Annotated in this window: 111 protein-coding genes (1 of these 111 running past the window's edge); 56 read left to right on the top strand and 55 right to left on the bottom strand. The window is 71.6% G+C overall.

Features of this window, described 5'->3' with window-relative positions; genetic code table 11:
* Positions 1 to 123 precede the first annotated feature (123 nt).
* On the bottom strand, positions 124 to 540 hold the full coding sequence (locus tag IEY87_RS35305) for a recombinase family protein (RefSeq protein ID WP_189143182.1): 417 nt from the start codon (positions 538 to 540) through the stop codon (positions 124 to 126).
* Positions 541 to 822: 282 nt separating this feature from the next.
* Between IEY87_RS35305 and IEY87_RS35310 the strand changes: the two genes are divergently transcribed.
* The gene (locus IEY87_RS35310) at positions 823 to 1,164 is read left to right on the top strand and encodes a zinc-binding dehydrogenase (RefSeq protein ID WP_189143183.1); all 342 of its coding nucleotides are present in this window, start codon (positions 823 to 825) and stop codon (positions 1,162 to 1,164) included.
* A gap of 85 nt (positions 1,165 to 1,249) precedes the next feature.
* On the opposite strand, the gene IEY87_RS35315 is transcribed toward IEY87_RS35310, so the two are convergent.
* On the bottom strand, positions 1,250 to 2,161 hold the full coding sequence (locus IEY87_RS35315; RefSeq protein ID WP_225277982.1) for a TIGR03621 family F420-dependent LLM class oxidoreductase: 912 nt from the start codon (positions 2,159 to 2,161) through the stop codon (positions 1,250 to 1,252).
* An 81-nt stretch (positions 2,162 to 2,242) separates the two neighbouring features.
* On the opposite strand from IEY87_RS35315, the gene IEY87_RS35320 reads away from it, so the two are divergent.
* From IEY87_RS35320 to IEY87_RS35330, 3 genes are read left to right on the top strand one after another with little or no spacing between them, the layout of a single operon-like run.
* Positions 2,243 to 3,010, top strand: a complete 768-nt coding sequence (locus tag IEY87_RS35320) for a phytanoyl-CoA dioxygenase family protein (protein ID WP_189143184.1) — start codon at positions 2,243 to 2,245, stop codon at positions 3,008 to 3,010.
* Positions 2,995 to 3,951, top strand: a complete 957-nt coding sequence (locus IEY87_RS35325) for a phosphotriesterase family protein (RefSeq protein WP_225277981.1) — start codon at positions 2,995 to 2,997, stop codon at positions 3,949 to 3,951. Before IEY87_RS35320 ends, IEY87_RS35325 begins: the two co-directional genes overlap by 16 nt.
* The gene (locus tag IEY87_RS35330) at positions 3,948 to 5,138 is read left to right on the top strand and encodes a cytochrome P450 (RefSeq protein WP_189143185.1); all 1,191 of its coding nucleotides are present in this window, start codon (positions 3,948 to 3,950) and stop codon (positions 5,136 to 5,138) included. The genes IEY87_RS35325 and IEY87_RS35330 overlap by 4 nt, the downstream gene beginning before the upstream one ends.
* 73 nt (positions 5,139 to 5,211) lie before the next feature.
* Here IEY87_RS35330 and IEY87_RS35335 read toward each other — a convergent pair whose 3' ends face one another.
* Entirely contained in the window at positions 5,212 to 6,438 is a 1,227-nt protein-coding gene (locus IEY87_RS35335) for an MFS transporter (RefSeq protein WP_189143186.1), read from the bottom strand.
* 176 nt (positions 6,439 to 6,614) lie between these two features.
* Between IEY87_RS35335 and IEY87_RS35340 the strand changes: the two genes are divergently transcribed.
* From IEY87_RS35340 to IEY87_RS35360, 5 genes are all read left to right on the top strand, one after another.
* Entirely contained in the window at positions 6,615 to 7,478 is an 864-nt protein-coding gene (locus tag IEY87_RS35340; protein WP_189143187.1) for a Gfo/Idh/MocA family protein, read from the top strand.
* 199 nt (positions 7,479 to 7,677) lie between these two features.
* A complete protein-coding gene (locus tag IEY87_RS35345) occupies positions 7,678 to 8,634 on the top strand; it encodes an ABC transporter substrate-binding protein (protein WP_189143188.1) in 957 nt (318 codons plus the stop codon).
* 80 nt (positions 8,635 to 8,714) lie between these two features.
* On the top strand, positions 8,715 to 9,674 hold the full coding sequence (locus IEY87_RS35350; protein WP_189143380.1) for a FecCD family ABC transporter permease: 960 nt from the start codon (positions 8,715 to 8,717) through the stop codon (positions 9,672 to 9,674).
* Complete coding sequence (locus tag IEY87_RS35355) at positions 9,671 to 10,444, top strand: ABC transporter ATP-binding protein (protein WP_189143189.1); 774 nt, start codon at positions 9,671 to 9,673, stop codon at positions 10,442 to 10,444. The genes IEY87_RS35350 and IEY87_RS35355 overlap by 4 nt, the downstream gene beginning before the upstream one ends.
* Positions 10,441 to 11,091 (top strand): adenosylcobinamide amidohydrolase, encoded by a 651-nt coding sequence (locus IEY87_RS35360; RefSeq protein WP_189143190.1) that lies wholly within the window; start codon positions 10,441 to 10,443, stop codon positions 11,089 to 11,091. Before IEY87_RS35355 ends, IEY87_RS35360 begins: the two co-directional genes overlap by 4 nt.
* A 415-nt stretch (positions 11,092 to 11,506) precedes the next feature.
* Here the strand turns inward: IEY87_RS35360 and IEY87_RS35370 are convergent, their stop codons facing one another.
* Together IEY87_RS35370 and IEY87_RS35375 are read right to left on the bottom strand one after the other, a co-directional pair.
* Entirely contained in the window at positions 11,507 to 13,234 is a 1,728-nt protein-coding gene (locus IEY87_RS35370) for a hydantoinase B/oxoprolinase family protein (RefSeq protein WP_189143191.1), read from the bottom strand.
* On the bottom strand, positions 13,231 to 15,324 hold the full coding sequence (locus IEY87_RS35375) for a hydantoinase/oxoprolinase family protein (protein ID WP_189143192.1): 2,094 nt from the start codon (positions 15,322 to 15,324) through the stop codon (positions 13,231 to 13,233). The genes IEY87_RS35370 and IEY87_RS35375 overlap by 4 nt, the downstream gene beginning before the upstream one ends.
* A gap of 105 nt (positions 15,325 to 15,429) precedes the next feature.
* On the opposite strand from IEY87_RS35375, the gene IEY87_RS35380 reads away from it, so the two are divergent.
* The 6 genes from IEY87_RS35380 (at position 15,430) to IEY87_RS35405 (ending at position 23,154) form a co-directional block, all read left to right on the top strand.
* Positions 15,430 to 16,923: a zinc ribbon domain-containing protein gene (locus IEY87_RS35380; protein WP_189143193.1), complete on the top strand. Its 1,494-nt coding sequence runs from the start codon at positions 15,430 to 15,432 to the stop codon at positions 16,921 to 16,923.
* Positions 16,923 to 18,482, top strand: coding sequence for a serine/threonine protein kinase (locus IEY87_RS35385; protein WP_189143194.1), 1,560 nt, complete (start codon positions 16,923 to 16,925; stop codon positions 18,480 to 18,482). Before IEY87_RS35380 ends, IEY87_RS35385 begins: the two co-directional genes overlap by 1 nt.
* Before the next feature lie 112 nt (positions 18,483 to 18,594).
* Positions 18,595 to 19,254, top strand: coding sequence for a response regulator (locus tag IEY87_RS35390; protein WP_189143195.1), 660 nt, complete (start codon positions 18,595 to 18,597; stop codon positions 19,252 to 19,254).
* Between the two features lie 92 nt (positions 19,255 to 19,346).
* Entirely contained in the window at positions 19,347 to 21,473 is a 2,127-nt protein-coding gene (locus tag IEY87_RS35395; RefSeq protein WP_189143196.1) for a DUF6421 family protein, read from the top strand.
* The gene (locus tag IEY87_RS35400) at positions 21,470 to 22,099 is read left to right on the top strand and encodes an SDR family oxidoreductase (RefSeq protein WP_189143197.1); all 630 of its coding nucleotides are present in this window, start codon (positions 21,470 to 21,472) and stop codon (positions 22,097 to 22,099) included. The genes IEY87_RS35395 and IEY87_RS35400 overlap by 4 nt, the downstream gene beginning before the upstream one ends.
* Positions 22,096 to 23,154, top strand: coding sequence for a threonine aldolase family protein (locus tag IEY87_RS35405; RefSeq protein WP_189143198.1), 1,059 nt, complete (start codon positions 22,096 to 22,098; stop codon positions 23,152 to 23,154). Before IEY87_RS35400 ends, IEY87_RS35405 begins: the two co-directional genes overlap by 4 nt.
* Here the strand turns inward: IEY87_RS35405 and IEY87_RS35410 are convergent.
* Together IEY87_RS35410 and IEY87_RS35415 are read right to left on the bottom strand one after the other, a co-directional pair.
* A complete protein-coding gene (locus tag IEY87_RS35410) occupies positions 23,142 to 24,587 on the bottom strand; it encodes a phytoene desaturase family protein (RefSeq protein WP_189143199.1) in 1,446 nt (481 codons plus the stop codon). The genes IEY87_RS35405 and IEY87_RS35410 overlap by 13 nt on opposite strands.
* A 44-nt stretch (positions 24,588 to 24,631) precedes the next feature.
* Positions 24,632 to 25,258 (bottom strand): DUF305 domain-containing protein, encoded by a 627-nt coding sequence (locus IEY87_RS35415; RefSeq protein WP_189143200.1) that lies wholly within the window; start codon positions 25,256 to 25,258, stop codon positions 24,632 to 24,634.
* A gap of 121 nt (positions 25,259 to 25,379) precedes the next feature.
* Between IEY87_RS35415 and IEY87_RS35420 the strand changes: the two genes are divergently transcribed.
* Positions 25,380 to 26,084, top strand: a complete 705-nt coding sequence (locus IEY87_RS35420) for a thioredoxin-like domain-containing protein (RefSeq protein WP_189143201.1) — start codon at positions 25,380 to 25,382, stop codon at positions 26,082 to 26,084.
* Positions 26,085 to 26,139: 55 nt separating this feature from the next.
* A complete protein-coding gene (locus IEY87_RS35425) occupies positions 26,140 to 26,595 on the top strand; it encodes an SRPBCC family protein (protein ID WP_189143202.1) in 456 nt (151 codons plus the stop codon).
* Positions 26,596 to 26,641: 46 nt separating this feature from the next.
* Here the strand turns inward: IEY87_RS35425 and ald are convergent, their stop codons facing one another.
* A complete protein-coding gene (gene ald / locus IEY87_RS35430) occupies positions 26,642 to 27,757 on the bottom strand; it encodes an alanine dehydrogenase (protein WP_189143203.1) in 1,116 nt (371 codons plus the stop codon).
* A 161-nt stretch (positions 27,758 to 27,918) separates the two neighbouring features.
* Between ald and IEY87_RS35435 the strand changes: the two genes are divergently transcribed.
* Positions 27,919 to 28,812 (top strand): excalibur calcium-binding domain-containing protein, encoded by an 894-nt coding sequence (locus IEY87_RS35435; RefSeq protein ID WP_189143204.1) that lies wholly within the window; start codon positions 27,919 to 27,921, stop codon positions 28,810 to 28,812.
* On the opposite strand, the gene IEY87_RS35440 is transcribed toward IEY87_RS35435, so the two are convergent.
* Genes IEY87_RS35440 through IEY87_RS35450 form a run of 3 tightly spaced genes read right to left on the bottom strand, consistent with a single transcriptional unit; the run spans position 28,809 to position 32,654 of the window.
* Positions 28,809 to 30,188 (bottom strand): NCS2 family permease, encoded by a 1,380-nt coding sequence (locus tag IEY87_RS35440; RefSeq protein WP_189143205.1) that lies wholly within the window; start codon positions 30,186 to 30,188, stop codon positions 28,809 to 28,811. The two genes, IEY87_RS35435 and IEY87_RS35440, sit on opposite strands and share 4 nt — an antisense overlap.
* A gap of 59 nt (positions 30,189 to 30,247) precedes the next feature.
* Complete coding sequence (locus tag IEY87_RS35445) at positions 30,248 to 30,481, bottom strand: EF-hand domain-containing protein (RefSeq protein WP_189143206.1); 234 nt, start codon at positions 30,479 to 30,481, stop codon at positions 30,248 to 30,250.
* The gene (locus tag IEY87_RS35450) at positions 30,465 to 32,654 is read right to left on the bottom strand and encodes a molybdopterin cofactor-binding domain-containing protein (RefSeq protein WP_189143207.1); all 2,190 of its coding nucleotides are present in this window, start codon (positions 32,652 to 32,654) and stop codon (positions 30,465 to 30,467) included. Before IEY87_RS35450 ends, IEY87_RS35445 begins: the two co-directional genes overlap by 17 nt.
* Positions 32,655 to 32,762: 108 nt before the next feature.
* Between IEY87_RS35450 and IEY87_RS35455 the strand changes: the two genes are divergently transcribed.
* Positions 32,763 to 34,364, top strand: coding sequence for a PucR family transcriptional regulator (locus IEY87_RS35455; protein ID WP_189143208.1), 1,602 nt, complete (start codon positions 32,763 to 32,765; stop codon positions 34,362 to 34,364).
* Between the two features lie 291 nt (positions 34,365 to 34,655).
* Here the strand turns inward: IEY87_RS35455 and IEY87_RS35460 are convergent, their stop codons facing one another.
* A complete protein-coding gene (locus IEY87_RS35460) occupies positions 34,656 to 34,799 on the bottom strand; it encodes a hypothetical protein (protein ID WP_189143400.1) in 144 nt (47 codons plus the stop codon).
* A gap of 63 nt (positions 34,800 to 34,862) precedes the next feature.
* Between IEY87_RS35460 and IEY87_RS35465 the strand changes: the two genes are divergently transcribed.
* The 6 genes from IEY87_RS35465 (at position 34,863) to IEY87_RS35490 (ending at position 40,915) form a co-directional block, all read left to right on the top strand.
* Positions 34,863 to 36,146, top strand: coding sequence for a helix-turn-helix domain-containing protein (locus IEY87_RS35465; protein WP_225277980.1), 1,284 nt, complete (start codon positions 34,863 to 34,865; stop codon positions 36,144 to 36,146).
* Positions 36,147 to 36,220: 74 nt separating this feature from the next.
* A complete protein-coding gene (locus tag IEY87_RS35470) occupies positions 36,221 to 36,802 on the top strand; it encodes a copper resistance CopC family protein (protein WP_189143210.1) in 582 nt (193 codons plus the stop codon).
* Positions 36,799 to 38,775, top strand: a complete 1,977-nt coding sequence (locus IEY87_RS35475) for a bifunctional copper resistance protein CopD/cytochrome c oxidase assembly protein (RefSeq protein WP_189143211.1) — start codon at positions 36,799 to 36,801, stop codon at positions 38,773 to 38,775. Before IEY87_RS35470 ends, IEY87_RS35475 begins: the two co-directional genes overlap by 4 nt.
* Before the next feature lie 102 nt (positions 38,776 to 38,877).
* On the top strand, positions 38,878 to 39,591 hold the full coding sequence (locus tag IEY87_RS35480; protein WP_189143212.1) for an ABC transporter ATP-binding protein: 714 nt from the start codon (positions 38,878 to 38,880) through the stop codon (positions 39,589 to 39,591).
* A complete protein-coding gene (locus IEY87_RS35485; protein ID WP_189143213.1) occupies positions 39,588 to 40,319 on the top strand; it encodes an ABC transporter permease subunit in 732 nt (243 codons plus the stop codon). The genes IEY87_RS35480 and IEY87_RS35485 overlap by 4 nt, the downstream gene beginning before the upstream one ends.
* A gap of 188 nt (positions 40,320 to 40,507) precedes the next feature.
* Entirely contained in the window at positions 40,508 to 40,915 is a 408-nt protein-coding gene (locus IEY87_RS35490; protein ID WP_189143214.1) for a sensor histidine kinase, read from the top strand.
* On the opposite strand, the gene map is transcribed toward IEY87_RS35490, so the two are convergent.
* Positions 40,902 to 41,750, bottom strand: coding sequence for a type I methionyl aminopeptidase (map, locus tag IEY87_RS35495; protein WP_189143215.1), 849 nt, complete (start codon positions 41,748 to 41,750; stop codon positions 40,902 to 40,904). The two genes, IEY87_RS35490 and map, sit on opposite strands and share 14 nt — an antisense overlap.
* A 32-nt stretch (positions 41,751 to 41,782) precedes the next feature.
* On the opposite strand from map, the gene IEY87_RS35500 reads away from it, so the two are divergent.
* The gene (locus IEY87_RS35500; RefSeq protein ID WP_189143216.1) at positions 41,783 to 41,959 is read left to right on the top strand and encodes a hypothetical protein; all 177 of its coding nucleotides are present in this window, start codon (positions 41,783 to 41,785) and stop codon (positions 41,957 to 41,959) included.
* Positions 41,960 to 42,053: 94 nt separating this feature from the next.
* Here the strand turns inward: IEY87_RS35500 and IEY87_RS35505 are convergent, their stop codons facing one another.
* Positions 42,054 to 42,698 carry a cyclase family protein gene (locus IEY87_RS35505; RefSeq protein WP_189143217.1) on the bottom strand — a complete coding sequence of 215 codons (645 nt, stop codon included), beginning with the start codon at positions 42,696 to 42,698 and terminating at the stop codon, positions 42,054 to 42,056.
* 96 nt (positions 42,699 to 42,794) lie between these two features.
* Between IEY87_RS35505 and IEY87_RS35510 the strand changes: the two genes are divergently transcribed.
* Positions 42,795 to 43,748 carry a LysR family transcriptional regulator gene (locus IEY87_RS35510; protein ID WP_189143218.1) on the top strand — a complete coding sequence of 318 codons (954 nt, stop codon included), beginning with the start codon at positions 42,795 to 42,797 and terminating at the stop codon, positions 43,746 to 43,748.
* A gap of 44 nt (positions 43,749 to 43,792) precedes the next feature.
* Here the strand turns inward: IEY87_RS35510 and IEY87_RS35515 are convergent, their stop codons facing one another.
* Entirely contained in the window at positions 43,793 to 44,371 is a 579-nt protein-coding gene (locus IEY87_RS35515) for a hypothetical protein (RefSeq protein WP_189143219.1), read from the bottom strand.
* Between the two features lie 185 nt (positions 44,372 to 44,556).
* Here IEY87_RS35515 and IEY87_RS35520 point away from each other — a divergent pair, with 185 nt between their 5' ends.
* Positions 44,557 to 45,699: a lipase family protein gene (locus tag IEY87_RS35520; RefSeq protein WP_189143220.1), complete on the top strand. Its 1,143-nt coding sequence runs from the start codon at positions 44,557 to 44,559 to the stop codon at positions 45,697 to 45,699.
* 74 nt (positions 45,700 to 45,773) lie between these two features.
* Positions 45,774 to 46,427 carry an NADPH-dependent F420 reductase gene (gene npdG / locus IEY87_RS35525; protein WP_189143221.1) on the top strand — a complete coding sequence of 218 codons (654 nt, stop codon included), beginning with the start codon at positions 45,774 to 45,776 and terminating at the stop codon, positions 46,425 to 46,427.
* Between the two features lie 11 nt (positions 46,428 to 46,438).
* Here the strand turns inward: npdG and IEY87_RS35530 are convergent, their stop codons facing one another.
* The 6 genes from IEY87_RS35530 to IEY87_RS35555 all read right to left on the bottom strand — a co-directional run bounded on the left by IEY87_RS35530 (position 46,439) and on the right by IEY87_RS35555 (position 52,099).
* Complete coding sequence (locus tag IEY87_RS35530; RefSeq protein ID WP_189143222.1) at positions 46,439 to 47,044, bottom strand: response regulator transcription factor; 606 nt, start codon at positions 47,042 to 47,044, stop codon at positions 46,439 to 46,441.
* Positions 47,045 to 47,120: 76 nt separating this feature from the next.
* Positions 47,121 to 48,203: a sensor histidine kinase gene (locus IEY87_RS35535; protein WP_189143223.1), complete on the bottom strand. Its 1,083-nt coding sequence runs from the start codon at positions 48,201 to 48,203 to the stop codon at positions 47,121 to 47,123.
* Positions 48,204 to 48,210: 7 nt separating this feature from the next.
* Positions 48,211 to 48,930, bottom strand: coding sequence for an ABC transporter permease (locus tag IEY87_RS35540; RefSeq protein ID WP_189143224.1), 720 nt, complete (start codon positions 48,928 to 48,930; stop codon positions 48,211 to 48,213).
* A complete protein-coding gene (locus IEY87_RS35545) occupies positions 48,927 to 49,814 on the bottom strand; it encodes an ABC transporter ATP-binding protein (protein WP_189143225.1) in 888 nt (295 codons plus the stop codon). Before IEY87_RS35545 ends, IEY87_RS35540 begins: the two co-directional genes overlap by 4 nt.
* A gap of 45 nt (positions 49,815 to 49,859) precedes the next feature.
* Positions 49,860 to 50,543 (bottom strand): alpha/beta hydrolase family protein, encoded by a 684-nt coding sequence (locus tag IEY87_RS35550; RefSeq protein WP_189143226.1) that lies wholly within the window; start codon positions 50,541 to 50,543, stop codon positions 49,860 to 49,862.
* A gap of 119 nt (positions 50,544 to 50,662) precedes the next feature.
* The gene (locus IEY87_RS35555) at positions 50,663 to 52,099 is read right to left on the bottom strand and encodes an aminotransferase-like domain-containing protein (RefSeq protein WP_189143227.1); all 1,437 of its coding nucleotides are present in this window, start codon (positions 52,097 to 52,099) and stop codon (positions 50,663 to 50,665) included.
* A gap of 60 nt (positions 52,100 to 52,159) precedes the next feature.
* On the opposite strand from IEY87_RS35555, the gene IEY87_RS35560 reads away from it, so the two are divergent.
* Entirely contained in the window at positions 52,160 to 53,332 is a 1,173-nt protein-coding gene (locus IEY87_RS35560; RefSeq protein ID WP_189143228.1) for a trans-sulfuration enzyme family protein, read from the top strand.
* Positions 53,333 to 53,374: 42 nt separating this feature from the next.
* Positions 53,375 to 54,325, top strand: a complete 951-nt coding sequence (locus IEY87_RS35565) for a threonine/serine dehydratase (RefSeq protein WP_189143381.1) — start codon at positions 53,375 to 53,377, stop codon at positions 54,323 to 54,325.
* Between the two features lie 43 nt (positions 54,326 to 54,368).
* Here the strand turns inward: IEY87_RS35565 and panB are convergent, their stop codons facing one another.
* The gene (gene panB / locus IEY87_RS35570) at positions 54,369 to 55,214 is read right to left on the bottom strand and encodes a 3-methyl-2-oxobutanoate hydroxymethyltransferase (protein ID WP_189143229.1); all 846 of its coding nucleotides are present in this window, start codon (positions 55,212 to 55,214) and stop codon (positions 54,369 to 54,371) included.
* A gap of 135 nt (positions 55,215 to 55,349) precedes the next feature.
* Between panB and IEY87_RS35575 the strand changes: the two genes are divergently transcribed.
* From IEY87_RS35575 to IEY87_RS35585, 3 genes are all read left to right on the top strand, one after another.
* The gene (locus IEY87_RS35575; protein WP_189143230.1) at positions 55,350 to 56,573 is read left to right on the top strand and encodes an MFS transporter; all 1,224 of its coding nucleotides are present in this window, start codon (positions 55,350 to 55,352) and stop codon (positions 56,571 to 56,573) included.
* A gap of 102 nt (positions 56,574 to 56,675) precedes the next feature.
* Positions 56,676 to 58,226, top strand: coding sequence for an MFS transporter (locus tag IEY87_RS35580; RefSeq protein WP_189143231.1), 1,551 nt, complete (start codon positions 56,676 to 56,678; stop codon positions 58,224 to 58,226).
* A gap of 7 nt (positions 58,227 to 58,233) precedes the next feature.
* The gene (locus IEY87_RS35585; protein WP_189143232.1) at positions 58,234 to 58,839 is read left to right on the top strand and encodes a TetR/AcrR family transcriptional regulator; all 606 of its coding nucleotides are present in this window, start codon (positions 58,234 to 58,236) and stop codon (positions 58,837 to 58,839) included.
* Between the two features lie 103 nt (positions 58,840 to 58,942).
* On the opposite strand, the gene IEY87_RS35590 is transcribed toward IEY87_RS35585, so the two are convergent.
* Positions 58,943 to 59,422, bottom strand: coding sequence for an NUDIX domain-containing protein (locus IEY87_RS35590; protein ID WP_225277979.1), 480 nt, complete (start codon positions 59,420 to 59,422; stop codon positions 58,943 to 58,945).
* Positions 59,423 to 59,578: 156 nt separating this feature from the next.
* Between IEY87_RS35590 and IEY87_RS35595 the strand changes: the two genes are divergently transcribed.
* Together IEY87_RS35595 and IEY87_RS35600 are read left to right on the top strand one after the other, a co-directional pair.
* Positions 59,579 to 59,866: a type II toxin-antitoxin system VapB family antitoxin gene (locus IEY87_RS35595; protein WP_225277978.1), complete on the top strand. Its 288-nt coding sequence runs from the start codon at positions 59,579 to 59,581 to the stop codon at positions 59,864 to 59,866.
* Complete coding sequence (locus tag IEY87_RS35600; RefSeq protein ID WP_189143233.1) at positions 59,863 to 60,264, top strand: type II toxin-antitoxin system VapC family toxin; 402 nt, start codon at positions 59,863 to 59,865, stop codon at positions 60,262 to 60,264. The genes IEY87_RS35595 and IEY87_RS35600 overlap by 4 nt, the downstream gene beginning before the upstream one ends.
* A gap of 22 nt (positions 60,265 to 60,286) precedes the next feature.
* Here the strand turns inward: IEY87_RS35600 and IEY87_RS35605 are convergent, their stop codons facing one another.
* The 3 genes from IEY87_RS35605 to IEY87_RS35615 form a co-directional block, all read right to left on the bottom strand.
* Positions 60,287 to 62,059, bottom strand: a complete 1,773-nt coding sequence (locus tag IEY87_RS35605) for an NAD+ synthase (protein ID WP_189143234.1) — start codon at positions 62,057 to 62,059, stop codon at positions 60,287 to 60,289.
* A 54-nt stretch (positions 62,060 to 62,113) separates the two neighbouring features.
* A complete protein-coding gene (locus IEY87_RS35610; RefSeq protein WP_189143235.1) occupies positions 62,114 to 63,598 on the bottom strand; it encodes a BTAD domain-containing putative transcriptional regulator in 1,485 nt (494 codons plus the stop codon).
* A 130-nt stretch (positions 63,599 to 63,728) separates the two neighbouring features.
* Complete coding sequence (locus IEY87_RS35615) at positions 63,729 to 64,922, bottom strand: MDR family MFS transporter (protein WP_189143236.1); 1,194 nt, start codon at positions 64,920 to 64,922, stop codon at positions 63,729 to 63,731.
* 59 nt (positions 64,923 to 64,981) lie between these two features.
* On the opposite strand from IEY87_RS35615, the gene IEY87_RS35620 reads away from it, so the two are divergent.
* Positions 64,982 to 65,953, top strand: a complete 972-nt coding sequence (locus tag IEY87_RS35620) for an ArsR/SmtB family transcription factor (protein WP_189143237.1) — start codon at positions 64,982 to 64,984, stop codon at positions 65,951 to 65,953.
* Here IEY87_RS35620 and IEY87_RS35625 read toward each other — a convergent pair.
* The gene (locus IEY87_RS35625) at positions 65,944 to 66,912 is read right to left on the bottom strand and encodes a terpene synthase family protein (RefSeq protein ID WP_225277977.1); all 969 of its coding nucleotides are present in this window, start codon (positions 66,910 to 66,912) and stop codon (positions 65,944 to 65,946) included. The genes IEY87_RS35620 and IEY87_RS35625 overlap by 10 nt on opposite strands.
* A gap of 20 nt (positions 66,913 to 66,932) precedes the next feature.
* Positions 66,933 to 67,478: an EF-hand domain-containing protein gene (locus IEY87_RS35630; RefSeq protein ID WP_189143238.1), complete on the bottom strand. Its 546-nt coding sequence runs from the start codon at positions 67,476 to 67,478 to the stop codon at positions 66,933 to 66,935.
* A gap of 152 nt (positions 67,479 to 67,630) precedes the next feature.
* On the opposite strand from IEY87_RS35630, the gene glnA (IEY87_RS35635) reads away from it, so the two are divergent.
* On the top strand, positions 67,631 to 68,992 hold the full coding sequence (gene glnA, locus IEY87_RS35635) for a type I glutamate--ammonia ligase (RefSeq protein WP_189143385.1): 1,362 nt from the start codon (positions 67,631 to 67,633) through the stop codon (positions 68,990 to 68,992).
* A 45-nt stretch (positions 68,993 to 69,037) separates the two neighbouring features.
* Here glnA (IEY87_RS35635) and IEY87_RS35640 read toward each other — a convergent pair whose 3' ends face one another.
* On the bottom strand, positions 69,038 to 69,835 hold the full coding sequence (locus IEY87_RS35640; RefSeq protein WP_189143239.1) for a hypothetical protein: 798 nt from the start codon (positions 69,833 to 69,835) through the stop codon (positions 69,038 to 69,040).
* 131 nt (positions 69,836 to 69,966) lie between these two features.
* Positions 69,967 to 71,112, bottom strand: a complete 1,146-nt coding sequence (locus IEY87_RS35645) for an FAD-dependent oxidoreductase (protein ID WP_189143240.1) — start codon at positions 71,110 to 71,112, stop codon at positions 69,967 to 69,969.
* A gap of 173 nt (positions 71,113 to 71,285) precedes the next feature.
* Here IEY87_RS35645 and IEY87_RS35650 point away from each other — a divergent pair, with 173 nt between their 5' ends.
* On the top strand, positions 71,286 to 71,903 hold the full coding sequence (locus IEY87_RS35650; protein ID WP_189143241.1) for a TetR/AcrR family transcriptional regulator: 618 nt from the start codon (positions 71,286 to 71,288) through the stop codon (positions 71,901 to 71,903).
* Between the two features lie 65 nt (positions 71,904 to 71,968).
* Here the strand turns inward: IEY87_RS35650 and ctaD are convergent, their stop codons facing one another.
* Together ctaD and fdxA are read right to left on the bottom strand one after the other, a co-directional pair.
* Complete coding sequence (gene ctaD / locus IEY87_RS35655; RefSeq protein ID WP_189143242.1) at positions 71,969 to 73,627, bottom strand: aa3-type cytochrome oxidase subunit I; 1,659 nt, start codon at positions 73,625 to 73,627, stop codon at positions 71,969 to 71,971.
* Positions 73,628 to 73,728: 101 nt separating this feature from the next.
* Positions 73,729 to 74,070, bottom strand: coding sequence for a ferredoxin (gene fdxA, locus IEY87_RS35660; RefSeq protein ID WP_189143243.1), 342 nt, complete (start codon positions 74,068 to 74,070; stop codon positions 73,729 to 73,731).
* Between the two features lie 75 nt (positions 74,071 to 74,145).
* Between fdxA and IEY87_RS35665 the strand changes: the two genes are divergently transcribed.
* The 6 genes from IEY87_RS35665 (at position 74,146) to IEY87_RS35690 (ending at position 81,270) form a co-directional block, all read left to right on the top strand.
* Complete coding sequence (locus IEY87_RS35665) at positions 74,146 to 74,847, top strand: helix-turn-helix transcriptional regulator (protein WP_189143244.1); 702 nt, start codon at positions 74,146 to 74,148, stop codon at positions 74,845 to 74,847.
* A gap of 274 nt (positions 74,848 to 75,121) precedes the next feature.
* Complete coding sequence (locus tag IEY87_RS35670) at positions 75,122 to 75,838, top strand: hotdog fold domain-containing protein (RefSeq protein WP_189143245.1); 717 nt, start codon at positions 75,122 to 75,124, stop codon at positions 75,836 to 75,838.
* Positions 75,839 to 75,861: 23 nt separating this feature from the next.
* The gene (locus IEY87_RS35675; RefSeq protein ID WP_189143246.1) at positions 75,862 to 76,602 is read left to right on the top strand and encodes a type 1 glutamine amidotransferase; all 741 of its coding nucleotides are present in this window, start codon (positions 75,862 to 75,864) and stop codon (positions 76,600 to 76,602) included.
* Positions 76,603 to 76,643: 41 nt separating this feature from the next.
* Complete coding sequence (locus IEY87_RS35680) at positions 76,644 to 79,583, top strand: bifunctional [glutamine synthetase] adenylyltransferase/[glutamine synthetase]-adenylyl-L-tyrosine phosphorylase (RefSeq protein ID WP_189143247.1); 2,940 nt, start codon at positions 76,644 to 76,646, stop codon at positions 79,581 to 79,583.
* A gap of 72 nt (positions 79,584 to 79,655) precedes the next feature.
* A complete protein-coding gene (locus tag IEY87_RS35685; RefSeq protein ID WP_189143248.1) occupies positions 79,656 to 80,687 on the top strand; it encodes a hypothetical protein in 1,032 nt (343 codons plus the stop codon).
* 34 nt (positions 80,688 to 80,721) lie between these two features.
* Positions 80,722 to 81,270, top strand: a complete 549-nt coding sequence (locus IEY87_RS35690) for a GNAT family N-acetyltransferase (protein WP_189143249.1) — start codon at positions 80,722 to 80,724, stop codon at positions 81,268 to 81,270.
* On the opposite strand, the gene IEY87_RS35695 is transcribed toward IEY87_RS35690, so the two are convergent.
* From IEY87_RS35695 to IEY87_RS35705, 3 genes are all read right to left on the bottom strand, one after another.
* On the bottom strand, positions 81,228 to 82,136 hold the full coding sequence (locus IEY87_RS35695; protein WP_189143250.1) for a hypothetical protein: 909 nt from the start codon (positions 82,134 to 82,136) through the stop codon (positions 81,228 to 81,230). The genes IEY87_RS35690 and IEY87_RS35695 overlap by 43 nt on opposite strands.
* 180 nt (positions 82,137 to 82,316) lie before the next feature.
* Complete coding sequence (locus tag IEY87_RS35700; protein ID WP_189143251.1) at positions 82,317 to 82,616, bottom strand: hypothetical protein; 300 nt, start codon at positions 82,614 to 82,616, stop codon at positions 82,317 to 82,319.
* Between the two features lie 100 nt (positions 82,617 to 82,716).
* Positions 82,717 to 82,872, bottom strand: coding sequence for a hypothetical protein (locus IEY87_RS35705; RefSeq protein ID WP_189143252.1), 156 nt, complete (start codon positions 82,870 to 82,872; stop codon positions 82,717 to 82,719).
* Between the two features lie 104 nt (positions 82,873 to 82,976).
* On the opposite strand from IEY87_RS35705, the gene IEY87_RS35710 reads away from it, so the two are divergent.
* Both IEY87_RS35710 and IEY87_RS35715 read left to right on the top strand, forming a co-directional pair.
* Positions 82,977 to 84,200 (top strand): helix-turn-helix domain-containing protein, encoded by a 1,224-nt coding sequence (locus IEY87_RS35710; protein ID WP_189143253.1) that lies wholly within the window; start codon positions 82,977 to 82,979, stop codon positions 84,198 to 84,200.
* A gap of 112 nt (positions 84,201 to 84,312) precedes the next feature.
* Entirely contained in the window at positions 84,313 to 85,194 is an 882-nt protein-coding gene (locus IEY87_RS35715) for a hypothetical protein (RefSeq protein ID WP_189143254.1), read from the top strand.
* 67 nt (positions 85,195 to 85,261) lie between these two features.
* Here the strand turns inward: IEY87_RS35715 and IEY87_RS35720 are convergent, their stop codons facing one another.
* Positions 85,262 to 86,434: a serine hydrolase domain-containing protein gene (locus IEY87_RS35720; protein WP_189143255.1), complete on the bottom strand. Its 1,173-nt coding sequence runs from the start codon at positions 86,432 to 86,434 to the stop codon at positions 85,262 to 85,264.
* 326 nt (positions 86,435 to 86,760) lie between these two features.
* On the opposite strand from IEY87_RS35720, the gene IEY87_RS35725 reads away from it, so the two are divergent.
* Positions 86,761 to 87,126: a hypothetical protein gene (locus IEY87_RS35725; RefSeq protein WP_189143256.1), complete on the top strand. Its 366-nt coding sequence runs from the start codon at positions 86,761 to 86,763 to the stop codon at positions 87,124 to 87,126.
* A gap of 289 nt (positions 87,127 to 87,415) precedes the next feature.
* Here IEY87_RS35725 and glnA (IEY87_RS35730) read toward each other — a convergent pair whose 3' ends face one another.
* Together glnA (IEY87_RS35730) and IEY87_RS35735 are read right to left on the bottom strand one after the other, a co-directional pair.
* Positions 87,416 to 88,840: a type I glutamate--ammonia ligase gene (gene glnA, locus IEY87_RS35730; RefSeq protein ID WP_189143257.1), complete on the bottom strand. Its 1,425-nt coding sequence runs from the start codon at positions 88,838 to 88,840 to the stop codon at positions 87,416 to 87,418.
* A 95-nt stretch (positions 88,841 to 88,935) separates the two neighbouring features.
* The gene (locus tag IEY87_RS35735) at positions 88,936 to 89,274 is read right to left on the bottom strand and encodes a hypothetical protein (RefSeq protein ID WP_189143258.1); all 339 of its coding nucleotides are present in this window, start codon (positions 89,272 to 89,274) and stop codon (positions 88,936 to 88,938) included.
* A 37-nt stretch (positions 89,275 to 89,311) separates the two neighbouring features.
* Here IEY87_RS35735 and IEY87_RS35740 point away from each other — a divergent pair, with 37 nt between their 5' ends.
* From IEY87_RS35740 to IEY87_RS35750, 3 genes are read left to right on the top strand one after another with little or no spacing between them, the layout of a single operon-like run.
* Complete coding sequence (locus IEY87_RS35740) at positions 89,312 to 89,773, top strand: RDD family protein (protein ID WP_189143259.1); 462 nt, start codon at positions 89,312 to 89,314, stop codon at positions 89,771 to 89,773.
* Positions 89,774 to 89,832: 59 nt separating this feature from the next.
* Positions 89,833 to 90,552, top strand: coding sequence for a TetR/AcrR family transcriptional regulator (locus tag IEY87_RS35745; RefSeq protein WP_225277976.1), 720 nt, complete (start codon positions 89,833 to 89,835; stop codon positions 90,550 to 90,552).
* Positions 90,549 to 91,490: a glycoside hydrolase family 113 protein gene (locus tag IEY87_RS35750; protein ID WP_225277975.1), complete on the top strand. Its 942-nt coding sequence runs from the start codon at positions 90,549 to 90,551 to the stop codon at positions 91,488 to 91,490. The genes IEY87_RS35745 and IEY87_RS35750 overlap by 4 nt, the downstream gene beginning before the upstream one ends.
* Here the strand turns inward: IEY87_RS35750 and IEY87_RS35755 are convergent.
* The 13 genes from IEY87_RS35755 to IEY87_RS35815 form a co-directional block, all read right to left on the bottom strand.
* Positions 91,471 to 92,235, bottom strand: a complete 765-nt coding sequence (locus IEY87_RS35755; protein WP_225277974.1) for a class I SAM-dependent methyltransferase — start codon at positions 92,233 to 92,235, stop codon at positions 91,471 to 91,473. The two genes, IEY87_RS35750 and IEY87_RS35755, sit on opposite strands and share 20 nt — an antisense overlap.
* An 11-nt stretch (positions 92,236 to 92,246) precedes the next feature.
* Positions 92,247 to 92,927 (bottom strand): DUF4191 domain-containing protein, encoded by a 681-nt coding sequence (locus tag IEY87_RS35760; RefSeq protein WP_189143261.1) that lies wholly within the window; start codon positions 92,925 to 92,927, stop codon positions 92,247 to 92,249.
* Between the two features lie 221 nt (positions 92,928 to 93,148).
* Positions 93,149 to 94,003: an alpha/beta fold hydrolase gene (locus tag IEY87_RS35765; RefSeq protein ID WP_225277973.1), complete on the bottom strand. Its 855-nt coding sequence runs from the start codon at positions 94,001 to 94,003 to the stop codon at positions 93,149 to 93,151.
* Positions 94,004 to 94,070: 67 nt separating this feature from the next.
* Positions 94,071 to 94,457: a VOC family protein gene (locus tag IEY87_RS35770; protein WP_189143263.1), complete on the bottom strand. Its 387-nt coding sequence runs from the start codon at positions 94,455 to 94,457 to the stop codon at positions 94,071 to 94,073.
* A gap of 202 nt (positions 94,458 to 94,659) precedes the next feature.
* On the bottom strand, positions 94,660 to 95,616 hold the full coding sequence (locus IEY87_RS35775; RefSeq protein WP_189143264.1) for an AraC-like ligand-binding domain-containing protein: 957 nt from the start codon (positions 95,614 to 95,616) through the stop codon (positions 94,660 to 94,662).
* Positions 95,617 to 95,676: 60 nt separating this feature from the next.
* The gene (gene lipA / locus IEY87_RS35780) at positions 95,677 to 96,606 is read right to left on the bottom strand and encodes a lipoyl synthase (protein WP_189143265.1); all 930 of its coding nucleotides are present in this window, start codon (positions 96,604 to 96,606) and stop codon (positions 95,677 to 95,679) included.
* A 46-nt stretch (positions 96,607 to 96,652) separates the two neighbouring features.
* Positions 96,653 to 97,630, bottom strand: a complete 978-nt coding sequence (locus IEY87_RS35785) for a M48 family metalloprotease (RefSeq protein ID WP_189143266.1) — start codon at positions 97,628 to 97,630, stop codon at positions 96,653 to 96,655.
* A 48-nt stretch (positions 97,631 to 97,678) separates the two neighbouring features.
* Positions 97,679 to 98,371, bottom strand: coding sequence for a lipoyl(octanoyl) transferase LipB (gene lipB / locus IEY87_RS35790; protein ID WP_189143267.1), 693 nt, complete (start codon positions 98,369 to 98,371; stop codon positions 97,679 to 97,681).
* 38 nt (positions 98,372 to 98,409) lie between these two features.
* Positions 98,410 to 99,147, bottom strand: coding sequence for a Type 1 glutamine amidotransferase-like domain-containing protein (locus IEY87_RS35795; RefSeq protein WP_189143268.1), 738 nt, complete (start codon positions 99,145 to 99,147; stop codon positions 98,410 to 98,412).
* Positions 99,148 to 99,193: 46 nt separating this feature from the next.
* Positions 99,194 to 100,084 (bottom strand): TIGR01777 family oxidoreductase, encoded by an 891-nt coding sequence (locus IEY87_RS35800; RefSeq protein WP_189143269.1) that lies wholly within the window; start codon positions 100,082 to 100,084, stop codon positions 99,194 to 99,196.
* A 100-nt stretch (positions 100,085 to 100,184) separates the two neighbouring features.
* Entirely contained in the window at positions 100,185 to 101,621 is a 1,437-nt protein-coding gene (gene sucB, locus IEY87_RS35805) for a 2-oxoglutarate dehydrogenase, E2 component, dihydrolipoamide succinyltransferase (RefSeq protein WP_189143270.1), read from the bottom strand.
* A gap of 37 nt (positions 101,622 to 101,658) precedes the next feature.
* Entirely contained in the window at positions 101,659 to 103,023 is a 1,365-nt protein-coding gene (gene lpdA, locus IEY87_RS35810) for a dihydrolipoyl dehydrogenase (RefSeq protein WP_189143271.1), read from the bottom strand.
* A 51-nt stretch (positions 103,024 to 103,074) separates the two neighbouring features.
* On the bottom strand, positions 103,075 to 104,550 hold the full coding sequence (locus IEY87_RS35815; protein WP_189143272.1) for a leucyl aminopeptidase: 1,476 nt from the start codon (positions 104,548 to 104,550) through the stop codon (positions 103,075 to 103,077).
* Between the two features lie 105 nt (positions 104,551 to 104,655).
* Here IEY87_RS35815 and IEY87_RS35820 point away from each other — a divergent pair, with 105 nt between their 5' ends.
* The 3 genes from IEY87_RS35820 to IEY87_RS35830 are packed head-to-tail and all read left to right on the top strand — an operon-like array spanning position 104,656 to position 106,864.
* Positions 104,656 to 105,003, top strand: a complete 348-nt coding sequence (locus IEY87_RS35820) for a GntR family transcriptional regulator (RefSeq protein WP_189143273.1) — start codon at positions 104,656 to 104,658, stop codon at positions 105,001 to 105,003.
* The gene (locus IEY87_RS35825) at positions 105,000 to 105,983 is read left to right on the top strand and encodes a DUF1648 domain-containing protein (RefSeq protein ID WP_189143274.1); all 984 of its coding nucleotides are present in this window, start codon (positions 105,000 to 105,002) and stop codon (positions 105,981 to 105,983) included. The genes IEY87_RS35820 and IEY87_RS35825 overlap by 4 nt, the downstream gene beginning before the upstream one ends.
* Positions 105,980 to 106,864, top strand: a complete 885-nt coding sequence (locus IEY87_RS35830) for a CPBP family intramembrane glutamic endopeptidase (RefSeq protein ID WP_189143275.1) — start codon at positions 105,980 to 105,982, stop codon at positions 106,862 to 106,864. The genes IEY87_RS35825 and IEY87_RS35830 overlap by 4 nt, the downstream gene beginning before the upstream one ends.
* A 68-nt stretch (positions 106,865 to 106,932) precedes the next feature.
* Here IEY87_RS35830 and IEY87_RS35835 read toward each other — a convergent pair whose 3' ends face one another.
* Together IEY87_RS35835 and IEY87_RS35840 are read right to left on the bottom strand one after the other, a co-directional pair.
* Complete coding sequence (locus IEY87_RS35835) at positions 106,933 to 107,766, bottom strand: adenosylcobinamide-GDP ribazoletransferase (protein WP_189143276.1); 834 nt, start codon at positions 107,764 to 107,766, stop codon at positions 106,933 to 106,935.
* A gap of 49 nt (positions 107,767 to 107,815) precedes the next feature.
* Positions 107,816 to 108,535: an aminoglycoside 3'-phosphotransferase gene (locus IEY87_RS35840; RefSeq protein ID WP_189143277.1), complete on the bottom strand. Its 720-nt coding sequence runs from the start codon at positions 108,533 to 108,535 to the stop codon at positions 107,816 to 107,818.
* 66 nt (positions 108,536 to 108,601) lie between these two features.
* On the opposite strand from IEY87_RS35840, the gene IEY87_RS35845 reads away from it, so the two are divergent.
* Positions 108,602 to 109,402 (top strand): ABC transporter ATP-binding protein, encoded by an 801-nt coding sequence (locus IEY87_RS35845; protein ID WP_189143278.1) that lies wholly within the window; start codon positions 108,602 to 108,604, stop codon positions 109,400 to 109,402.
* 126 nt (positions 109,403 to 109,528) lie between these two features.
* Here IEY87_RS35845 and IEY87_RS35850 read toward each other — a convergent pair whose 3' ends face one another.
* A complete protein-coding gene (locus IEY87_RS35850) occupies positions 109,529 to 110,533 on the bottom strand; it encodes a bifunctional adenosylcobinamide kinase/adenosylcobinamide-phosphate guanylyltransferase (RefSeq protein WP_189143279.1) in 1,005 nt (334 codons plus the stop codon).
* 188 nt (positions 110,534 to 110,721) lie between these two features.
* Between IEY87_RS35850 and IEY87_RS35855 the strand changes: the two genes are divergently transcribed.
* Positions 110,722 to 110,928: a hypothetical protein gene (locus tag IEY87_RS35855; RefSeq protein ID WP_189143280.1), complete on the top strand. Its 207-nt coding sequence runs from the start codon at positions 110,722 to 110,724 to the stop codon at positions 110,926 to 110,928.
* A 58-nt stretch (positions 110,929 to 110,986) separates the two neighbouring features.
* Here the strand turns inward: IEY87_RS35855 and IEY87_RS35860 are convergent, their stop codons facing one another.
* Positions 110,987 to 111,374: the final stretch of an aldo/keto reductase family protein gene (locus IEY87_RS35860; protein ID WP_189143281.1), read on the bottom strand. Its footprint extends 614 nt past the window's final position; 388 of the gene's 1,002 nt are visible here — the last part of the coding sequence; its start codon lies off the right edge, out of view; it ends in the stop codon at positions 110,987 to 110,989.

Here is a 111,374-nt window from a genome sequence, read left to right on the forward strand (position 1 = left end):
GCCAGTGTCTGGGTGAGCGTGGTCAGCCAGCCCACCCGCGCCGCCAACGCCTCTGTGGGCACGACCACGCCGGTCTTCTCCACGATCGCCCGGTAGGCGGTACACGTCGCCGTCGCGGTCTGCTTACCCACCGGCACTCCCGCAGGTGGCGAGCGGCATCGTGAGCCAGCCGACCCCGAACCGAGCTGGCCGATCCTCGTGGGTGAGGCGGACCACGGTGAACTTCCCAGCGGCGGCATCCTCGCGCAGCTTCGCCCACCCGGGCCGACTCTTCCGCAACCCACCAGCCCTATCCGCATACACGCAAATGATCCCCGACGCGCTGGTCCGTGCGAGTTCCTCGGCTCGGGCCGTCAGTGACGACTCGTGTCCCGATGACCCCGACACCTGCACGTACGCGACCTCGACCCGATCCCGCTCCGACGGCAACACCCCGGCGAACGCGTCCAGGTCCCGCTCGTCGAACCGGCGCTCCGGCTGCTGATCGCCCACCACCCGAAACCGAACACGCCCCTCGATCGCCCACCGGCGCAACGTCATCGGATGAACCCCCAGACGCTGCGCCGCCGGAGACAACCCCTCAACAGAGCCATACAGAGATCGTAACGCTAAGTAGCTCATTGGCTACCCAAAACAAGCAACAGTTCTTACCCTTCTGCACAGGGGCGTGCCCGTCGGGCCGCACCCGGTGCCCGGCCTGCCGGTGATCCTCGGCGGCGAGGTGGCGGGGGGTGATCGAATCCGCCGGTGCGGGCGTGGGCCCCGCCCTGGTGGGGCGGCGGGTGGTAGCCGCCGACCTGACCTCGGGCGGCGGTCGGTGAGGTGAGCCTGGTCTTCGACGGGGTCGGCGGCCGGCTCGGCCGCGAGGCGTTCGAACTGATCGGCAAGGGCGGCCGCCAGGTCGTGTTCGGGCAGGCGGCGGGGGAGTGGTTCCATCCGGCCGAGGAGGAGCTGGCGGCCCGGGAGGTGACCTCCCATGACGGCATCGGGCACCTGCTGAGCCGGCCGGGCGGCATGGCGGAGCTGCGTGCCCAAGCCCTGGAGGCGGTGGCGGCCGGCCGCCTGACGCCCGCCGTCCAGTCCTTCCCGCTGCGCGACGCGGCCGCCGCCCACGCCGCCCTGGAGAGCCGGAACACGATCGGCAAGGTCGTCCTCACGACATAGCGCCCTTTCCACGGACACCGGCAAAGTCATCCTCGCGACATAGCGCCCTTCCAGGGACATCGGCACCGCCCTCGCGCCGAACCCCTCACGACGCGGCGAGTTCTTCCACGATGGGGATGAAGGCGTCGAGGTCGCGCTCGTGGTGCACCACGAAGTAGGAGACGTCGTGCTCGTCGCGCCAGTGGCGGAGCTGGTCGACGATGTCGCGGCGGGTCCCGAGCAGCACCTGGGGCGTGCCCTCCAGGCTCGGCCGGTCGGCCGCGCTCCAGGCCTGCGCCGGTCCGCGCTCGCCCACCTCGACGACGCTCGTGCCGAGCTCCAGCCGGTCGTAGCGGTTGCCGGCGGCCTCCCGTACGGACTGGAGCTTGGCCAGGAAAGCCCCGGCGCCGCCGTCGCGCGGGTCGGGGCCCCGGCCGTCGGCCCGTACCCGCATCGCCAGGTTCACCGAGTCGGCCTGCCTGGCCGCCAGCCGTACCATCCGCGGCCCGCCCGCACCGAGCAGCAGCGGGGGGTGCGGGCGCTGCACGGGCCGGGGCCGCAACCGCATGTCCCGCAGCGTGTGGTGAGCGCCCGAGAAGCTGAACTCCTCCCCGCTCCACAGCCCCTTCAGGACGGCGATGGCCTCCTCCAGCCGGTCCACCCGGACCCCCGGCGGCCGCAGCGCCAGCCCGGCCGCCTCGTAGTCGGCGGCCATCCAGCCGGTGCCGAGCCCGATCTCCAGCCGCCCCCCGGAGAGCACGTCCAGCGTGGCCAGCTCCTTGGCCAGGACGGCCGGCTGTCGGAAGTCGTTGGCCAGCACCAGCGTGCCCACCCGCAGCCGGCTGGTCGCGCAGGCGGCCGCGGTCAGCGCCGGCAGCGGCGCGAACCGGTCGCCGACGAGATGATCGGGCACCAGCAGCACGTCGAACCCGGCCCCCTCGACCCGCCGGGCCAGGTCCGCCCACTCCCTGCCCGACCCCGCCTCCCGCACCACAGCCCCGAACCTGAACCGCCGCACGAGAACCTCCCTGACCGCATCGGCACGTCGCAGGCATCCTAGGACTTACCAAGCGCTTGCTCTAGTGCCAGACTGGGCGGCATGGACGTCCCGGCGCGTCGCGCGAGCGACGACGAGGTGAGCTTCTTCGACGAGCACGGCTGGGTACGGCTGCCGCGGCTGGTCGCTCCGGAGACGGCGGACCGGCTGCGCGAGCGGGCCGTGGACCGGCTCCGGAGCCGGGACAGGCGGCGCACCACGCTCGTCGACGAGGCCTTCGGGCAGTCCAGGGACATCGCCGCCGCCGACGAGCTGTTCGGCGCGCTGGCCCTGAGCCCCGCCATGGGCCGCAACGCCGCCCGGATGCTGCGCGACGTCCGGGCGGTGCGCGTCCAGGTGACGAACCTGCTGGTCAAGGAGCCGGGCGAGCACGGCGCCACCCAGTTCCACCAGGACTTCCCGTGGATGCCGATGGACCGCTCGGCCATGCTGACCGTCTGGCTGGCGTTGGCCGACGTCCCCGCCGACATGGGGTCGCTGCGCTTCTACAGCGGCTCGCACCGGCACGGGCTGCTCGGGCGCAGCTTCACCCGGCCGGGCGACGACCAGCTCAGCCGCCACCCCTGGCTCAAGGAGCTGGAGCTGTCGCCGCCGCTCGACCTCAAGGCGGGCGACGCGACCGCGCACCACGCGCTGACCGTGCACGGCGCGCCCGCCAACCGCCGCGACCGCCCCCGGCTGTCGTTCACCGTCACCTACTTCGACGCCGACGCCCGCTACACCGGCGCGCCGTACCAGCAGACCGACGGGCTGGGGCTGGTCGTGAACGAGCCGTTCGAGCATCCGAGGTTCCCGTGCCCGAGACCGTGAGGGGGCCGGTCGCCGAGCTGGGCGTCACGCTCATGCACGAGCACGTCTTCGGCCTCAGCCCGGAGATCCTGTGGAACTGGCCGGACATCCCGGAAGGATGGGACCTGGAGGCACGGGCCGGGCAGGCGGCGGCCAAGCTGGAGGCGCTGCGGGCCGCGGGCGTCGACACCATCGTGGACCTGACCGTGGTCGGGCTCGGCCGCTACGTCCCGGCCGTGCGGCGGGTGGCCGAGCGGACCGGGGTGAACATCGTGGCCGCCACCGGCCTCTACACCTATGACGCGCTGCCGCCGTACTTCGCCAACCGCGGCCCCGGCACGCTGTTCGGCGGGCCCGACCGGCTCAGCGAGTTCTTCGTACGGGACCTCACCGAGGGCATCGGCGGGACGGGCGTCAAGGCGGCCATCCTCAAGTGCGCCTCCGACCACCTCGGCATGACCGCGGGCTGCGCCCGGGTGTTCCGGGCCGTCGCCGAGGCGCACCTGGAGACCGGCGCGCCCATCAGCACGCACTCCCACAGCCCGTCCCGAGGCGGCCTGGAGCAGCAGCGGCTGCTCGCCTCACTCGGCGTCGACCTCGGCCGGGTGGTGATCGGGCACGCCGGGGACTCCACGGACCTGGCCTACCTGGAGGAGCTCATCGCGGGCGGCTCGTATCTGGGCATGGACCGCTTCGGCATCGACACCATCAGCCCGTTCGAGGACCGGGTGGCGACCGTGGCGGCGCTGTGCGCGCGCGGGCACGCCGGCCGGCTGGTGCTCGGGCACGACTCCTACTGCTTCAACGACCGCTTTGACGAGGACGTGGTACGGCGGCGGCACCCGAACTACCACCTGCTGCACATCTCCCGCGACGTGCTGCCCGAGCTGCGCGGGCGCGGCGTCACCGAGGACCAGATCCATCAGATGCTCGTCGACAACCCGCGGAGGATCTTCGGATGATCGAGGACTTCGACGTCAGCTCCGACTGGCACGTGGCCGCGCCGTACGACTTCCTGGCGAGGCTGCGCCGCGAGCGGCCGGTGTTCCCCAGCGAGCACCTCGGCGCGTACGTGCTCACCAGGTACGCCGACGTGCGGGCGGCCTACGGCGATCCGCGGCGGTTCTCCTCCGAGGGGTCGCTGACCATCTCGCGCAGCCTCACCCAGCGGACGCGGGACAGGCTGGGCGAGCACGGCTCGTTCCTGTCCAGTTTCGTGGCCAACGTCGATCCGCCCGACCACACCCGGCTGCGGCGGTCGGTGTCGCGGGCGTTCACGCCGCGCGCGGTGGCCGCGCTGGAGCGGCGCTTCCGGCAGCTGAACGAGGACCTGCTGGACCGGGTCGAGCCGCGGGGGAGCGCCGACTTCGTGACCGACCTAGGGCACGAGCCGTCGATCAAGTTGACCGCCCGGTTCATCGGGGTGCCGGAGGCGGACGAGGACTTCGTCCAGGCGCACGTCAAGGACTGGTTCCAGCTCTTCCTGTCCCCGCAGTCGCCGGAGCGGCAGCTCGACCTGGCCGACAGCTTCCTGACCTACCTGGACTACGTGGATCGGCTGGTCGCGGCCAGGGCCAAGGAGCCGCGCGACGACTTCACCTCGCTGATGACCGCGCTGATCGGCGACGAGCTGAGCCACCGGGAGGTGGTGGAGCTGATCTCCACCATCCTGCTCGGCGGCAACGACACCGTGCCCAACCAGCTCGGCAACACCGTCCTGCGGCTGCTGCGCGAAGACTGCTGGCCGGTGCCGCCCGCGCTGATCCCGAACGCGGCCGAGGAGTGCATGCGCATCGACGGCGCCTCGCTCGGCTCGTTCCGCTACGCCCGGACCGACATTCCGCTGCACGGGAGGGTGATCCCGGCGGGGTCGCTGGTGCTGCTGTCCACCGACTCGGCCGCCCACGACGAGACCGTCTTCCCCGATCCGGACCGCTTCCTGATCGACCGGCCCAACGCCGACGCGCACCTGGTCTTCGGCTACGGCATCCACTTCTGCGTCGGCGCCGCACTGGCCCGCCTGCAACTCCGCACCGCCCTCACCACCCTGACCCACCGCCTACCAGCCCTGCGCCTGGTTCCTGGGCCGATCACTTACCGCAAGTCGCTCGTGGGCCGAGGACTGACGACCCTGCCCGTGGAGTGGTGAAGGCTTCCCGTCCGCCGAAGGGCTTCCCGCTCGTCGAGAGGTTCCCGCGTCTGTCAGGAGGCTTCCGCGTCTGTCAGGAGGTTCCCGCGTCGGAAGGGGGCCCGGCCTCGGCCGGGTGGCTCAGCCGACGCAACCGGAACATCGGCACGGCGCACGCGAGCACCGCCGCCGTGGCCAGTACCACGACCGGCCAGCCGCCCGCGTCACCCGGCCCCTGCTGCCCCAGCAGCGACTCCGCGAGCACTTCCAGCAACGACCCGGCCACCTCCGCCACCACCAGCGCGATGATCAGCGTCGCGCCGGACCGGCCCAGCAACCGGCTCGGCGTGATCGCCTGGCGGTGGCTGAGCAGGGTCACCGCGGCCACGGCCGCCCCGGCCCAGGGCACCAGCCGGCCGAGGACGTACCAGATCGGACCCCAGTCCATCCCGGCCAGCACGAGCAGCGCGAACGGCTGACTCACCAGGACGGCCGCCCACGCCAGCCGGAACGTTCCGACCCGCCGGTACAGCAGCATGGCGAGGACGGCGCCGATGGGCGTCGCCAAGGACACCGACCATGACAGGCCGGCCTCCGGCCGGGTGACCTCCCCACCCTCCTCCGCCAGGAGCGGAGTGACGGCGAACTCTTCGATGGGCCCCTGCATCGCGGTCAGCCCGAACAGGCACACGACGATCGCCCGCAGCACCGGATGGGTCAGCGTGAACCGCACCCCCTCCACGGCCTCCCGCCATACCCCGGTTCTGGGCGGCGCGGGCTCCTCGGGCGCGTGGACGAGGCCGAACAGCCACGCGGAAGCGGCGAACCCCAGGGCCGCGACGCCGGCGGCCACAGCGATCGCTCTGGGGGAGCCGTAGAACTGGATGACGATGCCGAAGGAGCTGAGACCGCCCACGACCAACAGCACGGCGTTGACCGGGACGAACCGGTCCCGCCCGACGGCCGCGGGCAGATAGGCGTCCTGGGCGAGCTCGCCCGAGAGGCGCAGCATTCCCACACCCGTCGCCACCAGCACGACGTGCGGCAGGGTGACCGCGTCCAGCCAGACGGCCATTGCGAGCGAGGTGAGCAGGCCCGCCGCGAGCCATCCGATCACCGTCAGCGCCGTCCCGCGCCGCACCCGGTCCACGAGGACGCCCAGGGGGAGGACGAACAGGATCGGCAGCAGGTACGCGGCCAGGTGCGCGAGGCCGAACTCGGCGGAGGCCGACCCCAGCACCGTCAACATGGTCATCACCAGCAGGCTCGCCTCGGCGACGATGGCGAGCTGCCGGGTCACGCCGCCCGCCAGGAAGAGCACAACGGGCGGAACCCGGCATCCTGCACGCCCATACGTACGTGGCCGAGCGGACGGAACCTGGCATCCCGCCTTCCGTACGGTCTCGGGTGAGCGGGTTGACCGCGCGGCCGGATATACCTGGTGAGCGGGTTGATCTCGTGAGAAAGTCGTACAAAGAGCGATTTAGGGGGATTTGTATGGAGCCGGTGGCTGTCGGGTTGATCGGGGCGGGGCCGTGGGCCAAGATGGCGCACGTGCCGATGCTGACGAAGAGCCCGCACACCCGGCTCGCCGGCGTCTGGGCCCGGCGGCCCGAGGTGGCGGCGCGGCTCGGGGCGCCCGTGTTCGAGCGGGTCGAGGAGCTGTTCGACGTCTGTGCGGCCGTCGCCTTCTGCGTGCCGCCCGCCGTACAGGCCGAGCTGGGGGTGCGCGCCGCGCGGGCCGGCAAGGCGCTGCTGCTGGAGAAGCCGCTCGCCGACTCGCTGGACGGCGCGCGGCGGCTGGCCGACGCGGTGGCCGAGACGGGCGTGCCGACCCAGATGGTGCTCACCCTGAGGTACGCCGCCCGTACCAGGGAGTTCCTGGCCCGGTGCGCCGAGATCGAGCCGTTCGGCGGGCACGCCGCCAACATCTCCGCCTCCCTGATGGGCGACCACCCGTTCGCCACCCCGTGGCGGCTGGAGCGCGGCGCGCTGCTGGACGTGGGGCCGCACATGATCGACCTGCTCGACGCCGCGCTCGGCCCGGTGACCGGGGTGCGCGCGCACGGGCACCCGCTGCGCTGGGCCGGGCTGCTGCTGGAGCATGAGAGCGGCGCGGTCAGCGAGGCGTCGCTGTGCCAGGCGGGCGTCGGCGAGATGCCCCCGGCCAGCATCGCGGTCTACGGCGCCAAGGGCAGCGCCGTCCTGCAGCGAGGCGGCGACGACGACCCGCTGGCCAAGGTCGCCGAGGAGTTCGCCCACACCGTCCGGCAGGGCGGCGGGCATCCGCTCGACGCCGCCCACGGGCTCAGGCTGCAGCACATCATCGCCGAGGCGGAGAAGCAACTCCTGACCCCTTGACTCAAGGTGCCATCTGGAGCATTGATAGCGTTTGTCCGACGCGCAGTGCTGCAGCGAAGTCCGGTGTGAGTCCGGCGCTGTCCCGCAACTGTCATAGCCAGGTCGCCTGCCTCTGCGTGACGTCATCAACCCTCGTGGAAAAGGGTGATCCGTCGCTCTTCGCGGGTCTCTCGGTTCCGACAGTGTGAAAGGACATCTCGTGAGGCCCGTACGCACGGTCTTCGCGGGCGCGCTGCTGGGAACGTTGGTGCTGGCCGGATGCGGTCAGACCAGCACAACAGCCACCCCCGCCGCCAGCCCCGCCGCTTCCTCCTCCTCAGCCGCCCCGGGCGCCGCCTTCCCCGTCACGGTCGAGGCCGCCAACGGCACGATCACCATCCCCAAGCGGCCGGAGCGGATCATCTCGCTCTCCGCCACCCACACCGAGACGCTGTTCGCCATCGGCGCCGGCCCCCAGGTGATCGCGGTCGACGACCGCTCCAACCACCCGGCCGAGGCGCCCAAGACCGACCTGTCGGGCTTCAAGCCGAACGTCGAGGCCATCATCGCCCACAAGCCCGACCTGGTCGTCGTCTCCGATGACATCGACCAGATCATCACCGAGCTGGGCAAGGTGAACGTCCCCGTCCTGTGGGAGCCCGCCGCCACCAAGCTCGACGAGGCCTACGACGAGATCGCCGACCTGGGCGCCGCCACAGGCAACCAGGCCAAGGCCGACGAGGTCGTGAGCGGCATGAAGACCTCCCTGGAGAAACTGGCCGCCGAGGCGCCCCAGGCCAAGAACCTCACCTACTACCACGAGCTCGACCAGACGCCCTACGCCGCCACGTCCAAGACGTTCATCGGACAGCTCTACGGCCTGTTCGGCGTCACCAACATCGCCGACAAGGCCCCCGACGCGGCGGGCGGCTACCCCAAGCTGTCGGCCGAGTTCGTCGCCCAGGCCGACCCCGACCTGATCTTCCTGGCCGACGTGAAGTGCTGCCAGCAGAACAAGGCCGCCCTGGCCAAGCGGCCAGGCTGGCAGAGCCTGTCCGCGATCAAGAACGACCAGGTGGTCGAGCTCGACGACGACATCGCCTCCCGCTGGGGGCCCCGCGTCGTCGACCTCGCCCAGAGCATCGGCGCGGCGGTCACGAAGGCGGCCGCGCGCTAGTGGCGCTGACCGCCGAGGTCACCCCATCACGCGCCCGGCCGCTCTGGCTGGCCGGCGCGCTGGTGGTCCTGGCCGCGTCCATGGTCGCGGGCCTGCTGGGCGGCGCCGCCGACATCTCACCCTGGCAGGTGATCCTCCAGATGGCGGACTGGCTGCCGTTCCTGACCGTCGACTCCGGGCTGGCGCCCATCGAGCAGGGACTGCTGTACGAGCTGCGCCTGCCCAGGGTGCTCGTCGCGGCCGTGGTCGGCGGTCTGCTGGCCATGGCGGGGGCCGGCTACCAGGGCGTGTTCAGGAACCCGCTCGCCGACCCGTACCTGCTCGGCGCCGCCGCCGGAGCCGGGCTGATGGCGACCGTGACCATCGTGCTGCTGCCGGCGCTCGCCGCCTACATCCCGGCGGCGGCCTTCGCCGGAGCCGTCGGCGGCGTGTTCCTCGCCTACGCGCTCGGCAACACCGCCGGCCGCTCCGGCGGCACCGCCACCCTGGTGCTCGCCGGGGTGGCCGTCACCTCCTTCCTCACCGCCATCCAGACGTTCATCCAGCAGTTCAAGGTCGAGGAGTTGCAGCGCATCTACTCCTGGATCCTCGGCGACGTCGGCGGCGGATGGGACCAGTTCTGGCTCGTGCTGCCGTACGCCGTCGTCTCGGCCGTGCTGCTGCTCCTGCACGGCCGGATGCTGGACGTGCTGTCGGTGGGGGAGGAGGAGGCGACCAGCCTGGGCCTGCGGGCGTCCCGGGTGCGTCTGTTCGTCCTGCTGGCCGCCAGTCTGGCCACCGCGGCGGCGGTGGCGGTCAGCGGGCTCATCGGCTTTGTCGGCATCGTCGTCCCGCACGTCGTACGGCGGCTCGCGGGCGGCTCCTACCGCAGCGTGCTGCCCCTGTCGCTGCTCGGCGGAGCCGCCTTCCTGGTGCTCGCCGACCTCGCCGCGCGCACCGTGATCGCCCCCGCCGAGCTGCCCATCGGCGTCGTCACCATGTTCGTCGGCGCGCCGTTCTTCGTGGCCGTCCTGCGCATGACGCGGCGGACCGCCACATGATCGCCGTCAAGGGTCTGTCGGTACGGCTCGGCGAGCGCGAGGTGCTCACCGACGTGGACCTCCAGGTACGGCGCGGCGCCTGGCTGGCGGTCATCGGCCCGAACGGCGCGGGCAAGTCGACCCTGCTGAAGGCCGTCATGGGCCTGCTCGCCCACCGCGGCGAGGTGACCCTCGACGGCAGGCCGTCCGGCACCCTCAGCCCCAGGGACCGGGCCCGCCTGGTCGCCTACGCCCCCCAGACGCCCGCGCTGCCACCCGACATGACCGTCTTCGACTACGCCCTGCTCGGCCGTACCCCGTACATCCCCTATCTCGGCCGGGAGAGCCGCACCGACCGGGACGTCACCGGGTCCGTGCTGGACCGGCTCAACCTGACCCCGTTCGCCGCCCGCAGGCTCGGCGAGCTGTCCGGCGGCGAGCGGCAGCGTGTCGTGCTCGCCCGGGCGCTCGTCCAGCAGGCCCCCGTGCTGCTGCTCGACGAGCCCACCACCGCCCTCGACCTCGGGCACCAGCAGCAGGTGCTCGAACTCGTCGACCGGCTCAGGCTCGCCGACGAGCTCACCGTGGTCACCACGCTGCACGACCTGACCGTCGCCGGCCAGTACGCCGACCACCTCCTGCTGCTGGCCGAAGGCCGCGCCGTCGCCTGCGGCGAACCCGCCCAGGTGCTCACCGTGCCGCTCGTCAGCGGCCACTTCGACGCCCGTGTCATGATCGAGCAGGGCCCCGGCGGGCGGCCCGTCGTCCACCTCGTCAGAGGAGAACCGTGAAGCTCACCACGAGGACCGAGGAGGGCGTCGAGCTCGGCGCGCTGCTCTGGGAGTTCGGGCCGGGCTGGCGGATGATCTCCTCGGCCATGCTCGGCGGCGGCATCGGCCCCCGCGAGTGGATCCTCAACGCCCAGGTCGTCGCCGGCTACTCCCGCATGGACCCGGTCGAGCACCTGGCTGAGCTGGGCCCCGGCGGCGACGGCGTCGGCATGATGACCGCCGCCTCCGTCGACCGCAACGTCCATGCCGAGGACGGCGGCGTCGAAGCCGTCGCCACGGTCGGCTTACGCGTCCCCACCTGGGCCGCCGCCCCCGAAGGCGCCGCCGACCCCGAACTCGCTCCCATGCTGGGCGCTCCACGGGTGGGCACGATCAACATCGTCGCCGTGCTGCCGGTCGCCATGACCGACGCCGCCCTGGTCAACGCCGTGATGACGATGACCGAGGCCAAGACGCAGGCGCTGCTGGAGGCGGGCTTCCCGTGTACCGGCACCGCCTCCGACGCCCTCTGCCTGGCCGTCCCGGACACCGGGCCGCAGGAGCTGTTCGGCGGGCCGCGGTCGCCGTGGGGAGCGCGGCTGGCGCGCGCGGTCCACACGTCGGTACGGCGCGGCGCCGAAGCGTGGCGACCTTGGGGCGGAGAGTAATCGACTTCGGGTAAGTAGCATGTGCGAAAGGGCTCGATTCCCGATACTGAGTGGGTGACCACGATGGCGACCGAACCGACGACCGCACGGACGGTTCTGCCGGGCGTGCCTCCGTTCACTGTCGATGACCTGCTCAAGTTTCCCGATGACGGGAACCGATATGAGCTCTTCAACGGAAGCCTTCTGGTGAGCCCTGCCCCGACTCCGCTGCATCAGCGCGTCATCTTTCGCCTCCAGCGCATTCTGGACGATGTGGCACCACCAAGAGTGAGGCCTATGCCGCCGCAGGCATCTCCACCTATTGGCGGATCGAGCTTGATGAAGGCCCGACCGTCTACGTCTACGAACTCGACGGAGATTCCTACGGGGCTCCTTCCGCCTACAAGGCCGGGACCGTTGCCACCTTGGCGATGCCCTACTCGGTCAGCTTCGATCCCGGCGATTTGATCTGAGCGTGCGGCGCGGGCAGACCGTAGTCCTCGGCCGCGCCCCGGGAGGTGACGCGGCCCGCCTCCAGGTCGGCTTCGATCAGCGCGGGATCCCGCTCCTGTGGTGGGCCGATGCCGCCTCCGCCCGTCGTCTCCACGATGAAGGCCTCGCCCGCGGCGAACCGGACGTTGTTCACCTTTGACGCCAGGCGCTCGATCGACCCGTCCAGCCGGCGTTTGAAGAAGCCGCCCAGCCTGCCGGGCAGCCCGCCGTCACGCCCCGGTGGGGCCAGGCGCAGCCGGTCGCCCCGGGTCGTCACGTGGCAGTCGGCCAGGAACCGGTAGACGGTACGCGAGCCCAGCCCGCCACGGTGCCGCCCCGGGCCGCCCGAGTCCGGGATGGTCTCGATCGACTCGACCACCAGCGGGCAGCGGCCCTCCACCGGCTCCACCTGCGGCACCGAGTTGCGGCCCACCCCGAAGTGCACGCCCGTCGCGTCCGGCCCGTCCAGCCCCGGCCGCGCGCCGACGCCGCCGAAGTCGTACGCGAGATGGATCCAGTACGGCGCGGCCACGGAAGCGATCGAGAACGGCTGCAGGATCCCGCTCGCCGCGATGGCCCGCTCGGGCACCGCGTCGGACAGCGCCTGGAAGACGGCCTCGATGGCGGCGTAGATGGGGACGTACCGGCCGCCGCAGGGGTAGGGGGAGCGGGCGTCGAGCAGCGAGCCCGGCGGCAGGCGTACGTCGATCGCGCGCAGGCAGCCGTCGTTCATCGGGATCGTCGGGTCCAGGAAGCACCGCACGGCGAACACGGCCGCCGCCAGCGACTGCGACGCCGACGCGTTGATCGCCGCCGGCACCTGCGGGTCCGTCCCCGCGAAGTCCACCACCACCCGCCCCGCGCCCGCCGGCCCGCCCTGCCCGGTGTCGAGGGTGATCGATACGCGGATGTGGTGGGGCTTGTCGGGGTTCATGCCGTCGTCGTCTATGGGGTAGGACGCCTGGTGGCGGCCTGGGGGGAGGGTGGCCAGTGCGGCTCGGGTCCTGGTCTCGGTGTAGTCGAGGTAGGCGTCGATCCCGGCCTTCAGGCCCGTCTCGCCGTACTCGCGGACAAGGGCGTCGATGCGGGTGGCGGCGACGGCGGTGCCCGCGATGAGGGCGCGTACGTCGCCCATCACCTTGTCGGGGGTACGGCTGTTGGCCCGCAGGATCGCCTCCACGGCGGGCTCCAGGCCGTCGGCGGTGGCCAGGCGGACGGGCGGGAGTTGCAGGCCCTCCAGGTAGACGTCCGTGGCCAAAGGGGCCATGCCGCCCGCGGACAGGCCGCCCAGGTCCGAGACGTGGATCATGGTGGCGGCGAAGTAGGCGGGGGTGCCCATCGTGAAGACCGGCCGGTAGACCAGGAGGTCGTTGGTGTGGACGCCGCCTCGGTAGGCGTCGTTGAGCACGTACACGGCGCCGGGGCGCATCGTCGCGAGGGGGATGTCCTTGACGAGCTCCGGGAGCGCGACCTTCAGGGCCATGCTGTTCATCAGCGTGGTGGCCATGGAGTGGGCGATCAGCCGCCCGCCGGCGTCCAGGATGGCGGCCGAGGCGTCCGAGCCCTCGACGATGAAGGTCGAGTACGCGGACCGCACCACGACGATGCCGGCCTCTTCGGCGGCGACGACCAGGGCGTTCCTGAGCACTTCGGCGGTCAGGGCGTCGTTCATGGGGCGGACTCGCGGATCAGGTGTACGGCGCGTGCTTCGTCGAGGGTCGCGGTCCAGCTGGGCGGGACGACGATCGTGGACTCGGGGTCCTCGATGACGGCCGGGCCGTGCAGCCTTTCCAGGGTGTCTCTGGTGTGTACGGGAACCTCTACGTAGGCGCCGCCGAAGTACGCGGCACGGGTGGTCGTCGATGTCTCCTTGGCCGTGGGCGTGACGCCGGTCCTCGCCTCCTTGGCCGCGGGCGTGACGCCGGTCCTCGCCGTACGAGTTGCGCCGACCTCCGCCGTACCTCTTCTCGCCGCACCGGCGCTGGGTGAGGGGAGGGTGAGGCTGGGTGGGGGGAGGGTGAGGCGGAGGCGGTAGGCGACTACTTCGATGGTGGACTGTTGCGTTATGCCGTACACCTGGGTGTATTTCGTGGAAAAACGCGACGCCAGCTCCTCCCGTACGGGGCTCCACGGGACCGTCAGGTCGTGGGACTGGCCGTGGAAGCGGACGTCGGCCGAGCGGGTGAGTTCGAGGCCGGGGGTCGTCAGCGGGAGGCCGAGGTCGGCGGCGGCGGTGCGGGCCAGCTCGTCGAAGAGCGCGTCGGGGTCCGCCGCGTCCAGGCGGGAGATGACGCGTTCGGTGGACAGGGCGCCGGTGAGGAGGCCGGCCGCCGAGGCGACGCCGGAGTGGGCGGGGACGAGCACCCGGGAGATGCCGAAGCGCTCCGCGACCCGGGCCGCGTGCATGGGGCCGGCGCCGCCGAACGCCACCAGGGTGAAGCCGCGCGGGTCGATGCCCCGCTGCACGGTCACCACGTGGACGGCCGAGGCCATCGAGGCGCTGACGATCTCGTGGACGGCGTGCGCGGCCTCGGCCGGGGTGACGCCCAGCGGGCCCGCCAGGCGGTCGAGGGCCCGCGCGGCGAGGGACGGTGACAGCGGGATGGTGGCCGAGGACAGGTAGCCGAGCACCAGGTTCGCGTCCGTCACGGTGGGCTCGCGGCCGCCGAGCGCGTAGCAGGCGGGGCCGGGGGAGGAGCCGGCCGAGCGGGGGCCGACACGCAGCGCGCCGGCGGCGTCCAGCCAGGCGATGCTGCCGCCGCCCGCGCCGATCTCGGCCAGGTCGATGGCGGGCGTCTTGATGGGGACCCCGGTGCCGGCCCGGCGGCCGCCGAAGCTGCCCTTGCCGCCCACGTGGAACTCGCGGGTGATCTCCGGGCGGCCGTCGCGGACCACGCAGACCTTGGCCGTGGTGCCGCCCATGTCGAAGGAGATGACGTCACCGGCCCCGGTGCCCGCCGCCGCCAGGACGCCGGCCGCGGGCCCCGACTCGATGGTCGACACCGCCCGCCTGGCCGCCAGCTCGGCGGAGATCACGCCGCCGCTGGACTCCATGACGTGGATCGGCGCGCGGACGCCCAGCTCGGCCAGGCGGGCGCTCAGGCGGGAGAGGTAGGAGGCCATGAGCGGCCCGACATAGGCGGACATGATGGTGGTGGTGGCGCGTTCGTACTCGCGGATCTCCGGCCAGATCTCCGATGAGATGACCACGTTCGGGATCGACTCGCGCAGGATGGCGGCGACCTGCCGTTCGTGCTCCGGGCAGGCGTAGGAGTGCAGCAGGCAGACGGCGGCGGAGGTGATGCCGCGCGCGGTGATGCGCGCCGCGACGCGCCGTACGGAGTCCGGATCCAGGGGTGTGAGCACGGTGCCGCGCGCGGAGACGCGCTCGACCACCTCGAAGCAGTCGGCGGCGGCCACCGGCGGCGGTGGCGGGGTGAAACGCAGGTCATAGCGGTCCTCCTCGACCCGGGCGTAGCGGCCGAGCGGGATGACCGAGCGGAAGCCGAGGGTGGTCACGAACGCCACCCGCGCGCCCTTGCGTTCGAGCACCGCGTTGGTGGCCAGGGTGGTCGCGTGCACGACCCTGCTGACCTGGGCCGGGTCCACACCGGCGAGCACGCGCGTAACGCCGGAGGCGATCCCCGCGATGGGGTCGTCGTGGGTGCTCAAACATTTGGCGGCTGTCAGTGTGCCGGTGGGGGTGCGCAGGACGACGTCGGTGAAGGTGCCGCCGACGTCGACGCCGATCGCGTAACCCATCTGCGCAAGGAAAGCACACAAGCAAGCGCTTGTCTACATGGCGGCGTCTTGACTTACGGCAGGTGATTGAGACCCTGGTCATAACGATTCTTCAGGGAGCGGTGAATGGGGCGTCTCGCAGCTCTGGCAGGCGGTCTCGCGGTGACGACCGCTCTGTTGATCATGCCCGCGACGGCACACGAGCATCCCAGCGGCATCACCGATCTGGTGACCCCCGCGGTGGTCCGGGTGGAGGCCGTCTCCCACGTCGAGATCACGCTGCTCGACCACCTGGGTGAGCTCAAGCATGTGGAGCGTTCCTACGACATCCCCCTCGGCCAGGGCACCGGCACCGTGGTCAACCCCGAGGGCGCGATCGTCACGCTCACCCGCGTCGTCAAGACCGACAACGAGGACGTGGCCATCCTGGCGGCCAACCGGATCTTCGCCGCGCACCACAAGGTCAAGATCCCGCAGGACGCCAAACGGCACAAGGTCAAGGACCCGCGGCTCAACCACCACCTCGAAGAGTGCTACCCGCCGAAGCGGTCCACCGCGACCTGCATCATCGACGTGACCACCGACATCACGATCTTCCCGAACGTGTCCCCGGCCGACTCCGACGGCTTCAAGGCCGAGCTGGTCAGAGCCGGGTCCAGGCCCGACAGCCCCGCCGTGCTGATGCCCTCGGGCCGGGCCGTCGGCAGCGTCGGCATGCCCACCGCCCCGCTCGCCGACAAGGTGCCCGACCAGGTCGGCTCGCCCACCAGCGTCGCCGGCTTCCTCGGCCGGCCGGGCCCCGACGTGCGCGACACCGTCGAGATCGCCCACCTCACCAAAGGCGGCGGCGCGGGTGACAAGGGCAGGCCGTTCGCGGATCCGGAGGGCAAGACCGACGAGCCCGCCAAGCTCGGCGGCCTGGCCGATCGCGGCATGGTCGGCGCGCCGGTCATCGGCGACAAGGACGGGCACGTCATCGGCATGCTCATCGGCGGCGGCAAGAACGCCAAGATGATCGGCGTACGGGAGATCACCGCGATCCTGACCAAGGCGGGGATCGCGCCGCGCAGAGGGGCGATCGACTCGGCCTTCGAGGGCGCGCTGACCCGCTACCACACCAAGTACTACACCGAGGCGGCCCCGGGCTTCCAGCGCGTCCTGGAGCTCTATCCCGGCAACACGGTGGCCGCCGAGCTGCTGAAGATCTCGCTGGCCAAGCGGGGCGGTCCCGAGGACGAGGGCACCAAGCAGGCGGCCGTGCCGGTGGCCGCGGCCACGCCGCTGTGGCCGTTCATCGTGGCGGCCGGGGTGCTGTTCGTCGCCGCCGCGACCGGAGCGTTCGTGCTGTGGCGCCGCCGCCGCGAGCCGGCCGACCAACTGGAGCCGCCCGAGCCGCTACCACCGCCGCCACCGCCGTCGGCGGTCATCGCGGAGCCTCTCGACGAGGGGGCCAGCCAGACGGTCGTGGTGCGCAGATCGGTGGCTTTCGGGGCGATCCCCCAGCAGAAACAGGTGCTGACCACGAAAGATCCGTCGATCAAGTACTGTACGGCCTGCGGCATGAAGCTGGGGCTAGGGCACCGGTTCTGCGGCTACTGCGGTCACCCCAGCGAGACGTGATGCAATTGAACGAGCGAGGACTCATCGGCCAGGAGGTGGCCGGCTACTACATCGAGGACATCGTCGGCAAGGGCGGCATGGCCGTCGTCTACCTGGCGCTGGACCCTCGGTTGAGCCGCCGCGTGGCCCTGAAGATCCTCAACCCGGTGCTGAGTGTCGACGACCGGTTCAGGCAGCGGTTCATCCTGGAGTCCAGGACCGTCGCCAGCATCGAGCACCCCAACATCGTCCCCATCTACGAGGCCAACGCCGACGACGACGGCGTGCTCTACATCGCCATGCGCTATGTCGACGGCCTCGACCTGCGCCGCCTGATCTACGACCGGGGGCCGCTGCCGCTCGGGCAGGCCAACCGGATCTTCGCCCAGGTGGCCGCCGCCCTGGACGCGGCGCACGCGCACGACCTGGTCCACCGGGACGTGAAACCGGCCAACATCCTGCTCGCCGGCGACCACGTCTACCTCACCGACTTCGGCATCACCAAGCACCGCACGTCGATCTCCGGGCTGACGCAGACCGACCAGTTCATCGGCACGCCGCGTTACATGTCCCCCGAGCAGATCAACAAGGAGCACATCGACGGCCGGGCCGACCAGTACGCGCTGGCCTGCGTGGCCTACGAGGCGCTGTCGGGGCGGCTGCCGTTCCAGCGGGACAACGACATCGCGCTGCTCTGGGCGCACCTCGCCGAGCAGCCGACACCGCTGTCACAGCTGCGCGCGGAGCTGCCGGCGGAGGTCGACGTGGTGATGATGCGGGCGCTGAGCAAGGCGCCCGAGCAGCGCTACGGGTCGTGCGCGGAGTTCGTCTCCGCGCTGCGCGAGGCGATCAGCGGCGTCGCGTCGCTGACGCCCGGCGGGGTGGGCCCGATCACCGCGCCGGGGGCCGCGCCGTCGACCGGCCCGTCCTCGCTGCCCCCGCAGCTCAACCAGGCAGGCCGCCGCCCCGCCGCCCGGCCGGGCAGGCTGCCGATCGTGGCGGCCACGCTGACCGCCGCCCTGGCCGCGCTGGCGCTGGTCGTCATGATCATCATCAACCAGCGGGGCGACGCGTGGGTCCGCTACCAGGACACCACCGCCGCTCCGGTGACGTTCGAGTATCCGGCCGCCTGGACCGCGCGCACGCACGCCGATCTGTTCTCGCTGGCCTCGCCGCGCGCCGCGGAGTTCGAGGCGATGTTCGTCTCCGGCGCGAGCGCCAACTGGTCGCGGATCAACCCGATCATCACCGGCGACCCGGAGGAGGCGGTCGGGGTGTACGTCCAGGTCTCCGACACGCTCGACGCGGGCGCCGGCCGCGAGCAGATGAAGGCCATGCTGGAGGGTCTGCTGCCCGGCGAGATCCAGGTGACCGCCCCCGTCCCCGACCGGGCGGGCAACAGCGACGCCACCCGCTACGACGGCTCGCTGCGCGACCGCAACACCGGCAACGGGCTCGGCTTCGTCGGCTACGTCATCGACCACCGGCCCAAGCCGATCCTGGTGCTGTACTTCTGCGCCCAGAACCGCTGCGACGACAGCGTCCAGGTCCGGGTGCGGCAGAGCGTGTTCGTGTCCTGAGCGGCGAGCGGCTTGTAACTGAGGCGCGCGGCTTGTAACTGACTTGTATGCGGCTTGACCAGGCTGTTCAAGCCTGTTCAAGGCGCCGGACGGCGTCTACTCTCTCGACCTTGTGGGCATTCGAATCGTCATTGTGGACGACCAGGCGATGGTCCGTGCGGGGCTGCGCATGGTCGTGGAGAGCGAACCCGGCATGGAGGTCGTCGGCGAGGCCGCCGACGGGCGCGACGCCATCGCCGTGGCCAGGCGCACCCGGCCGGACATCGTGCTGATGGACATCTCCATGCCGCGGCTCGACGGCCTGAGCGCGGCCAGGGAGCTGCTCGACACCCCGTCCCCGCCCAAGGTCATCACGCTGACCACGTTCGACACCGACGAGAACCTCTGGGCCGCGCTGCGCGCCGGGACCAGCGGCTTCCTGCTGAAGGTGTCGCCGCCGGAGCAGCTCATCGAGGCCATCCGCATCGTGCACGCCGGGGACGCGCTGCTCGACCCGGCCGTCACCAGCCGGGTGATCGCCTCCTTCGCGGGCCGCGCCGAGCCGGTGCCCTCGCCCCGGCTGGAGGATCTGACGCCGCGCGAACTGGAGGTGCTGCGGCTGCTCGCCCGCGGCCTGACCAACGCCGAGATCGCCCGCGAGCTGTTCGTGGGGGAGGCCACGGTCAAGACGCATGTGGCGCGGGTGCTGATGAAGCTGGGCCTGCGGGACCGGGCCCAGGCGGTGGTCTTCGCGTACGAGTCCGGCGTGGTGCGGCCAGGGGACACGGACTGACCGCATCTCAGCATGCGGGACCCGTTTTACGAGTCCAGGGGATGTTATGTGTATATTTTTCGTCATAAGGCGGTATTGACAGGAGATATTGCATGCACGCGTTCCCCAGAGTGCTGTTCGACGAGGCCCACAGCGAGTCGTGGACCATCCGGCGCGAGGTGGCCGAGGCCATCAGCCCCGCGCACCCCGACGACAACAGCTACGCGCGCGCCGCCGGGCTGCTGCGCCATCTCGGGCACACCGTGACGGCGCACACCGAAGGCCCGCTCGACGCGGGAACGCTCCAGGAACAGGACCTGCTCGTCATCGCGCACCCCTCCGGTGAGCGGTGGGAGCGCACCACCGGGCAGGGCAGCCCGGTCTTCGCCCCGGCCGAGCTGGACGCCGTCGAGGCGTTCGTCGCCGGCGGCGGCGGGCTGGTCGTGCTGGCCGAGGAGGAGCAGGACAAGTACGGCAACAACCTGGCCGACCTGCTGGCCCGCTTCGGCGTGAGCGTCGAGCACACCACCGTGCGCGACCCCCGGCACGCGCACCGGGGCGTCGCCACCTGGGTCCTCGCCGATCCCGCCACCTCGGACGGCCTGCTGGCGGGCGTCCGCACCGCCTGCTTCTACCGCAGCGGGGTGCTGACCGCGCGGGACTCCGCCACCGTCCTGTTCACCACCTCGCCGGACGCCGCCCCCGCGAGCGCGCCGCTGGCGGTCTCGCTCCGGTACGGCCAGGGGCGCGTGGTGGTGTTCGCCGATTCGGACCTGTTCGGCGACGACTCGATCGAGGACCACGACCATCTCCGGCTGTGGGGCAACGTGACCACCTGGGCCGCCAGGATGCCCGGCCGCAAGCCCGCCGTGGAACAGGCGGGCCCGGCGGCGGTGACCCAGGCGGGGGCAGACCTCAAGGCCGAGCCCTGGACCGCGCCGGTCACCGAGCCCAAGGCCGCGCTGTTCGGCGAGCTCAAGGCCATGGTCGAAGAGCTGCGGCCGATGCAGGCCAAGGACGGGTCGGTGCCCGAGGGCAAGGCGCGCGGTAAGGAGCTGGTCGCCGCGATCGCCGCCAAGGTGGGCGAGCTCTCGCTGTCCTTCCCCCAGGACGCCGCCTATCTCCAGGCCGTCCAGGACGACCTCGCCGCGTGGTCCCGGCAGGACCTCGGCGTCCCCGACTTCCTCGACTCGCTGAACCTCTTCCACCCCGACACCCAGCGCGTCGACGGCCTCGAACACCTCGTGCTCTTCCCGATGTACACCCAGAACGGCAACCCCGGCCGCAACCTGGAAGCCGTCTGGATCCGTACGATCTGGCCGGGCTGGCTGGCCGCGCTCGAGTCGGGCGGCTACGACAACCCGATGTTCGTGCCGATCGCGTTCGAGGACTTCACCTCCGGCTACGACACCCACTCGGCCGTGCTCTTCCCCGAGACGGTCGCGGTCCGCCAGACGCCCGAGCGCTTCACCTGGGGCGGCATCTTCGCCGACCGGGAGGCCGCGCGGTTCAGGCGGGTGTCCAAGGCCGCCACCGAGACGCTCAGGCTGGAGCTGCCGCCGGACGCGGCCAGGCTGCTGGAGTCCCAGCGGCTCGCCGAGGACACCTTCGTGCTCTGGGACCTGGTCCACGACCGTACGCACAGCCACGGCGACCTGCCGTTCGACCCGTTCATGATCAAGCAGCGGATGCCGTACTGGCTCTACTCCCTGGAGGAGCTGCGCTGCGACCTGACCGCGTTCGGCGAGGCGGTGAAGCTGGAGCGCGAGGGTGTGCCGTACGCCCGGTACGTGCAGCACGCGATCCTGTTCGACCGGCTGTTCAGGTTCCCGATCACCGGGGCCCGGGTGCGCAACTACGACGGGCTCGGCGGCCAGCTCCTGTTCGCCTACCTGCACCGCAACGACATCGTCAGGTGGACCGACAACCGGCTCTCGATCGACTGGGACCGGGTCGCCGACGGCGTGGCCGACCTGCGGGGCGAGGTGGAGAAGCTCTACCGCGACAGCATCGACCGCTCGAAGCTGGCGCACTGGCTGGCGGCGCACGAGCTGGTCGGCGCCTACGTGGAGCCGCACCCGGCCTCCGTCTGGGCTCGGGGCGTTCAGGCGCTGCCCGAGGAGCAGAAGGCCAAGGTGGACGCGGTGCTGCCGGACGAGTTCCCCCTGAGCATGTTCTACGAGGCGCTGCGCCGTAAGCTGACGGACGTGGTCGAATCGACGAAGGGGATCCGCGCGTGATCATCGTGGTGACGGGCGCGGGCGGCCCCACAGGCACGGCCGTGTCCGAATATTTCCGTAAAAACGGGCACACCGTGATCGGGGTGGGCCGAGACCAGGTCGACCTGCTCGACCGCGCCGCCGTGCAGGCGTTCGCCGGCCGGGTCGAGGCCGAGCACGGCCACGTCGACGGGGTGATCCACTTGGTCGGCGGCTGGCGCGGGTCCGCCACGTTCGCCGAGACCGACCTCGGCGACTGGGACGCCCTGCACGACCTGCTGATCCGCACCCTTCAGCACGTCTCGCTGGCCTTCGAGCCGCTGCTGCGCAAGACCGCCAACGGCCGCTTCGTGATCGTCTCGGCCCGGGCCGCCCAGCATCCGGAGGCCGGCGGCGCCGCCTACGCCGCCGCCAAGGCCGCCGCGGAGGCCTGGACGCTCTCCCTGGCCGACGCGCTCCAGGGCACCGGCAGCGCGGCGACCATCCTCGTCGTCAAGGCCCTGGTCAACGACGCCATGCGCGCCGCCAGACCGGACGCCCGCTTCCCCGGCTTCACCGACGTACGCGACCTCGCCGAGGCGATCGGCGGGCTCTACGACCGGCCCGCCGCGCAGGTCAACGCGACCCGATTGGACCTCACCACGTGACTCCCCGGCACGACCCCCGGCTCAAGGGCTTCGCCAGCGACAACTACGCCGGCGTGCACCCGGAGATCCTCCAGGCCATCGCCGAGGCCAACGGCGGCCACCAGATCTCCTACGGCGACGACGTCTACACCGAGGCCCTGCAGGACGTCTTCCGGCGCCACTTCGGCGACCAGGCGCGGGCCTGGCCGGTCTTCAACGGCACCGCCGCGAACGTCATCTCCCTGCGCGCCATGACCGCCCACTGGGAAGCGGTCATCTGTCCCGAGACCGCGCACATCAACACCGACGAGGGCGGCGCGCCCGAGGTGGCCGGCGGCATCAAGCTCCTGACCGTCCCCACCCCCGACGGCAAACTCACCCCCGAGCTCATCGACCGCCAGGCGTGGGGCTTCGGCGACGTGCACCGCGCCCAGCCGAAGGTCGTGTCCCTCTCCAACACCACCGAGCTCGGCACCGTCTACACCCCCGACGAGATCGCCGCGATCTGCGCGCACGCGCACGAGCGCGGCCTGCTCGTCCACCTCGACGGCTCCCGCCTCACCAACGCCGCCGCCGCCCTCGACGTGCCCCTGCGAGCGCTGACCACCGACGCGGGCGTGGACGTCCTCTCCTTCGGCGGCACGAAGATCGGCCTGCTGTACGGCGAAGCGGTCGTGGTGCTCAACCCGGAGGCGGCCGCCGGCATCGACTACATCCGCAAGACGTTCATGCAGTTGTCGTCCAAGATGCGGTTCGTGTCCGCGCAGTTCGAGGCGCTGCTCTCCGGTGACCTGTGGCTGCGCAACGCCCGGCAGGCCAACGCCATGGGCAGGCGGCTGGCCGAGGCCGTGCGCGACCTGCCCGGCGTCGAGGTGCCGCGCGCCGTCGAGGCCAACGCGGTCTTCGCCGTCCTGCCCGCCGACGTCACCCAGCGCCTGCAGAAGCGCTTCCGCTTCTACACCTGGAACGAGGCGACGGGCGAGGTCCGCTGGATGTGCGCCTGGGACACCACCGAGGCCGACGTGGACGCCTTCGCCGCCGCGGTGGCCGAGGAACTGGGCGTTCAGACTCCCTGACCGCGATCCGGGCGCCAGGCCGGCATCGAGCGCTTGAGTGCCAGGCGGGCGGCCTGGTGGCCGCCCATGCCGTGCACCCCGGGGCCCGGTGGGGTCGAGGCCGAGCAGAGGAAGACGCCCGGCAGCGGGGTGCGCCACGGGGCCGGTGACCAGACCGGTCGCTTCACGAACTGCCCCAGGCTGGCCAGCCCGCCGCCGATGTCGCCGCCCAGCAGGTTGGCGTTGGCCGCCTCCAGCGCGGCCGGTCCCATCACGTGCCGGGCCAGCACCCGCTCCCGGAACCCCGGCGCGAACCGTTCGATCTGCGCCTCGATCGCGCCCGTCATGTCCACCGCCGACCCGTTGGGGACATGGCAGTAGGCCCACAGCGTGTGCCCGCCCCGGCTCGGGTCGGCCGCGTACGGCTGCACCAGCAGCACGTACGGGCGCGGCGAGTGCCGTCCGGCGGCCGTCTCGGCCTCGCTGAGCGTGATCTCCTCCAGCGTGCCGCCCAGGTGCACGGTGCCCGCCTCCGCCACCGCCGGATCGCGCCACGGCACCGGCCCGTCGAGCGCCCAGTCCAGCTTGAACACCCCCGGCCCGCGCCGGAACCGGGCCAGCCGCCGCCGGTAGGGCGCGGGCAGCTCGGCCATCCGCAGGAACTGCTCCGGTGACACGTCGAGCACCACCGTCTCCGCGTCAAGCTCGGCCAGCCGGTGCACCCGGTGGCCGCTCACCGCCTGGCCGCCCAGCTTGCGCAGCAGGGCGACCAGGGCGTCGGCCAGCACCTGGGAACCGCCCTTGACCAGCGGCCAGCCCACCAGGTGGGCCAGCGCGCCGAGGGTCAGGCCGTACCCGCCGGTCAGCGGCGCGCGCAGGTCGAGCATCGAGTGCGCGGCCAAGCCCGCCAGCAGCGCGCGCCCCTCCAGGGTCCTGAACGCGTGCCGCCCGAGCGTCGTGGCGGGCAGCGCGGCGGGCACCCCGAACCGCGCGCCGGCGGCCAGCGTGGCGGGTCGCAACTGCCGCGCCCCCCACGGGCCCAGCGGCTTCAGCAGCAGGTCGGTGAGCGGGAACCCGGCCCGCGCCACCACCCCCGCCGTCGCCCGCCACACCGCCGCGTCCCGTCCCAGCCCTTCGCAGGTACGGCGTACGTCGCGGTGCACGAGCACGGCGGGGCGGTCGTCCAGCGGATGCGCGGCGGCCACCGGAGGATGGACGAACTCGACCCCCGCCAGATCCAGCTCCCGCATCGCAGGGGAGGCCAGGGCCATCGCCATCACGGTCGCGCCCAGGTCGTGCACCCGGCCGGGCAGCGTCAGCTCCGCCGAGCGAAGCCCGCCGCCGAACCGGTCGGCCGCCTCCAGCAGCAGCACCTCGCGCCCGGCCAGGGCGAGCGTCACGGCCGCCACGAGCCCGTTCGGCCCCGACCCCACCACGACCGCGTCCGCGCTCATCTGTATCCGCTCATCCGTCCGCGCTCATCCGTCCGGGGCCCATCTCAGGACGACAGGGAGGCGCCCCTGCGGGCGAGCAGGTCCGTCATGAGCACGATCTCGGCCTGCTGGCCGTCGACGATCTTGCGTGCCATCCTGACCACCTCCGTCCGGTCCGACAGCTTGAGCAGGCCCTCGGCCATCTCCACGCCGCCCTGGTGGTGGCGGATCATGAGCTGCAGGAACAGCACCTCGGCCTCGACGCCCGTCAGCTTCTCCAGCTCGGCCAGCTCCTGCGCGGAAGCCATGCCGGGCATGGTCTCCGCCGACGCGGACGCCGACACCTGGGTGTGGCCGTGGCCGCCGCTCATCCATCGCATCGGCCGCAGGTCCGTCGACTGGGTGAGCTCCCACTGCTCCAGCCAGCCCAGGAACATGCCCCGCTGGTTGGCCTGGGTGTTGATGATGTCGAAGGCGAGGTTCTTGATCTCCCCGGACTCGCTCTTGTCCCTGATCGTGAACGACATGGCGACGGCCTGCGCGTGGTGCGTGGCCATGTCGCGGGCGAACCCTGCCTCGGGCGAGGCGTCACCGGGCGCGCCCCGGCCACCGAACACGAGGAACAACGCGGCGGCGGCGACGACCAGGACGGCGAGGGCGACGTAGAGGGATCTTCCTGCGGGTTTCTCCATGGCGTGTAACAGCCTACCCAGCCCCTGGTCCAGTTGTGATCGCATGCTTATCTGGGCCTTATTCTCCGCATACGTCCCAGTGGCATAGGGTGACCCGAGTTGGTACGCCGATGGAGGAACGATGACGAAGGAGAAAGCGCAGGCGCGGCGCGAGCATCTGCAGAAGATGCGCGTCCAGCAGCAGCGCAAAGAGCGTCGCACCGCATTGCTGATGTGGGGGTCGGGCGGTCTCGTCGTCGTGCTGCTCGTCGGCCTGGTCGGCTACTACCTGATCGAGCAGTCACGGGTGTCCTCGCTCGACGGCGTGACCAGCGTCGCCTACGACGGCGGGAAGCACGTGGCCAGCACGGTCGCCTACAAGGAGACCCCGCCGGTCGGTGGCGAGCACAACGGCTACTGGCAGGCCTGCGCCGTCTACGACAAGCCGATCCACAACGAGCACGGCGTCCACTCCCTGGAGCACGGTGCCCTCTGGATCACCTACCGCCCTGACCTGCCCCAGGCCCAGGTGGACAAGCTCAAGGAAGTGGCGGGCTCGACGGGTCAGCAGGAGTACATGCTGGTCAGCCCGTTCCCCAATCTGCCCTCGCCGATCGTGGCCTCGTCCTGGGGACACCAGCTCAAGCTGGACAACCCTGACGACCCGAAGCTGACCGCGTTCATCAAGCGCTACCAGAACGGCAAGGACACCCCTGAGCCCGGCGCCGTGTGCGGCGGCCCGCAGGCCATCACCACCACCGCCGACGAGGCCCCGCTCCCGCAGCCGGAGCAGCCCCAGCAGACCCAGGCCCCGGCCAGCCCGATGCCGTCGCAGTCGCAGAAGTAAGGCGCAGGTCCCCTGGGCGTGGAGAGACCGCCCAGGGGATCGTACGCTCAGGGCCGTGACACGCTTCGAGGTCATCACCCACATCCTCGCGCCCCCTGAGCGGATCTTCGCGGAGTCGCTGTCGGTGGAGGCGCACACCGCCTCCATGAGCGCCTCAGGTGAGCGGGCCGTGGCCGGAATCACGTCCGGCCGGCTCGCCCTGGGCGACCAGGTCACCTGGCGGGCCCGGCACTTCGCCGTCACCTGGCACCTGACCTCGGCCATCACCGCGTGCGACCCGCCCGTGTCGTTCGTCGACGAGCAGGTGGCGGGGCCCTTCCGGCACTGGTGGCACGAGCACCGCTTCGAGGCCGACGGCGACGGCGGCACCCTCATGCGGGACGTGATCGACTTCGCCGCCCCCGCCGGACCGCTGGGGCGGATCGCCGAGGCGCTGGTGCTGCGCCGGCACATGACCCGGCTGATCCTGCGGCGTAACCACCACCTCAAGACGGTCACCGAGCGACGGTGACGAGGGTCAGGGCGGGGCCGACCCCATCCTTTTCAGGCACCCCGGCTCAGTCGAGCACCTCTTCGGCCGGTACCCAGTCCAGGCCGTGCGCCTGGGCCACCGGTTCGCTGGTGAGGCGGCCCTCGTGGGTGCTCAGGCCGAGGGCCAGGGCCTTATCGCGGCGCATCGCCGCCGCCCAGCCGTGGTCCGCGATCGCCAGCGCGTACGGGAGCGTGACGTTGGTGAGCGCGAAGGTGGAGGTGTGCGGGACCGCGCCCGGCATGTTGGCCACGCAGTAGAAGATCGAGTCGTGTACCGGGTAGATCGGCTCGGCGTGCGTGGTGGGGCGGGAGTTCGCGAAGCAGCCGCCCTGGTCGATGGAGATGTCCACCAGCACCGAGCCGGGCTTCATCCGGCTGACCAGCTCGTCGGTCACCAGCCTGGGCGCCTTGGCGCCGGGGATCAGGACCGCCCCGATGACGAGGTCGGCCTCCAGGACGGCCCGTTCGATCTCCAGGATGTTGGAGGCGACTGTCTGGCAGTGGCCCTGATAGATCAGGTCCGCCTGCCGGAGCTTGTCGATGTTGGTGTCCAGCAGGAGCACCTCGGCCTGCATGCCGAGCGCGATGGCGGCCGCGTTCATGCCGGAGACGCCCGCGCCGATCACCACCACCTTGGCCGCGTACACGCCGGAGACGCCGCCCATCAGGACGCCCCTGCCGCCTTGGGAACTCATCAGGTGATAGGCGCCGACCTGGGGCGCCAGCCGGCCCGCGACCTCGGACATGGGCGCGAGCAGGGGGAGGCGGCCGTCGGACGTCTGCACGGTCTCGTAGGCGACGCCGGTGACCCCCGAGTCCAGCATCGCCCGCGTGCACGCCGGCGAGGCGGCCAGGTGCAGGTAGGTGAAGAGCACCTGCCCCTTGCGCATCCGGTGGTACTCCTCGGCGACCGGCTCCTTGACCTTGAGGATCAGGTCGCACCCGGCCCAGACCGCGTCCGCGTCAGGCAGGATGGCCGCGCCCGCCGACTGGAAGTCGGCGTCCGGAACGGCGGAGCCGAGACCCGCCTCCCGCTCGACGAAGACCTGGTGGCCGTGGCGTACCAGCTCGTGGGCGCCCGCCGGGGTGAGCGCCACCCGATGCTCGGTGTTCTTGACCTCGCGGGGAACTCCGACCTTCATGGGTCCCACCCCGTTTCCGCTGAACTGTGGGAATGTCGTAGTTCTTTCTCCATTCTCCCCCTTCTGCAGGAAGGCGAGATTCGTTCACTGGATTACCCGGCTTCCGACGGTCCTCGATAAGCTCACCGGCAGCCCGAAACGTCAGGATGGGGACGTCATCGATGGACAAGCCGGAAGAGCCGCCACCCGCGGATCCGGGGCATCCGCAGGCGAGCAGGCTCACCACCATCGTGCTGATCGTCTCGCTCGTCCTGGTGGTGCTGGTCGCGGGCGTGCTCGGCACCATCGCCGTCCTGATGACCAAGAGCCCCGACTCCCCGCTGCTCGGCGGCGCACCGCCCCGGCGGCTGGCCACGCCGATCCACTTCGCTCCTGTACGGGAGACGAAGCCGGCGCCGTGCCCCAATGAGGAGGCCGCGCTCGACGAGACCCAGGCCACCTGCTACCTGCTGGAGGACGGCGTCACGGTCAACGCCGTGCAGCAGATCGAGGCGGTGCGGGAGAAGGACGGCACCCACTCGGTCCGCATCGCGGTCGCGCCGGCGTACAAGCAGAGGCTGGTGGACCTCATCGACGAGCAGGTGCCCGAGCAGCGGCAGATCGCGGTCGTGCTGGTGCCGAGGACGGTCGTGGCCGCGCCCGTCGTCACCCAGAGCATGGACGGCGACAGCCTGAGCATCGTCGGGTTCGCCAAGGCGGACGCCGAGGCGCTGGTCACCCGACTGCTCGGCGCCGAAGGCAGCCCCACCGGCAGCCCGACGGACCCCGCCGGCAGCCCGACGGACCCTGCCGGGCAGCCGACGGACCCCGACGGGCAGCCCACAACTCCCGCGGGTCGGCCCACGGGAGGCACGCCCACGGTTACGGGCACGCCGGGCGACACGACCGGAAACCCGACCGGCGGGGACGCGGCGCTCAACCCCAAGTACGACACCTGCCAGCAGGCCAAGGCGGCCGGATACGGCCCCTACACCAAGGGCCTGCACCCGGAGTACGCGTGGTACCCCGACCTCGACAACAACGGCGTGGCCTGCAACAGCGCGGACCTGCGCTAGACGAGCAGCTCCTCCAGCGCGTTGATCCCGAAGTAGGCCAGGAAGAGCAGCGAGACCGCCCAGAGCAGCCACGGGATCTCGGCGAACCTCCCCCGCGCCGCCTTGATGAGCGTGTAGGCGATCACCCCGGCGCCCACCCCGTTCGTGATCGAGTACGTGAACGGCATCAGCGAGATCGTCAGGAACGCGGGTATGGCGATATCCAGGTCCTGCCACGGCACGTTCTTGCTCTGCATCATCATCAGCGCCCCCACCAGCACCAGCGCGGGCGCGGCCGCGGCGGCGGGCACCACCGCGGCCAGCGGCGTGAACAGCAGCGTCAGCCCGAACAGCGCCCCGGTGAACAGGCTGGCCAGCCCGGTCCGCGCCCCCTCGCCGACCCCCGCCGCGGACTCGACGAAGACCGTGCCGGCCGACGCGCTCACCACCCCGCCGATCACCCCGCCGACGCCGTCCACGGTGAGGATCCGGCCCAGCCGCGGCACCCGGCCGCGCTCGTCCACCAGCCCGGCCTCGTCGCTGACGCCGATGATCGTGCCCATCGCGTCGAAGAACCCGGACAGCACCAGGGTGAACAGCACCACGGTCGCGGTCAGCGCGCCCGCGCGGGCGAAGCCGCCGAACAGGTCGAACTGGCCCACCAGCCCGAAGTCCGGCGCCGACACCAGCGCCTCGGGGACCCGGGGCGTCACCACCCCCCACGCTCCCGGCTCGATGGTGGCCAGCTCGTTCACCACGATGGCCAGGACCGCCGTCACCACGATGCTGATCAGGATGGCCGCCGGCGTCCCGCGGACGAACAGCGCGATCATCAGCAGCAGCCCGAAACAGAACACCGCGACCGGCCAGCCCGACAGTCGCCCGGTCGCGCCGAGCTGCACGGGCGTGCCGCTGCCGCGCGTCACGAACCCGGCGTCCACCAGGCCGATGAGCGCGATGAACAGCCCGATGCCGACGCTGATGGCGTGCTTGAGCGCCAGCGGGATGGCATTCATGATCAGTGTGCGCAGCCCCGTCACCGCGAGCACGATGATGATCAGCCCTTCGAGCACGACCAGCCCCATCGCTTGCGGCCAGGTCATGAACGGCGCGGCCTGGTAGGCCACCACCGCGTTCAGCCCGAGGCCGGCGGCCAGCGCCAGCGGCGCGTTGCCGATCACGGCCATGAGCAGTGTGGAGATCGCTGCCGCCAGCGCGGTCGACGTGGTGAGCTGCGCGATCGTCAGCTTCGCGCCGGTGACGTCCTGCGCGCCGCCCAGAATGATGGGATTGAGCAGGATGATGTACGCCATCGCCATGAAGGTGGTGATGCCGCCCCGCACCTCACGGCCGACGGTCGTCCCCCGCCCGGACAGCTCGAAGAACCTGTCGAGCACCGCCAGCCCCCTCCACGATCAAGGGGGAGTGCGGGTTGCCTACCCGGCGGGGGACGTGATCACGCCTGCTCGTGCCGCCCGCCGCCGACCAGCGCGGCGAACTCCTCCAGCCCGATCCGCCCGTCGCCGTCGCTGTCCGCGCCCGCGATGAACGCCTCGATCTCCGACTCGGAGGCGCCGAGCCCGCCCAGCGCCTGGTTGGCCTGCCTGATCTCGGCGGCCGTCAGCAGGCCGTCACCATCGGTGTCGAACCGCTCGAACTCCACTTTCGCAACTTCACGCGCATCTGCCATGAGATCCCTCCCCGTTATGAACCAAGGCGATATCCTCGGGTCTGATCGGAACCCGAGTCAACCGCAGCCCGGTCGCCGCCCGCACGGCGGCCGCGATGGCGGGGGTGGACGACAGCGTCGGCGGCTCGCCCGCGCCGCGCAGTCCGTACGGCGCCGCCGGGTCCGGATTCTCCAGGATCTTCAGTGTCATCGGCGGCATGTCGAGGATGGTGGGGATCAGGTAGTCGGTGAAGGACGGGTTCAGCACCACGCCGTCGCGCACCTGGATCTCCTCCATCAGCGCCAGCCCCAGGCCCTGCGCCGATCCGCCGTGGATCTGCCCCTCCAGCGCCTGCGGGTTGAGCACCCGGCCCACGTCCTGCACCGCCGCCAGCTCCACCACCTTCACCAGGCCCAGCTCCACGTCCACGTCCACCACCGCCCGGTGCACGCACAGCGCGAGCTGGGTGTGCGAGTCCCCCTGCCCGGTCTCGGGGTGCAGCGGATAGGTGGGCCGGTGCCGGTACTCGCGCGTCTCCTCGATCGGGCCGAACTTCTCCAGCGCCTCCCGGGCCGGCAGCCCGCTGAAGCGCTCCCGTACGGCCTCGCAGGCGGCCTTCACCGCGCCACCGGTGACGTACGACTGCCGCGAGGCGGAGGACGAGCCCGCCGAGCCGACCGAGGTGTCGGCGGTCGCCACGGTCACCTGCTCGACGCCCAGCTCGGTCCGGGCGATCTGCGCCTGGATCGTCACCAGCCCCTGCCCCACCTCGGCCGCCGCCGTGTGCACCGTGACGTGCGGCTCGCCGCCGACCAGCTCGGCCCGTACCCGGGCGGTGGAGTAGTCGTCGAAGCCTTCGGAGAAGCAGATGTTCTTGATCCCGACGCCGTAGCCGACGCCCCGCCGCACCTGCTCGCCATGGGTGGTCTGCGAGACGCCGCCGGGCAGCGCGCGCAGGTCCTGCCCGGCGGGGGCCGGCAGGGGGAAGCTCTCCAGGTCGCGCAGCATGTCCGCGAGCGGCGCCGGTGAGTCGATCACCTGGCCGGTGATGAGCGCGGAGCCCTGGGAGACCGCGTTGCGCACCCGGACCTCCACCGGCGACAGGCCGCACGCCTCGGCCAGCCGGTCCATCTGCGACTCGTAGGCGTAACAGGCCTGCACCGCGCCGAAGCCGCGCATCGCGCCGCAGGGCGGGTTGTTGGTGTAGACGCCGGTCGCGTCCACCCGGACGTTCGGCACCTCGTACGGTCCCGCGCCGAGCGAGGCGGCGTTGCCGACGACCGCGGGGGAGGAGGAGCAGTAGGCGCCGCCGTCGAGCAGGATGTCGGCCTTGACGTAGACGAGTCTGCCGTCGCGGGTGGCGCCGTGCTCGTAGCGCATCCGGGCCGGGTGGCGGTGCACATGGCCGAAGAACGACTCCTCGCGGCCGTAGGAGATCTTCACCGGGCGGTTCAGGCGCAGCGCCAGCATGCAGGCGTGCACCTGCATCGACAGGTCCTCCCGGGCGCCGAACGCGCCGCCGACGCCGGACAGGGTCAGCCGCACCTTGTCCGGCGGCAGGCCCAGGCAGGGGGCGAGCTGGTCGCGGTCCACGTGCAGCCACTGGGTGGCGATGTAGAGGTCGACGCCGCCGTCCTCGGCGGGGACCGCCAGGCCGGACTCCGGGCCGAGGAAGGCCTGGTCCTGCATGCCGACTTCGTACTCGCCGGTGACCACGACGTCGGCCTCGAAGGTGTCGCCCTTGCGCACCGGCTGATATCTGACGAAATTTCGGGACTCGCGGGGGTCTGTCACGGCTGCGCGGGGCTCGTACCGCACCACGATCGCCGCCGCCGCCCTGCGCGCCGTCTCCGGATGGTCGGCCGCCACCAGAGCCACCGGCTCTCCCTGGTAACGCACCTGGTCGATGGCGAGCACCGGCTGATCCTTCACGTCCAGCCCGTAGAACTTCTCGCCCGGCACGTCCTCGTGCGTCAGCACGGCGCGCACCCCGGGGATCGCCAGCGCCGGGCCCACATCGACGCCGCGGATCCAGGCCGAGGCGTGCGGGCTGCGCAGCGTCGCGCCCCAGACCATGCCCTCCAGCCACAGATCCGAGGCGTACGCGAACTCGCCGGTGACCTTCAGCACCGCGTCCGGCCGCTGCGCGCTGACGCCGACCCCCTGCCGCGCCTGACTCGCCGTCTCCGTCATCCTTCGAGTAGACATCCTCCGAGTAGAGCACCGCCGCCCGCCACCCGGAATGCGCGCGGCGTGAAATCGGGGTAAGGGGTTGACCGGCCGACTTGTATATTCCTCCAAGTGCGGATAAGTGACCTTTTGGCCATCGAGGAACTGCGCCTCAGCCTGCTCGCCGGCGACCCCGGCCGCACGTTCGGCACCGTGCACATCACGGACCTGCCGGAACCGGGCCGCTACCTGTCGGGCGGCGAGCTGGTGCTGACCGGGCTGATGTGGCGGCACTCGCCCGCCGACTCCGCGCGCTTCGTGGCCGCCCTGGCGCAGGCCGGGGTGGCGGCGCTCGGCGCCGGCCAGGCCCACCTCGGGCACGTGCCCGAGGACCTGGTCCGTGCCTGCGAGCAGGCCGGACTGCCGCTGCTGGAAGTGCCCACCGAAACCTCCTTCGCCGCCCTGACCGAGCTGGTGACGCCGCGCCTGTCGGGCGACGCCCGCGACGCGCTCGGCCGCCACCGCCGCCTGCTCGCCGCCGTCGCCGACGGCGGCCTGCCCGAGCTGTTCGCGCTGACCGCCGCGGAGCTCGGCGTCACGGGCGCGGTGGTCTCCGCCGTCGGCCAGGTGATCATCGGCTCCCCAGAGGATCCGGTACGGCTGGCGCGGGCCTACCTGACCGCGCCCCGGCTGCCCTGCCTGGCCGGGGGACAGACCGTGTTCGGCGTCGGCCGTGGCCACCGTGCGGCGGGCTGGGCCCTGGCCTGCGACGGCGACCTGCTCGACCGCCCCGACCTCGGCTACGAGCTCGCGGCCTGCGTCGAGCTGGAACGCGGCCGGATGGAGGAAGGACGACGGGTCGAGCGCCGCCTCATCGCCCGCCTCGTCCAGGGCGCTACGTCCGGCGCCGACCCGGCCGAGCTCAGCGCCCGCCTGCGCACCTGCGGCCTCACCGACACCGAGCCGTACACCATCGTCACCGCTGGCACGGACCCCAGCGCCGACCCCCGCCCGGGTGCGCGGAGCGGGGCCGGCAAGGGCGTCGGGGGCGGAGGGGCCGGCAAGGGCGTCGGGGGCGGAGGGGGCGCGGTCGTGGGCGGGCGGCGGGGGGAGGGGGACCTGCTGGACGGGTGGATTCTGGAGGAGTTGCTCGGGCGGGAGGTGGTCGCCGCGGCGGGCGGCGATGGGGTGGGCGGTGACGGGGTGGGCGGTGACGGGGCGGTGGCGGTGGTGCCGTTGCGTGGAGGGACCGTGGCGGAGCTGGCCGGGCGGTTGCGCGCGGGGGCCGAGGTGCTCGGCGCGCTGCCGGGGATGCGCGCGAGCGTGGGGATGAGCGGCGCGCTGATCGGGGCGGCCGCGCTCAAGGGGGGCATCGACGAGGCCGGGCACGCGGTGCGGCTGGCCCGGGCCCGGTCGGGCGGGGTGGCGACGAGCGACGAAATCTACACCCACGCGCTGCTGCTGGCCACCGTCCCCGGTGACGTGCGCGCCTCGTTCGCGGACCGCCTGCTGGGGCCGCTGCGCGCCTACGACGCCCGACACCAGTCAGAGCTCGTACGCACCCTCGGCACCTTCCTCGACTGCGCCGGGTCCTGGAACGCCTGCGCCGAGCGGATGCACGTGCACGTCAACACGGTTCGTTACCGGGTCAAACGGGTGGAGGAGCTCACCGGCAAGGATCTGTCCACGATGGCGGACCGGGTGGACTTCTTCCTGGCGCTCAAGGCCGGCTGACCGCTCAGGAGGGGGCGTGGGGAGCCGAGGTCGATCACCGCGCCGCCTGCGGCGGACACGGGGCCGAGAAGGCCGAGGTCGTCAGCCGTACGACTCCCCACACGAAAGCAGACCGTCCGGGCTACGGCAGCGTAGGCCGGATCATCCTGGAACAGCGAGAACCGCTGCGCAGCGAGGTCTGGCGGAGAGCATATGGTCGTTATAGAGAAGAAATGTTAACGTCAAATCTCAGGTGAACACCGTGTAGCTCGTCGGCTGGGACGGCTGAGGCGCCACTGCCCAGGTCATGGCTCAGCAGCACAGCTCGTCGACCATGGCGGCCATGGGGGCCGAGGGGGCAGACGTTGTGGCGGTTGCGGCCGTACTATGGCTGCCGACGGCCACGAGGGCCGCGAGCAAGGCAACGAGTGCGGACAGGGTAAGGCGCGTACGCATGAGGATCTCCCTCGACGATCTGCGGGTTTTGCTCGGAACTTATCATCTCAGGGAGTGGCGACCGTGACCACATCTGACCTAGTCGGACTCCGTATCAAGACGGTGAGGCGGCAGCGTGGTCTGTCTCAGGCCCAGCTCGCGCATCCCGAGTTGTCTGACAGCTATGTCTCCTTGATCGAGAGTGGCAAGCGTACCCCCACTCCTGCTGTTCTGGAGTTGCTGGCCCAGAAACTCGACTGCTCGCTCTCATACCTCATCAACGGCGTCACCGCCGAGCAGATGGAGGACATCGAGCTCTCACTTGGTTACGCCAGGCTGGCGCTGGAGAACGGTGAAGTCCAGGAGGCTCGCTCCCGCTTCGCCGAGCTGCTTGCGGACAACAACCTGACAGGTCTCGCGTCGCTACGTCAAGACACCGAATTCGGCCTGGCCCTTGCCACGGAGGCGTGCGGCGACCGCGACGGCGCGATCGAGATCCTGCACCATCTGCAGAGCGAGGAGCTGCCCACGGACCGTCGGATCGAGGTCGCCATCGCGCTGTGCCGGGTCTACCGCCAGAGCAACCGGCTGACCGAGGCGGTCGAGATCGGCGAGCGCGTCCTGGGCGCCTCGGCCCGGCCCAGCTGGTCCGACCTGCTGGTCGAGCTGGGCGCGACCCTGCTGGCCGCCTACCTCGTGCGCGGCGATCACCTGCGCGCCAGGCAGTTCGCCGCCGAGCTGCTCAACGCGGCCGAGGCGCTCGGCACCCCCCGGGCCATGGCCGCCGCCAACTGGAACGCCGCCTACACCGCCGAGCACACCGGCCACCGCGAGGAGGCCCTGGTCTTCACCGAGCGCGCCCTGGCGCTGATGGGTGAGACCGAGCAGCCGCGCCTGCTGGCCAAGATGCGGGTCGCGCACGCGCAGCTCAAGCGGCGCGTGCAGCCGCAGGAGGCGGCCAAGCTGGCCCAGCAGCTCAAGCGCGCCATCAGCGAGCAGGAGCAGAGCTCCACCAGCGTGATAGACCGGGCGCGGGCGCTGACCGAGCTGGCCAGCGTCGAGTTCATGACCGGCGAGATCGACAAGGCGATCGAGCACGGGCACGCCGCCGACGAGCTGCTGTCGGCCTCGGGCATGAACCAGGTGCCGGAGACGCAGCTGCTGCTGGGGCGGGCGCACAGCGTGCGCGGCGACGTCGCCAAGGCCGGGCGGCACCTGGAGCGGATCCGTGAGGCGCTGACGCCGCTGCCCTCCTCCTACCAGTCCGCGGGCTCGTGGCTCGCCACGGCCGAGACGCTGGAGCACATGGGCGACGCCGACGGCGCGGTCGAGGCCTATGAGCGCGCACTGGCCTGTGCCGGACTGTAGGGAGCGGATCGCGGAGGGCGAATTGTAGCGGTCGAGTCCGGACCGGGCGGACGCGTCGGTAGCCTTGGGGTGCCATGAAGAAATCCCCGTTCGCGGCCGCCGCCGCGATTCTCGCTGCCCTGTTCGTGCTCGCCACCGCCGCGCCCGCTCTGGCCCACGACGCGCTCAAGAGCAGTGACCCGGCGAAGGACGCCACGGTCAAGACTCTCGACGAGGTCACGCTGGAGTTCACCGGCAGTGTGCGGATGCCGTTCGTCATCGTGCGCGGTGCCGGTGAGGCCCAGTTCCAGGCCGGTAAGCCGGACCTGGACGGGCCGGTGGTGACGCAGAAGCTCAAGGGCGAGCTGTCCGACGGAAAGTATGTGATCGCTTACCGGGTGGTCTCCTCCGACGGGCACCCGATCGAGGGCGAGATCCCCTTCACGGTGAAGGGCGCCACGCCGTCGCAGTCGCCGACGGCGGCGAGCCCCGAAGCCACCGAGTCCGCCGCCCCGGCCGCTTCTCCCGAAGCGTCACCGGCCCAGGCGCCGGCCGAGCCGGTGGCGGCCGAGAACGAGGCCACGACCTCGTTCCCGATCTGGCTGCTGGTCGTCGTCGGCGCGCTCGTCGGCATCGGCGTCGGGTTCCTGCTCAGCGCGCGGAAGAAGAAGCCATGACCAGAGCCGCCCGGCTCGGGCTGGCGTCGGTCGTCGCGGCGGTCGCCGGCCTGGTGATCGCCATGATCGCCGGCGGCGCGGCCTTCCCCCGGATCATCCTGGGCGTGCCCTCCTCCGGCGTGGTCACGCGCTGGGGGCTGCCGATCTCCAAGCTGTTCCTGGACGTGGCCGGTCTGACCACCGTCGGCCTGCTGCTGGCGGCCACGCTCCTGTTGCCCAACGACAAGGGCATGCTCGGCAAGACCGCGCTCGGCTATGTCCGGGCCGCCTCGTGGGCGGCGCTGGCCTGGGCCGGGGCGGCCTTCCTCACCATGGTGTTCAGCGTCTCCGACGTCTGGGCCAGGTCGGTGCCGGAGATCCTCAACCGCAGCTTCCTGGTCGGCTACGCCACCCAGGAGAGCCCCGGCATCGCGCTCACCCTCGTGCTGCTGTTCGGCGTGTCGATCGCGCTGTTCTCGCGGGGCGCCATCACCGCCGGAGCCTCGGGCGCGCTGCTGCTGTTCGCGCTGGCCGCGCTGCTGCCGCCGGCGCTCACCGGGCACTCGGCGTCCTCGCCCAACCACGGCCTGGCCACCACCGGTCTGGCGCTGCACCTGCTCACGCTGGCATTGTGGGTCGGCGGGCTGGCGGTGCTCGCGCTGCACGCCCTGCTGAAGAAGCCGCAGCTCGACGTGGCGGCCGACCGCTTCTCCCGGATGGCCCTGTGGTGTTATGCCGGGGTCGGCGTGTCCGGGCTGGCGAGTGTGGTGGCCCGGCTGGCCGACGTGTCCGACCTGTGGACGTCCAGCTACGGCGTGCTGATCGTGATCAAGATCGTGGCCTTCGTGCTGCTCGGCTACGTGGGCTGGTGGCACCGGCAGCGCACGCTGGTGGAGCTCACCGCGGGCAGGCCGCGCGCGTTCGCCCGGCTGGCCGGCGGCGAGCTGCTGTTCATGCTCGCCACCGTCGGCCTGGCCGTGGCGCTGGCGCGCACGCCCCCGCCGCCCGTCAGCCTGCCCGCCGGACGAGCCTTCGACCTGCTCGGCTACCCGGTCCCGCCGCCCATCTCGCTGGCGAACATCGCCTCCCTGTGGTGGTTCGACCTGTTCTTCGCGATCGTGGCCGCCGTGCTCGCCGGCCTGTACGGCGCGGGCGTCATCAGGCTCGCGCGGCGCGGCGACTCGTGGCCCAAGGGCCGCACCGTGTCCTGGTTCATCGGCGTGCTGATCCTGGTCATCGCCACGCAGAGCGGCCTGGCCCGCTACGCCAAGGTCATGTTCGACGTGCACATGATCGAGCACATGACGCTCGCCATGATCGTGCCGATCTTCCTGGTCCTCGGCGGGCCCGTCACCCTCGCCCTGCGCGCGCTCAAGCCCGCCGCCAAGCGCGGCGACCGGGGGCCGCGCGAGTGGCTGACGGCGATCCTGCACAGCAGGTTCGTCAAGATCGCCGGGCATCCGGCCATCGCCACCGCGATCTTCATCGCCTCCACCTACGCGCTCTACTTCACGCCGCTGTTCGAGTCCGCGATGCAGGAGCATCTCGGGCACATCATCATGACCCTGCACTTCCTGCTGAGCGGCTGCCTGTTCTTCTGGGTGGTCATCGGCATCGACCCGGGCCCCTACCGCCTGCCGCACGTCGGCAGGCTGCTGCTGCTGTTCGTCACCATGCCGTTCCACGCCTTCTTCGGCATCGCGCTGATGATGACCGGCTCGGTCATCGCCTCCGGCTGGTACGAGCAGCTCGACCGTACCTGGGGCGAGTCGTTGCTGCGTGAGCAGCAGAACGGCGGCGCCATCGCCTGGGGCTTCGGCGAGATCCCCACCCTGATCGTGCTGCTGGCCATCGCCGCGCAGTGGTACCAGAGCGAGGAGCGCACGGCCCGGCGCAGCGACCGTAAGGCCGACCGCTCCCCGGGCGGCGACCCGGAGCTCAACTCCTACAACGACTACCTGGCCCGCCTCAACCGCGCGGACAAGGGCGAATGACGTAGGCGTTAGCGACCTGGGTCCACCTCCGGTGGCCGCGAGGCCAGGATCGATGGACCTGGGTCCGATGCCGCCCGGGCCCGCGTCCGATGGACTGGACACATGATCGAGTTCAGTCATGTCAGCAAGACCTACCGGGGTGTACGGGCGCTCGACGACGTGTCCTTCACCGTCGAACCGGGGTGCGTCACCGGTTTCCTCGGCCCCAACGGCGCGGGGAAGTCGACGGCCCTGCGCGTCCTGTCCGGCCTGTCCCGCCCCACCGCCGGCTCGGCCACCGTCCTCGGCCGGCCGTACGCCGAGCTGGACTGCCCCGCCTACCACGTCGGCTCGCTGCTCGACGCGGGCGCCCAGCACCCCGGCCGCACCGGGCGGGAGGTCCTCACCCTGGGCGCGATGGTGCTCGGCCTGCCCAGGTCGCGGGTCGGGGAGGTGCTCGACCGGGTCGGCCTGACGGGCAAGGAGAGCCGGCGGCGGATAGCCGGCTACTCGCTCGGGATGCGGCAGCGGCTCGGCATCGGGCACGCGCTCCTCGGCCGCCCCAGGGTGCTCATCCTGGACGAGCCCGCCAACGGCCTGGACCCGCAGGGCATCCGGTGGATGCGCGGGCTGCTGCGCGAGATGGCCGCCGCGGGCTGCTCGGTGCTGCTCAGCTCGCACCTGCTGCACGAGGTGGAGCAGGTCGCCGACCGCATCGTGATGATCGGCCGCGGCCGGGTGCTCACCGAGGGCACGGTCGCCGAGCTCAACCAGGGCCGCAGCCTCGAACAGACCTTCCTCGAACTCACCGCCGACGCCGATCGGAGCGCGGCATGAGCACGATCCCGTTCCGCCGCCTGGTGGCGGTGGAGACCCGCAAGCTCTTCGACACGCGCAGCGGCCAGGTCATGGCCGTGATCCTGATCGTCCTGACGGTCGCCTTGATCGCCGGTCGGGGCCTGACGGCCGGTCCGCGGCTCGGCATGCTGATCGGCACGGCCGGGATCGGGTTCGGGACGCTGCTGCCCGTGCTCGGCATCCTCACGGTGACCGGCGAGTGGAGCCACCGCACCGCCCTGACCACGTTCACCCTCGAACCGCGCCGCTCGCGGGTGCTGCTGGCCAAGTGCCTGCCGCCGCTGCTGGTGACGGTGGCCGCCTGCCTGTTCGCGATCCTGGTGGCGGTGCCGGTGACGGCCGTCGTCGCCGGCGTCCGGGAGGCGCCGGCCGACTGGGCGGTCGATCCGCGCGCGCTGCTGGGCTGGACCGCGGGGTGCGTGCTGGTGGTCGCGATGGGGCTCGCGCTGGGCTTGCTGCTCCAGAACGCGCCGGCCGCGATCGTGATCTGCCTGTCGTCCACGATGGCCTGGAGCGCCATCGGCCGCCTCGGCGCCACCGGCGAGACCCTGGCCGCATGGCTCGACCTGGGCACCACCACCGCGCCGCTGACGGCCGGCGCCCTGACCGGCGATCAAGCCGCCCGGCTGGCCGTGTCGGTGCTCTGCTGGATCATCGTCCCGATGGTGGCGGGCGTCGTACGCGCCATCCGAAAAGACGTGGCCTGAGCATGCCATAACCGTACGGGCATGGCCTCCTATCTTCGATCTATACGCTTCTGGCATGGCGGGTAACCTTTCCCCATGAGGCAGCCGGGGGGTCGCCTGCCGTCCGATCGGCGGGGATAAGCGTCACATGTGGAGCCGGTCATGTGCAGACCGGCGCCTGCTCGGGCCTCAGGAAGGCGGAGTTCGGGTTGACGAAAGACACACGTATGCGCGAGGGGGAGAGCCTGGCCGAGGCGCTCGAAGCCTGCCTGTCCGACTGGTCGCAGCGGACCGGGATCACCGTCGAGGTCTGGGCGCTGCCCACCGCCGACGTGTCGCCGAGCACCGCCGGGGGAGTGCTCGCGGCGATGAGAGAGGCCCTGGCCAACGTCGAGTCGCACAGTGGCGCCGCCGCCGTGTCGATCGCCGTGACCGTGGGCGCCGGTGGCCTGCGCATGACGGTCAGCGATCACGGCCAGGGATTCGACACCGCGAAGGCGGCCCGGGGCATCGCCCGTATGCGGGCCGCTTTCGCGGAACTCGGTGGCACTCTGACGGTCAACAGCGTGCGCGGGGAGGGCACGACGGTGACGGGTGTGCTGCCTAGGCGAGGGTGAGGATCTCGCTGCCCGTCTCGGTGACCACGATCGTGTGCTCGAACTGGGCCGTGCGCTTGCGGTCCTTGGTCACGGCGGTCCACTGGTCGGGCCAGATGTCGTAGTCGATCGTGCCGAGCGTCAGCATGGGCTCGATGGTGAACGTCATGTTGGGCACCAGCTCCACCCGCAGGGAGGGGTCGTCGTAGTGCGGCACCATCAGGCCGGAATGGAAGCTCGTGCCGATGCCGTGGCCGGTGAAGTCGCGCACCACGCCGTAGCCGAACCTCTTGGCGTACGCCTCGATGACCCGGCCGACCACGTTGAGCTGGCGGCCGGGGACCACCGCCTTGATCGCCCGCATCGTCGCCTCGCGGGTGCGCTCCACCAGCAGCCGGGACTCCTCGTCGACCTCGCCCACCAGGAAGGTGGCGTCGGTGTCGCCGTGCACGCCACCGATGTAGGCGGTGATGTCGACGTTGACGATGTCGCCGTCGCGCAGCACGGTGTCGTCGGGGATGCCGTGGCAGATCACCTCGTTGATCGAGGTGCACAGCGATTTGGGATAGCCCTTGTAGCCCAGGGTGCTCGGGTAGGCGCCGTGGTCGACGAGGAAGTCATGGCCGATCCGGTCGAGCTCGTCGGTGGTGACGCCGGGGCGCACGTGCCTGCCGACCTCTTCGAGGGCCTGCGCGGCGATCCGGCCGGCCACGCGCATGCGCTCGATCGTCTCGGGGGTCTTGATGTCGGACTCGTCGATTTTGGGGCGCTTCTTGCCGACGTACTCCGGCCGCTCGATCTGGGCGGGGACCTTTCGCATGGGCGAAATTCGGCCGGGCTGGAGCAGTGTCGTCATGAAACACGAGTCTACGGGGCAGAATCGATGACGTGAGCGATGGCCAATGGTGGTTCTGCCTCAAGCACATGCGCGTCGAGCCCGACCGGGGCTGCCCTGACAAGGACCGGATGGGCCCCTATGCGAGCGAGCAGGAGGCGGCCGGCGCCTTGCAGCGCGCGGCCGACCGTAACAAGGCGTGGGATGAGGCGGACCTGGACGACGACTGACCGCCGAAGTCGCCAGGAGAGGTGACAGACGCGGTAAACCTGCGTGATCAGTCCGGCCCGGGGCCGAGGCTTTCCGGCTGCCGTCGCTTTCTGGCTAGGGCAGCACGGCGTAGGCGCGTACCGGGAAGGTGCCCAGGCCGGCGATCATCGGTGGCGCGGCGTGGAACCGGAATCCCTCGTCGGGCAGTGCCGACAGGCCCGTCAGATGCTCCACCAGCACGATGCCCGCCTTCAGCAGCAGCGTGTGCGCCGGCCGCTCGCCTCGGTGCGGGGTGTCGTCGATGTTCAGGGAGTCGATCCCGACCAGCGCGGCACCCTGCTCGGCCAGCCACGCCGCCGACTCCGGGGCGAGGTAGGGGTGCTCGTCGGCGTACTTCTCGGTGCCGAAGTGGAGGTCCCAGCCGGTCTGGATGAGCACGGCGCGGCCGCGTACGTCCAAGTTCTCACTGAGCCGGACCTCGCGCGTGCCCTCGGCCCGCACCACCAGGCCGGGCAGGTCGGCGAGCCTGCTCGCCGGCACCTGTGACAGGTCCGGGCCGTCGGGGTAGCGGTGATGGGGAGTGTCGAGGTAGGTGCCGGTGTTGGCGGCCAGCGCGATCGTGCCGAGGTGGAACTCGGTGCCGGGCGCGTACACCTCGCGGGAGTCCTCACGGCTGAGGTGCACGCCGAGCCGTGGCCCAGGGATCCCCGGGTAGGTGACCATGCCTTCGGCGATGCGATGGCTGAGCTCGACGATCATGTGCCCTCTTCGATCGGGGGAGGCGGCCACGCCGACCCGTTGCCGGCGTGCGAAGCGCGAATAACCATCGCGGAAGGTCAGCGTAAGCTCGGCCGCATGGATATCGACCCCCGCCGGTTACGAATCCTCCACGAAGTGGCGCGCCGGGGCGGCGTCATGCGGGCGGCCGAGGCACTCTACCTCACCTCCTCGGCGGTCTCCCAGCAGCTCGCCCAGCTGGAGCGGGAGGTGGGGCTGGCGCTCATCGACCGCTCCCAGCGCCGGGTCTCGCTCACCCCTGCGGGCCGCGTCCTGGCCGGCTACGCCGAGCGCGTCGAGGACGAGCTGGCCGAGGCCAGGCGCGAGCTCACCCGCTTCACCGAACGGCTGGCGGGCCCGGTCCGCATCGCGGCCTTCGCCACGGTGATCCATCACATCCTGGTCCCGGCCATGCGGGAGCTCGCCGACAGCCACCCCAAGATCATCCCCTCCATCCACGAGGTGTACGGCCCGCCCGCCCTGCAGGAGCTCAGGCACGGCGTCGTGGACGTGCTGATCACCGAGCGGGACATGAGCCTGCCGCAGCCCGCCCAGCCCTCACTGACCGCCCGCGCCCTCTTCGTGGACGAGTACCGCATCGTGGTGCCGCCCGGATGGCCCGAGCCGAAGGGGTTCGCCGACCTGGCCGACGTGCCGTGGGTGGCCAGCGAGCCCGGCAAGGCCTGCGGTCAGGCGCTGGACCGGCTCGCCGCGCTGCACGGCTTCGAGCCGCGCAAGGTGCACGTGATCGGCGAGTTCGGGCCCACGCTGGCGCTGGTGGCGGCGGGTCACGGGGTGGCGATCGTGCCGACGCTGGCCCTGCTGGACGTGCCCGAGGGCGAGGTACGGGTCAGCGACCTCGGGGACGTGGGGGCGCGCCGGATCGACGTGGTCACCCGGGTGAGCCGTACCAGGTCGGGGGAGCCGGACCCGGTGCAGGCGATCGTCATCGGCATCGTCGAGGCCGCCACCGCCAGGCTGGACGCCACCCTCCGCGGCCATCTGCGCACCGCTGAGCCGCAGGAGAGCTGAGCCATTCGGCCACCTGAGCACCGCTGAGCCGCAGGAGAGCTGAGCTATTCGGCCACCCGCGGGCCGCTGACCCGGTCGAGCAGGCGGGCCAGCCGCTCGCGCAGGCCGGGGCGCTGCGGGATCTCACCCGCGGCCGCGCTCACCAGGTGCTGGGCGCCGTCGAAGCTGACCGGGCCGTTCGCCGGGATGGCGATGGCGTCGTGCGCCAGGCCGGACAGCTCCCGGTCGGCGCCTTCGAGGGCCAGGATGGTGGCGCCGGTGCGGCGGGCGTCGTCGACGCGTTCGAGGAGGGGGACCGGCGCCTTCTGCTCCGCCACCACGAACAGGGTCTCGCCTCGCCGGGTCCGCCGGATGCGGTCGAGGCCGACCCGCAGGTGCGGGGGCGCGCCGGCCGAGGGCGCCCAGCGCACCAGGGTGGGGGCGAGCTGCGGCAGGTCCGCCAGGCGGGCCTCGTCGGCGAGATGGGCGGTCAGGTGCCACGGCTCCTCGTCGGGGGTGCCGACCAGCAGCAGGCCGCCAGGGGAGCGGGTGGTGCGCAGGGCGCGGCCGAGCTCGCGGGTGCGCTCGACCCAGCCGGTCTCGGCGAGGAGATCGCGTAGGTAGGCCACCGATCCTGAGTCCATGAACCCATGGTGCACGACATGCGCCGGCTGGTAACCGGTTTCCTCCCGGATTCGGGCGTCACATGTCTGACAATCCATCTCGTTATACCGTCATTCGGGCTCTTGACAGCTGGTTACCAGGGGGTAACGATCGGTTTCGCGGCGCCGCCGTCCCGTGAGCGCATCCCTCAAGAGAGACGGCACACATGAAGTTTCGTGTCCGCGTCAGCGTGTCCGCGATCCTGCTCCTGATCATCTCCCTCGTCGCCGCCCCCGCACGCGCCGCCACGGCGGGCGAGGTGGTCTCCGCCGCGCCCACCACCGTCTACCTGCTGCCCGGCCGGCTGCTGGAGGTGCCGGTCAACGCCTGGCACCTGGTCTACCGCTCCACCTCCGCGACCGGCTCGCTCAACGCCGTGTCCGGCACCCTCCTGGTGCCCAAGGCGCGCTATCCCCTGGGCACCCGGCCCATCGTCGGCTACGCCACCGGCACCCACGGCCTGGGCGACCAGTGCGCGCCGTCGGCGAGCATGCGCGCCGGCCGCGAGGCCGAGCTCGCCCTGATCAGCCTGTTCCTGCTCAAGGGCTTCGCCGTCGCCGTGACCGACTACGAGGGCCTCGGCACCCCCGGCACGCACACCTACATGGCGGGCGTCTCCCAGGGCCACGCCGTGCTCGACTCGATCAGGGCCGCCAGCCGCGTCTCCGGCGCGGGCCTGTCGAACCGGGCCCCGGTGGCCGTGATGGGCTACTCGCAGGGCGGCGCGTCCGCCGGCTGGGCCGCCCAGCTCCAGCCCTCCTACGCCCCGGACCTCCGGCTCAAGGGCGTCGCCGCCGGCGGCGTCCCCGCCGACCTGCACGCGGTGGCCGACCACCTGGACGGCACCGCCGGATTCGGCCTGGCCGCCGCCGCGGGCATCGGACTCGACGCCGCCTACCCGGAGCTCGACCTCGAGGCCGACCTCAACGACCGGGGCCGTGCCCTGCTGGCCGACGCCGCCGACGACTGCGTGGGCGACCTGGACAAGCTGGCCGGCCTCCGCTTCGCCGACCTCAGCACCGTCGACCTGCTCAATCAGCCCAAGTGGCTGGCCCGCCTCGCCGAGAACCGGCTCGGCTCGACGCCGCCCCGGGCGCCGATGTTCCTCTACCACGCGCGCGGCGACGAGACCATCCCGCACGCGGTCGGCGCCGCCCTGCGCACGCAGTACTGCGCCGCCGGTGTGAACGCCCGATGGGCGTCCCTGTCGGCGAACAGCCACGTGCTCGGCGCCGTCCAGGGCGGCCCCCTGGCCGTCGAGTGGCTGGCCCTGCGCCTGTACGGGCTGCCCGCCTTCGGCAACTGCTGACCAGTGCTCATACCGGGTCCGCTCCGGCGGGCCCGGCGGAGCCCGCCGGAGGCGAAGCTGGCATGATCTGGCTTATGACTGACGTGAGCGGACTTTCCATCGGCATTCTCGGCGGCACCGGTGACCAGGGCAAAGGGCTGGCGCGACGGTTCGCCATGGCCGGGTTGCGGGTGGTGATCGGGTCACGCAGCGCCGAGCGGGCGGGCGAGGCGGCCGACTCCATCGGGGCGGGCGCGAGCGGTGCCACCAACTCCGAGGTCGCCGCCGGCTGCGACATCGTGATCGTGGCGGTGCCGTACGACGGGCACAAGGCGCTGCTGGAGTCGCTGACCACGGAGCTGGCCGGCAAGATCGTGGTCGACTGCGTGAACCCGCTCGCGTTCGACAAGCAGGGCGCCTACGCGCTGCCCGTGGCGGAGGGGAGCGCCGCCCAGCAGGCGGCGGCGGTGCTGCCGGACAGCCGGGTGGTCGCGGCCTTCCACCACGTGTCCGCCGTGCTGCTGATGGATCCGGCCGTGGAGAAGGTGGACCTGGACGTCCTGGTGCTCGGCGACGACCGCGAGGCGACCGACACGGTGCGGGCCCTGGCGGACGTCATCCCCGGCGTGCGCGGCGTCTACGGCGGCCGGCTGCGCAACGCCTTCCAGGTGGAGGCGCTGACCGCCAACATGATCTCCATCAACCGTCGCTACAAGGCACACGCCGGCCTGCGCATCACCGACGTCTGACGGCCGTTTCGTCAGAGCCAGCCCGCGTCCTCGGCGATGCGGATGGCGTCGATCTTGTTCCGGGCGCCGGTCTTGGTGATCGCGGCCGTCAGATAGTTGCGCACGGTGCCGGGCGACAGGTGCAGGCGGGAGGCGGTCTCCTCCGCGGAGGAGCCTCTTGCCGCCTCCTTCAGCACGCTCGACTCGCGCGGCGTCAGCGGGCTCTCGCCGTACTCCATCGCCGAGGACACCAGCTCGGCGTCCAGCACGCGCAGGCCCGCCGCGGTGCGCCTGATGGCGTCCGCCAGCTGGTCGCCGGGCGCGTCCTTGACCAGGAACGCCTCGATGCCGGCCGCGAGCGCGCGCCGCACCTGACCCGGCTGCCCCAGCGCCGTGAGCACCAGGACCCGGCACGACGGCAGCCGCTCACGCAGCGAGGCGGCGGCGGTGATGCCGTCCACGACCGGCAGGTCGATGTCCAGGACCGCCACGTCGGGGCGGGCCGCCAGCGCGGCGGGCACGATCTCGTCACCCCGCGTGACCTCGGCGACCACGTCGAGATCCGGCTCCAGCCGCAGCAGAGCCGTGAGAGCGGCCCGGATCATGTGCATGTCCTCCGCGAGCAGCACCCTGATCATGCTGTACGACCGCCGTCCGGTCTCATGCGCGGACCTCCGCCGTCCACCTCCGTGCCGGTACGACCACCGTCCGGTCTCATGCCGGGACCTCCACGGCCAGCAGGAAGCCGGTCCCGTCGGGGGTGGCGGTGAGGGTGCCGCCGGCCTGGCCCGCGCGCTCGGCCAGGCTGGTGAGGCCGCCGCCGGCCGGGGCGCGCTCACCGGTGACGCCGTCGTTGGCCACCTCCAGGCGCAGCCGTCCCGCGTCCGCCGACGTGGTGATCGTGCACGTGGTGGCCAGGCTGTGCCGCAGGACGTTGGTGACCGCCTCACGCACCGCCCAGGCCAGCGTCTCGTCCGAGCGTTTCGGCAGCCGGGCGTCGGTGAGGTGGGCCTGGCAGCTCACACCGGACGACTCCAGCAGCGCCACGGCCCGGTTCACCTCGCCGGACAGCGTCAGCTCGCGGTAGCCGCGCGCCACCTGCCGTACGTCCTGGGCCGCCTCCCTGGCCACCTTGACCAGCTCGGCCACCTCGCCCCGGGCCACGTCCGGGTCGCGATCCAGCAGCCGGGAGGCCAGGTCGCCCTTGAGCGCGATGGCGGTGAGACTACGGCCCAGGCCGTCGTGCAGGTCGCGGGAGATGCGCAGCCGCTCCTTGAGCACCGCCGCCTCCGCCAGCTCGGCCCTGGCCTCCTCAAGGTCGGCGGAGACGCGGACGAGGCGGACCAGCGCGTAGGTCAGCGCGCCGGTGATGGGCACCGAGGAGGCGTAGAAGAGCGTGATCACTATGGCGGGCAGGCCGACGAACAGGGCCACGCCCTCGTAGGCGACCATCAGGGCCACCGCGGCGGCGCCCCAGCGCAGCGGCAGCAGCACCAGCACCGCTCCGGCCAGCATGGGCGCGGCCAGCGCGGAGTAGCCGGTGGGCAGCAGGAAGTCGGGCAGGTAGGTGACGACGGCCTGCCCTATCAGGGTGAGCGGGAACAGCGGGGGCCGCTCACCTCGCAGCCCGGCCCGCATGTTCAGGTAGTGCAGCGAGACGACCCCGAGCATCGCGAGGCAGGCCACCAGGCCGTACATCGGGCCCATGAAGACGTAGACCAGCCCCGGCAGCGAATAGGTGATGGCCACGCCGGTGATGAGGCCGGTCGCCAGGCGCCGTGCGAAGGTGGAGGTCACGGCTCGATTATGACCGTCGGGGTTCCCACCGGAACCACAGCCTCAGGGCCACGGCGCCGATCATCGCCCAGGCGGCGAGGTTCAGGACGGGCCGGAGCACGGCGCCGGTGGAGACGGCGTCCACCACGGCCGCGGTCGGCAGCAGGTCCAGCGCGGTCCGTACGAACGAAGGCAGCGGGATCGGTCCCATCGCGCCCGCGCCGACCCCGGCCATCAGGAAGATGGGCATGGTGTAGGCGGCGGCCAGCTCGGCGCGCGGGATCGCGGCCGTGTAGGCGGCGCCGAGCAGGGCCAGCACGGCGGAGCCCGCGACGATGGCGGCGCCGAACAGCAGCGGGTCCGGCGGGAACGGCACGTCGGCGAGGAACCGCACGGCCACCATGGACAGCAGGATCAGGCCCACGGTCTGCGTCACCGTGCTGGCGATCTGGCCGGCCAGGATCTGCGCGTCGGTCAGCCGGGTGGTGCGCAGCCGCTTGAGCACCAGTTGGTCGCGGCGGCTCGTCAGGGCGACGACGATGTTCATGAACGCGGTGATCGCCAGCAGGACGGCCAGCATGCCGTGGAAGAGCTGGGCGACCTCGGCGATCTGGCCGGGCCGGACGTTGCGCATGAGCACCGGCAGCCCGACGGCCAGCCCCACGGGGGTGACGACCGAGGCGAACAGCATGGTGCGGTCCCGCCAGAACAGGCGGGTGCCGAGCCGGTAGGTGGCGGCGACGCTCATCGGGCGCTCCTGGTCAGGTCGAGGAAGAGGTCTTCGAGGGTGGCCGCGCGGACCTCCAGGCCCGTCAGCCGCAGGCCGCGCCCGGCGGCCCAGGTCAGCAGCGTCTGCGCGGCCAGGTCCGGGTCGTCGGCCCGGCAGACGGCGATCTCGCCCTCCAACGTGACCGGCAGTGGCAGGTCCGCCGGGCGCACGCCTTCGGGCAGCCGGAACGCCACCCGGCCGCCGCGGGCGGCGAGCGTCTCCGCCATCCCACCGGCCGCGACGATCTCGCCCTCGTCCAGGATCGCCATCGAGGCGGCCAGTCGCTGCGCCTCCTCCAGGTAGTGCGTGGTGAGCAGGATCGTGGTGCCCTGCGCGGCCAGGCCGCGCACCACCTCCCAGGTGTCACGGCGCCCCTCGGCGTCCATGCCGGTGGTCGGCTCGTCCAGGAAGAGCACGTCCGGGCCGCCCAGCAGGGCCAGCGCCAGATCGAGGCGCCGCTTCTCGCCGCCGGAGAGCTGGCGCACCTTCGTGCCCGCCTTCGCGGCCAGACCGGCCAGCTCCAGCGCCTCCCCGCGCGGGCGGGGCGCGGCGGTGAAGTCGCGCCACGTGTCGACGGTCTGCGCCACGGTCAGGTCGGGGAAGAAGCCGGCCTCCTGCAGCATGATGCCGCTCCGCTCCCGTACGGCGGCGCGATCGGCGACCGGGTCGAGGTCGTGCACCCGTACGGTCCCGCCGTCGGGCCGCTGGAAGCCCCCGAGCAGTTCCACCGCCGTGGTCTTGCCCGCGCCGTTCCTGCCGAGCAGCGCGAAGATCTCACCGGCGGGCACCTCGAACGAGATGCCCTTCAAGGCGGCGAAGTCTCCGTAGCTCTTCCTGAGGTCGTGGACCCGAATCGCTGTCATGCCTGCGACTATGTCGGCGGCGCGCTCCGGACGGCAGTGAAGAATTCACGACTTCCGCGACAGTTTCCGCAGGGCGTCGGTAACCCCCTCGGGATCCACGATCTGGTGCAGATGCCTCCCGGGCGTGCGCAGCACCGGCCAGCCGCGCCGCCGCGCCTCCTCGGCCACCGTGTCGTACGGCGGGCCGTACCAGAGGAACGAGCATCTGACGGCGTCCCAGCCGGCGGGCACCGGGATCGGCTCGGTGTAGAAGCCGAGCGGCAGCCGCGGCTGCTCCGCCACGACCCGCTCCCGCACGGCCGCGTCGGCGGGGAACATGGGCGCGACGTCCTCCTCGCCCCACCAGTCCGTCCAGCGCGGCAGCACCCCGTCCGGGCCGGCCAGCTCGCGCAGGAACGGCAGGAAGGCCTCCTGCCCGGCCCGCACCAGCCCGCTCGCCGGTGGCAGGTGCGCGTCGGCGAACACGCACGCCACCACCCGCTCGCCCAGCCCCTCTTTGACCACCGGCAGGAACAGCCCCGCGTTGCTGTGCGCGACCAGCACCAGGGGCGTCTCGGGCGCGGCCGCGCGCACCGCCTCCACCACCCTCGGCCAGAAGGGGCCGCCGCCGGCCGTCACCCCGGTCAGGTCGGGCACCACGGCCGCGTGCCCCCTGCGCTCCAGCGCCGCCGCCACCGGCGCCCACGTCGCCGGCCCCACGCTGGGACTGTGTACGAGCACGAACGTCATACGCCCAACTCTGCCGCACCCCGCGCCCGCCCCACGGCCATGTCAGCTCACGGCAGAGCGGCGCGCCTTTCCCACCCCGCACAGGGGTCCTTGCCCGCCTCGTCCAGGCGTCAGGCGGATCAGACGATGAGGGTGTGGCGGGAGGCGGGGCGTTCGGTCCCGTCGTAGGCCCGCCAGGCGGCGGCCAGCGCGCGTACCGCCTGCGAGAGCTCGGCCCGGGGGAGCAGGAAGTGCAGCCGCAGGTGGTCCTCATGGCCGCCGAGCGGGTCGAACGACCTGCCGGGCGGCACCGCGACCCCATGCCGCAGCGCCACCTGCGCGAAGGAGCCGGCCTCGCCGCGCGGCAGCCGTACCCAGATCGTCTGACCGCCCTGGGCGGGCTCGAACGACCACGACGGCAGGTGGGCGCGCAACTCGGCGCACAGGTGGTCGTGGCGGGCGCGCAGCGTGCGTACGCGCGCCCGCCGGATGTCCTCCAGCCGCGCCAGCAGCGCGGCGGCGGCGAGTTGGCCGACCACCTCACCGCCCAGATCGTGTACGGCGCGCAGCCGGGCCAGCCGGGAGATCAGCGGCGCGGAGGCGCGGATCCAGCCGATCCGCAGCCCGCCCCACACCGCCTTGCTCAGCGAGGAGATCGTGATGACCTGCTCGCCACGGGCGTAGGCGGCGACGGGAGCGGGGGTCCGGCCGTCGAAGCACAGCTCGGCGCAGACCTCGTCCTCGATCAGCGGCACGTCGTGCTCGGCGGCGAACGCGGCCAGGCGCCTGCGGGTGCCCGCGTCCATGACCGAGCCGGTGGGGTTGCGCGCGGTCGGCACCGTGTAGACCAGCGTGGGCCGCTCACGCGGCGCGGCGGCCAGGCCGGGCGGGTCCACGGTCATGGGGCGGACGACCGCGGCGGCGTGCCGGAACACCTCGATCGCCCCCGGGTACGTCGGCGACTCGGTCAGCACCGTGTCGCCGGGCGACACCAGCAGACCGGCGAGCAGCGTGAGCGCCTGCTGCGCGCCGGTCGTCACGATGATCTCCCGCGTGGTCGTGGGCAGGCCGCGGTCACAGTAGTAGGCGGCCACGGCCGCGAGCAGCGCCGGGTTCCCGGCGGGCTGGTAGCCCAGATCGCGCATGCCGGGCAGGTGTTCGATCGCCTCCGCGTACGCCTGGGCGAGCTCGGGCGGCGGCTCGTCCGGCGCGGCGCAGGTCAGCAGCCGCACCCCGTCCGGGGGATGCAGGATGTGCAGGAGCAGCGGGTTGGCCTCGACCCCGTCGGTGCTGCGGGTGGCGGGCAGGTCCAGCGCGGCCACCCGGGTGCCGCTGCCCTGGCGGCGCACCACGCGGCCCTGCTGCTGCAGCAGGTCGTAGGCGGCCACCACGGTGCCCCGGCCGACCGCCAGCCGCCCGGCCAGCGTCCGGTCCGGCGGCAGCGGGAGGCCGGGAGGCAGCACGCCGTCGTCGATGAGGGCCCGCAGCCGGGCGGCGAGCAGCAGGTAGAGCGGCCCGCGACCGGACGCCCAGCGGCCCAGCCGGTCGACCACGTCATCGGCATTGGCCTCATTCATGAACCAATTTTGCCTGATTGGATCTGCTTTAGGTCCGCTTTCACGGACATTCTTACTGTTATGACCGATTACCGCCCCGAGACGAGGGCTGTCCACCTGCCTCAGCCGATCATCGAGGGCAGCCGCCCGATCGCCGTGCCCATCTATCAGACCTCCGGCTTCGTCTTCGACGACCCCGAGGTGATGGCGAACGCGATGGGCAGCCCGGACGGCCCGTTCGTCTACGGCAGATACACCAACCCCACCGTCCGCTCCCTCGAACAGGCGATCTCCGGCCTGGAGGGCGGCAGTGGCGCCATCGCCACCGGATCCGGCATGGGCGCCGTCAACATCGTGCTGCTCGGCCTGCTCAAGCCGGGCGACCACTTCATCGCGCAGCAGGCCCTGTACGGCGGGACCGCCGCCATGATCAACGAGCTGGCCGGCCGGTTCGGCGTCACCGTCAGCTACGTGCCCGAGGACGACCCTGCCGCCCTGCGCGCCGCGGTGCGCCCCGAGACCAGGCTCGTCTACCTGGAGACCATCGCCAACCCGATGTGCCAGGTCGCCGACCTGCCGGGGATGTTCGCGGTGGCGCGCGAGCTCGGCCTCGTCTCGGTGGTGGACAACACCTTCGCCACGCCCATGCTCTGCCGCCCGATCGAGCACGGCGCCGACATCGTCATCCACTCCACCACCAAGTATCTGTCCGGGCACACCGACGTCGTCGGCGGCATGGCCGTCTTCGCCGACGACGCGCTCTACAAGAAGGTGTGGCACTTCGCCATCAGCCTCGGCGCGTCGGCGGACCCGTTCGCCGCCTGGCTCACCCTGCGCGGCCTGCAGACGCTGCCGCTGCGGATGGAGCGGCACTGCGCCAACGCCCGGCTGCTCGCCACCCGCCTCGCCGACCACCCCGCGGTGGCGGCCGTGCACTGGCCCGGCCTGCCGACGCACCCGTCGTACGAGCTCGCGGGCAAACTGCTGCCGGACTTCGGCGGCGTGTTCGCCTTCGACCTGGCCGGCGGGCGCGCGGCGGGGGAGAAGTTCATGAGTTCGGTACGGCTGGCGCTGCTGGCTCCCTCGCTGGGCGGTGTCGAGACGCTCATCCTGCAGCCGGCCACCACCTCGCACCGCGCGCTGAGCGCCGCCGAGCTGGCCAAGCACGGGATCAGCGAGGGTACGGTGCGGGTCGCCGTCGGCATCGAGCACGCCGAGGACCTGTGGGCCGACTTCGAACAGGCGCTGGCGTAGGACTGAGGGAGCCCGAGCGGACGATCGAAGGAGCAATTGGTGATGACGGTGTCATACGAGGACGTGGTGAGTGCGGCCGAGCGCATCGGCGGGCACGTGCTGCGCACACCCGTGCTCGAAAGCGCACCGGGGCGGTTTCTCAAGCTGGAGCAGCTCCAGCACTCGGGATCGTTCAAAGTGCGGGGGGCGTTCAACCGCATCCTGTCGGCGGGGGAGCTCCCGGAAGCCGGTGTGATCGCGGCCAGCGGCGGTAACCATGGGCTCGCCGTCGCCTACGCCGCCCGCGCGCTCGGCGTCCGGGCGGAGATCTTCGTGCCGGAGGTGACGAGCCCGGTGAAGCTGGCCGGGCTGCGCGCGCTCGGCGCCCAGGTCACCCAGACCGGGACCATCTACTCCGAGGCGGCGGAGGCGGCGGCCAAACGCGCGGCCGAGACGGGCGCGCTCAAGGTGCACGCCTACGACCAGCCGGAGGTGGTGGCGGGTCAGGGCACCACCGGGCTGGAGTTGATGGCCCAGACGGGCGGCGTGGACACCATCGTCGTGGCGGTCGGCGGCGGCGGCTTCGCGGCCGGCGTGGCGGTGGGCTCCGGCATCCTCGGCGGCCCGTCGGGCACCGCCGGGCGGCCCAAGCTCGTCGCTGTGGAGCCTGAGCGGATCCCGACGCTGCACGAGGCGCTCAAGGCCGGTGAGCCGGTGCCCGTCGAGGTGGGCGGGATCGCGGCCGACGCGCTCGGCGCCACCCAGCTCGGCGACCTGGCCTACGGCATCCTCTCCCGGGCCGGCGCGCAGAGCGTGCTCGTCACGGACGACGCCATCGTGGCAGCGCGCCGTACCCTCTGGGAGGAGCACCACCTGGTCGCCGAGTACGCGGGCGCGACCGCGTACGCGGCGCTGCTGGCAGGTGTGTACGTCCCCGAGCCCGGCGAGCGGGTCGCGGTGCTGGTCTGCGGCGCCAACACCGACCCCGCCACCCTGGCCCACGGCCGGGGCTAGCCCTCACTCCGGCCTCCCTTGAGCGGGGAGGCCGGGGCGGAGGTCAGCGGTAGGTGTGTTCGGGGGCGGGGAAGGCGCCGCTGATCACGTCGTCGGCGAAGGCGCGGGCGGCGCGGTCCAGGTCGCCGGCCAGGTCGGCGTACTGCTTGACGAAGGCGGCCGGGCGCGGCGTGAGGCCCATGAGGTCCTGCCAGACCAGCACCTGGGCGTCCGTGCCGGGGCCCGCGCCGATGCCGACGGTGGGGATGGTCAGCGACGTGGTCACCCGTGCGGCCAGGTCGGCGGGCACGCATTCGAGGACCACGGAGAAGGCGCCGGCCCGCTCCAGGTCCTTGGCGTCGGCCATGAGCTCCTCGCCGTCCTCGCCGCGCCCCTGGACGCGGTAGCCGCCGAGCACGTTGACCGACTGCGGCGTCAGCCCGAGGTGCGCCATCACCGGGACACCCGCCGACACCAGGGCTTCGACCTGGGGCAGGATGCGCCGCCCGCCCTCCAGCTTGACCGCGTGGGCGCCCGCTTCCTTCATGAAGCGGGCCGCCGACTCCAGCGCCTGCCCCGGCGAGGACTGGTAGGAGCCGAACGGCAGGTCGGCCACCACGAGGGCGCGCGAGGAGCCGCGCACCACGGCCGCGGTCAGCGACAGCAGCTCGTCGACGGTGACGGGCAGCGTGGAGTCGTGGCCGTAGACGACCATCGCGGCCGAGTCGCCCACCAGCAGGACCGGGATGCCCGCCTGGTCGAACGCGCGGGCCGTCATCGCGTCGTAGGCGGTGACCATGGGCCACCGCTCTCCGCGCTGCTTGGCCGCGGCGAGGTCGCGCACGGTGACGCGGCGACCGGAGACGCCGCCGTACAGGGTCGATGAAGACATTGAGGTCGATGAAGACATTGAGACAGCCTCCAGAAACGTCTCGAGGCGCCCCAGCGGCGTCCCCGGACTCCTCCCGATGATGCCACGGCGGAAAACGGGTGGCGAAAGTGTCGGTGCGGGTTGCCACAATAGGCAAGGAGGTAAGCAATAAAAATGGCTATCGAACCTTACCGGCGTCTGTTCCGGCTCCCTGGTGTCGGCGTGCTGCTGGTGGTCGGCGTGCTGGCCCGCGTCCCCGTCACGGCGATCGGGATGGCGCTGACGCTGCACGCCGTCGAGTCCCTCGACCTCGGTTACGTCATGGCCGGGCTGGTCACGATGGCGAGCACGATCGGCCTGGCCGTCGGAGCCCCGCTGTCGGGACGGTTCGTCGACCGTTACGGCCTGCGCCCGGTCCTGGCCGTCACCACGGCGGCGCAGGCCGTGTTCTGGGCGACCGCCTGGGCGCTGCCGTTCCCCGCGCTGGTCGCCGCGGCGGCGGTGGCAGGGCTGCTGGGGCTGCCGGTGTTCAGCGTGATCAGGCAGTGCCTGGCCGCCATGGTGCCGCTGGAGCAGCGCCGCACGGCCTTCTCGCTCGACTCGATGTTCGTCGAGCTCTCCTACATGACGGGGCCGGCGCTGGCGGTGTTCGGGATGATCACGTTCGGCAGCGGGCCGACGATGGCCGTCATCGCGATCGGGCTGACCGGGTCCGGCCTGGCGCTGCTGCTGCTCAACCCGCCGGTCAGGTCGGCAGCGGAGCTGGCGGCGCCCGGGGCGAAGGTGTCGCGGCGGCAGTGGCTCACGCCCGGCCTGCTCGCGCTGCTCGGCACCGTGGCCGCCGCCACCTTCGTGCTCACCGCCACCGAGCTCGCGATGGTCGCCACCATGCAGACCTCGGGGCAGACCGGGTGGATCGGGCTGGCCGTCGGCATCTGGTGCGGCTTCTCCCTGGCCGGCGGTTTCATCTACGGCGGGTTGTCGCGCGGGTTCTCGCCGCTGGTGCTCGTCGCGAGCATGGCCCTGCTCACCGTGCCCGTGGGGCTGTTGTCGGGCCAGTGGTGGTGGCTGGTGCTGGCGCTGCTGCCGTCGGGCCTGCTGTGCGCCCCGGCGCTGTCGTCCACCGTCGAGGCGCTCAGCGGCAAGGTGCCCGCCGGGGCCAGGGGAGAGGCCATGGGCCTGCACGGCACCGCCCTGCTGATCGGCGGGGCCTCGTCCGCGCCCATCGCCGGCGCGATCATCGACGCCCACGGGGCCGGCTGGGCGTTCGCCGTGGCGGGGCTGATCGGGATCGCGATCGTGCTGGTCGCGCTGCCGTTCTGGCGTCGCCCGCCGCGGCCGCCCGCCGCGGTGGTCAGTGACGATCCGAAGCCGCGCGAGACGCTGGCGGCCCGCTGAGCGAGTGTGACCCACATTACGAAACGGGACCGTTGCGTATCGAAATACCTTGCGATACGGTTGCGTAGCGAAACTTGATCGTATCGAAATTGAGGTGCCGCATTGAACCCCAACACAGGGCATCCACGCCGCTGGGCGATCCTCGGCGTGCTGGTGTTCAGCCTGCTGGCGGTCGTGCTCGACAACACGATTCTGAACGTGGCGATGAAGACCATCGCCGACCCGGACCTCGGGCTGGGGGCGACCCAGAGCGAGCTTGAGTGGGCGATCAACTCCTACACCCTGGTGTTCGCCGGACTGCTGTTCACTTTCGGCGTGATCGGCGACCGCACCGGCCGTAAGCGCATGCTCTTCATCGGCATGGTGCTGTTCGGCCTGGCCTCACTGGCCAGCGCCTACGCGCAGGATCCGACCCAGTTGATCCTGGCCAGGGCGGCGATGGGCATCGGCGGCGCGGCGATCATGCCCGCGACGCTGGCCATCATCTCCAACGTCTTCCCGCCCGGCGAGCGGGGCAAGGCCATCGGGTTCTGGGCGGGCGGCGTGGGTCTGGCCGTCGCGATCGGGCCGATCACCGGCGGCCTGCTGCTCGAGTATTTCTGGTGGGGCTCGGTCTTCCTGATCAACGTGCCGATCGTGCTGATCAGCGTGGTGCTCATCGCGACCATCGTGCCCGAGTCGCGCGACCCCAAGCCGTCGAAGCTCGACCCCATCGGCGTGCTGCTGTCCATCGTCGGCCTGGTCGCCGTCGTCTACGGCATCATCAGGGGCGGCGAGCTGGGCAGCTTCGGCTCCGCCGAAGTGCTGGTGCCCACGCTGTTCGGGGTGGCCGTGCTCGCGGTGTTCGTCTGGTGGGAGCGGCGCATCGACAACCCCGTCTTCGACGTCCGCTACTTCAGCAACGTCCGGTTCAGCTCGGCCATCGGCATGATGGGCATCGTCTTCTTCGCCATGATGGGCGCGATGTTCTTCCTGACCTTCTACCTGCAGATCGTGCTGGACTTCAGCGCGGTGCAGGCGGGGGCGCTACTGATCCCGTTCGCCGCGGCGCAGCTCATCTTCTCGCCGCTCAGCCAGCGGGTGAACGAGCGGTTCGGGGCCAAGCTGTCGGCCACGGTCAGCCTGACGGTGATCGCGCTGGTGCTGGGCAGCTACGCCTTGCTCGACCAGAACACCCCGATCGTGGTGCTGGAGATCATCTTCTTCGTGCAGGGCGCGGCCATGGCCAACATCATGCCGCCGGCCACCACGGCCATCATGGAGGCGCTGCCCAGCGAGAAGGCCGGCGTCGGCTCGGCCATGAGCAACACCGTCCGGCAGGTCGCCGGGGCGCTCGGCGTCGCCGTGCTCGGCTCGGTGCTGTCGTCCACCTACCGGGGTGAGATCGCGCCGTCCCTGCAGGGCCTGCCGGCCGCCGCCCAGCACGTGGGCGGTGAGTCGATCATGGGGACCGTCGAGGTCGCCAGGGCGCTCGGCGAGCGCGGGGAGGCCATCATGCAGCCCGCCTACGCGGCGTTCCTGCACGGCATGCACGTCACCGCGCTGGTGTCGGCCGCCATCGCGCTGGTCGGTGTCGCGGTCGTCGCCAGGTGGATGCCCGGTAAGCCGCCTTCGGTGGTGGAGACGGAGCAGAAAGAACCAGCGGTAGTGTGAGACCGCGATGACCACCCAGCAACCGGTGACGGCCCGTCCGGCAGGCCGTCCACGCAGCGAGAAGGCCGAGCGCGCGATCATCGAGGCGACCCTCGACCTGATCGCCGAGGGCATGGGCGTCTCCGAGCTGTCCATCGAGGCCATCGCGTCGAGGGCGGGCGTCGGCAAGACGACCATCTACCGGCGCTGGTCCAACAAGGAGGACCTCGTCGTCGACGCGCTCGCCACGCTCAAGGCGCCGCTTCCGCCGCTCGCCGGAGAGTCGGTGCGCGACGACCTGATCGCCCTGATGGACGTGATGCGCCGGGAGTCGGGCAACAGCACCCGAGCCCGGTGCGTGATGAACGTCGCGATGAGCGAGGCCGACCGCAACCCGCGGCTCACCGAGCGCTTCTTCAAGCGGGCGATAGAGCCGCGGCGGACGGCCATGCGCGAGACGATCGCGCGCGGCGTCGCCACCGGCGAGCTCAAGTCCGACCTGGACGTGGAGATGGGGATGGCGCTGCTGTCGGGCGCCATGCTCTGGTACGGAAAGTGGGGTCCCGCCGGCGAGCTGCCGGCGGACCTGGCCGAGCGCCTCGTCGACCAGGTCCTCGCCGGCCTGGCCGCCTGAGCCCGCCCGGCGGACTCGGACCGGGTCCGGCGCCCGCCGGGCGGGCGCGGGCCGGGTCCCGCCAGGCGGGCCGGGTCCCGGCAGCGCCAGGCGGGCGGCGGTCTCAGACGACTTTGCCCAGGATCGGCCGGCCGTGTTCCAGGTAGACGGTCTCGCCCAGGTCGCGGGCGAGGGCGGCGGCCTTGACCCGGCGGGCGAGCCGGTCGATCAGCATCTCGTCCAGCTCGTCCACCGGGTGGAAGTCGTAGGCGCTGAGCTCGTGGTCGGCGAACGTGATCCGCGCGAGCGTCTCCGGCCCGAGCACGTCGCCGTCGAACACGAACAGGATCAGGTCGCCCTTGGCCGGATGCGGCGCCCAGTCGGCCACGAGCAGCCGCCCGATCGGCGGCCGGATGCCGAGCTCCTCCCGCACCTCGCGCACGCACGCCTGGTAGGGCGTCTCGCCCGGCTCGACGAACCCGCCGGGAATGTCCATGTCCGGCTTGTACGTGGGCCGCACCAGCATCACGCGGTCCCCCTCGTCGAAGAACAGGGCTCCGGCGGCGGCGCGAGCCAGGGCGGACGGCGCATCGTGATCGCTCACTCTCTGACGGTACGTGAGCGATGGCCAAGGACCAGTGAACAGAAGGTGACAAGCCACCCTTCTCGGGGCAACCGACCACACCTTTGGGCAGGGAGATCTGCTGGCCCTGTCGGCTGAGCGGCAGGGCCTTCCTCTATGCCTGAACCAGAAGGTAGAATGGTTCCCTGGCTGGGTAGAAAGGTGGACATTGTGAGTCTGAACATCAAGAATCCTGAGACGCACAGGCTCGTTCAGGAGCTTGCGAGCCTGACCGGGGAGAGCCAGACGGCAGCCGTGACGGCCGCCGTCCGCGAACGACTCGAACGGGTCCGGCACCTTCGAAGCGCCGGCTTGGCGGACCGGCTGCTCGCCATCGGCAGGGACACGGCTCCACGCCTGGTCGAGCCATTCCGTTCCGCTGACCATGGAGAGCTTCTCTACGATGAGAACGGACTTCCCCGATGATCATTGACACCTCGGCGATCATCGCCATCCTTCGCTCTGAACCGGATGCGCTCACCTTTGCCGAGGCCATCGCGGACGCCGGCGTCCGTCGCATGTCCGCCGCCAACTTTCTGGAAGCGGCGGTCGTCATCGACGGGAGCCGTGATCCGATCGCCAGCCGTCGCTTCGACGAGCTCATCAGCACCGCTGAGATCGCCGTGGTCCCGGTCACGGAGGTCCAGGCCCGCATGGCCCGCGCCGCCTATCGCGACTTCGGCAAGGGCAGCGGTCATCCCGCTGGGCTCAACTTCGGCGACTGCTTCGCCTACGCTCTCGCCCAGGAGTCTCAGGAGTCCTTGCTGTTCAAGGGCAAGGACTTCATCCACACGGATGTGCGCGCCGCCCTCGACTCCGAGTGAGCCCTCGGGCTGCTAGGGGCTGCTAGGGGGCCGTCTCGCGCCAGCGGTTGGTGATGGGCAGGCGGCGGTCCCGGCCGAAGTTCTTGGGGGTGATCTTCGGGCCCGGCGGATACTGCCGGCGCTTGTACTCGGCCCGGTCCACCAGGCCGATCACCCGCGTCACCAGCTCAGGATCGTGCCCGGCGGCGATGAGCTCGCGCGAGCCCATGTCCTTCTCCACGTAGTCGTCGAGCAGCCGGTCCAGCACCTCGTAGGGCGGCAGTGAGTCGGTGTCGCGCTGGTCGGGGCGCAGCTCGGCGCTCGGCTCCTTGGTGATGGAATTCTCCGGGATCGGCCGCTCCGCCTCCAGCAGGAACATCGGATCGGTGTGCGCGTTCCGCCAGCGGGACAGCTCCCACACCATGATCTTCGGCACGTCCTTGATGGGCGCGAAGCCGCCGGCGGAGTCGCCGTAGAGGGTGGAGTAGCCGGTCGCCAGCTCGCTCTTGTTGCCGGTGGTGAGCACCAGATGGCCGTGCTCGTTGGACAGCCCCATGAGGATCATGCCGCGTACCCTCGCCTGGAGGTTCTCGGCCGCGAGGCCGGACAGGCCGACCTCCTTCTCGAAGGCGGTGACGATGTCGGCGATCGGCACCACCTGGGAGGTCAGCCCCTGCCTGCGGACCAGCTCTTCGGCGTCGGCCAGGGAGTGCGCGGAGGAATAGCGCGAGGGCATCAGCACGACGTGCACCCGGGACGGGCCGATGGCGTCGGCGGCGATGGTCGCGGTGAGCGCCGAGTCGATGCCGCCGGACAGCCCCAGGATCACCGACCGGAAGCCGTTCTTCGCGACGTAGTCGCGGACCGCGAGCACCAGCGCCGCGTAGACCTCGGCCTGCGTGCTCAGCGGCTCGGCCACGCGCGCGGGCTCCGGCGGGTACGGCGCGACGGGGTCCTGCGACAGCACGAGCCGTTCGACGGTGATGGTGGACCCGTCGCCCGCGTCGTACGGGAACGTCCCTGTCGCGGCGGTGGAGACCGGCAGGTCGAGGTCGGCGACGAGCAGCTCCTCCCGGAACTGGGCGGCTCGCGCGACCAGCTCGCCCGAGGCGTCCACCACGAGGGAGTCGCCGTCGAAGACCAGCTCGTCCTGCCCGCTGACCTGGTTGACGTAGACGAGCGCGCACCCGGCCTCGCGCGCCCTGCGCGCGCACAGCTCCAGCCGGACGTCGTCCTTCTCCTTCTCGTACGGCGAAGCGTTCGGCACGACGAGCAGCCCCGCGCCCGCCTGGCCTACGACGGAGACCGGGCCGCCCTCCTGCCAGAGGTCCTCGCAGACCGCGATCGCCACGTCCACCCCGTGCAGCCGGAAGATCGGCAGCCGGTCGCCGCGGACGAAGTAGCGGTATTCATCGAAGACGCCGTAGTTGGGCAGGTGGTGCTTGGCGGTGCGGGTGACCACCCGGCCCTGGTGGAGCACGGCGGCGGCGTCGAGCGGGGCGCCCTTGGGCTGGCCGACCCGGGGGGCGCGGTTGGCCCGGTCGACGTAGCCGACGACCACGGGCAGCTCGCCGAGTCCTTCGCGCTGGAGCCTGACGGCCACCTCGTCGAGGGCCGCGATGCTCGCGTCCACGAACGAGGTGCGCAGCACCAGGTCTTCCACGGGATAGCCGGTGAGGAACATCTCGGTGAACACCACGAGGTGCGCGCCGCGCTCGGCGGCCGCACGCGTCCAGGTGATCAGGCGGTCGGCGTTGCCGGCCAGGTCGCCAACGGTCGGGTTCGTCTGTGCCAGGGCAATGCGCAGTTGTGCCACGAGAAACAGCCTAGTACGTACCCGTTTTTATCGTCAAAGCGACGAAAAGGGGCTTCATCTCGTGGCGACGGTTCCGGGCGTCACCAGCCCGGACTCGTAGGCGGCCACCACGAGCTGCGCCCGGCCGAACAGGCCGAGGTGGTCGAGCAGGGACCGCACCGCCTCGGTCACCTGCGGCTCGGGCAGGGACAGGGTCTGTCCGATCTGCCGGTTCGTCAGCCCGCGCGCCACCAGTTTCAGCAGGTCGAGCCGGGCGTCCGAGAGCCCGGCCAGGGCCGGCGGCGACTCCGGGTCCGTACGCCCGGAGAAGCCGGAGATCAGGCGGGTGGTGACGGCCGGGTCGATGAGCGCGTCCCCGGCCGCGGCGGCCCTGATCGCGGCCACGAGCTGCTCGGGGGGCGAGGTCTTGAGCACGAAACCGCTGACGCCCGCGCGCAGGGCCGCGTACAGGTTCTCGTCGCTGCCGAAGGTGGTCATCATGATCACTTTCGGCGGGTCCTCGTCGGCCAGGATGCGGCGCGCGGCGGCCAGGCCGTCCAGGTGCGGCATCTGGATGTCGAGCAGCACCACGTCCGGCCGGGCGGTGCGGACCGCCGCGATGGCCTCCTCGCCGTTGGCCACCTCCCCGGCCGGCTCCAGGCCCGGCTCGGCGCTCAGCACGACCTGCAGCCCGGCCCGTACCAGCGCCTGGTCGTCGGCCACCAGCACCCGCAACGGCCGGCCGGCGGGGGCGTCGGGCTCGCCCGGCCGGGGCGGGGCGGCGCCCGGCTCGGCCGGCCGGGGCAGGGCGGGCGGCTCCGGTACCCGCTGGGCCAGCATGTCGCTCTCCAGGCGGCGCAGCGCGTCCGTCAGGTCCAGCCCGAGCTCGTCCCGCCAGGCGGTCCGGGCCCGCCGCAGCGCGCCGAGCGCGTCGCCCTGCCGTCCCGTCCGGTAGAGCGCCAGGGCCAGCAGCCGCCAGGCCTCCTCCCGCAGCGGATGACCGGCGGCGTGCGCCTCCAGGTCGGCCACCACCGCGGTGGCCCTGCCCATGGCCAGGCCCGCGTCCGCCCGGCGCTCCACCGCGATCAGCCGCAGCTCCTCCAGCCTGGCCGCCTCCGTCGCGGCCCAGTGCAACTCGGCGAACTCCGCCAGCGCGGGTCCCCGCCAGAGCGCCAGCGCGCTCTCCATGGCCGCCCACACCTCGGGCGCCGGCCCGTCGGTCTTGACCAGGCTCTGGAACCACCACGAGTCCACCTGCTCGGGCAGCGCGCGCAGGGCGTACCCGGGGGAGGCCGAGACCAGCACGGTGGCCTCCTCGCGCGGCGCCCGGTCGGGTTCGAGCGCGCGGCGCAGCCGGGAGACGTACCCCTGGATGGTCGACAGCGCCTGCGCCGGCGGGTTGCCCGGCCACAGCTCGTCGATGAGCGTGCTCACCGGGACGGCGTGGCCGCCGGCGACCAGCAGGCGGGCGAGCACCGCCCGCTGACGCTGGCCGCCGAGGTCGAGAGGGTCGCCGTCGGTCCAGGCCTGGAACGGTCCTAAAGCAGTGAAGGTCAACATCGTAGGCGTAAGCGTAGAGCCCATTCGATGTCCTGGTAAATGGGCACTTATCCAGGGGTTGCTTTCTCCGGGGGCCGGTCCGCGACGGCTTCTCCAAGGGTCGGTCCGCGACGGCTTCGCCGGCGGTCGGTCAGCGACGCCTGATCGCCGGTCCCAGCGCCAGCATGCCCGCGGTCGCGACTAGCCCGATGCCGCCCGTGGTGAACCAGAGCGCCCGCGGGCCGCCCAACTCCAGCAGGCCGCCGCCGAGCAGCGGCGCCAGCACCGCCGCGACCGACCAGGAGAACCCGAACAGCCCCGAGTACCGCCCGCGCAGGTGCGGCGGCGCCAGCCTGGCCAGGATCGTGCCCGCGATCCCGGCGGTGACGACCTCACCCGCCGTCCACACCGCGATCGTGACAGCCAGCCAGAACGTGGTGGTGACGAAGGCCGTCAGCGCGAACCCGGCGCTCATCACCGCGATGCCCAGCGCCAGCGTCCTGACCGGGTCCCTGCGGCCCAGCCAGCCGGACGCCAGCGGTTGCACGATCACGATCAGCACCCCGTTCAGCGCCATGGCCAGGCCGAACTGCGCGGTCGTCAGGCCCACCCCCTCCGTCATCGCCATCGGCAGCGTGGTGAACGTCTGGGAGTACAGCAGCGCGTTGCCCAGGATGACCAGGGTGAAGCCGACCATCACCCGGTCGCGCAGCACCACCCCGAACCCGCCCGCCTCGCTCTTCCCCATGGGCCTGGTCTCCGGCACCGCCCGCCAGACCAGCACGGCGAACGCCACACAGCTCACCGCGTCCACCCAGAACAGCCAGAGGAACCCGGCCTGCGCCAGCCATCCGCCCGCCGTCATGCCCACCGAGTAGCCGAGGTTGATCGCCCAGAACAGCAGCCCGTACGCCCTCGGCCGCTCCTGCGGCGAGATCAGGTCGGCGACCAGCGCGTTGGAGGCGGGCCGGTAGGCGTCGGCCACCAGGCCGAGCAGGAACATCGAGGCCAGGATCGCCGGCAGCGTGGTGCTGTAGCCCAGCGCCAGCATCGCGGCGGCGGTGGCGAGCATGCCGCCGGACAGTGTCGCCCGGCGGCCGATCCGGTCGGCCAGCACCCCGGCGAGCAGCTGCGACACCAGCGAGCCCGCGCCGAAGAGCGCCATCACCAGCCCGGCGGCGGCGATCGAGAGTCCCCGGGCCTGGGTCAGGTAGACGCCGGTGAACGGCATGACCATGGTGCCCAGGCGGTTCACCAAAGTGCCGCCCCACAGAGCCCAGAAGGGGCGGGGCAGGCCGCCGAAGGAGGAGCGGAGGAAGGTCGGCTTGACGCCGGTACTTGTCACCCGCCAAGGGTCGTACGCCCCGGTTTGCCAAGCGAACGATTTAGCGCACACTAAATCCCGTGGTGGTGACCTGGGATCTGAAGTCGGAGGACGTGGCCCGCATCCGGTTCGCGTTCTCCCCGATGTGGGAGCTCGTGGCCAGCCTGCGCACGCTGCGGGACCCGGCCAGGCAGGCGATCCACCTGCCGTGGATCAAGTGCGTGCGCCCCCGCCTGGCCGGTCTCGACCTGACCGAGCTGTTCGCGCTGGTGCCCGCGACCGGCTACCTGGCCGACTTCCTCACCCCGCCGCCCGACACGCCGATGCCGGACTTCGCCGCCGAGCTCGCCCGCGTCCGGCGGACCTCGCCCGAGCGGGCCGCCGACGAGGCCGCGCGCGTCCAGGGAGCCGATCCGGCGGTCATCGAGCGGTTCAGGGCCGACCCGGCGGCCGGCGTGGCCCGGGTCGCCGACGCGCTGGCGGCCTACTGGGAGGCGTGCTTCGCCGAGTTCTGGCCGCGCGTCTACGGCCTGCTGGAGCGCGACGTGCTGCGCAGGTCACGGCAGCTCGCCCAGGGCGGCGCCCGCGAGCTGTTCGCCTCGCTCGACCCGGCCGTGCGGTGGACGGGGGAGCGGCTGCTCGTCGACCGGCCCTACTGCGCCTCGGGCGGCCTGAACGGCGACGGCCTCGTCCTGGTGCCGACCGCCTTCTACTGGCCGATGGTCGCGGTGATGACCGCGCCGTACCAGGCGATGCTCGTCTATCCGGTGCTCGGCGTCGGCACCCTCTGGCAGCAGGGGCCACCGCCCGCGCCCGGCGCGCTGGCCGCGCTCATCGGCGGCAGCAGGGCCAGGATCCTGCTCGCGCTCGCCGAGCCGAGCACCACCTCGGCGCTGGCCGGGCGGATGGCGCTCACACCCGGCGCGGTCAGCCAGCACCTCGGCGTGCTGCGCGACAGCGGGCTCACGGTCGGGATACGCGTCGGCAAACAGGTCGTCTACCGCCGCACCCCGACCGGCGACGCCCTCGCCGGCACGGCCGCTCAGCTGTAGCGGCTTGACTCCATCAGCCAGTCCAGGTGGGCGCGCGGCGCGGCCAGGTAGGCGCACGCGACCTTGCTCACGTCTCTGGCCGTACGCGGCGCGAGATCGTCCAGCGGCAGTTGCCTGGCGGCCTGCTGCATGTCACGGCAGCGCTCGGCGATCCGGTCGAGCACCCAGGACACCGCCTCCCGCTCGCTCAGCCCCAGCTCGTGCCTGGCGATCACGACGAGGTTGTGCGCGTCCCCGCGCTCCTTGGGCCGCGAGGCCACGTCGTTGCACCACGCGGTGATGTCACTGCAGGAGTTCACCAGCTCCTGCCACGGCTGCGAGCGGTGCACCCAGGCGGGCACCTCCACCCGCAGGCACGGCTCGACCAGGTCGTAGAGGTAGGGGCCCACCGTCCCCCTGCGCAGCGACGGATACTCCGCCAGGGTCGGGATCGTGCCCGACACCCGGTTGGCCGCCTCGGTGCGGCACGCGTAGTGCTGCCGCTGCAGGCTGACCGCGAACCGCCGCCGCCACTCGTCGCTCATCCGCGAGCTCGTCACCCGCCACAGATCCGCGAACGCCGCCTCCAGCGGATGGTCGCAGGCGCCCTCCAGCATCCCCTGGAACACCTCCAGCGGGCACGGCCCCTCGTCCAGCTCGTCGTCCAGATGGAACAGCCAGGTCAGCCACTGCGCGAACAGCGCCGCCGCCGCCGCGTCGAACTCGGCGAACGCCCGGCCCGCCATCCGGTGGAACCCGACCCCCTGGTCGGCCCGCAGCCCTGTCCGGCGCGCCCAGTCGATGACCGCCGCCTCGATGGCGTAGACCGCCGGATGCATCCGGCACGGCGCGGCCATCGCCGGCACCCGCTCGGTCAGCGGCAACAGCGCCAGAGCCGCCGAGCCGCCCCTGCGCGGCAACGGCAGCAGCGGCTTCCAGTGCAGCACGGACCGCAGCGCGGACCGTACGGAAGCGATCACCGTGGTGCTCCCCGCGGTAGTCACAGCGGTCCGTAAAGCCAGTTGCCGACGGCGGCGGGGTCGTCGCCGACGTAGAACTCCTCGGCGGCCAGCACCACCTCCTCCACGGTCAACACCCCCCTGCCCGTACGGTCCAGCCGGTCGAAGGCCACGTCCACGTCGTCGTAGGCGGTGCCGAACGCGGCCAGCATCGTCCGGAACTCACCCCGCCCGATCAGGCCGTCCCGATCGCCGTCGCACAGCTCCGCCACGGCCACCACGGCGGGCCGGAACACCGCGTCGTACCGGCCGCCCTCGACGAAGGCCGCCGTCATGGCCTTGCGGAAGTCCTCGCGCGACATGTCGAGGTCCGTGTCGCCGCCGAGCGTGCCGGACAGCGCCGCCCAGATCCCGTCGAAGCTGTCGACGAGGCTGCTGCCGGTGACCGACGTGGGCGACTCTCCGAAGCCCACCAGGATGCGCGCGCCCAGCCCCAGCAGGTCCTCGCGCTCCACGACCCCCCTACCGCTCGCGTCGATGTGGTCGAAGGCCCGATCCAGCTTGTGATTGAGCAGGTCGATAGCCACCAATGCCTCCCCCGAGACTGACTGCGTGATCACAGTAAGTGGGGACGGGCCCTTTGTCAGGGAGGCTCGCACCGGCACCCCCCGTAACCTGTGCGAAACACGGACACGGCATGCTGATACGAGACCAGCACCAGTCGTCACGAGGGGACGCCGTGGACCGCCAGCAGGAGTTCGTGCTCCGCACACTTGAGGAACGCGACATCCGGTTCATCCGGCTTTGGTTCACCGACGTGCTCGGTTTCCTCAAATCCGTCGCCATCGCGCCCGCCGAACTCGAAGGCGCCTTCGCCGAGGGCATGGGCTTCGACGGCTCGGCCATCGAGGGCTTCGCGCGTGTCTACGAGGCCGACATGCTCGCCAAGCCGGACCCGTCGACCTTCCAGATCCTGCCGTGGCGCAGCGAGACGCCCGGCGCCGGGCGGATCTTCTGTGACATCCTCATGCCCGACGGCTCGCCGTCGCACGCCGACCCGCGCTGGGTGCTCAAGCGCACCCTGGCCAAGTGCGCCGACATGGGGTTCACCTTCTACACCCACCCGGAGATCGAGTTCTTCCTGCTGAAGAACCGCCCGGAGGCCGGCCAGCGCCCCGAGCCGATCGACTCGGGCAGCTACTTCGACCACACGCCGCACAGCTCCGGCCACGACTTCCGGCGCCAGGCGATCATGATGCTGGAGTCGATGGGCATCTCGGTCGAGTACAGCCACCACGAGGGCGCGCCCGGCCAGCAGGAGATCGACCTGCGCTACGCCGACGCGCTCACCACCGCCGACAACATCATGACCTTCCGCCTGGTCATGAAGGAGGTCGCGCTGGAGCAGGGCGTCTGGGCGTCCTTCATGCCCAAGCCCTTCACCGAGCACCCCGGCTCCGGCATGCACACGCACATGTCGCTGTTCGAGGGTGACCGTAACGCCTTCTACGAGGCCGGCGCCGACTACCAGCTCTCCAAGATCGGCCGCTCGTTCATCGCGGGCCTGCTGCGGCACGCCGCCGAGATCACCGCGATCACCAACCAGTGGGTCAACTCCTACAAGCGGCTGTGGGGCGGCGCCGAGGCGATCGCCGGCCAGGGCGGCGAGGCCCCCTCCTACGTGTGCTGGGGCCACAACAACCGCTCGGCCCTGGTCCGGGTGCCGATGTACAAGCCGCACAAGGGCGGCTCGACCCGCATCGAGTTCCGCTCCCTCGACTCGGCCTGCAACCCCTACCTCGCCTTCGCGCTCATCCTGGCGGCCGGCCTCAAGGGCATCGAGGAGGGCTACGAGCTCCCGCCGGCCGCCGAGGACAACGTCTGGAAGCTGACCAGCGCCGAGCGCCGCGCCCTCGGCATCCGGCCGCTGCCGCAGTCGCTCGACGACGCGATCGCGGTCATGGAGCAGAGCGAGCTCGTGGCCGAGACGCTGGGCGAGCACGTCTTCGACTTCTTCCTGCGCAACAAGCGCTCGGAGTGGAACGACTACCGCCGCCAGGTCACCGAGTTCGAGCTGGGCCGCTACCTGCCGGTGCTGTAAGGCCAGGTCAGCGGCGAGGTCCGTACGAAGCCCTGGAAGGCCAGGTCAGCGGCGGGGTTCGTACGAATCTGTCGGGTCGACGATCACGGCGGGCAGGCGCAGGAGGCCCCTGCGGGGGTGCGGCTCCTCCGCTGGCGGCGCGGTGTCGGCGCTCACCTCGGGGAGGCTCCGGCTCTGCTCGGGAGAGGGCGAGCCGGCAGGCTCGGGCGTGGTCACCGCCGTAGGCGGTGAGGCGGGTTCGCCGGCCGGTGTCTGCGTGGGGGGCGGCGTCGGGGTGGGGCTTGGGGAGGTTGCCGGGCTCGGGTCCGCGGCCGAAGCCGTGGCCGATGGTGTCGGTGGCGCCTGGGGGGCGGGCTCGGCGTGCTTGTCTCGCTGAACCGGTGGTCTGTCGCGCTCTGCCTTCTTCCGGGGTGTGCCGGTGATCTGGTCGGCCACGGTCTGGCCGGCCAGGCTCTGGTAGGCCAGGATGCTGCCCATGCTGACGGCGAACACCAGCGCGGCCGCGGCGGCCACCCTGGCCCAGGGCAGCTTCCTGCGTGGCGATGGTTCTGCCGCGAGTTCCGCCGCGACGAGGAGCGTGGACGGCCCGCCGTCCGCCACGTCCGCCGCGGCGTGCTCGCGCCAGGCGGCCACCGTGTGCCGCTTGACCTTCTCGCCGGTACGCCTCAGGTAGTGCGTGTAGACGGCGCTGCCCACCGTGGTGGCGGCGCTCACGAGGGCGGCGCCGATCACGGTGCCCGTCACCCCGAGGTAGGAAGCCGCGACCGCGGCGGTCACCGCGGCCAGGGTGCTTCCCACGATCTGCGGCCCGGTCAGTTCGAACTTCCGCTGCTCGCCGCCCATGTCCTCGATCAGTCCCCGTCTGGGCCGCCTAGCCAAGAGGTGTTATAGCTGGGTTGATTGGCCCGAGTCTAGATTCGTCACCCCGCGTCGATCCGGCAGGCGCACCCGGACCAGGCCGGACCTTTGCCTTTTCAGGGCTGGGCCGGACCGGGCCGCCCCTCGCCGGGGCCGGGCACGGCCAGCAGGGACTCGGCGGCGCCTTCGAGCATCCGGGCTGTTTCGATGGAGCGTGGGAGCATCGTTTTCTCGTAGTCGCGTACGGCGTCGTCGATGGTGGCGGAGCGGACGAGTGCGAGCGCGAGTTCACTGGCGTCGAGCATGGCGAGGTTGACGCCGACGCCCAGCGGGGGCATGAGGTGTGCGGCATCCCCGAGGAGCGTCGCGCTGGGCGAGTGCTCCCATGTGTGCGGTACCGGCAGGGCGAGGATCGGGCGGTCGACGTAGGCGCCGTCGTTGTCGGTGATCATCCGGAGCGTCCGGGGTGACCAGGCGGCGTACTCGCCGAGGAGATGGGCGCGGATGCCCTCGGTGTCGTCGGGGCGAAGCCCCTTCGCCGCGAGCCAGTCCATGGGGACGCGCCGCATGATGTAGACGCGCATGTGGCCGCCGCTGTTGCGCTGCGCGAAGAGGCCACGCTCCCCGTCGGCGGCGTGGGCGCTGCCTTTCCCGACCAGTTCGGAGAGCTCGGGGTGCGCGATCTCCATGTCGTCGAACCATGCCTCGAGAAAGCTGACTCCTGTGTACAGCGGTGTGGCGGGTGACACGGCGGTGCGGACGCGGGAGAAGGCGCCGTCCGCACCGATCACGAGATCGGCCTCGACGGCCGTCCCGTCGATGAACGTCAACGTTCGCGGTCCGTCGGCCGGTCCGCTCACCGACTCGAGAGTGCGCCCCCACTGAACCGTTCCCGCGGCGAGTGAGCCCAGCAGGAGATCGCGCAGTTGTCCGCGGTCGATCTCGGGGCTGTCCTTGTCGCCCACGTCGGGCACATGGTGGGCATGGACGCTCCCCGCCGGGTCCATCTGGCGCATTTCCTGCCCCTCGAACCTGGCGAGCGCGAAGAACTCCTCCAGCAGGCCCGCCTCACGGAGTGCGAGCTGGCCATCGTCTTCGTGCAGGTCCAGCGAGCCTCCCTGGTCACGGGAGCTTCCATCCGGATCGCGGTCGTACACCGTCACCGGTATGCCGTGCCGTTGCAGGATGCGGGCGCAGGTGAGGCCCCCGGGGCCGGCGCCGATGATGCTGATCCGCGCGTTCGCGGGCGTCGGAGAGTTCACGGTGGATTCCTTTCGTCGGTCGGGGTGCCCGGCGACGCCACGGCGCGGCGATGATCCGGTGCCGCTATCCCATGGAGCGGCAACCCCCGTGGAGACCAGCAAAGCAGAAACGAGTTAATAAGTGCAACCGTTCCACTTTCTGTCTTGTTCCAGTCATGGGGTACGATGACGTCATGCCAGACTCTCCGGCCGTCGGCCGTCGCGAACGCAAGAAGGCCGCGACGAGGCAGGCCATCGCGGACGCGGCCCTGGAGCTCTTCATGGAGCACGGTTTCGAACGCGCGAGCGTCCGCGACATCGCCGAAAGGGCCGACGTCTCGACGACGACCCTTTTCGCGCACTTCCCGAGCAAGGAAGCGCTGGTCTTCGACCGCGAGGAGGACACCGAGGCGAGGCTGGTCGCCGCCGTCCGCGACCGGCCCGCAGGTCAAGGCGTGGTCGAGGCGCTTCGCGCCCACGCGCTGGAGTCCTGGGTATCGATCGCGTCGGATCCGCGCTATCAGCGGTTCACCGCACTGGTGGATCAGACGCCCGCGCTCCGCACGTACGCCGAGCGGATGTGGATGCGGCATGCGTCCGCCCTCGGCGCCGTGATCGCGGAAGAGCTCGGCCGGGAGGCGGACGACGTCGCCTGCTCGGCGCTCGCACGGTTCGTCCTGCAGGTCCCGACGCTGGCCGAGGGCCGACCCGATCGGCGCGCGGCCGTGGAGACGGTGTTCGACCTGCTGATCCACGGTTGGCAGTCGTCACAGCTCGGTTCCGGAGATGCGACCCCGAGGGTGCCGGGGTGACACCCTCGGCAGGTGGCGCACCCCCATGATCGCTTCCCGCGCACCAAGCGCTCCGCGTGCGGCGACTACCGCGTTGGAGCTGGGTCGCTGCCTTCTTGTTCCCTGACGGGCTCGCTCTCGTGCGGATGGTGCAGGTCGAAGGCGGGGCGTTCGGAGCGGATGGGCGGCATGGACGTGAAGTTGTGCCGGGGCGGCGGGCACGAGGTCGCCCACTCCAGGGAGTTGCCGAACCCCCAGGGGTCGTCCTCCAGGACGAGGCGCGGGCGGCGTGCCGTCCGCCAGACGTTGTAGAGGAAGGGCAGCGTGGAGGCGCCGAGCAGGAACGCCCCCACGGACGAGATCTGGTTGAGCGTGGTGAAGCCGTCGGTGGCGCTGTAGTCGGCGTAACGCCTGGGCATGCCGAGCGCGCCGAGCCAGTGCTGGATCAGGAAGGTCGCGTGGAAGCCGGCGAACAGGGTCCAGAAGTGGATCTTGCCCAGGCGGTCGTCGAGCATCCGGCCGGTCATCTTCGGCCACCAGAAGTAGAAGCCGGCGAACATCGCGAACACCACGGTCCCGAACACGACGTAGTGGAAGTGGGCCACCACGAAGTAGGTGTCAGTGACGTGGAAGTCGAGCGGCGGCGAGGCCAGGATCACCCCGGTCAGCCCGCCGAGCAGGAACGTGATGAGGAAGCCGATCGTGAACAGCATCGGCGTCTCGAAGCTGAGATGGCCACGCCACATCGTGCCGATCCAGTTGAAGAACTTCACCCCGGTCGGCACCGCGATGAGGAAGCTCATGAACGAGAAGAACGGCAGCAGCACCTGCCCGGTGGGGAACATGTGGTGCGCCCACACCGTCATCGACAGCCCGGCGATGGCCATCGTGGCGCCCACCAGGCCGATGTAGCCGAACAGCGGCTTGCGGCTGAAGACCGGGATGATCTCGGTGATGATGCCGAAGAACGGCAGCGCGATGATGTAGACCTCGGGGTGGCCGAAGAACCAGAACAGGTGCTGCCACAGCATCGCGCCGCCGGTGGCCGGGTCGTAGATCTGCGTGCCGAACTTCCTGTCGGCTTCCAGAGCCAGCAGGGCGGCGGCGAGCACCGGGAAGGCGATCAGCACCATCATCGACGTGAGCAGCACGTTCCAGGTGAAGATCGGCATCCGGAACATGGTCATGCCGGGCGCGCGCAGGCACACGATCGTGGTGATGAAGTTGACGGCGCCGAGGATCGTGCCGAGACCCGCCAAGGTCAGTCCCATGATCCACAGATCGCCGCCGATGCCCGGCGAGTAGGCGGCCGTGGACAGCGGCGTGTAACCGAACCAGCCGAAGGCCGCCGCGCCGCCGGGCGTGACGAACCCGCTGACGGCGATCAGCCCGCCGAACAGGAACAGCCAGTAGCTGACCATGTTGAGCCGGGGGAAGGCCACATCGGGCGCGCCGATCTGCAGGGGCATGATCACGTTGGCGAACCCGGCGAACAGCGGTGTGGCGAACAGCAGCAGCATGATCGTGCCGTGCATGGTGAACAGCTGGTTGTACTGCTCGGCGGCGACGAGTTGCAGCCCCGGCTCGGTCAGCTCGGCCCGGATCACCATGGCCATGACGCCGCCGAGCAGGAAGAAGCCGAACGAGGTGATCAAGTAGAGGTAGCCGACGACCTTGTGATCCGTCGTCGACAGCCAGCGGACCAGTAACCGTCCCTGCGGGCGGCCGTCGGAGGGGGAAGTCATGCGGATCACCTTTCGAGTCGGCGGGTGACCAGCGCCCGTCATCGGTTCGGCGCCGGGCCGCTACGCCCGGCTGGTGGCGTACCGGCCGGTACGCGCTCGCCTCAGGTCCCGCTCGGATACGCGGCGACGAGCGGGGTGTCCACTCCCAGCCGGCCGAGCTTCGCCGCCCCGCCGGGCGAGTTCAGCGGTGCGGTGGCACCGGGCAGCGGCTCGCTGAAGAACCGGGCGTTGTCGGCGGTGAACTTCGCCCACGATTCCCGCAGGTCGTCCTCGTAGTAGATCGCCTCGACCGGGCAGACCGGCTCGCACGCGCCGCAGTCCACGCACTCGTCCGGGTGGATGTACAGCGCCCGCGCGCCCTCGTAGATGCAGTCGACCGGGCATTCCTCCACGCAGGCCCGGTCGAGGACATCGATGCAGGGCTCCGCGATCACATAGGTCATGTCGGCCTCCTCTTCGCCGGGTACCGCACCCGCGGGTTTTTAGACTATCAGCGTCATTTTTAATAGGCTGAGCGGGTGGACGACAACCAAGCGGGCCGGCGCACTCAGCCGCACGAGGCGCTCGCCGTCGCCAGCCGGCTGCGGCTGCTGGACGCGTTGCGGGCCGGCGACGAGCCGATGGACGTACGTGAACTGGCCGCGGCGTGCGGCCTGCACGTCACCACGGTCCGGTTCCACCTCGACGTCCTCACCGACGCGGGCCTGGTGCACAGCCGGCCCGGCCGGTCCGGTGGGCGAGGGCGGCCGCGACGGCTCTACACCCCGGCCGGCCGGCCCGCCGCGTCCGGCGGGCACGCCGGCTACGAGCTGCTGTCCGCGCTCCTGGCCGCGCACTGGGCCGGTGACACGGACGAACGCGCGCGGCGGGCCGAAGAGGCGGGCTGGGCCTGGGGCGCCGGGCGCGATTCCGGGACCGGGCCGCCCGTCGTCGCGGCGACGCGGGCCGAGGCGGCGAGGCAGGTGAACGGGGTGTTCGCCGAGCTCGGCTTCGACTCCGAGCTCGCCCACGACGGGGACGACGCGCAGATCCGCCTGCACACCTGTCCGTTTCGCACCGTCGCCGCGACGTACCCCGAGGTGGTCTGCTCGATCCATCTCGGCCTGCTCCGGCGGGTCCTGGCCGACATGGACGCGCCGCCCTCGGACGTCACGTTGCGGCCGTTCGTCGAGCCTCATCTGTGCCTCGCCGAGATCACCCCGACGGGCCGCACAACGTGACCCTGATCACTTTGTGATGGAAGTCACCTGGTGGCAACTTCGGCCCCGTATCTTTTACCGATCACCCGGATCTGCCGAGGTTCCGGGGGTCACAGGGCGTGTGGAGCGTTCCTGGCGTCGGAGGGTCTGACGGGAAGCTTTAGGCGGCTTCGTCGCGTTATGTCGTAGGTCGGGGCCCCCGGCGCTGACTGATCAACCGATCCGATAAAATCGGTCCATTCAAATTAATATTTCCGGACTTTACGCCTCTCGCGGCGTTATAGGAGGGTGTGGCATGACGACGGCTGCCCTGCAGACCGTGTTGACCGTTCCCAAGCGGTTCCGGGGACCGGTAGGAGTCGCCAACGGCGGCTGGCTGGCCGGCACCCTCGCGGACGCTCTCACTGGCAAACGATCAGCGGTCGAGGTCACGCTGCACGCGCCCACGCCCCTGGAGAGCGAACTACGCCTGGAGCACGTCGCCAACACCGTGGCCCTCTACGACGGCCAGAAGCTGCTGGTGGAGGCCATCCCGGTGGCCGAGGAGGTGGCGCCGCCCCCGTTCGTGACCTTCAACGACGCGGCCCAGGCCGAGGCCGGCTTCGCCGGTCACCACGGGCACTCCTTCCCTGAATGCTTCGCCTGCGGGCTGCGCGACCCGGGCGACGGGCTGCGGATCTTCCCCGGTCCCGTGGAGGGCGACGGCAGCCTGGTCGCCGCCGGCTGGCGGGTGCCGCTCGCCGCGGCCGACGAGGAAGGGGTGCCCGCCTCGATCGTGGGCGCCGCGCTCGACTGCGTCACCGGCTGGGCGCACTTCGGCCCGGGGGAGTCGGCCCTGCTCGGCAGGCTCGCCCTGGAGTTCCACCGCGAGGTGATCCCGGGCGGCGTCTACTCCATCGTCGGCCAGGCCACCGGCCGCGAGGGACGCAAGCTGTTCAGCCGGAGCGCCGTGTACGAGGTGGACGGCAGTCTGGTGGCCGCCGCCCGGGCCACCTGGATCGCTCCACGCTGACCGATCAGGCACAATCCTCAAATATGCGCATCACTGTCATCGAGCATGAGGCCGAGGCCGGGCTCGGCCACCTCGGCGGCTGGCTCGGCCTGCCGTGTGACGTCGTCCGGCCGTACCTGGGGGAGGAGATCCCCGAGCGGGCGCGGGACGGGCTGATCGTGCTCGGCGGCGAGGCCGCCGCGTGGGAGGACGAGCGTTTCCCGTGGCAGCCCGCCACCCGCGATCTGCTGCGCCGCAGCGTGGACGACGGCACGCCGACGCTCGCCATCTGCCTGGGCGCGCAGCTCATGACCATGGCCTGCGGCGGCACGGTCGAGCGGGGCGGCGCGGGGCTGGAGGTGGGCGCGTGTGAGGTGACCGCGCTGCCCGCCGCCGCGTCCGACCCGCTGCTGTCGGGCGTCGGCACCGCCGTCGCCGTGCAGTATCACCGCGACGCGATCACCCGGCTGCCCGACGGCGCGGTGCCGCTGCTGACCGGAACCCGCTACCCCCACCAGGCCTATCGGCTCGGCCGGGCGGCCTGGGCGGTGCAGTTCCACCCGGAGGCGACCCCGGAGATCTTCGCCGCGTGGACGTCCGGCTCGGGCCTCGCCGATGAGCGGGAGCTCAACGACGCTGTACGGACCGCCGCCGCCGAGATGGCGGCCACCTGGCGCCCGATGACCGAGGCCTTCGCCCGGATCGTCACGGAAGGGGCGCGGACCGCAGACTCCGATGTCGCCCGGATCGTGCAGGAGACGGCGCGGACAGCAGACCCCGTCTGACCGGCGGGTGCCACGAGCCGGGGGGCTGACAAGATGGAGAGGTGCCCAGGATCGAGTCCACCGCAGCCCGCCTCGCCCGACTCGGATTCGCCGACGCGGCCGGCGCTGCCCGGCTGGTCGAGCAGGCGGAGGTCGACCTCGACGGCCTGCTCGAATCGCTGGTCGCGGTGCCCGATCCGGCGCTGGCGCTGACCTCGCTGACCCGGCTGGCCGAGCGGGAGCCCGCCGCCCTCGACCGGCTGCGCGCCGACGAGGGCCTCAGGGCGCGGGTGCTCGCCGTGCTCGGCGTGAGCGCCGCCCTGGGCGACCATCTCGTCCGCCATCCCGGCCAGCTGGAGCTGCTGGCCGTACCCACCCTGGTGGAGCACCGGGCGGCGCTGCTGCGCGCGGTCGGCGCCGAGCCGGACGCGGCCGAGCCGCGCGCGTCCGCCGCCGATCCGCTGGTCGCGCTGCGGGTCGCCTACCGGGGGCGGCTGGCGCACGTGGCCGCCCGCGACCTCACCGGGCAGGCCACGCTGCCCGAGGTCACCGCCGAGCTGTCCGACCTCGCGGGCGCGGCCCTGGAGGCGGCGCTGGCCATCGCGCGGGCGGAGGTGGACGACGACGAGGTACGCCTCGCGGTCGTCGGGATGGGCAAGTGCGGCGCCCGGGAGCTCAACTACATCAGCGACGTCGACGTGATCTTCGTGGCCGAGCCGCGCGACGGCGCGGACGAGACCAAGGCGCTGCGCACCGCCACCCGGCTGGCCCAGGCCATGATGCGGGCCTGTACGGTCGCCACCCCCGAAGGGTCGCTGTGGGAGGTGGACGCCGGGCTGCGGCCCGAGGGCCGGTCCGGGCCGCTGGTGCGCACGCTGGCCAGCCACCTGGCCTACTACCGGCGCTGGGCCAAGACCTGGGAGTTCCAGGCGCTGCTCAAGGCCCGGCCGGTGGCGGGTGACCTGGAGCTGGGCGCCGCCTACGTCGAGGAGGTCAACGAGCTCGTCTGGTCGGCCGCCACCCGCGACAACTTCGTCGAAGACGTGCAGGCGATGCGCCGCCGGGTCGAGGCGCACGTACGGTCGGAGGGGGAGCGGCAGATCAAGCTGGGGCCCGGCGGGCTGCGCGACATCGAGTTCGCGGTGCAGCTGCTGCAGCTCGTGCACGGGCGGCTCGATCCGCTGCTGCGCCGCCGGGCGACGCTGCCCGCGCTGGCCGCCCTGTCCCGTGGCGGCTATGTCGCCCGGGACGACTCGCGTGGCCTGGCCGAGGCCTACTCCTTCCTGCGACAGGTCGAGCACCTGCTGCAACTGCACCGGATGCGCCGTACCCACGTGCTGCCCACCGACGCCGACGACCTGCGCAGGCTGGGCCGGGCGCTGGGCATGCAGGTGGATCCGGTGGGGGAGTTCACCACGCGGTGGCGGCGGCACGCGAACGAGGCGCGGCGGCTGCACGAGAAGCTGTTCTACCGGCCGCTGCTGCAGGCGGTGGCCCGGCTGCCCGACAGCGAGGCCCGGCTGTCCACGGCGGCCGCCGCCGCCCGGCTGCGCGCGCTCGGCTACGTCGACCCGGACGGCGCGCTGCGGCACATCGCCGCCCTGTCCGCCGGGGTGTCCAGGCGCGCCTCCATCCAGCGGACCCTGCTGCCGGTCATGCTCGGCTGGTTCGCCGACACGCCGGACCCGGACGCGGGGCTGCTCGGTTTCCGCCAGGTCAGCGACAAGCTCGGCGCCACGCCGTGGTATCTGCGGCTGCTGCGCGACGAGACCGCGGTGGCGGCGCGGATGGCCCGCGTGCTGGGCACCAGCCGGTACGCCACCGGGCTGCTCACCAACGCGCCGGAGGCCGTCGGGCTGCTGGGCAGTGACCAGGAGCTGGCCGTACGATCGCCGGAGGCCCTGTTCGGCGAGGCGTCGGCCGCGGTGTCCCGGCATGGCGACGACACCGAGACGGCGGTGGCCGCGGTACGGGCGCTGCGGCGGCGGGAGCTGTTCCGGATCGCCGTAGCCGATATTTCCGGACTTATCGACATAGAGCGGGTCGGGGTGGCCCTGTCGTCGCTCAACGACGTGACGATCCAGGCCGCGCTCGACGCCGCCATCGGCAAGGTCTCGGCCGAAAGCCGCGGGCCCCTGCCCACCCGGTTCGCGGTCATCGCCATGGGCCGGCTGGGCGGCATGGAGTCCTCCTACGCCAGCGACGCTGACGTCATGTTCGTGCACCACCCGCTGCCGGACGCGGCCGAGCGCGACGCCTCCGACGCGGCCTTCGCCGTCGCCAACGAGCTGCGCCGGCTGCTGGCCCTGCCTGCTCCCGACCCGCCGCTGCTCATCGACCCCGACCTGCGCCCCGAGGGCAGACAGGGCCCGCTGGTGCGCACCCTGGCCTCCTACCGCGCCTACTACGCCCGCTGGTCCTCGCCGTGGGAGGCGCAGGCCCTGCTGCGCGCCCGTTTCTCCGCCGGGGACGCCGAGCTCGGCGCGGCCTTCCTCGCCGGGATCGACGAGCTGCGCTACCCGGCCGGCGGCGTCACCGACGGCGCCCTGCGCGAGATCAGGCGGCTCAAAGCGCGCATGGAGGCCGAACGGCTGCCTCGCGGCGCCGACCCCGCGCTGCACACCAAGCTCGGCCCCGGCGGGCTGTCGGACGTCGAGTGGGTGGCCCAGCTCCTGCAGCTCCGCCACGCCGGTACGACGCCCTCCCTGCGCACCACCCGCACCCTGGAGGCGCTGCGCGCCGCCACCGCCCACGAGCTGCTCGACGCCGGCGACGCCGACGAGCTGTCCCGGGCCTGGCGCTTCGCCTCCCGGATCAGGGACGCGATCATGCTGGTCAAGGGGCGGCCAGGGGACAGCGTGCCCGCCGACGCCCGCGAACGCAACCTGATCGCGCAGACCCTCGGCTACCCGCCCGACGGCTCGGAGGACTTCCGCGACGACTACCGCCGCGTCACCCGCCGCGCCCGGCACGTCGTGGACCGCGTCTTCTACGGTGCCTGACTTGTAGGAAATGTCACCGATCGGCTGCGCAGGGTGCTCTTGGGGGTGTATCAAGGCGCGGGGTGATCACACTTGTTATCCACGTACATCGATCTCGCGCTTGGCCTGATCCTGCTGTTCCTGCTGCTGTCGCTGCTGGTCAGCGGCCTGAACGAGGCTGTCGTGCGGATGCTGTCCATCCGCAGCAAGTTCCTGTGGGCCTACCTGCGCGACACGCTCGACGGCAGCGACGCGCAGGGGAAGTCATGGCTGCCGTCGAAGATCCGCGAGGTGTTCGGCTCGCTGCCGTTCCTGCGCGACCCGCGCCCGGCGCACGACTCCCGGCCCGCGCCCAGCGAGTCGTCCGAGATGCCGGCGCAGGAGGACAAGGCCCAGGACGCGATGACGGTCCTGCTGTACGAGCGGGTGCGGGAGATCGACCACCCGAAGCGGGGCCGTACCAGCATCGCCGACCTGCCGCCCGAGAGGTTCTCCGTCGCCATGATGGAGATGGCCGCCCGCGAGCCCGGCGGCGTCGAAGGCTTGCTGGAGAAGCTCAAAGCCATGAACAGCCCCCTGTACGGCCACCTCAAGGGCGTGTGGGAGACGGCGCAGCGCGACCTGGACCGGTTCCGGCAGGGCGTCGAGGGGTGGTTCGACAGCGAGATGCAGCGGCTGTCGATGCTCTACCGGCGCTACGTCAGGTGGGTGGTCGCCGCCCTGGCGCTCCTGGTGACGCTGCTGTTCACCATGGACGGGCTCGAATACACCAAGACGTTGCTGCGGGACAACGGCTTCCGCGCCTCGGTCACGGCCGTCGCCTCCGCTCCGGGTGCGTACGACGAGCTCAAGGCGCGCTGCGCGCAGGCCGACCCCGTGCCGTGCATCACCGAGACGCTCAGCCAGCCCGCCCTGCTCACGATGCTCGACCAGGGAATCGTCCGCATCGCCCTGCCCGCGGAAGGCGACCCGTCGATCACCTGGAACGGCGGCGCCTGGTGGGACCGGCTCACCACGCCGAGCCACTGGCCCGGCTTCCTGCTGACGTACGTGGCCCTGCTGTTCGGCGCCCCCTTCTGGTGGGACCTGTTCCGCCGCCTCACCGGCATCCGCTCCCGCCGGTAGCCCGGACGGGGGTCGATCCGTTAGCGTGCGTCGGATGGACACCGATCGGTTGATCATGCGCAGGTGGCGGGAGAGCGACCGGGAGCCGTTCGCGGCGATGAACGCCGACCCTGAGGTGATGGAGCACTTCCCCAGCCCGCTGACCAGGGCGGAGAGCGACGCGTTCGTCGACAAGATCGAGTGGGGTTTCGGCGAGTACGGCTTCAGCCTGTGGGCGCTGGAGGTACGCGAGACCGGCGACTTCATCGGGTTCGCCGGCTTGATCCTGCAGACGTTCGAGGCGCCGTTCACGCCGGCGGTGGAGGTCGGCTGGCGCCTGGCCAGGCACGCCTGGGGACACGGCTACGCGAGCGAGGCCGGCGCGCGGGCTCTGGAGTACGGCTTCACCGAGGCGGGCCTGGAGGAGATCGTCTCCATGACCGCCGTCCGCAACGTCCGCTCCCGCGCGGTGATGGAACGCCTGGGCATGACCCGCGACCCTGCCGACGACTTCGCCCACTCCCGCCTCCCAGAAGCCCACCCCCTACGCCCCCACGTCCTCTACCGCCTCAGGCGCGACCGCTTCTCGACGCCGCTCCGGTAGACCAGCCAGGAGCGGCCCACCTCGGCGGCGCGGGTCCGGGCCGCCCGCGTCTCCTCCGGGCCGTGCATCGCCTGGTGCATCCGAAGCAGGGTCCACAGCGCGGCCAGCGCCGCCACCGCGTCAGGCCGCGCGGCACGCCAGGCGGGCACCCCGGACAGCAAGAGGTCCGCTTGGGCCGGACTGTGTCCGGCCGCGACGAGGCGAGGCGCGAACAGGGCGCAGTCGATCCACGCGGCCCCTCGTACGGCGAATGACCAGTTCAGGACGTGCACCCGACCTGCGGAGATGAGCAGATCGCCCGCGTTCAGGTCATAATGCAGCATCGTGTCGCCCCGCAGTCGCTCCAGGGAGAAACCTCTCAGCGCCGCCTCGAACAGGTCCCTGTCGGCGAGCCGGCCGGTGTCGAGGAGGTGGCGGGCCTTCGCCTGGAGCGCTTCCATGTTGAACGTGACGGGCAGCGCGCCGTTCGGGCCGGGCGTCAGCAGCCTGCCCAGCAGGTCCAGCGTGTCCAGCACGGCGGGCAGGTCCGGCGAGCCGGGCGACAGGTCCACCCGACGGGCGTCATCGACGTACTCGAACAGCATCATGTGCCACCCGTCGGCCGAGCCGCGCCACAGCATGCGCGGCGAAGGCACCTGCTCGGGCAGCGCCCGGTTCGCCCACTCCTCCCGTAGGTGCAGGGTCGCGGCGCCGCTGATGGACGGAGTCGCCTTGACGAACACGCTGCCGGTCTCGGTGTACAGCCGGGCGGCGACACCCGGCCTGCCGCCGTCGGCCGCCGTCTCGGCCTTAGGCACCGGGCCACACCGCTCCTGTACGGCGTCGCGGATGCTCTCGGGGAGATCTTCCCAGCTCGGACGGGTCATCGCTGGGCCTCCCTGTGGTGCTGGGTCGTCCGTGCTTCCGAGGTAGAGCGAGATCACATGCACTCCTTTGGGGTCGGGTCGTCCTGCTCCTGTGGATGGTGGTTCCGCACGCGATACCTCTGGGCCGCGGGACCACTGCCCGGCCTGCTACCTCGTGCGGAACGGCAGGCCGGGAGCTCTTCAGTCGGGCCACATGTAGGCCCTGGCGTTGTGCAGCAGGGTGATCTGGTGGGAGAGCGCGGAGGCCAGGGCAGTCGCGTCAGGGGCTTCGACACGTTCCTTCACCCCGGCGGCCAGCAGTCGGCCGGTCGTCTCACGCCGCAGCTCGGCCGTCCACTTGTCGATCTCCGGACCACCGATGACGTGCTGGATCTCCCAGCCGGGGTACGTGGACCGCAGCGCGACCGACCAGCTGGCGTACGGCCTGGCGGGACAGGCTCTCGATCGGCCCTTCGGCGACAGCGTCGCCCGGCATCTCACTCACCACCACGCTCGAACACGATCCCGCCCGTCTCCTCATCCCGGCGAGCCCGCACTACGACGCAGCCATGGACGTAGCTCGGGTGTCGCGCCACCGGATTCACCCGGACATGCCGGATGACCCTTCGGCAGGCCCGTCCGGCATCGCGTCCATCGCTGTCTCAAGCCGTTTCGAGGCGATGTCACGTTCATCGGTGATCCCTGTGGATCCGCAGCCGCCGCTGCTCTCGACTTCCCACGCGTACAGCGCGCTCATGTCCTGGTGCACAGGTCTCATCACATCCGTGCGTGGGCAGCCTGCGAAGAGGACACTGGAGGAGAGCACTGCTATCCCCTGTGTCCGCCCTGAGGAGTCATGCGATGAACGATGCTCCCGCCTGGGCCGCCCGACTACGCGCCGAGCGGACCTCGAGACAGTGGTCGCAACGGCAATTGGCGCGACGGCTGGCCGAGGTGTCTGGAGCGGAACTGCCCGAGCCGGAGAGCCTGATCCGCATCATTCGTGGCCACGAACGTGGTGAGCATCGGCCCGACGACCGGTACGCCGAGCTTTACTGCCGGGCGTACAGCTTGAGCGAGGCTGTGCTGTTCGATGCCGCCGAGGAGATAGAAGAACTGGGCGACGAGATCGACGCGATGGAGCTCGTACGGCGGGCCGAGGCGAGCGACGTTGGCCGGGATACGTTGGAGCGGCTGGAGACGGCCGTCGACGATCTCGCGTCGGCCTACCCGAGCAGCCCTCCCGGCGTGCTGCTCGGCAGGGTGAGGCGGCATCTCGGATACGTGAGCCGCCTGCTCGACGGCCGTAAGACCATCACCGAGCATCGGCGGCTGCTCGTGTCCGGCGGATGGCTTTCCCTGCTCGGGGCGACCTGCCATATCGACCTCCACCAGTACACCCCTGCTGCCGCGCGGCTGCGGACCGCCGTACAGCTCGCGAGACACGCTGGCCATGCCGAGCTGACAGCATGGTGCGTGGAGACGGAGGCATGGCAGGTCCTCGTGGACGGCGACTACCAGCGGGCGGTGACGCTGTCACAGGGCGCTCAGGCGATAGCCCCGAAGGGCAGCTCGGTGTTCATTCAAGCGACTGCCCAGGAGGGCAGGGCGTGGGCCCGGCTCGGGGACGGCCCGGCCACCCGCGATGCGCTCAACCGCGTGCACCGGCTCGTCTCCCCGCTTTCCCCGCCGGACCGGCCGGAGCATCACTACCGGTACGACCCGGCCAAGAGCGACGCCTACACGGCGACCACGCTGTCCTGGATCGGAGACCCTGCGGCGGTGCCATACGCCCGCCAGGTCCTGGCCCGGCTGGATACGGGCGCGGACGGCCGCCCCCGACCACGTAGGGCGGCTCTGGCCCGATTGGACCTGGCACTGGCCTTGCTGGCCACAGACCAGCCCGACGAGGCCGTGGACGTGACGCTGGCCGCCATCAGAAGCGGCGAGATCGTGCCGTCGAGCTACTGGCGGACATCGGAGATCATCACAGGCGTGGAGAGGCGGGCACTGCCGGAAGCGTCCGCGCTACGGGACGCCTACAGCGAGCTGTGCGTTCGCCGAAGGGCAGAAAACAGGAGGTGAGCGCACGAAGCGGCGCACGTTCCTCAAGAGTGCGAGCACCGCGCTGGTCGCGGGCGGGTTGGTAGAGGCCGACCCGTACAACCACGCGGTCGCGCGGTTTCGTGATGCTCTCGTGCCGGACACGCCCGTCAAGGTCTCGGACATGTCCCTGCCGCTGATCTCCCGCGCTGTCACCAAGGCGCGCCGGGACTTCACCGCGGCACGGTACGCGGGCTTGGCCGATGACTTGGCAGGGTTGGTCCCTGTTGCCCGTACGGCCTGCGATCCGGCCGGGCACGCGCTGGCCGCACAGGTCTACCACCTGGCCGCCCGCACGCTCATCAAGCTGTCCGCGCCGCCGTACGCGTGGGTGGCCGCCCACCAGGCGGAGCAGTCCGCCGTGGCGAGTGGTGATCTGTGCGCCATCGCCGACGCCCGGCGGGACCTGGTCAGCTTGTTCCACCGCGCCGCCGACTACGGCAAGGCCCGCGACTTGGCCGCCCGCGCCGCCGACACGCTGAGGCCCGAACTGCCCGGCGCGGGGCCGGCGGCGTGGGGCGCGTATGGGGCGCTCATGTCCACCGGGGCCATCGCCGCAGCCCGGCTGGAAGACCGGGCGAGCGCCCTTTCCATGCTGGAAGAGGCCGAGATGGCGTCGAGCCGAGCGCCCAGGCTGGTGCTGTCGGCCGGCCACGTGGTGACGTACCGGATCGGAGTGTCCATCATTCTCGGCGATGCGGGGACGGCCATCGAGCATGCCCGGAGGGTCGCGCCTGACGAGATCCCGACCGTGGAGCGCCGGGCAGGCTATTACACCGGGGTCGCTGAGGCGTACACGCTGTGGGGGAAGACAGATCGCGCGGTGCGGGCGCTGCTCATCGCCGAGAAGATCGCGCCCGCCGAGGTACGCCGGCCGAACTCGCGGCGCGTGATCGAGGACCTGCTGCACCGCGATCCGCACTCGAACCTGTCGGGGCTGCGCGCGCTGGCCCGGCGTGTCTCGGTGACCCTGTAGCGATGCTCGACGCGCGAGAAGAGCACCGGCCCACCTCCGGGGCGGACGGTGCTCTTCTAGGATCGGGTCAGGAGCACAGGGCGGTGTCGAGGGCCTTGTTGACCTTGTCCGCTGCTGGCTGGGTGGTGGGCAGGGCGGTGACGGCGATGGTGGCGGCGCGGCCGTCCTTCGTGATGCCGGTACGGGTCTCGTAGCCGTCGATGTCGCCGCCGTGGCCGTAGGCGTAGCCGCCACAGCTCAGCTTGATCTTGAGGAGTCCGAGGCCGTACGTCCAGCCGGCGGGGAAGCCGGGGGCCTTCATGGTGTCCTTCATCTGCTTGAGCTGCGCCGGCTTGAGCAGCTTGCCGTCCATCAGCGCGACCAGGAACCGGTTGAGGTCGCTGGGGGTGCCGACGAGCTGGCCGGCGGCCCAGCCCCAGGACGGGTCGAGCCTGGTGACGTCCGCCAGGGACTTGGCGGCCTGCTTTCCGGGCTTCTTGGGGGCGTACCCGCTGGGGTGCGCCCCGCGGATGCCCTGCTCGCCGATGCCGGGCCAGTAGGTGCCCCGCAGTCCGGCCGGCTTGATGATCCGCTCGGTGATCTCCTCGCCGATCGGCCGCCCGGTCACCTGCTGTACGAGCAGGCCGAGCGCCACATAGCCGGTGTTGCTGTACGCCCAGCCCTTGCCGGGGGCGAAGTCCGGCTTGTGCGCCAGCCCGGTGTTCAGCAGCGCGTGCGGTTCGGCGTACGTGTGCTGGATCTTGAAGATCGACGGCATGTTCGCGGTGTAGCTGTGCAGGCCGCTGGTGTGCTGGAGCAGCTGCCGGGTGGTGATCTTACGGCCGTCGTTGCCCTTGCCGCGGATCACCTTGGGCAGGTACTTCTCGACGGGCGCATCTAGCTTGATCTTTCCCTCGGCGGCCAGCTGCAGCACGACCACGGCGGTGAACATCTTGGTGTTGCTGGCGATGCGCACCTGCCCGTCGACGGGGACCTCCGCCTTCGTCTTCAGGTCGCCCACCCCGGCGGTGTAGTTGCGGACCTGCCCGTTCGCGTCGCGCACCGACGCCAGGGCGCCGGGGAGCTCGCCGCTGCGGACCGCCTTGTCCAGGCTGGTCTGTACGGCGTCGCTCTGCCGCACGGTGTCGGCGCTCGCCGGCCCGGCGAGACCCACGCCGCCCAGCACGGCGACGGCCAGGGCGGCCAGAGCCGGCCGGCCGCGACGGCTGCCGGACGGGGACTTGACGGTGTGGTTCGACATGGGGGGCTCCCTGCTCGATGACTCGTTAAGCGATGTCACCAGCATGTCGGCGGGCCGTCTGATGATCGATCCCGCGCACTGGAGAGCGGTGGTACAGCCAGTGCTACCTTCTCCGTGCCGCTCGGAGCTTGCGTCCCTCATGCGATCGACAAGACGACCTCGGATGGGACGGGCCTCGATACAGGAAGATCGGCGAGTGCTGCCGTACAAGGAAGCCAACCCACGAGCGCCATATCTTCGTCACTCTCTGTTGTCATTCAGTTACATAGAGTGTTTATTGGAGCTGTCTGCCGGTGCAGACATTCCCGTACAGCGAAGGAGCCCCCATGACGACTCTCCTCGGCAGGACCGCAGTGCTGCTGGCCATGGCGACGGCCGCCGTCGGCCTGGCCGTGCCCGCTGCCGCCGTCACCACCACGGCCGCCCAGGCCGCCGCCCAAGTGCCCTGTCCCAGGGCCATCGGGCTGGTCTGCGGCCAGACCGCTGAGGGCGAGCTAAGGGTCATCACCAGGGACGAGCACATCATCCTCCCGCCCATCGTCCGGGCGCTGAACCAGACCCCCGGCCCCTGGTGCTTCTTCTCGGCGCCAGGCTTCAACGGCGACCGCCGCGAAGTCGCGCCGTGGGAGACCGTCGAGGACTTCGGCTTCGAAGTCCTCTCCGCCCGCCACGGCGCGTGCACCTGGTCATGAGCTTCGGCTCCTGACCTGACCTCCGGCCGTTGAGGCCAGGCCGCCGGCCCCGACATGAGGGTCCGGCGGCGCTTCACGTCCAGGCGCCGCCGGGCGCCGGGCATCAGCGAGACGCCGCCGAGAGTGGGAGGCGTCGCCAAGTACGGAGCGGCCCGGCATCGATGACGAAGCCGGGCCGCTCTGTTGTGTCAGGGGAGGAGAAGGGACGGAGAAGACGAGCAACGAGGAGAAGGTTCGTCCAGCTCAACGCCCGTTCCGGGGAAGGTCGCCGAGCCGGAGGACCCCGCCGTCACACGTCGTAGTAGAGCTCGAACTCGTGCGGGTGCGGGCGCAGCCGGATCGGGTCGACCTCGTTCTCGCGCTTGTAGGCCACCCACGTCTCGATCAGGTCCGGCGTGAAGACGCCGCCCTCAAGGAGGTAGTCGTGGTCCGCCTCCAGCGCGTCGAGCACCTCGGTCAGCGAGCCGGGCACCTGCGGGACCTGGCGGGCCTCCTCGGGCGGGAGCTCGTAGAGGTCCTTGTCCATGGGCTCCGGCGGCTCGATCTTGTTGCGGATGCCGTCGATGCCCGCCATCAGCATGGCCGAGAACGCGAAGTACGGGTTGCAGGACGGGTCCGGCACCCGGAACTCGATGCGCTTCGCCTTCGGGTTGGAGCCGGTGATCGGGATGCGGACGCACGCCGAGCGGTTGCGCTGGGAGTAGACCAGGTTGACCGGCGCCTCGTAGCCCGGCACCAGGCGGTGGTAGCTGTTGACCGTCGGGTTGGTGAACGCCAGCAGCGACGGCGCGTGCTTGAGCAGGCCGCCGATGTAGTAGCGGGCCGTGTCGGACAGACCGGCGTAGCCGACCTCGTCGTAGAACAGCGGCGAGCCGTCCTTCCACAGCGACTGGTGGCAGTGCATGCCGGACCCGTTGTCGCCGAAGATCGGCTTGGGCATGAACGTGACCGTGTGGCCGTACTCAAGGGCGGTGCTTTTGATGACGTACTTGTAGAGCATCAGGTTGTCGGCCGTCTTGAGCAGCGTGCCGAACCGGAAGTCGATCTCCGCTTGGCCCGCCGTGCCGACCTCGTGGTGCTGCATCTCGACGTCGATGCCGCACTCGATGAGGTTGCGGACCATCTCCGAGCGCAGGTCGGTGAAGTGGTCCATCGGCGGCACCGGGAAGTAGCCGCCCTTGTAGCGCGGCTTGTAGCCGAGGTTGCCGCCTTCGGTGGCTTTGCCGGTGTTCCAGGCTCCTTCGATGGAGTCGATGTAGTAATAGCCGGCGTTCTCGCGCGTCTCGAAGCGGACGTCGTCGAAGATGTAGAACTCGGCCTCCGGGCCGAAGTAGACCGTGTCGGCGATGCCGGTGCCACGGAGGTATTCCTCCGCCTTGCGGGCGACGTTACGCGGGTCGCGGCTGTAGGCCTCGCCGGTCAGCGGGTCGTGCACGAAGAAGTTGATGTTGAGCGTCTTGTGCTGGCGGAACGGGTCCAGCACCGCGCTCGACGGGTCCGGCAGGAGCAGCATGTCGGACTCGTGGATGGCCTGGAAGCCGCGGATCGACGAGCCATCGAACATGAGGCCGTCGGTGAAGACATTGGCGGCGAAGTTCTCAACCGGAAAAGTGAAGTGGTGCGTCGTTCCCGGCAGGTCGGTGAACCTGACATCGACGAACTGCACTCCTTCGTCTCTGATGAACTTCAGGACGTCGTCGGCGGAGCTGAACACTCTCGAACCTCCCTGGGAACGGGCTATCAGCCCGACCGTACGGCGCGGCCGTTTCCATACGGTGTCTCGATTGTTTCGCACGTGTTACGCGGTGCTCAGGTCGGCTGCGTTCCTGCCGGTACGCGGAAGAACGGGGACGCGCTGTCCTGCGGCGTGGCCTGATCGGGAGTGAGCAGCTCAGGGCGGAAGACGAGCACCAGTCCCGCCGCGGTGATCACTGCCAGCACGGCCGCCGCCGCGAACCAGGCGCGCGAGATCCGGCGGCCGGACCCCGAGGAACGGGCCGCCTTGCCCGCGGCCGCTCGCATGCTGCGCCGCTCGTCCTCGCTGATCTGCGCCACCAACTCGTGGAAGCGCGCATCCAGGTCGTCCCCATACGGCATGGCGTACATGATGGGCCCGAAGCGGCCCACTTTGAAGCGCGGTTGGGTCACGATCCCGACCGTCCGCCCTGCCGGATACCTTTGAGCCATGAGCAGGAACGAGCCACGCTGGACGCAGACCTGGCTGGGCGGGATGCGATCCGCCGGCGTCGACCTCGGATATCCGGGCCAGCGCCTGGGGCTGCCCCAGGAGGGCAGCGGATCGATCGCCGGGTGGGGGCGCAGGATCGCCGCGCTGGTCATCGACTGGATGATCTGCACATGGGCGATCACGCAGCTGCTGCTCGGGACCAACCCGGCCGAGTCGCCGTGGATCCCGGTCCTGGTCTTCGCCGTGCAATATCTCGTGCTCGTCGCCGTCATGGGCCAGACCTTCGGGCATCGGCTGGCCGGGATCAGGGTCGCGGCGATGGACGGCGGCGATCCGCGCTGGGTGCCGGTGCTGGTGCGCACCGTGCTCCTCGCCCTCGCCATCCCAGCGCTCATCTTCGACCGCGACCACCGCGGCCTGCACGACAGGACCTCCAACACGATGGTCGTACGCATGTGATCTCCAAGAGAAAACCATACCGGGTTTATTTTTGAACTCGGTATGGTTATGCTGCCGTCATGATGGCAGGGCTCAGGCAGCGTAAGAAGGAACAGACGCGGCTGCGCATCGCCGAGGTGGCGTTGCGGCTGTTCGGTGAGCGTGGGTACGACGCGGTGACGGTCAATGAGATCGCCGAGGCCGCGGGCGTGGCCAAGGTGACGCTGTTCAGTTACTTCCCGACCAAGGACTGCCTCGTCCTCGACGGGATCCAGGACGACCCCGCCGGGATCGTCGCCGCGCGACGGCCGGGGCAGTCGCCCCTCGACGCGCTGCGCGAGCACTACCGCGCGGTCGCGGCCCGGGGGGCCGACGGCGTCGACGTCCAGCGGCTGCTGACCCAGGTCCGCGTGGTCTCCGAGACCCCGGCCCTCATGGCGGGCGTCTACCAGGCCCACATGGGCCAGCGCTACGAACTGGCCGCCGCACTGGAGGCCGCCTCCAGGCAGGTCCCGGAGGGCGCCATCCCAAGTGCCCCGGAGGGCGCTGCCCCGAACGACCCGAAGGGCGCCTCCCCAGCGGGTGACGATTCAGAGGGTGGCGAGGTGGCTGAATTGGCGGCGCGGATCATGGCCGGTCAGATCACCGCGACGCTCACCACCGTCCAGGAGGCGTTCTTTCACCGTCTGGCCGCCGGGATGCCCCTGGAGGAGGCGGGCCGCCGCCGGACGGCCGACGTCGAACTCGCCTTCAACCTCCTCGAAAACGGCTTCAAGCCGAAAAATGGAGATAAATCGTGAAAAAAGGGATCAACTACGACACCGGCTTCCTCCCCGAGCCGGACCGCAGCCGTAAAGCGTTCGACGCCGAGACCGTCCGCCGCGAGATGCGAGTGATCGCCAACGACCTGCACTGCCAGGTCGTCCGCGTCTCCGGCGCCGACCCCGCCCGCCTGTCCGTCGCCGCCGAGCAGGCGGCCGCCGCCGGCCTGGAGGTCTGGTTCGCGCCGTTCCCCGTCGACCTCCACCCCCAGGACACGCTCGACCTGTACGCCGAGTCGGCCCGCCGAGCCGAGACCCTGCGCGCGAGCGGTGCCGAAGTGGTCCTGGTCGCCGGCTGCGAGACCAGCGCCTTCTGCCACGGCTTCCTCCCCGGCGCCACGTACGGCGAGCGCATGCGGGCCATGGCCACAGCGGACGCCGACTGGTGGCAGACCACGATCCCCCAGATCACGCCCACCCTCGACACCCACCTGGCGAAGACGGCCGAGACCATCAGGCCCCTGTTCCACGGCAGGCTCACCTACGCCGCCGGCCCCTGGGAGTTCATCGACTGGACCCCGTTCGACCTGGTAGGCGTGGACGCCTACCGCGCCGCCTACAACGCCGGCCACTTCCGCGAGGAGCTGCGCGCCCACTTCAAGCATGGCAAGCCCGTCGCCGTCACCGAGTTCGGCACCTGCCCCTACCGGGGCGCGGCCGAGCAGGGCGGCTCGGCCTGGCTGGTGCCCGGCGACGCGGTCCCCGACGAGGGCGAGCAGGTCCGCTACCTGGAGGAGCTGATCGACCTCTTCGAGGAGGAGGGCGTCGAGACGGCCTTGTGGTTCACCTTCGCGGGCTACACCCGCCTCGGCGCCGCCGACCTGGGCTCCTACGGCGTGGTCAGGATGCTGGACGAGACCCACTGGGAGCCCAGGGAGGTCTTCGGCGCGATGGCCGCTAGGTATTCGCGCAGGTGAAGATGGCGGTGCCCGGCAGGTGCCTGCCGCGCAACGGACTCCACCCGCCCCACACCCGCTCGTGCCCCTGCGGCCACTCGGGCTCCAGCAGGCCGGTGACGGTCAGCCCGGAGGCGACGACCAGACCCACCCAGTCGCCCATCGTGCGATGGTGCTCGACGTAGGTGGGCGTACCGTCCTCGTCACGTTCGACGTAGGGGGTGCGGTCGAAGTAGGACCGGTCGGAGGTCAGCCCGCGCGGCCCCGGATCGTCCGGGAACGCCCACCGGATCGGGTGGCTGACCGAGAACACGAACCGGCCGCCCGGCCTGAGCACCCGGCGCACCTCCCGGAAGACCGCCGCCGGGTCGGCCACGAACGGCAGCGCGCCGAACGCCGAACAGGCCAGGTCGAAGGCGTCGCCGGCGAACGGCAGCACCTCGGCGTCGGCCTGCACCACGGGAACGCGCACGCCGCTGTCGAGGTCGATGCGCCGGGCGTGCAGCAACTGCCGGTGCGACAGGTCGAAGGCCGCGACCTCGGCGCCCTGGGCGACCAGCCAGCGCGCGCACTGGGCCGCCCCGCAGCCGATCTCCAGGACGCGCCGCCCGCGCACCTCGCCGAGCAGGCGGGCGTCGGCCTCGTCCACGCCCTCCGGGCACCAGACGAAGCCGGCGTCCCGCAGGAAGTCGCCGTGCTCCACCTGGTAGTCGTCGGCGTTGCCGTCCCACCAGCCGCGGTTGGCCCGCGAGGACGTGGACGTCACGGGGGAGGGCACTAGCGCATCTTGGGGCCGCGCGGCATCCGCACACCCTTGGGCATCGGCCCCTTGGGCATCGGCATGTTCTTCGGCAGGGACCGCAGCCGGTCCTTGACCTCGTTGATGGCGGGCTTCTTCAGGTTGCGCGGCAGCTTCATGATGTGCCGCTGCAGCTTGGCCAGCGGCACCTGACCCTCGCCGTCACCGCACTGGATGTCGTAGATCTCGATGCCCAGCACCACCCGCGCGACCCGCTTCTTCTCGGCCGCCAGCATCTTCGCCACCCGGTTGCCGGGCCCTTCCGACACCAGCACGACCCCCGGGTGGCCGATCACCAGGTGGATCAGGTCCTGGTCACGGTTGACCGCCATGGCGGGGGTCACCTGCCAGTTGCCGCGCATGCCCTGCAGCACCGCCGCCGCGGCGCCCGTCTGGCCGTGCAGGATCGAATACTGGGCCCGCTGCGCGAGCTGCCCGAACACGACGAGGCCGACCGTGAAGGCCGCCAGGATGCCCAGGAACACGGAATACCACAGATAGTCCGTGACCAGACCGATCACGACGATCACAGCCAGCGTGCCGACCGCCGAAAGGAAGACGATCGGCATTCCCTTGGGATTGGCCTGCTTGATGATCTTCGCGATCATACGGAGCTGCTTGATGCGCCCCGGCTTCTCTGGATCCTCGGACTTCGCCATGGAAGGAAGGATACAAACGAACCGGACAGGTGCGAGAACGCGGTGGCCGGATCTTCCGCGTTGAGACGCGTTCGAAACCCCTTTTCGGGTACGGACGCCGCACGCGTCATGGCTCAGCGGCGGCGCCCGTCCCTTTTGTCAGACCTTGACCGTCAGAATCTCCCGGAAGCCGCCAGGTTGGAGCGAGCCGGATCACCCGGAAGCCGCCAGGTGGGGCCCGGTCACCCGGTGACGAAGAACTCCAGCAACTCCGGCACCAGCGCCCCGGCGGCCACACCGTGCGCCTGGCCTTCCAGGACGCGATGCGCCGCCCGGGGGAGGGCCGCGGCGACGGCCCGGCCCGCCGCGGCCATCCACGCCGGGCTGAGCTCGCCGTTCAGCACCAGCGCGGGTCGGTCGATGGCGGCGAGCCGCCGAGAGGGCAACGCGCTGCCCGGCCCCATGACGGCGGCCTCGTAGGCCAGCGTGTGCGCCAGCGCCTCCAGCTCCGCCCAGGAGGGCGACGCGCGCATGTCCGCGACCAGCTCGGCGGGCACCTGCGCCGCCGCCACCATGAACAGCTCCACGGCCGCCCCCCGCCGCCCCTCACGCACCAACCGCGCCAGTCGCGCACCGAAGCCACCCGGCGCACCGAAGTCGCCCGCGCAGTCGCCCGACAGTCCGGACGCGTAGGGGCTGTCATCCGGTAGGTCGGGGGCGTCCGGGGTGACGTGGTAGGGCGGTTCCCATACCGCCAGCTTGACGACCTCGGGCAACCGCGCGGCCGCCTCCAGCGCCAGCGCGCCGCCGGAGGACCCGCCGAAGACCATGGCAGCGCCGCCCGCGGCCGCCATCACCGCGGCCAGGTCCTCGATCTCCCGCTCCATCGCGTACGGCGCGGTGTCGCCGCTGGCGCCCCGGCCCCGCCGGTCGTAGTCGAACACGGTGAACCACGGCGCCAGCCCGGTCGCCACACCGGTGAGCGTGGGGTGCCCCCGGCCGGTGAAGGCCCCGTGCACCAGGACGAGCGCCGGCCCGGAACCGTGCCGGTCGAAGACGATGGGGGTCCCGTCGGCGGAGATCGCCGTCCCGGTCACCGGACCTACCCCGGGGACGCTCCGAAGCCCCATGCCGTGCCTGCCTTCCGCGTCGACGCCGGACATCTCAGCCCGCGGGCTGGACCAGGCACAGCACCTCCCAGTGGTGGCCGTCGAGGTCGGCGAAGGCGCGCTGGTAGCGGAAGGCGTCCTGCCGGGGCGGGCCGAGCGGGGTGGCGCCGGCCGCGAGCGCCTTCTCCGTCAGCTCGTCGACCTGGGCGGCGTTCTCGACGCCGACGACGAGGATCGCCTCGGTGCTCTTGGTCGCGTCACCGACCTCCTTGGCCGCGTACCCGGCGAAGGTCTCCTCCGCCAGGAGCATGACCTGGGCGCCGTCGTTGACGACCACCGACGCCATGTCCTCGCCGGCGCCGAACATGGCGAACCCCAGCTCGCCGAAGAACGTCTTCGACCGGCTCAGGTCCTTGACCGGCAGATTCACGAAAAGCTGCATGGTGTGTTCCTTCCGACTCAGGTCGGTCCGCTGCTCGCGAACCTGCCTCCAGTCTGCTGATCGGGACGCCGCCGGTCTTGCATCCTGACGCCCGGCGCCTTGACGATGCGCGCACACCTGCCTCAGCCGGCTCGGCGGCGGCACCCGAGGAGCGCACTGGCCTCAGCCGGCCTGGCGGCGGCACCCGACGGGCGCACCCGCCTCAGCCGGCCTCGCGGCGGTACTCGATCGGCGGCCGCCCATACGCCCGCCGGAACAGACGGCTGAAGTGGGCCGAGTCCGGCAGCCCCCACCTGGCCGCGATGGCGCTCACCGGCTGGGACCGCAGCGCCGGGTCGGCCAGGTCCTGGCGGCAGCGTTCGAGACGGCGGTGCCGGATCCACGCCGACACCGTCGTGTCACGCGACTCGAACAGCCGGTGCAGGTAGCGCACGGAGATGTGGTGCGCGGCGGCGATGGCGGCGGGATCGAGGTCGGTCTCGCCCAGGTGCCGCTCGATGAAGGTGTGCACGTTCAGCACCAGCGTCCGCTGCCGCGCCTGCGGGGACAGCGCCGGGAGCTGGTCGAGGCGCTCGGCGACGGCGGCGCTCACCAGATCCATCACCACGGTGGACAGGCGGGCGGCGCTGGCCGGCCGGTAGCTGTCGAGGTCGAGCGCCACCCGCCGCAGCAGCGGCGCGGCCAGCGCGCCCGCGCCGCCGTCCGACGTGATCGGCACCGCGGTGATCGCCGAGGCCGCGCCGGCGGGCAGCGCCAGCAGGTCGTGGGGGAAGCTGAAAACGGCGAGTTCCACGGCCGAGTCGTAGGCCAGCTCGTACGGCCGGGCGAAGTCGTAGATGACCAGCTCGCCACGGTTGAGCCGGACGCTTCTGCCGTCCTGCGCCAGCATCGGGCTGCCCGACAGGGCCAGCACCCCCCGGTAGAGCTCGGGGCTGTCGCGGCGGATCAGGCCGGGCGTACGGTGCACGCTGTGCGGCGTGGAGGTGCGCACCCGGCCGACGCCCACGGCGCCGAGCCGACCGGCCTCGATCTCGCCGCGCAGCGGCGCGTCCGGGTCGATCCGCACATCGAGCGGGCCCAGGGTGTCGCACACAAAGCTCCGCCAGGCGTCGTGCCGCTGTGCGGGCGGCACATCGCGAGCACGGATCAGCATGGCCATTCGGGTCATGCTAACCAAATAACCGTGTCCCGGGCATATGCCCGGGACCGTACGGCTGGGTCAGGCCGTCTGGCGGGCCGCGATGGCCTGCTGGTAGAGCTTGCCCGCCCGGTAGGAGGAGCGGACCAGCGGGCCGGACAGCACCCCGGCGAAGCCGATGGCCTCCGCCTCGGCCTGCAGCTCGACGAACTCCTCCGGCTTGACCCAGCGCTCCACCGGGTGGTGGCGCGGGGTCGGCCGCAGGTATTGGGTGATCGTCAGCAGGTCGGTGCCCGCGGCGTGCAGGTCGCGCATCGCCTCGGACACCTCCTCGCGGGTCTCGCCCATGCCGAGGATGAGGTTGGACTTGGTGACCAGCCCCGCCTCGCGCGCCGTCGTGATGACGCCCAGGGAGCGGTCGTAGCGGAAGGCGGGCCGGATGCGCTTGAAGATGCGCGGCACCGTCTCGACGTTGTGCGCGAACACCTCGGGCTTGCTGGAGAAGACCTCCTCCAGCTGGTCACGGTCGCCGTTGAAGTCCGGCACCAGCAGCTCGACGCCGCAGCCGGGCAGCAGCGCGTGGATCTGGCGGGCGGTCTCGGCGTAGAGCCAGGCGCCGCCGTCGGGCAGGTCGTCGCGCGCCACACCGGTCACGGTCGCGTAGCGCAGGCCCATCTGCTGGACCGACTCCGCCACCCGGCGCGGCTCGTCCCGGTCGTACTCCTTGGGCTTGCCGGTGTCGATCTGGCAGAAGTCGCAGCGGCGCGTGCACTGGTCGCCGCCGATGAGGAAGGTGGCCTCGCGGTCTTCCCAGCACTCGTAGATATTGGGACAGCCCGCCTCTTCACAGACCGTGTGCAGGCCCTCCCGGCGCACCAGCGATTTCAGCTCGGTGTATTCGGGGCCCGTCTTCAGCTTGGTCTTGATCCACGGGGGCTTGCGCTCGATAGGGGTCTCGGCGTTACGCACCTCCAGGCGGAGGAGCTTACGGCCTTCAGGAGCAACGGTCACCGTCCCACCTTACGTCTCGCCCGGCATGACCGTTCCGAGGGGGCCTTCAGGTGATGAGGCCGAAGCCCCGCACCGCCCGGGTGTAGTGCTGGAGCAGCTCGTCGTCGATGCGGTCGGACTCGGCGGAGCCGAGCAGCGTCGCGGTGGGGGAGCCGAAGACGCTCGGCGCGGCCCGCTCGAAGCGGGCCAGCGCACCCTGCCTGATCGCCGGTACGCTCTCGCCGCGCAGCACGGCCGCCTGCATGGGCGCCAGGTAGCCGGTGCTCGCCATGACCTCTTCGAGCTCGGCCAGGTCCTCGGCCGGCACCACCCGCCGCGCCAGCGTCAGCATCCGCTCGCGCCGCGGACCGTCGCCCGAGCGCGTCAGCCGGGTCAGGCCGCGCTCCAGCAGCAGCACCGGGGCGCCCAGCACCCGGCCGATCATCCGCCCGAACGTGCCCGCCACCTCGTAGCCGGTGCCGGGGCCGTCCAGCGCGCCCAGCGAGGCGGTGATCTTGTTCTGGGCCTCCTCGCGCGCCTTCAGCGGCCCCGAGCCCAGCAGGGCCCCGCGCCACTCGCCCAGGGTGGACAGCGCGCTCGCCACGATGACGTCGTCGCCGGTGACGCCGCGGGCGTAGGCCAGGGCCAGCAGGGTCACCCGCCGGTGGGGCGGCAGCGCCAGCCACAGCGGCAGGCCGATCACCAGCACGGGCGTCCTGAGCGGGCCGACCCGCTGGTAGACGGTGGCCGGCACCAGGTCCTGGACGGCGATCTTCTTCGGCCGCGCGATCCCCATCCGGTCGGCGACCCGCTCGGCGGTGCCGTACAGCTCGGTGGCGGCGGGGCGGTCGAGCACCTCGGCGTCGGCGGGCACCTGGCCCAGGCGCGGCCGCAGCAGCCAGCCGATCCCGATCAGCCCGCCGCCGATCAGCCAGGCGAAGACGAACGCGGAGTTGACCACGATGGTCCAGGCGCCGAGCACGACGAAGGCGAGGGTCAGCGCGTGCACGACGAGCGCGATGGCCACCGCTGTGATCCGCTTCACAGCCCGATCGTAGGCCAGATGCCCCGTCGAGGACCACCGCGCGTCCGGTCAGCGGCGCAGCAGATCCTCTTCGTGCAGCTCGAACGGCTCCCTGCCGAGGGCCTCGGCCAGCCGCTTCTCGGCGATCGGCATGACCTCCTCGACCACGATTCGGCGGCCGGTCTCCGCGGAGAGCGAGGAGACGCCCACATCGGGCAGGCCGCACGGGATGATCCGGTTGAACCACCGCGGATCGTTCGCGCAGTTGAGCGCGAAACCGTGCATGGTGACGCCCTTCACCAGGCGGATGCCCACCGTGCCGAGCTGCCGGTCCGGCAGGCCGAGACTGCTGTCGCCCACGGCCCACACCCCCGCCCGGCCGCGGACGCGCCGCGCCGTGACGCCGAAGTCGGCGCACACCTGGATCATCATCTCTTCGAGTCGGCAGATGTAGTCGACCACGTCGGTGATGGCCACGATCGGGTAGCCGACGAGCTGGCCGGGACCGTGCCAGGTGACCCGGCCGCCCCGGTCCACGTCGACCACCGGCGTGCCGTCCGTGGGCCGCTCGTGCGGGGCGGCGCGCTTGCCCGCCGTGTAGACGGGGGCGTGCTCCAGCACCAGCAGCGTGTCGGGGAGCTCGCTCGCGACGCGCTTGCCGTGCACCCAGCGCTGCAGCGACCAGGCCTGCTCGTAGGGGACGTCGACGCCTAGGCGGACGACGGCGAGTGCGTGGGGATCGACCCCATGGGTGGGGCGCATGTGTCCATTGTGCCGTTCCCTCACCCTTGTAGGGTAATTCAGGATGTCAGCAGGCGAGGTTCGATTCTGAACTCCTTGGTCCCGCCGGCCCCGTCGTGCTCCAGCCGGTAGGCGTAACCGTCGGGATCGGCGGTCACGGCCTGGATGAACTCGGTGCCGACATAGTGCAGCGCCACGCCCTCGTCGGCGGCGTAACCCCCGGGCAGCTCACCGCTGGCGACCGACGCCTGCAGCAGCGGCCGGCGCTGCGGGTCGGCGTTGTAGTGCACCCCGCACGAGTAGGGCAGCAGGCCGAGCCCGTCGGACCACGCCCGCAACCGGGGGCCGAAGGAGTCGGTGTTGCCGCCTACGTGCCAGCACAGCGCGCCCGCGCTCTGCCCCGACAGCACCACCCCGGCCCGCCACGCCTCGTCGAAGACCTCGTCGAGGCCGTGCAGCCGCCACAGCGCCATCAGGTTGGCGACGCTGCCGCCGCTGACGTAGATCATGTCCTGCTCCAGGATCCACGCCCGCGGATCGTCGACGTTGGGCATGGGGAACACGGTCAGATGGCTCAGCTCCACGTCCCAGCCGGCGAACGCGCCGTACATCTTGAGCAGCCACTCGGAGCTGTCGCCCGTCGCGGTGGCGAGCAGGCCGAGTTTGGGGCGGTCCTGACCGGTCAGGTCAAGGCCGTAGCGCAGCAGCGGGCTGGCCTCGATGAAGCCGAAGCGCTCGGTCTGCCGGAACGATCCGCCCCCGATGGCAAGGATGTGTGACTGCCCTGACCTGGTCATATCCGGTATCTCCCCGAAGTCTCCCGAGCGAAGGACGAACAGCACACTAGAGTACGGCGCGCAGCGCTTCGCCGAGACTGGTATGGGTGAAGACGAAGCCGCTGTCAGTCAACTTCGCAGGCAGGATCCGGTGCCCGGACAGCAACTCCTTGGCGAAGTCACCGACCCCGAGGGTGAGCGCGAACCCCGGAACCGGCACCGGCATGGTGGGCCTGCGCAGCGCCGCCCCGAGCTCCCTGGTGAACTCGGCGTTGGTGACCGGGGTGGGGGAGGTGAGGTTGACCGGCCCGGAGAGCCCGGGAGTGTCGAGGATGCGCAGGGTCGCGGCCAGCCAGTCCTGGTCGGAGATCCACGACCAGTACTGCCTGCCCGTGCCCAGCGGCGCGCCGAGCCCGATCCTGAAGATGGGCAGCATCTTGCCGAGCGCCCCGTCGCGTCCGCTGAGCACCAGCCCGGTCCGCAGCTGCGCGGTGCGCATGCCGAGCTCGCCGGCCGCCCTGGCCTCGGCCTCCCACCGCTCGCACAGATCGGGCAGGAACCCGCTGCCCTTGCCCGCGCTCTCGTCGATCACCCGGTCACCGGTGTCGCCGTAGAAGTCGATGCCGGAGGCGGACACCAGCACCTCGGGCCGCTGCGACAGCCGCCCCAGCGCGCCGACCAGCAGCCGGGTGCCCTCGACGCGGCTGCGGACGAGCTCGCTCTTGTAGGCCGCGCTCCAGCGCCGCCCGGCGATCGGCGCCCCCGCCAGGTGCACGACGGCGCGCGCGCCCGCCAGCACCGCCGGGTCCAGCACCCCCTCAGCGGGCTGCCAGAACGCCTCGTCGCCGCCTCGCGGCTCGCGCCGGACCAAGGTGACCACCCGCTCGCCCGCGCCCCGCAGCGCGGCGACCAGAGGCGTGCCCAGCAGCCCCGACGCCCCCGTCACGATGATCGTCATGCGGACCACCCTACGCCGCGGAAGGCCAAGGGCCGGGGACGCGGCAGTCCGCGCACCCGGCCCCTCGGCTCACCTGTCCCGCCGCGTGGGCGGGACCCCGCTACGCCAGACCCAGCTGGGCCTCGAAGCGGCCCTCCTCCAGGCGGCGCTTGATCGTGGTCAGGAACCTGGCCGCGTCGGCGCCGTCCACCAGGCGGTGGTCGTACGTCAGCGCGAGGTAGACCATCGAACGGACCGCGATGACCTCGCCCTCAGGGGTGTCGACCACCACGGGACGCTTGACGACGGCGCCGGTGCCGAGCATGCCGACCTGCGGCTGGTTGAGGATCGGCGTGTCGAACAGGGCGCCGCGGCTGCCGGTGTTGGTCAGCGTGAACGTGCCCCCGGTGATCTCGTCGGGCGTCACCTTGTTGGCGCGGGTGCGCTCGGCCAGATCCGTGACCTTGCGGGCCAGACCGGCGAGGTTGAGGTCACCGGCGTCCTTGACCACGGCCGCGAGCAGGCCGCGCTCGGTGTCGACCGCGACGCCGAGGTTCTCGACGTCGAAGTAGGTCACCTCGTTGGTCTCGTTGTTGATCGTCGCGTTCAGCTTGGGGTGCTGCTTGAGCGCCTCGACCGTGGCCAGCGCGAAGAACGGGGTGAAGGTCAGCTTGACGCCCTCGCGGCGGAAGAAGTCGTCCTTCACCTTCGCCCGCAGCCGCGCGATCTTGGTGACGTCCACCTCGACCACCGAGGTGAGCTGGGCCGCCGTCTGCAGCGACTCCACCATCCGCTTGGCGATCGTCTGCCGCAGGCGGGTCATCTTCTCGGTGCGGCCACGCAGCGTGGTGTCGACCTGGACCGGCTCGGGCTCGGCGGCCGGGGCCTGAGCGGCCGGGGCGGCCTGGGCGGGGGCCTGAGCCGCGGCGGGGGCGGGCGCCGGGGCGGCCTGCTCACGCCGGCTCTTGGCGGCCTCCAGCACGTCCTGCTTGCGGATCCGGCCGCCCACGCCGGTGCCGGTGATCGCTTCGAGGTCCACGCCGTGCTCGGTGGCGAGCTTGCGCACCAGAGGCGTGACGTAGGGGCTCTCGCCGGAGGTGGGCAGCACGGACGAGGCGGCGGCGGGAGCCGGAGCCTGCGGGGCCGGCGCGGGGGCGGGGGCGGGGGCGGGCTGCGCGGGCTGGGGAGCCGGGGCGGGCTGCGCGGGCGCCGGCTGCGGGATCGAGGAGGCGGGTGCCGGGGCGGGCTCAGGCTCGGGCTCGGGCTCCGGCTGTGCGGCGGGCGCGGCCTCCTCGGCCGGGGCGGCGCCGCCGCCCTGGCCGGTCTCGTCGATGACCGCCAGCTCGGCGCCCACCTCGACGGTCTCGTCCTCAGCCACGACGATCTTGGTGATGACACCCGCGGAAGGCGACGGAATCTCGGTGTCGACCTTGTCGGTCGACACTTCGAGGAGCGGCTCGTCGGCCTCGACGCGCTCGCCCTCCTTCTTCAGCCATCGGGTGACGGTGCCCTCGGTGACGCTCTCGCCGAGCTGGGGCATCTGTACGGAGACCGGCATCGTTATCTTCTCTCGCGTTCTGATCTCGAGGGCTGGACTAGTTGTGTACGTGCAGAGGCTTGCCGGCCAGAGCCAGCATCGCCTCACCGACCGCCTCGGATTGGGTCGGATGTGCGTGGATGAGCTGCGCCACCTCTGCGGGCAGCGCCTCCCAGTTGTAGATGAGCTGCCCCTCGGTGACGAGTTCACCGATCCGGCGGCCCACCATGTGGACGCCGACGACCGGCCCGTCCTTGCGCGCGAGCACCTTGACGGCGCCCGCGGTGCCGAGGATCTGGCTCTTGGGGTTGCCCGCGAGGTCGTAGACCTGCTCGACGATCTCGATGCCGCGCTCGGCGGCCTGCGCGGACGTGAGGCCGACGGAGGCGACCTCGGGGTCGGAGTAGGTGATCCGCGGGACGCCGGCGTAGTCGATGGGCGGCGGGTTGAGGCCGGCGATGTGCTCGGCCACCAGGATGCCCTCGGCGAAGGCGGCGTGCGCGAGCTGCGGGGTGGCGATCACGTCGCCGATCGCGTAGACGCCGGGCACGGCCGTGCGGCAGTGCTCGTCGACGCTGACCGCGCCGCGCTCGATCACCACGCCGGCCTCCTCGAAGCCCAGGCCCGCGGTGACGGCGCCACGGCCGACCGCGACGAGCAGGAGCTCGGCGTCCAGCGTCTTGCCGTTGGCGAGGGTGACGATCACACCGGTGTCGGTGGTCTTGGCGCCGTCGAAGAAGACGCCGAGCTCGTACTTGATGCCGCGCCTGCGGAAGGCCCGCTCCAGCAGCTTGGAGCTGGACTCCTCCTCGGCCGGCAGCAGGTGCGGCAGCGCCTCGACGATGGTGACCTCGGCGCCGAAGGAGCGGTAGACGCTGGCCAGCTCGACGCCGATGACGCCGCCGCCCAGCACGATCACCGACGAGGGCACCCGGTCCATCGTCAGCGTGTGCTCGCTGGTGATGACCCGGCGGCCGTCGATGTCGAGGCCGGGCAGCGACCGGGGCGCCGAGCCGGTGGCCAGCACGACGTGGCGGCCTTCGTACACCTCGGAGCCCACCTGGACGCGGCCCGCGCCCGCGAGGCGGCCCTCGCCCTCGACCACCGTCACGCCGGCGGCCTTCAGCAGCCCCTGCACGCCCTTCCAGGCGCGGGTGACGATCTTGTCCTTGAAGGCGTGCACGCCGGGGACGTCGATGCCGTCGAAGCGCGCCTTGACGCCGAACGACGCGCTCTCCCGCGTCTCGTCGGCGATCTCGGCGGAGTGCAGCAGGGCCTTGGTGGGGATGCATCCCCTGTGGAGGCAGGTGCCGCCGATCTTGTCCTTCTCGATCAGGACGACCGTCATGCCCAGCTCGGCCGCGCGTAGCGCGCAGGCGTAACCGCCGCTGCCGCCACCTAGGACGACGATGTCGTAGGCCACAGGATGGCTCCTTGTCGGGGTGTTCGTGATGCCGTCATCTTTTCATTTGTTTCAGATGCTCGCGTGCCGCTCGGCGAGTCCGATGAGGGTCCGGGTGATGGCGCCGGTGCCGCCCTTGGGGGTGTAGCCGTGCGGCTCGCCCTTGTTGAAGGCGGGTCCGGCCATGTCGATGTGCGCCCAGCGGACCCCGTCGGGCACGAACTCCTTGAGGAAGATGCCCGCGGCCAGCATGCTGCCCCAGCGCTCCGGCTGGAGGTTGGCGATGTCGGCGACGGGGGAGTCGAGGCCCTTGCGCAGCTCCTCGGGCAGCGGCATGCCCCAGGCGCCCTCACCGGCGGCGCCGGCCGCCTCGACGACCAGGTCGCGCACGGCGTCGTCGTTGGCCATGACGCCGGCCGTGCGCCAGCCGAGCGCGACGATCTGGGCGCCGGTGAGGGTGGCCACGTCGACGATCAGGTCGGGGTGGTCCTCGGCGGCGCGGGCGATGCCGTCCATGAGGACCAGGCGGCCCTCGGCGTCGGTGTCGAGCACCTCGACGGTCTTGCCGCTGTAGCTGTGGATGACGTCGGAGGGGCGCTGGGCGGTGCCGCTCGGCAGGTTCTCCGCCAGGCAGAGGTAGCCGACGACGTTGACCGGGACGCCGAGGCGGGCGATGCCGACGAGCGAGCCGAAAACTGCTCCCGCGCCGCCCATGTCGGACTTCATCCAGTCCATCGACGCCGACGGCTTGAGGGACAGGCCGCCCGAGTCGAACGTGATGCCCTTGCCCACGAACGCCAGCGTCTTGGCGGCGTCGGGGTGGGTGTAGGAGAGGCGGACCAGGCGCGGCGGGTTGACCGAGCCCTGGCCGACGCCGACGATGCCGCCGTAGCCGGCCTCCTTGAGGCGCTGCTCGTCGAGCACCTCGACGCTCAGCCCGGCCTTGCCGCCGGTCTGCTCGGCGATCTCGGCGAACTTGGCGGGCCACAGGTGCGACGGCGGCGTGTTGACCAGGTCGCGGACCAGGGCGACGGACTCGGCCAGCACGCCCGCGCGCTCGGCCACGCCATCCCCGCCGTCGACGCCGGAGAGCACGGTGAGCTCGGCGACCGGCGCCTTCTGGTCGTCGCCGGTGTGGTAGCGGGCGAAGGCGTAGGCGCCCAGCAGCGCGCCCAGCGCCACGGCCTCGGCCTCTTCGGCGGAGCCGGCCGGCAGGGCGAGCGCGGCGCGCGAGGTGCCCGCCAGGGAGCGGACGGCCGCGCCCGCGGCCCGGCGCAGGCCCTCGGCGTCCACGGACTCGCCCAGGCCCACCGCGACCAGCACCGGCGCGGTGACGGCGCCGAACGTCGGCAGCTTGGCCAGCTCTCCGGCCTTGCCGGTGAACCCGACGGAGGTGAGCGAGGTGGCGAGCTTGCCGCCGAAGGCGGCGTCGAGTGCTTCGGCGCTCACGGTGGGGCGCGGACCGTCGGCGCCGGGCTGGAAGGCGACAACGAGCGCATCGGTGTCGAGAGAGACTGGATCTGCTGAGTTCAGCCGCACAGTGGTCACGTAAACCGATGCTATCCACGGTTTCTCCGTACTCACAAACAGGGGTTCATCCCACCAATAATCGGCAAGCGTTCATGAAGACATGGTGCTAGTGTCATTAGCACCATGTTGCTCACCCTTGATCTCAACGACGCCCGCCCCCTGCACGAGCAGGTCGCGGGCGCGATCCGGCGCGCCATCGGCGAGGGTTCCTACACGCAAGGCGACCGGCTGCCCTCGGCCAGGGACCTCGCCGAAGCGCTCGGCATCAACTCCAACACCGTGCTCCGCGCGCTGCGCGAGCTGCGGGAGGAGGGCCTGCTGGAGTTCCGGCGGGGGCGCGGCGTCAGCGTCGCCCGCCAGGCCGACGGGCGCGCCCTGATTCGCGAGCGGGCGCGCGCGCTCCTGGAAGAGGCCGGGCGGTACGGCTACCGCGCCGAGGACGTCATCGCAATCTTGAAGGAGTTCCCATGACCACCCGCGCACCCGATCCAGGGAAGGCCCTCGTCGCCGCCGTCTGGGGGGCGGTCGTCACGGCCGTGCTGATCGCGGCGCCCCTGATGCTCCGCGACCGGCTGCCGGAGCCGCTGGCCGTGCACTGGGGGCCGGGCTCGGCGGCCGACCGCGCCGCGTCCTTCGGGATCGCCGTGGCCATGCCGGTGGCGTTGTGGGCGGTGCTCTGGCCGGCGCTGGTCGTCACGGCGGCGCGCGGCCTGTCCCGCAGGTCCGCCCGCGCCTCCTGGTGGGCGGGGCTCACCGGTGGCGGCCTGCTCGCGCTCGGCCTGGGCGGCCTGACGCTGCTGGCCAACCTCGACGTGGCGACCTGGACCGAAGCGGCCCTGCCGCTCTGGGCTCCCCTCGCCCTGGTGGCCGTGCCGACGGCCGTGGGGGTGCTCGGCGGCTACCTCGGCAGGGGCGCCCCCGACGAGCGGCCGGCCGACCAGGAGCCGCCGGTGCTCAGGCTCGGGCCCGGCCGGCGCGCGGTCTGGGTCAGCCGGATCAGCAACCCCTGGCCGCTGGCCATCACCGTCGTGGCGGCCCTCGGCCTGTTCGCGCTCGGCGCATTCGAGATCACCGGAATCGCCACCGGCCCCGTGGTCACCGGCGTGCTGCCCGCCCTCGGCGTGGTGCTGGTGGTCGGCCTGTTCGCCTCGTCGCTCACCGCCCGCGTCACCGGCGACGGCCTGGTGCTCGGTTTCGGCCCGCTCGGCTGGCCGAAGCGCAGGATCGGGCTCGCCAAGATCGACAAAGCCTGGACCGAGGAGAGAAGCCCGAGCCAGGTGGGCGGCTGGGGCGTGCGCGGCCTGCCCGGCGCCGCCACCATCATGCTGCGCGGCGGCGAGTGCCTGGTCGTCGGCTACCGCTCCGGCGGGCAGCTGGCCATCAGCATCGACGACGCCGAGCGCGGCGCCTCCCTCATCAACGCCCTCGTCTCCGAGAGGACCCCCGCGTGAAGCCGCTGATCGCCTTTCTCCTCGTCGCCTTCGGCCTGTCCTGGGCCGTGGCGCTGCCCCTGTGGCTCGGCGACGGGCTGAACACGCCGGTGGCGGGGCTGCTGGCCTCGCTGATGATGTTCACCCCCACCGTGGGCGTGCTCGCCGCCTGGCTGTTCACCCGTACGCCGGCCCGCCAGTGGTTGCGCGAGACCGGGCTGACCCTGGGCGGGCACAAGGGGCGCACGGCCCTGCTCGTGCTCGCCGCGTGGCTGGGCGTACCGCTGCTGGTGGCGCTCGCGATAGCGGTCAGCGCCGCGGTGGGGGTGCTGCGGGTGGACCTGGACGGAATGAGCCTGTTCCAGGCGCAACTGCGCGCGCAGGGCCTGTCCGTGCCGGAGAGCCTCGCTCCGATCGCCGTCACGCAGGTCGTCGTCGCCGTGCTGCTCGGCCCGGTGCTCAACGCCATCCCGGCGCTGGGCGAGGAGTGGGGCTGGCGCGGCTATCTGCTGCCCAGGCTCACCGGCACGCGCGGGGTGGTGGCCGGGCTGCTGCTCTCGGGCGCGATCTGGGGTCTGTGGCACGCGCCGCTGACGCTGCTCGGCTACAACTACCCCGGCCTCGGGCCGTGGGCCGCGCTCTACTTCACCGGCTTCTGCGTGCTGGCCGGGGTGGTGTTCGGCTGGCTGCGGCTGCGCTCGGGCAGCGTGTGGCCCGCCGTCGTGGCGCACGCCTCCCTGAACGCCGTCGCCCCCGCCGTCATGCTCCTCGGCGACGTCGCGGCACCGCCGAACCTGGTGGTGGCGGGCCTGGGCGGCGTGGTCGGCTGGATCCTGCTCGCGGTGTGCGGCGCGCTGCTGCTGAAGTTCTTCCCTGTACGGACTCCGCAGCCGGTCTCCTGAGCGCCGGATCCGGTCAAGGGCCCAAGGCCGGCCGATGGGTCGGGCCCTGCCGGGAAGCGCTCCACCGGTCAGCCGAGCACGGCCCAGACCACCAGCGTGGTCGCGGTGGCCGTCTCCACCAGCGCGCCCAGGACGTCACCGGTGATCCCGCCGAGCCGCCTGCGGGCGTGGCGAAGCAGCAGCGCAGCCGCGCCCAGGCCGGCGAGCAGGGACACGGACGGCGTCAGGACCACCCAGCTCAGGGTCTCGGACAGATTCAGGGCCTCGGGCGGGTTCGGGGTCTCGAACGGCCTCAGGGCCTCGGGCGCGTTCAGGGCTGTGAAGGCTCCGGACCAGGTCGTCAGGCCAAGGCCCAGGCCCAGGGTCGCCAGGAGGGCGGTCAGGGTGACGAGCCAGGCCGCGGGTGTCCGTACCGTGCCCGCGACCATCGCGCCGAGCCCTTCCTCGCGGGCGGCGGGGACTCCGTGCCGGCAGGCCCAGACGAGGGCCAGCCGGCCGGTCACGCACGCGGTCACCAGTGCGGCGGGACCCGCTTCGGACACGGCGGCGGCCTGGATGAGCAGCGTGAACACCAGGGTCATCACGCCGAACGGCCCGATGTCCGACTTTTTCATGATGTCGAGCGCCTGGGGGGCGGGTTTGCCGCTGCCCAGGCCGTCGGCGAGGTCCGCCAGGCCGTCCAGGTGCAGCCCTCGCGTCAGCACGGCCAGCAGGCCGAGGGCCAGGGCCGCGCCCAGCAGCGGCGGTCCGGGCACCAGCAGCGCGAGCGCCGCCACCGCGCCGAGCACCAGCCCCACCACGGGGGCCAGCGCCATGGCCTGCCCCGCGACCCGGCGATCGACCCGCTGCACCCGTACCGGCCACACGCTCAGCGTGCCGACCGCCAACCGCACCCCGTGCATCAGCGCGCCGCGGACGCCGCACGCCGCAGAACGGCTCGCCCGGCAGCCATCAGAACAGCTCGTCCAGCAGGCGGTAGTAGTCCAGTTTGCGCTGGTCGGGCTCGGTCAGGCCGTAGGCGGTCAGGAAGTCGGCTGCGGCGGATTCCGGGAGTTCGCGCAGGGCCACGGCCAGGTCCACGTAGCGGTCGGCCGTGCCCAGTGCGCCCACGTCCAGCAGGACCGGCTCACCGGAAGGGGAGGCCAGCACGTTGGCGGGGGTGAAGTCGCCGTGCGTGACGACCACATCCTCGGCGGCGGGCCGCTCGGTGAGGAGCCTTCGGTGGATCTGTTCGGGGGTGAGCCCGGCGTGGTCGTCGTCGAAGTCCGCGGTGTCCACCAGCCCGTCGCGGACCCGCTCGGCGGCCCTGGCCAGCTTGACGTCCAGGCGCTCGTCGAACGGGCACTCCGGCACCGGCACGTCGTGCAGGGCGCGCAGCACGGTCCCCATCACGGTCCCGGCGTCGCCGGTCGTCCTGCGTTCGAGGGTGCGCCAGCCCGCGTCGGCCAGCACCAGCGTGTCCCCCTCGAACGCCACGATGTCGGGCACGCTCGCCCAGCGCTTGAGCCACAGCAGCCGCTCGTGCTCGGCGACCGCCGCCGCGCCCTGTTTGACGAAGAAAGCGCCCGTGTGGCTGGTGACCCTGAGGGTCTCGCCGCTCATGCCCTCGTGGTCGCCCGACCAGACAGCATGCTCACCGAACAGATCGAACAAGCGCCCAGGAAGCTGCATAACGGTCGATCCTACGGGCACGCCCGGTGGCCGGATGCATACGCCCGGACTCGCTAGGGTGGCCGGATGCACGTGCTTGAACTCGAAGGCGTAGGGGTCAGAGTCGTCGGCAAGACGCTGCTGGACGGGATCGACTGGCGGGTGGGCTACGGCGACCATTGGGCCGTTCTCGGGCCGAACGGCGCGGGCAAGACAACGCTGCTGTCACTGGCCGCCGCGGTGCGCCACCCCACCGTGGGGGCGGTGACCGTGCTCGGCCACCGTCTCGGCCGCGTCGACATGCGTGAGCTGCGCCGGCACATCGGCCTGGTCGCGTCCAGCCAGCGCCTGATCGACGAGGAACTGCTGGAGGAGGAGGGGGCGACAGCGCACACCGTGGTGCTCACCGGGCACACCGCCACGAGCGCTCCGATCTGGGAGAAATACGGGGAGATCGAGCGGGAGCGGGCGCTGCGCCTGCTCGCCGACCTCGGCTGCAAGGACCTGGCCGAGCGGCCCTTCCGGGTGTGCTCCCAGGGCGAGCGCGCCCGGATCAGGGTGGCCAGGGCGCTCATGGCCGACCCTGCCGTGCTGCTGCTGGACGAGCCGTTCGCCGGACTCGACCTGCCGGCTCGCGAGGACCTCATCTCCGCCGTCGAGAACCTGGCCGAGACCAGGCCCGTGCTCACCACGGTGACGGTGACGCACCACCTGGAGGAGGTGCCCGCGACCACCACGCACGCGATGCTCATGTCCGACGCCCGCGTCCTCGCCGCCGGACCGGTGGCCGAGGTGCTCACCCCCGCCAACCTGTCCGACTGCTTCGGCCTCCCGCTCCAGGTCGACCGCATGGACGGCCGCTGGTACGCCCGCGCCGCCCGCTCCTGACCCACCCGCACACCCCGGCCGCCCGGCCGCTCGACGGCTGGGCGTCGTGGCGGGGCTGAGTCGTACGCTCAAAGCCGCACGGGGCTGAGTCGTACGCTCAGGGCGGTTAGGGGCTGAGCCGGACGCTCAGAGCCGCACAGGGCGGCCGGCGACCACGAGGGCCACATACTCGGATTCGGCGGCGAGACGCTCGTTCAGCCTGCCGAGCGCGTCTCTGAACGACCGGCCGGCGGCCGTCGCGGGCACCACGCCCATGCCGGCCTCGTCGGAGACGGCCACGACGTGGCCGGGCGCGCTCCGCCATGCCCGGACGAGCTCGTCGCAGCGCGCCTCGACGGGGACGCGATCGCCTTCCCACGCGCCGTGCTCGTCGAACACCGCCGCCAGCCAGGTGCCGAGGCCGTCGATCAGCAGCGGCGTCGTGGCGGCGCCGATCGTCTCGGCCAGGGCGGTGGTCTCCGCCGTCGCCCAGTGCGCGGGCCTGCGCTCCCGGTGGGCGCGCACCCGCGCCGCCCACTCGGCGTCCCCGTCGCCGCCGGGCCCGGTGGCGACGTAGGTGACGTACGGCTCGGCCGCCAGACGCAGCTCGGCCTCGGCCGACTTGCCGGAGCGGGACCCGCCGAGCAGCAGCACCCGCCGCGGGCGCCCGGCGGGGCTCGGCGCCGGGCGGCGCGTGTCGAGCGAGGTCCCGTCGGGTACGGCGCGCGCCCCCCACATCCGCAGCCGCCTCGCCAGCTCCTCCTCGGACCTGACGCGGTGGTCCAGCCCCACGGCGACCACGTGGGTGCGCTCGTCCACCAGCCCCGCCCGCCGCAACGACCCGAGCCGCTCGGGCCGCTCCAGCGGGTCGATCAGCACCACGTCATAGGCCGGACCGTCCGTCGGCGGCCGCGACCCCGCCGGCGCGTACAGCAGGCGGGACCCGTCGGGAGCGGTCAGCCCCAAACCGCCGGCATGCGTCGCGTAGCCCTCCGGCAGGTCGTCGAACGGGAAGGGCACCACGTCGTCGACGACCACCCCGAACGGCCGCCGCCCGGGGCCTTCCCCGTCGCGGACGGCACAGGAGGCGCAGGGGCAACCAGGCTCGGGCCAGCCCGTGCCGGCCGCCGTACCGGTGAGAAGCACGTTCACCGCGCCGAGCGTACAAACAACCTCGGCCGGAGCGGTGCGGCGGGCGGCCGCCGGACATCGTGCGGCGGTCGTTCGGCCACGCGTGTCAGCCCACGCGGGGCGAATCACTGAGATCCTTGGCAGGGTGGACGGTTCCAGGGGCCCCGAGAGGGTGCGCCGGGGAGCCCGCGGAAAAAGGAGCGTATGGCATGACATGGCGGTGGCGTTATGAGAATGCAGCCGGTGGTGAGGTGACGGATCCGCCTTTGCCGCGAGAGGTTTTCCCGAGCCAGGCCGACGCGGAGTCCTGGATCGGCGAAAACTGGAGTGAGCTGCTCGAAGCCGGTGTTGAACGGGTGGCGCTGCTCGACGAGGAGCGGGTCGAATACACAGGATTGTCCTTGCGGCCGGAATGAGACGCGCGAGAACCCCTTGAGCGTGACGCTCAAGGGGTTCTCCGCTGCCGGGGGACGGTCAGGCGCGCTTGGGCGGGGTCGCGGTCTTGGCGGGGTCGCGCTCCACGATCGGGTCGATCACCTCGTCGATGCGGCGCAGCACCTCGGCGTCGAGCTTGACGCCCGCGGCCTTGACGTTGTCGCGCACCTGCTCGGGCCGGGAGGCGCCGACGATGGCGCTGGAGACGTTCGGGTTCTGCAGGACCCAGGCGACGGCGAGCTGCGCCATGGACAGGCCCAGGTCGTCGGCGATGGGCTTGAGCCGCTGCACCCGGGACAGCACCTCGTCCGACATGAAGCGGGCGATCGTCTCGGCGCCGCCGAGCTCGTCGGTCGCCCGGGAGCCCTGGGGCGGGGCCTGGCCGGGCAGGTACTTCCCGGTGAGCACGCCCTGCGCGATCGGTGAG

The sequence above is a fragment of the Nonomuraea glycinis genome (assembly GCF_014646515.1).
Classification (GTDB): Bacteria; Actinomycetota; Actinomycetes; order Streptosporangiales; family Streptosporangiaceae; genus Nonomuraea; species Nonomuraea glycinis.

What these genes read in the sequence shown, in the direction of transcription:
- IEY87_RS35415 (WP_189143200.1), bottom strand. Translation starts at nt 25,258, where the DNA reads ATGGAGAAACCCGCAGGAAGATCCCTCTACGTCGCCCTCGCCGTCCTG.
- IEY87_RS35445 (WP_189143206.1), bottom strand. Translation starts at nt 30,481, where the DNA reads ATGGCAGATGCGCGTGAAGTTGCGAAAGTGGAGTTCGAGCGGTTCGAC.
- IEY87_RS35460 (WP_189143400.1), bottom strand. Translation starts at nt 34,799, where the DNA reads ATGCGTACGCGCCTTACCCTGTCCGCACTCGTTGCCTTGCTCGCGGCC.
- IEY87_RS35710 (WP_189143253.1), top strand. Translation starts at nt 82,977, where the DNA reads ATGAACGATGCTCCCGCCTGGGCCGCCCGACTACGCGCCGAGCGGACC.
- IEY87_RS35340 (WP_189143187.1), top strand. Translation starts at nt 6,615, where the DNA reads ATGGAGCCGGTGGCTGTCGGGTTGATCGGGGCGGGGCCGTGGGCCAAG.
- npdG (WP_189143221.1), top strand. Translation starts at nt 45,774, where the DNA reads ATGACTGACGTGAGCGGACTTTCCATCGGCATTCTCGGCGGCACCGGT.
- IEY87_RS35565 (WP_189143381.1), top strand. Translation starts at nt 53,375, where the DNA reads ATGACGGTGTCATACGAGGACGTGGTGAGTGCGGCCGAGCGCATCGGC.
- IEY87_RS35760 (WP_189143261.1), bottom strand. Translation starts at nt 92,927, where the DNA reads ATGGCGAAGTCCGAGGATCCAGAGAAGCCGGGGCGCATCAAGCAGCTC.
- IEY87_RS35675 (WP_189143246.1), top strand. Translation starts at nt 75,862, where the DNA reads ATGCGCATCACTGTCATCGAGCATGAGGCCGAGGCCGGGCTCGGCCAC.
- IEY87_RS35370 (WP_189143191.1), bottom strand. Translation starts at nt 13,234, where the DNA reads ATGAACGACGCCCTGACCGCCGAAGTGCTCAGGAACGCCCTGGTCGTC.
- IEY87_RS35355 (WP_189143189.1), top strand. Translation starts at nt 9,671, where the DNA reads ATGATCGCCGTCAAGGGTCTGTCGGTACGGCTCGGCGAGCGCGAGGTG.
- IEY87_RS35470 (WP_189143210.1), top strand. Translation starts at nt 36,221, where the DNA reads ATGAAGAAATCCCCGTTCGCGGCCGCCGCCGCGATTCTCGCTGCCCTG.
- IEY87_RS35380 (WP_189143193.1), top strand. Translation starts at nt 15,430, where the DNA reads ATGGGGCGTCTCGCAGCTCTGGCAGGCGGTCTCGCGGTGACGACCGCT.
- IEY87_RS35505 (WP_189143217.1), bottom strand. Translation starts at nt 42,698, where the DNA reads ATGATCGTCGAGCTCAGCCATCGCATCGCCGAAGGCATGGTCACCTAC.
- IEY87_RS35420 (WP_189143201.1), top strand. Translation starts at nt 25,380, where the DNA reads ATGACGAAGGAGAAAGCGCAGGCGCGGCGCGAGCATCTGCAGAAGATG.
- IEY87_RS35740 (WP_189143259.1), top strand. Translation starts at nt 89,312, where the DNA reads ATGAGCAGGAACGAGCCACGCTGGACGCAGACCTGGCTGGGCGGGATG.
- IEY87_RS35695 (WP_189143250.1), bottom strand. Translation starts at nt 82,136, where the DNA reads ATGACCCGTCCGAGCTGGGAAGATCTCCCCGAGAGCATCCGCGACGCC.
- IEY87_RS35520 (WP_189143220.1), top strand. Translation starts at nt 44,557, where the DNA reads ATGAAGTTTCGTGTCCGCGTCAGCGTGTCCGCGATCCTGCTCCTGATC.
- IEY87_RS35395 (WP_189143196.1), top strand. Translation starts at nt 19,347, where the DNA reads ATGCACGCGTTCCCCAGAGTGCTGTTCGACGAGGCCCACAGCGAGTCG.
- IEY87_RS35350 (WP_189143380.1), top strand. Translation starts at nt 8,715, where the DNA reads ATGGTCGCGGGCCTGCTGGGCGGCGCCGCCGACATCTCACCCTGGCAG.
- IEY87_RS35545 (WP_189143225.1), bottom strand. Translation starts at nt 49,814, where the DNA reads ATGACAGCGATTCGGGTCCACGACCTCAGGAAGAGCTACGGAGACTTC.
- IEY87_RS35485 (WP_189143213.1), top strand. Translation starts at nt 39,588, where the DNA reads ATGAGCACGATCCCGTTCCGCCGCCTGGTGGCGGTGGAGACCCGCAAG.
- IEY87_RS35480 (WP_189143212.1), top strand. Translation starts at nt 38,878, where the DNA reads ATGATCGAGTTCAGTCATGTCAGCAAGACCTACCGGGGTGTACGGGCG.
- IEY87_RS35725 (WP_189143256.1), top strand. Translation starts at nt 86,761, where the DNA reads ATGACGACTCTCCTCGGCAGGACCGCAGTGCTGCTGGCCATGGCGACG.
- IEY87_RS35800 (WP_189143269.1), bottom strand. Translation starts at nt 100,084, where the DNA reads ATGACGATCATCGTGACGGGGGCGTCGGGGCTGCTGGGCACGCCTCTG.
- IEY87_RS35540 (WP_189143224.1), bottom strand. Translation starts at nt 48,930, where the DNA reads ATGAGCGTCGCCGCCACCTACCGGCTCGGCACCCGCCTGTTCTGGCGG.
- IEY87_RS35410 (WP_189143199.1), bottom strand. Translation starts at nt 24,587, where the DNA reads ATGAGCGCGGACGCGGTCGTGGTGGGGTCGGGGCCGAACGGGCTCGTG.
- IEY87_RS35585 (WP_189143232.1), top strand. Translation starts at nt 58,234, where the DNA reads ATGACCACCCAGCAACCGGTGACGGCCCGTCCGGCAGGCCGTCCACGC.
- IEY87_RS35320 (WP_189143184.1), top strand. Translation starts at nt 2,243, where the DNA reads ATGGACGTCCCGGCGCGTCGCGCGAGCGACGACGAGGTGAGCTTCTTC.
- IEY87_RS35330 (WP_189143185.1), top strand. Translation starts at nt 3,948, where the DNA reads ATGATCGAGGACTTCGACGTCAGCTCCGACTGGCACGTGGCCGCGCCG.
- IEY87_RS35560 (WP_189143228.1), top strand. Translation starts at nt 52,160, where the DNA reads ATGACCGATTACCGCCCCGAGACGAGGGCTGTCCACCTGCCTCAGCCG.
- IEY87_RS35825 (WP_189143274.1), top strand. Translation starts at nt 105,000, where the DNA reads ATGACCACCCGCGCACCCGATCCAGGGAAGGCCCTCGTCGCCGCCGTC.
- IEY87_RS35550 (WP_189143226.1), bottom strand. Translation starts at nt 50,543, where the DNA reads ATGACGTTCGTGCTCGTACACAGTCCCAGCGTGGGGCCGGCGACGTGG.
- IEY87_RS35845 (WP_189143278.1), top strand. Translation starts at nt 108,602, where the DNA reads ATGCACGTGCTTGAACTCGAAGGCGTAGGGGTCAGAGTCGTCGGCAAG.
- map (WP_189143215.1), bottom strand. Translation starts at nt 41,750, where the DNA reads ATGACGACACTGCTCCAGCCCGGCCGAATTTCGCCCATGCGAAAGGTC.
- lipB (WP_189143267.1), bottom strand. Translation starts at nt 98,371, where the DNA reads ATGCGCCCCACCCATGGGGTCGATCCCCACGCACTCGCCGTCGTCCGC.
- IEY87_RS35555 (WP_189143227.1), bottom strand. Translation starts at nt 52,099, where the DNA reads ATGAATGAGGCCAATGCCGATGACGTGGTCGACCGGCTGGGCCGCTGG.
- IEY87_RS35600 (WP_189143233.1), top strand. Translation starts at nt 59,863, where the DNA reads ATGATCATTGACACCTCGGCGATCATCGCCATCCTTCGCTCTGAACCG.
- IEY87_RS35835 (WP_189143276.1), bottom strand. Translation starts at nt 107,766, where the DNA reads ATGCACGGGGTGCGGTTGGCGGTCGGCACGCTGAGCGTGTGGCCGGTA.
- IEY87_RS35640 (WP_189143239.1), bottom strand. Translation starts at nt 69,835, where the DNA reads ATGGGCGGCGAGCAGCGGAAGTTCGAACTGACCGGGCCGCAGATCGTG.
- IEY87_RS35770 (WP_189143263.1), bottom strand. Translation starts at nt 94,457, where the DNA reads ATGCAGCTTTTCGTGAATCTGCCGGTCAAGGACCTGAGCCGGTCGAAG.
- IEY87_RS35475 (WP_189143211.1), top strand. Translation starts at nt 36,799, where the DNA reads ATGACCAGAGCCGCCCGGCTCGGGCTGGCGTCGGTCGTCGCGGCGGTC.
- IEY87_RS35435 (WP_189143204.1), top strand. Translation starts at nt 27,919, where the DNA reads ATGGACAAGCCGGAAGAGCCGCCACCCGCGGATCCGGGGCATCCGCAG.
- ald (WP_189143203.1), bottom strand. Translation starts at nt 27,757, where the DNA reads ATGAAGGTCGGAGTTCCCCGCGAGGTCAAGAACACCGAGCATCGGGTG.
- IEY87_RS35720 (WP_189143255.1), bottom strand. Translation starts at nt 86,434, where the DNA reads ATGTCGAACCACACCGTCAAGTCCCCGTCCGGCAGCCGTCGCGGCCGG.
- IEY87_RS35795 (WP_189143268.1), bottom strand. Translation starts at nt 99,147, where the DNA reads ATGACCAGGTCAGGGCAGTCACACATCCTTGCCATCGGGGGCGGATCG.
- IEY87_RS35705 (WP_189143252.1), bottom strand. Translation starts at nt 82,872, where the DNA reads ATGAGCGCGCTGTACGCGTGGGAAGTCGAGAGCAGCGGCGGCTGCGGA.
- IEY87_RS35650 (WP_189143241.1), top strand. Translation starts at nt 71,286, where the DNA reads ATGCCAGACTCTCCGGCCGTCGGCCGTCGCGAACGCAAGAAGGCCGCG.
- IEY87_RS35375 (WP_189143192.1), bottom strand. Translation starts at nt 15,324, where the DNA reads ATGGGTTACGCGATCGGCGTCGACGTCGGCGGCACCTTCACCGACGTC.
- IEY87_RS35595 (WP_225277978.1), top strand. Translation starts at nt 59,579, where the DNA reads ATGGTTCCCTGGCTGGGTAGAAAGGTGGACATTGTGAGTCTGAACATC.
- IEY87_RS35820 (WP_189143273.1), top strand. Translation starts at nt 104,656, where the DNA reads ATGTTGCTCACCCTTGATCTCAACGACGCCCGCCCCCTGCACGAGCAG.
- IEY87_RS35855 (WP_189143280.1), top strand. Translation starts at nt 110,722, where the DNA reads ATGACATGGCGGTGGCGTTATGAGAATGCAGCCGGTGGTGAGGTGACG.
- IEY87_RS35670 (WP_189143245.1), top strand. Translation starts at nt 75,122, where the DNA reads ATGACGACGGCTGCCCTGCAGACCGTGTTGACCGTTCCCAAGCGGTTC.
- sucB (WP_189143270.1), bottom strand. Translation starts at nt 101,621, where the DNA reads ATGCCGGTCTCCGTACAGATGCCCCAGCTCGGCGAGAGCGTCACCGAG.
- IEY87_RS35745 (WP_225277976.1), top strand. Translation starts at nt 89,833, where the DNA reads ATGATGGCAGGGCTCAGGCAGCGTAAGAAGGAACAGACGCGGCTGCGC.
- fdxA (WP_189143243.1), bottom strand. Translation starts at nt 74,070, where the DNA reads ATGACCTATGTGATCGCGGAGCCCTGCATCGATGTCCTCGACCGGGCC.
- IEY87_RS35515 (WP_189143219.1), bottom strand. Translation starts at nt 44,371, where the DNA reads ATGGACTCAGGATCGGTGGCCTACCTACGCGATCTCCTCGCCGAGACC.
- IEY87_RS35510 (WP_189143218.1), top strand. Translation starts at nt 42,795, where the DNA reads ATGGATATCGACCCCCGCCGGTTACGAATCCTCCACGAAGTGGCGCGC.
- IEY87_RS35575 (WP_189143230.1), top strand. Translation starts at nt 55,350, where the DNA reads ATGGCTATCGAACCTTACCGGCGTCTGTTCCGGCTCCCTGGTGTCGGC.
- IEY87_RS35840 (WP_189143277.1), bottom strand. Translation starts at nt 108,535, where the DNA reads ATGCAGCTTCCTGGGCGCTTGTTCGATCTGTTCGGTGAGCATGCTGTC.
- ctaD (WP_189143242.1), bottom strand. Translation starts at nt 73,627, where the DNA reads ATGACTTCCCCCTCCGACGGCCGCCCGCAGGGACGGTTACTGGTCCGC.
- IEY87_RS35775 (WP_189143264.1), bottom strand. Translation starts at nt 95,616, where the DNA reads ATGGCCATGCTGATCCGTGCTCGCGATGTGCCGCCCGCACAGCGGCAC.
- IEY87_RS35690 (WP_189143249.1), top strand. Translation starts at nt 80,722, where the DNA reads ATGGACACCGATCGGTTGATCATGCGCAGGTGGCGGGAGAGCGACCGG.
- IEY87_RS35530 (WP_189143222.1), bottom strand. Translation starts at nt 47,044, where the DNA reads ATGATCAGGGTGCTGCTCGCGGAGGACATGCACATGATCCGGGCCGCT.
- IEY87_RS35385 (WP_189143194.1), top strand. Translation starts at nt 16,923, where the DNA reads ATGCAATTGAACGAGCGAGGACTCATCGGCCAGGAGGTGGCCGGCTAC.
- IEY87_RS35305 (WP_189143182.1), bottom strand. Translation starts at nt 540, where the DNA reads ATGACGTTGCGCCGGTGGGCGATCGAGGGGCGTGTTCGGTTTCGGGTG.
- panB (WP_189143229.1), bottom strand. Translation starts at nt 55,214, where the DNA reads ATGTCTTCATCGACCTCAATGTCTTCATCGACCCTGTACGGCGGCGTC.
- IEY87_RS35450 (WP_189143207.1), bottom strand. Translation starts at nt 32,654, where the DNA reads ATGACGGAGACGGCGAGTCAGGCGCGGCAGGGGGTCGGCGTCAGCGCG.
- IEY87_RS35610 (WP_189143235.1), bottom strand. Translation starts at nt 63,598, where the DNA reads ATGTTGACCTTCACTGCTTTAGGACCGTTCCAGGCCTGGACCGACGGC.